This window comes from Rhizobium sp. T1470 (assembly GCF_042140505.1).
GTDB lineage: Bacteria > Pseudomonadota > Alphaproteobacteria > Rhizobiales > Rhizobiaceae > Rhizobium > Rhizobium favelukesii.
This window is the reverse complement of the sequence record NZ_CP148096.1, coordinates 57,672-143,020: the sequence shown is the minus strand read 5'-3', so window position 1 is coordinate 143,020 and position 85,349 is coordinate 57,672. Positions and strand designations below refer to the sequence as shown.

The window sequence follows — 85,349 nt, the reverse complement described above, 5'->3', positions numbered from 1 at the left end:
ACAATACAAGCAGGGGGCGGCCCCACGGCACTTCCGAACAAAATCATCCCAACGCCGACGCTTGGATCGCGGATTTGGCAAGAGGGACTAATCAGAGGTTTACGGAATCGCTTGCACGCGCGGGGACTGGTTCGTCGTCGGCGACGCGGCCGTATTCCCTCACCTCCGAACCTCCTATCGACGAGATAGACAGTGATGAGTTCAGGCAAGAGTTGAGGGACTTCTATGGTGTCGATGTCAAGCACATCGCCGATAATCCTCAAGAGTACTCGGATTTCGTGTCCTCAAAAGCCGAGCGCACCGCAATTGTCGCTAGAGCCGGTGCGACCGTAGATGACGAGGCGGGTTCGAAGTACTTCAGCTACCGGTTGGGTGATAAGAGCGTCGGGCTCCTAAGGACGGACCCAGGATTCCGCATCAAAGGGGAAGAGTGGCAGAAGGAATACTTTCCGGACCGAAAAAACATTTCATCGGTCGTGTCTCTTCGAGTTGCGCACCCGCTCGTTGAGAACGCGGGCGATGTTCTGCTCGAACATCAACTTCGGCTCGACGGCAAGAAGCCTTTGATCATGTCACGTCCTGCTAACGATGCGGCGAAGCTCCGCCTGGAGCAGATGGGCTTTGTTGACGTGGGGGAGAACCAGTTCGTGCTTGACCCTAGACGGTCCGATAAGTGGACGATGAACAACGAGGATGAATGGCAGCGGGCAGACAAGCCTCGACTGTATCTTCAAGCCGAGAGCGATGATCCCATTGAACGAAGTAGCGACGAAAACGAAGGATATGTCGAGACAGATTCTTCCGGCGATGATCCTTCTTGGTACTTGGAGCGGGCGCTCAATTTCCGCGGAGGACCGGCCGACTGAGAAGGCACCGTAACGTTAACCGGGCATCGGTCAAAATGTGGGATCTGGCGGCATGACCAGATTTTCCCGTGATCCTCCGCGTTGGTGCACGGATCGTTTAGCGGTCGTGGTGTAGGCGATCGGCAACCTCAATAACCGATCTGTGACCTTGATGCCTTTCAAACATAACGCCGCCCGCCGCCATCGCATCGGCAGGATGAAATTCAATTCAAGGTGACGAACTGGCCGGAATATGAGGCGGGGTTACGGCGACGTGGCAGCTTGACCCTGTGGCTGACACCGGAGGTGCTTGCCATGTGGCTTGCTCCACGCCCAGCGACGCGTGGTGGCCAGCCTCGTTATTCCGATCTAGCCATCGAGACCGGCTTGACGCTGGGCCTGGTGTTCGGCTTGCGGCTGCGTCAGGTCGAAGGATTATTAGGATCGGTGCTGCCCTTGATGGGCTTGGCGCTCGCTGTCCCCTATCATACCACCCTGAGCCGTCGGGCGCGAACATGGCAATCGCCCAACAAGGCGCATGACCTCCAGGGTCGACCGGACGGGCCAGTGCATATTCTTGTCGACAGCACTGGACTGCAGGTCTACGGCGCGGGCCAATGGTTGGAGGAGAAGCATGGCGCCAGATCCCGCCGTGGTTGGCGAAAGCTGCATGTGGCACTGGATGCCGATAGCAGCGAGATCATTGCACATACGATGACCGACCAGGACGCGGGCGACGCATCGCAGGTGGAGCCGTTGCTCAACCAGATCGATGGTCGGATCGGGCAGTTCACAGCCGACGGCGCCTATGACGGGAAGCCCACCTACGACGCGGTCACCGACCACAGTGCGGCTGCCGTCATCGTCATTCCCCCGCGCGCCAACGCGATCGAACCAGCCGGCGATCTAATTAAATGCCAAGCGACCGCCAGCCTTCCGGCCGCACTCACGGCAGGTCTTCGATAAAGGTCGCGGAGAATTTTACGTCGTCGCGCTGCGTTCGCACAGCAGCCGCGGCAGAATATGCACCCGCAAACGGCCTGCTCCAGAAGTGCCATGTGCTGCCGTCATCTCGTTCGTCACCGACGACGCGACATCGGCGATCACCGTCGAAACCGGAAAACGAGATATTACGGATGGGATAGGATATGCCCAGCCCTCGCCCCTTGAGATAAGCTTCCTTCAGTGTCCAAATCTCACAAAAGCGATCCGGTCGATCCGCTTCCGCCAGCCCCAGCAGCGCCGAACGCTCCTCTGGAGCAAGCACAGTCGGCACCAGATGCCGGTAGTCGACCCTGCCGATCTGCTCGACATCCAGGCCGCAATCGGCTTTTTGCGTGAGGATGCAGCCCACCAATCCATCGGTATGAGAGAGGTTGAAGCGGATCGGAGCAGAGGACGGCGAGACGAGTTCGGGCCGTCGCCCGGGTGCAGAAGCAAAAGTCAGTTCACGCGGATCAGCGACCATATAGCGGGCAAGCAACAGCCTGAGCAGGCCATGGCTGAAGACGTACATGTCGCGGTCGCGGTCGAAGACAAAGCGTCGGGCACGCTGGCGCTCCTCCTCGTTCAGAACATCACGGGCCGCATTCCACAGCCTGACGCTTGCTTCCCTCGGCTGGCTCAGAAAAATATCGACCCGCAGTTCACGGCTCACCTGCCATGGATCCAGGTCGCCCGCCATGCTCATTGCTGGTGTTCCACGGCTGACCAGTCGACCAAATCGGCTATTGTTGCGGTTTCCGAACGGGTGCCGACCGCCACCGCATAGATTGGCGATCGCATGACTGGATCGATGTCGAGCATGGTCTCGATGACGTTATCGTTCAATGCGCAAGTGGGCGTGGCAACGAGGCCGTTGGCAGTCGCCGCCAGCAACATGTTTTGCGCAATGTGCCCCGCCTCGATCAACACCACACGGAATCCGGTGGGATGCCGGTACTTCCATGCCGTCCTCGCAAAAGTTGCCACCAGTAGGATCAGGGCTGACGCACCGGAAAACCAGTCCTGACCACCAAGAACGGTCTCTGCCGAGGGAAGCGTGTCCAGGGCCGAGTAGTGATAGAGGCCGTTCGGAAGATCCTGGACATTGTAGGCAAGTACATAGGCTTCATAGGGATTTCTGGCGCCCCCCGACGGCGTCGTCTTAAGCGGCAGCTCCCCCAGATCGGTCCTCGCCAGTCCCACGATGCCGATGCCGGAGAACAGGCAGTCGCGCAACTGTTCCTTGGTGATCGCTCCCGCGGCGCTCCCGTCAGCCACGATAGCTGCGCCGACCTTCATCACGCCGAAACATCCGTTGTCGCGCGGTGGCGGCAGCGACACGACCCGGGCGGCATCGGCATTGGTGGTGAAAAGGGAAACCGGCGGCACATTTAGCACCCGTTCTGTCATCGCAGCGATGCTGCTGCCTGCATCGAGATACAGGGCAATTCCCGATCATACTTGTCGTTCCGGTCTCCAAGCGCAGTTCCGGCGACGATCAGGAAACCGGAGTCAAGCAGCCGGATGACTTCCCCGGCCACGTTCGGATAGCTACCGAGATCGCGGCTCAATTCGCCGACGCCGCTTGATAATGGTCGCCAGTCGGAGAATGCGTTGAGAATTGCCATGCTAACTGCATTCAAAGGCCCTCCCATGCGCGACAGGAAATCATATGCTTCCAGGCCCTCAGCTTCGAAGGTGATGAGCAAAGCCCTCGACCGTCGCACCGGAACCTCGTGAAACATGACGTTTTCCCTCGGAAGAAATTAATCGCTGGCGCCCCTGCGGAGCGGATCATGTCGAGCATTCGCTCCACGGCGAGGTTTGATCGAATGTGATATAGAGGTTGGTGCGGTTACGCGCAACATCACCCCGGTGCCAGCGCTCGTAGAGGTCCTGGCGCACTGCCGATCCGTCACCGACAAGGCCCCAGGCAAGTTGAAACAGCCGGGATTTTCGACGACGTTGATGGCCTTGCCCCGTATGTAGTCGGCGCTGAAAAACCTCTCAACGCCTTCGATTAAGGGATTCCCATCTGTTTTGAAGTATTGGAAACTGCCGGAAATCGTCGGTGATGTAGCTGATTTCTGGTGTTTTTGGTATGCGGCCAAGTCGTCCCTCTTCCGGTAAGAATGATCTTTTTCGCGACCGTCTGGACGCGATCATCAACCCGCGCCAGGCGCTGGTGCGATTGGCCGGTGTGATCCCATGGGCACGATTTGACGAGGCGTTCGGTGGGTTCTATCGGCCGGTTGGCCGGCCCCCCAAGCCGACGCGGCTGATGGTCGGGCTGCATTACCTGAAGCATGTCCACGACCTGTCGGATGAGGAGGTGGTCGAGCGCTGGGTGGAGAGCGGGTCAATGTCGACACGACGGTGCAGCCGAAAGCCATCGCTCATCCGACCGACAGCAGGCTGTATCTGAAGGCACTGCAGATGCTGGTCCGTCACGCCAAGAAGCATGGCATCGAGCTGAGGCAGAGCTACACGCGTCTGGCGAAAGCAGCGGCGGTGCGCGCCGGCCGTTATGCCCATGCCCGGCAATTCCGCCGCATGCGACGCGAACTGAAGCGCCTGCGCACCTTTCTTGGCCGCGTCTTGCGCGATATCGGCCGCAAGATCGCCGGCAAGGTCGAACTGGAGAGGACTTTCACCCGGCTGTTTGGTCTTGTCGAACGGCTGCTGGCGCAAAAGCCGAAGGACAAGAACAAGCTCTATTCGCTGCATGCTCCCGAGGTCGTCTGCATCTCGAAGGTAAGGCTCGTACGCCATACGAGTTCGGTTGCAAGGTAGGGATCGCGGCGACGAACCGCGAAGGGCTGGTTCTGGCGGCCAAGGCGTTCGAAGACAATCCCTATGACGGGCACACCCTCTCACGCACCGTCGATCAGGCTGTTGCCATGGGTGGTATCGATCCGGATCGCATCTACGTCGATAAGGGCTATCGCGGTCATGATTACACCGGGTCGGCGTCGGTGATGATTGCCGGAAGCCGGCGCGGGCTGACGCCGACCATGCGACGGGAGCTGAAACGACGATCGGCCATCGAGCCAGCACTGTTACATGGATCAGACTTTGGGCGAGGCAACCCTATCCACTGCATTTTTCATGCAACGCGCTCGAACTTGGGCCGGCCAAGTTCTGTCATCCGGTTAAGAACACGGACGCCAATCTTTGCTTCAGTCTTCTGATTGTCAAAATGTCGCGCTTTGAGTTTGGGCTCGATCACAGCCTTCCATCGACCGATCTGGGTCTCAGCGCGACTGCGCTTGTTGTAGCCGGTGGATTTCTGCCATGCCATCCGCCCTTTGGTCTGGATTTCTGCAATATGGCGATCGCGGACAGGTGGAACCAGCACCGATTGAGGGCTGGCAACGGCAGTCTTGGGAGGTGGGATAATGACCTCCACGATCTCACCAAAGCGTGTCGCCAGAAGATCTCGGGTTGGCGTTCCATCATAGGCGCCGTCGGCAATGAACTTCTCGACGGGGCCACCGATCTGGTCCCAGAAGTCCTGGTAACGCTGTCGGATCGCCGACATCATCCGCGGTCAGATGTCAGATCGGAACAAACAATCTCACCACTGACAAGATTGAGACCAAGGTGCAGTTTGCGCCATCTTTTGCGTTTGGCCTTGGTTTTGTGCTTGTTTTCCAACCACTCGCCCTCGCCGAAGACCTTCAAGCCGGTGCTGTCGACAACCAGATGGACCGGACCTGATGTTGTGGCTCGGGACTTTGTCGACGGCAACGCCAGCCCTTTGCTCCGGCGAGACAGGGTGGAGAAGTCAGGCACGGCAATATCGAACCCCATCAGCGCCGCGACACTGCGCATCAAGCCTTGGGTCTGGCGTAGCGCCAGCCCGTAGACGACGCGCAGGGTCAAGCACAACGTAATCGCCAGATCCGAGTATTTCGGCTGACCACCCCGCGATGCCCGCCTCCGCGCCGTCCATAAAGACAGGGCCTCATCCTTCACCCAGATGGTCAAATCACCACGTTGACGCAGGCTTTCATTATATGCCGGCCAATTCGTCACTTGATATTTCTGCTTGGCAATCTTGTCCCGCCGAGCGGCATTGAACGTGTGCGGCATCGTCGAAATCCCGATCAGGAGACTGAAAACAACCGCTCCATATCAGTCGCCGGGTGATCCACGCAACAACGCCGCGGCAGGCGATGCTCTCCCCTGCAACCGAGTGTCTCGTCCTAGCTGGCGACAACCTATGTCACACCAAACACCTTCAACGAACGATCCGATCTTGCAAATGAACTCCCTGGCGCCTGCTCTTGAAGTGCAACACTGGGTACGTGGCAAGCCCCTTGCGAGCTTTCAGCCCGACAGAGTGTACATTGTCGACTTTTGGGCGACCTGGTGCGGACCATGTGTGTCGGCGATGCCCTATCTGATACAGCTGCAGGAGAAGTACAGAGACAGCGGGCTGGAGGTCGTTGGCGTGGCGGCAGATGAAGAGGCGGCAACAGCCGATGAGGTTCAAGCGCATCTGGACGCATGGTTGACGGAAAAATTCCCGCCGTTGAACTTCAGGATCGGGCTCGACTGCACAGGCGAAATGAAAAAGCTATGGATGGAGGCGAGCTTTTCTTTCGGAATTCCATCCTCATTTGTGGTCGACCGAGATAGCCACATCGCCTTTATCGGTCATCCGGCGGGACTCGATTCCGTCCTGCCGCAAGTGCTTGACGGGTCGTGGCGCACCAGCGATCAAGCAAAAGCCGCTGAAAGGGAGCGGATCGCCAAAGGGCGAGAACAAGCGCTAATGTATTCGATCGGCGACAAATTCGGCGCGGCTATAGGGTGAAGGATTGGAAGACAGCGCTGTCGGTGATCGAAGAGGGCACCGCTTTGCTTCCAGATAGCTTCCAAATCCGCGCGGCTCATGTGCGCTTGTTGCTTCACAAAATGGGCGACATGCAGGCCGGCCTGCCCGTACTATGGCAACTGGTTCGTGACGCTATCGACAGAAACGCCGAAGATTGGCTGTTGGGGGCGTTGAACCAACTCTTCGATCCAGCGTATGATTACCCGGACTTTCCGTCTGTCGAGCGCCTCGCTATGGGCAAGGAGCTCTCCGAACACATCCTTGCACTGACAGGGCTGAAAGACGACGCAAAGGCGTCTTATTATCGGTGGGTCGCTCCCTACTACTATCAGAGCGGCAATAAAGCTCGCGCGGGGGAGTTGCTCGAGCTCGCACTCAAGCTGGTGGACGGACTGCCTGTCCCGGACAGCACAAAGCAGCCCTGGCTAGAGGATTTGCTGCAGACCCTGGCCAACTACAAGGGCGAGGAGGTTTTCTCACGGAGCTCTTGGTGTGGCTCCGAAGGAGAATGTTCCGAATCGTGCCACGCCGAAGATGGAGAAGAAGAACCCGGCTGAAAGAGGAGTGTCAACGGCGGAGCAAAAGTCGGCCACTGTGGTGCGCGCATGAGACCCCCGGGAGGGCGTAGCCCGAGCGGGGGTCTCATGCGCGCGCGGCGCTTTCTGGAGAGGGGTTTCAGCCAGCCTTGCGGGCGCGGCTTTGAGCGAGACGATAGCTGTCGCCGTTCATCTCGAGGATGTTGACGTGGTGGGTGATGCGAGCGAGCAGCGCGCCGGTCAGGCGCTCGGATCCCAGAGTTTCCGTCCATTCGTCGAAAGGCAGATTACTGGTGATCAGGGTGGCACCCCGCTCGTAGCGTTGCGAGATCAGTTCGAACAGTAATTCCGCGCCGGTCTTTGACAGCGGCACAAAGCCCAGCTCGTCGATGATCAGGAGCTTGTAGGCTGCCATCTGCTTCTGGAACCGAAGCAGACGCCGCTCGTCACGCGCCTCCATCATCTCGCTGACCAGGGCAGCCGCCGTGGTGAAGCCGACGGACAGACCCTTCTGGCAGGCGGCCAGACCGAGGCCGAGCGCTACATGCGTCTTGCCCGTGCCGCTGGGACCGAGAGCAATGACGTTCTCGCGTCGCTCGATCCACTCGCATCGGGCCAACTCCAGCACCTGCATCTTGTTGAGCTTCGGGATAGCGGCGAAGTCGAAACTGTCGAGGCTTTTGACGACTCCACCTCGCCATCCACCATCCGCGGACAGCGCGCCATGCCATCTCTGCTTGAGGCAATGCCAGGGTCAGTTTTCATTTCGCCCGATGTAATCGTCCCACTCGCCGTGATTATCATGGAATACCAATCTTGCATGACGGCGAGAGACGACTCTGCCGTATGATACTGGCTGATGTGTCAAAGGAGAGCCCGCGATGGGCAGTACAGGTGGGGAATCGATCGTCGGACTCTAGTCCGCGTTGGTGCACGGATCGCTTAGCGGTCGTGGTGTAGGCGATCGGCAACCTTCGCATCGGCAGGATGAGATTCAAGGTGACGAACTGGCCGGAATATGAGGCGGGGTTACGGCGACGTGGCAGCTTGACCCTGTGGCTGACACCGGAGGTGCTTGCCATGTGGCTTGCTCCACGCCCAGCGACGCGTGGTGGCCAGCCTCGTTATTCCGATCTAGCCATCGAGACCGGCTTGACGCTGGGCCTGGTGTTCGGCTTGCGGCTGCGTCAGGTCGAAGGATTATTAGGATCGGTGCTGCCCTTGATGGGCTTGGCGCTCGCTGTCCCCGATCATACCACCCTGAGCCGTCGGGCGCGAACATGGCAATCGCCCAACAAGGCGCATGACCTCCAGGGTCGACCGGACGGGCCAGTGCATATTCTTGTCGACAGCACTGGACTGCAGGTCTACGGCGCGGGCCAATGGTTGGAGGAGAAGCATGGCGCCAGATCCCGCCGTGGTTGGCGAAAGCTGCATGTGGCGCTGGATGCCGATAGCAGCGAGATCATTGCACATACGATGACCGACCAGGACGCGGGCGACGCATCGCAGGTGGAGCCGTTGCTCAACCAGATCGATGGTCGGATCGGGCAGTTCACAGCCGACGGCGCCTATGACGGGAAGCCCACCTACGACGCGGTCACCGACCACAGTGCGGCTGCCGTCATCGTCATTCCCCCGCGCGCCAACGCGATCGAACCAGCCGGCGATCAATCTCCCGGACAAAGGGATCAGCATATCGCTGCAATCAGCAGAGACAGGCGAATGAAATGGCAGGTCTCCACCGGCTACGGCAAGCGCTCGCTGGTCGAGACTGCCATCGGCCGATACAAGTCCATCATCGGGCGGCGTCTGCGGGCTCGGTCGTTTCACGCTCAGCAGACGGAAGTGGCCATCGGCTGCGCCGCCCTCAATCGTATGCTTGCATGCGCACGCCCTAAGCTAAAAATCCATCGCCGCAATGGACCAACCACATAGATAGCCCCATCACAGATCCAGATCCGCTCAAGTCCCGATCCATGCACCAACGCCCCAGTCTGCGCGTTTTTTGACGAGAGTTCTCATGACCAATTCCCCCAATCACTCGAACGAAACCCGGCGCCTCCTGGCACTCACACTTGGATCGATCGGCGTCGTCTATGGTGATATCGGAACGAGCCCGCTCTACGCGTTCCGCGAAGCGCTTCGCCTGTTTTCCGCTGGTGGCGTGGGGCGGGAAGAGGTCATCGGCCTCATTTCGTTGATGCTCTGGACTCTGACGATCATCGTGACTTTCAAGTACGTGCTGTTCCTGCTTCGGGCGGACAACGACGGCGAAGGGGGCATGCTGTCTCTGCTCGCCCTGCTCACGAAGAAGGCGCCAAAGCACGCGACGGTCATGTTCGTGGCCGGCATCCTCGGCGCCGCCCTTTTCATTGGCGATGCGATGATCACGCCGGCACTGTCAGTACTCTCGGCTGTCGAGGGGCTGAAACTCGTCACGCCAGCATTTAACGATTACGTGCTGCCGATCTCCGTCGGCATCATGGTGCTGCTGTTCGCCATTCAGTCCCATGGCACTGGCGCCGTCTCGATTTTCTTTGGGCCGATCACGCTCGTGTGGTTTCTGGCCATGGGAGCGGTCGGTGTCGCCCATATCGGCGACGATTTGGGAATCCTCGCGGCCTTTAATCCGACCCACGCAGTCTCCTTTCTGTGGAATGCCGGCCTTGTCGGCTTCATTGTGCTGGGCGCGGTCTTTCTCACAGTGACCGGAGCCGAGGCGCTTTATGCCGATCTCGGCCACTTCGGGCGCCGTCCGATTCAGGTGGCCTGGTTTTCGGTTGTGTTTCCGGCACTGGCATTGAACTATCTCGGCCAAGGCGCGCTGGTACTCGCTCACCCCGAGGCTGCGTCCGATCCCTTCTTCCTGATGTTTCCAAGCTGGGCCTTACTGCCGGCGGTCATCCTTGCGACGGCCGCGACAATCATCGCCAGTCAGGCGGTGCTCACCGGAGCATTCTCGCTCGTGCGGCAAGCGATCCACCTCGGTTTCCTGCCGAGGTTCGAGATCTGCTTCACTTCGGAAACGGAGACCGGCCAGATTTATCTGCCCCTGGTCAACACGGCGCTGCTGACCGGCGTCCTTATTCTGATGTTTGTGTTCGGCAGCTCTGAATCGCTTGCCACCGCCTATGGCATATCGGTCACCGGCGCCATGGTGGTGACGACCGTCCTCGCCTTCGAATTTATTCGGCATCAGTGGGACTGGTCCATAATCACCGCGACTGCGGTCCTGCTGCCTCTGTTCTTGCTTGAACTTTTCTTCCTCGGTGCCAATCTCTTCAAAATCCATGATGGCGGGTACGTGCCGATCCTCATCGCCGGCACCTTGATGGCGATGATGTGGACCTGGCGCAAAGGTGTCAGGCTGCTACGAGAGAAAACAACCCGCTCGGAGGTCCCTCTCAATCAGTTCATAGCCGCCATCGAGCGGAAATCCGAGCACGCCCCGGTCTTAGTCCCTGGAACAGCGATATTCCTGACCGCTACAGCGGACACGACGCCCACTGTGCTCTTGCACAACATCAAGCACAATCATGTCCTGCATCAACACAACGTTATCCTGAGCATCAAGACTGCGAGGGTGCCCTACGTTCCGGAAGAGGATCGCTACACGCTCACAAAGCTCTCTGACCGGTTTAGCAAGCTGGAACTGCGCTTCGGTTTCATGGACGATCAGAATGTCTCAAGGGCACTGGCGCATTGCCGGAAGGAAGGATTCAAGTTCGAGATCATGACGACGTCGTTTTATCTAGGCCGCCGCAAGCTCGTTCCGGACCCAAACTCGGGCATGCCGAAGTGGCAGGATAGGCTTTTCATCGCGATGGCAGGATCGGCGATTGACCCTACGGATTACTTCCATCTCCCCGCAAACCGGGTCGTCGAATTGGGCGAGCAGGTGATAATTTGACAGAGCTTCCCAGAGCGAACGGGCAGCGGAAGCGATTAGAGGGGCGCGGGCTAATCGCATGCGACGGCCGGCCATGCGCAACAAATGTTTAGTCGAACCAATCACGCGCTCCTGACAGTCTGGGCCTCTTCGCTCGCAAGAGATGATACTCTGTTTCATCCGGCATCACCTCTTCCAGGCCGCGCGAGGTCAGCCAAGGTCATGCGGGTGCGGTTAAAGCCAGCCTCGCCTTTTGAAGTATAGGAACGGCAAAATTTCCGAGAGCACGATCGCCAGCGGGTAGCCCGCTTCAACTGCATTTCAGGCATGAATTCGAAGTTCATTCCATAGATCGAGACGAGGGTCGGATGAGCACTGTTGCATGGATCAGACTTTGGACGAGGCAACCCTATCCACTGCATTTTTGCAACGCGCTCGAACTTGGGCCGGCCAAGTTCTGTCATCCGGTTAAGAACACGGACGCCAATCTTTGCTTCAGTCTTCTGATTGTCAAAATGTCGCGCTTTGAGTTTGGGCCCGATCACAGCCTTCCATCGACCCATCTGGGTCTCAGCGCGACTGCGCTTGTTGTAGCCGGTGGATTTCTGCCATGCCATCCGCCCTTTGGTCTGGATTTCTGCAATATGGCGATCGCGGACAGGTGGAACCAGCACCGATTGAGGGCTGGCAACGGCAGTCTTGGGAGGTGGGATAATGACCTCCACGATCTCACCAAAGCGTGTCGCCAGAAGATCTCGAGTTGGCGTTCCATCATAGGCGCCGTCGGCAATGAACTTCTCGACGGGGCCACCGATCTGGTCCAGAAGTCCTGATAACGCTGTCGGATCGCCGACATCATCCGCGGTCAGATGTCAGATCGGAACAAACAATCTCACCACTGACAAGATTGAGACCAAGGTGCAGTTTGCGCCATCTTTTGCGTTTGGCCTTGGTTTTGTGCTTGTTTTCCAACCACTCGCCCTCGCCGAAGACCTTCAAGCCGGTGCTGTCGACAACCAGATGGGCCGGACCTGATGTTGTGGCTCGGGACTTTGTCGACGGCAACGCCAGCCCTTTGCTCCGGCGAGTGCGGCGCGACAATCAGGATGAGAATGCGCGTCAATCAAGATGAGAATCTGTCAGCGCTGCTGGAACGTAGGGAGGGCGTAGCCCGACCGGAGTTCCAGCAGCGCTGATGGCGAGATTTTTCGGCTCGTTTGTGTATCGCGGCCGGCCCAGTATCGAGGTGTATTCCTGAGAGGAGCACCGATTGCCGGGTCGCCATGTAAACGATCATCAAATGAGGCTTTTTATGAAGTTGCGTCAGACGCATTCGGTCACTGTTGCGGCCGCCAAATCCTCCATAAGCGTTGCCACAGCCTACCGCCTTGATAGCGATGCCAGGCTACCATCCCAAAAGAAGCCGGCCCGTGAACGGCGGCGTCCCGATCCACTCGTCGACATCTTCGACGCCGAAGTTGTGCCGATCCTGAAGTCCTCGCCAGGTATTCGATCTGTGGCCCTCTACGAGGAGATGCTGCGGCGTCATCCGGAACTCGGACAGGGAATTCGGCGGACTCTGGAGAGGCGGATCAGTGCATGGCGGTCAATACATGGCCAAGAACAGGAGGTTATCTTTCGGCAGGTTCATGAGCCAGGCAGGCTTGGACTATCCGACTTCACCGATATGGGCAGCATTGGCGTTCGCGTCGCCGCTGCGCCGCTTGATCATCTTCTTTATCACTTTCGTCTTGTCTGGTCCGGCTTTGAGCATGCGCACGTCATCTTGGGCGGAGAGAGCTTTGTCGCCCTGGCGGAAGGTTTGCAGAATGCTTTGTGGTCGGTGGGTGGGGCACCATTGAACCACCGAACGGATAGCCTCTCTGCTGCTTTCCGCAATCTCGACAACGACGCAAAGCGGGATTTGACGCAACGCTACGAGCAGCTCTGCGAGCACTACCTGATGACGCCGACGCGCAACAACAAGGGTATCGCCCATGAGAACGGCTCGATCGAAAGCTCCCATGGCCATCTCAAGAGTGCGATTAAAGACGCACTCTTGATGCGAGGTTCAAATGATTTCGACGACCTCGACAGCTATCGCAGCTTCATCGATGAGATTATCGGCCGTCGCAATGCGCTGAAGGGCAAGCGAACCGATGTGGAACGAACGCATCTGCAACGTTTGCCCGAAAGACGAACGACCGATTTCGAGGAGATCGTTCTGCGTGTCGCGCGCACCGGGGGCTTCACACTGCGTAAAGTCTTCTACACAGTTCCTTCCCGACTGATCGGACACACGCTGCGCATTCGCCTTTTCGACGATCGCCTTGATCTGTTTGTCGGCGGAACACCATTGATGACACTGCCCCGAGGGCGCGCTCACTCCAGTGGCAAGCATAGTCAGATCGTCGACTATCGGCATGTCATTCATTCGCTGCGCCGCAAACCCATGGCTCTGCTCGGCCTTGTTTATCGCGATCAGCTCTTTCCACGGCAATCGTATCGGCAGACCTTCGACCTCTTGATTGAACGGATGCCAGAGAAGCAGGCGTGTAATACCAACGAGCGCTAATCAAAACCGGTGCGCCCAGTCACGCATTCCAATCGACATGATCTTCCACGGCTGAGCGACCAGCTTGTTCCATGCGTCGCAGCAATGGGCGACGATGTCCTCGTAATCTTTGAAGATCCGGTTGGACAACCAGTTGTCACGCAGAAATTGCCACACGTTCTCGACGGGATTTAATTCGGGCGAGCGTGGCGGCAGGAAGAGCAGTGTGATGTTGTCGGGCACATCGAGCTTCGGCGTGACATGCCACCCCGCCTGATCAACGATCAGCACGGCATGAGCGCCGTCATCGACGGCCTGGCTGATTTCGATCAAATGCTGGTTCATGGCGCTGGTGTCGCAGTAGGGAAGAACGAGACCCGCACCTTTGCCCTTCTTGGGGCAGATAGCGCCGAAGATATAGGTCCACATCGTGCGTTGATCGTGTGGTGCCGAAGGCCTTGTTCCCCTGCGTGCCCATCGCCGGGTGATCTTGTTCTTTTGGCCTATCCGAGCTTCGTCGGCCCACCAGAGCTCAATCTCGACGTTCTTCGGGAGCCTGCCTTTGATGGCTGCCAGTGTGGCGGGGAACTTTTTTTAAAACTCTCCAGGTCGCCTTCGTTCTGGGCGTAATGGCGCGGGCGGGCAGACAGCTTTGCAAAGCCGAGCGCCTTCAATTCGCGGCCAATGGTCGTTTCATCGACGGATATCCGATATTCTTGGAACAGCCATTGAGCAAGATCCTTGCGCCGCCAGCGCACAACGCCATGCACCGCCGGTATCGGGCCACTTTCGACGATCTTTGCCAAAGCCTGGCGATGCACGTCGGAAAGCTTTCCTTGATTGCCGGGTGCTTTGCCATTGATGAGCCCCGACGGGCCACGCGCATTGAAGCGAATAACCCAGTCGCGGACAATTTGCAGGGTCACGCCTCCGATCCTGGCCGCATCGCTGCGGGAATGGCCATCATAGATTTCGGCAAGGGCAAGAAGCCGCCGAGCCTGTGCCGCATCCTTCGTGCCTTTGGCCAACGCCCGAAGAGCGAAGCCGTCGAAGTCATCGCGCAGTGGAATTCCTGATGTCATCCGCAAACCTCCGTTTGCGGTATTGATTCAGAACTCAACTGATTTGGAAACCTCAAAAAGAGTCAGAGATCGCTCACGCTGGTATAAGTTGATGGTCGAGCTCCTCGCACTTGCGCATGACCGCGGCTGCGAGGCTGAACTCGCCGACCAACTTCAGCTCAGTCTCGACGCCGGTAAACTGCCGAACATGCAGCGCCTGAACGCACTGTTCGCTCCCGATCCGGCCGCGATACCCGGTGTCGTCGTCCAACTGGCTCCTCTTTCCAGCTACGAAGTTCTGCTCGCATCGAACGAGATGGGAGATGCAGCATGAAGAATAGCAGCTCCGTCGACGCCGCACGCCTTTCCCTGCTGCTCAATGAACTCCGCCTGCCAGCGATCAAAGTTCTGTGGCCGCAATTTGCTGAACAGGCCGACAAGGAAGGCTGGCCAGCAGCGCGCTTCCTTGCGGCCATCGCCGAGCACGAGCTCTCGGAACGAGACCGGCGCAGGATTGAACGTCATCTCGCTGAGGCAAGACTGCCGCCCGGCAAGACCATTGACAGCTTCGACTTCGATGCCGTGCCAATGATCTCGAAAGCCCAGGTCATGGCGATCACCGCTGGCGACGCATGGATCGCTAAGGGCGCTAATGTCCTGATGTTCGGCCCACCAGGCGGAGGCAAGAGTCATTTGGCGGCCGCCATCGGGCTGGCACTTGTCGAAAATGGTTGGCGGGTTCTCTTCACGCGCACGACGGAACTTGTTCAAAAGCTTCAGGTCGCTCGCCGCGAACTTCAACTGGAATCCGCGATCAACAAGCTCGAAAGATTCGATCTGCTCATTCTCGATGATCTTGCTTACGTCACCAAGGATCAGGCCGAAACAAGCGTTCTGTTTGAACTGATCTCCGCGCGATACGAGCGTAAATCCATGCTGATTACGGCAAACCAGCCGTTTGGAGAATGGAACCGTGTATTCCCGGATCCGGCGATGACGCTCGCCGCGGTGGACCGGCTTGTTCATCACGCAACGATCTTCGAGATGAACGTCGAAAGTTACAGGCGTCGCTCTGCCATGGAGGCAAAACGCCAACGTGGAAGACCGTCCTCCTACGCGACAATCAACAACACAAACGAGATTGTCGCGGAGCGTCAATCAGACCAATGAATGACGCTTGCGAGCGTCAATCAAACAGATAAACTCACCCAGCCAGCGACACACGGGATTCTCATCCAGATTGTCGCGCGCCTCTCATCCAGATCGCCGCGCTATACGCGAGACAGGGTGGAGAAGTCAGGCACGGCAATATCGAACCCCATCAGCGCCGCGACACTGCGCATCAAGCCTTGGGTCTGGCGTAGCGCCAGTCCGTAGACGACGCGCAGGGTCAAGCACAACGTAATCGCCAGATCCGAGTATTTCGGCTGACCACCCCGCGATGTCCGCCTCCGCGCCGTCCATAAAGACAGGGCCTCATCCTTCACCCAGATGGTCAAATCACCACGTTGACGCAGGCTTTCATTATATGCCGGCCAATTCGTCACTTGATATTTCTGCTTGGCAATCTTGTCCCGCCGAGCGGCATTGAACGTGTGCGGCATCGTCGAAATCCCGATCAGGAGACTGAAAACAACCGCTCAATATCAGTCGCCGGGTGATCCACGCAACAACGCCAAGAAGATCGACGCCAACTTGATGCTCGACAAGGTGATGCTGCAGGATGTCATCAAGCGAAGCGAAAGCTCTTAAGGCCTGCCCGTCGCCGACGGCTTGTCGATGACGTTCACAAGGACTGGAAAGTTTCGATCCGGCGTGCCTGCGCCACGTTGCTGATCGATACCTCGCTTTATCATTAAAGTCGAAGCGTGGCGCGCAGGCCCAACTGAAAGCCAGTATCAAGGAGATTGCCCAGACACGCGTCCGCTATGGCTATCGACGCGTGCACGTGCTGGTGCGTCGTAACCGGCCGATTGTTACCGCGGAGATTTCGCCTTGACGGTATCCATTCGAGCAGGGCCGCGGGATTTGGGTGCCGCGCGTGTTAAGGTCGGTTCATGGAGATCGATGGGGACAAGATCGACGATGCCGTTTTGGCGCTGTTATGGCTGACGCTGCATAACAGGGGGCGAGCGGTCCGTCGAGTGCACGGATTACCTGGCCGATCATGATCTGCGAGGCTGGCCTGGATAGAGAGTAACCGCCGCTCGGGCCCTTTTTCGATCGCAGGATTCTCTCGTTGCGAAGCTCGAGCAGGATCGTATCAAGGAACTTCTTCGGTAGGTTGTTGCGTTTCGCGATCTCCGTCCGTTTCGTCGGGACCGAGGCATGCCAGATCAACCAGTGGACGCAATACAGCCCTGCCATGTGAGCGTCACCTCTGGTTGTTGAGCGGTAACAGAACACTTACGACGGTGCCAACGCCGGGTGTCGAATCAATTTTAACCTTGCCTTGCATCGCCTTCACCATTTCTATGCAGCTTGTCAAACCCAGGCCAACGTGAGATCCGGCACGGGTTGAAAAAAATGGCGTTGCGGCTTTGTCTAAAATATCTGAGGTCATGCCACCACCCCTATCCGCGACTTGAATGAGGAGCTTATTCGCGAACGAGAAGTGCCGATTAAGAAGGCGCGCGCGGATTGTGATTTGTTTGGTCTGTTTTCCGGCAACAGCAGTCACAGCGTTGTTAACGAGCTCTTCGACAATCAGGTGAACCTGAATGGCAGAAACTTGCAGGTATTTCGCGTTACTTTCGATTTCTAATCCGATTTCTAATCCCATTTCGGTATCCAATGGGACACGAATCCCTTGAAGAAGTTCGCCGAGTGCCTCTGTGTGGGCGACCCGCTCTGAATTGACAATGCGTACAAGCCCGCTATTGATAGCCTCTAGTTCCTTCACCGCTTCTAGCGCAGCCCTAAGCATTTCAGGCGCAGGCGAATGCTGATCATTAACATAGTCGAGAAACAATCTAAGTGCAGCAATTCGCGACCTAGTCATGTGCGAGTGTAATAATGCAACGGACCGAACGTATCCATTGCGGCGCTTTTCGAACTCCGCATTTTGCGCAATTAATATAGCGCCAGAAATGAGTACAACAAGGATTAGTACGAACGCGAAATAGCGACGTCTTAAGGTTCTCTTGAACTCTGCTTTCTCTTTGACTTCCCTGCGGTGGACGGCTGCAACATCAGAAATTCGGGCCAAGTTTTCCTCAACCTCATCTGCGTACCGGAGAGCTTGGTCGTAGCCTCTGCCGCTCACAGCGATTGGCATAATATGGGCCATTATGAGGTCGCGGGTCTGGTGCAAAAGACTGATTTCCTGCGGGCGTAGGAACCCGAGCATCTGCAGACGGTCAATATTGTTGATAATTAATGTGATTTCGCGGTCATACGGCGGCTCGACATCATTAGTCTTGCTGTCGAGGCGAATCCAGCCGGCGACCCGAACGATGCCCACCCGGGCTTTTGCTGACAAGCTCAAAGCTTCAGAGACCTGCGTGGCTGATCTTCGGTTTTCTAGTCCGTAGCGTTCGAACCGAATAAAGGACCAACAGCTTAGAGACAGTGCTATCGTCAGCACGAGATAAAGGCCTGTCGTGGAGCTGAAGAATCGTTTCGGGATCACAGTACTGGCTACACCACAGCGACCCTGCAAGCCAACATTGAGAAGTGAGCAGGCACATGCAGAATCCTGATCAAAAGAAATATGGAAGAAGCTCGAGCAGGTCTTTTCATACTCAATCTTTGCCTTCGTAGTTCTGCGGGGTTATTGTTGTGGTCGCGCCCTGCGTCGTGCAGCGAACAGATAATCCGCCCCTGAACATGTCGTCTACATAGACTCGACAACGATCCCTGGCATTTATCCCCTGTCCTATTCGCAGTGTGCTCCTGGCGCCACCGCAGCTGCGAACTGGCCACGCAGCCATTTATGCTTCGGATCGTGATGGCACCGCTCATGCCAAATCAGCATGACCTCATAGGGTTTGAGTTCCAGAGGTGGATCGACAGCTGTAAGCGGCAGCATGGCTGAAATTAGGTTCGCGGCCCGCCGCGGCACCATCAGGGCTAGATCGGTCGTCGCAACCACCATCGCTGCCGTTAGTACATGAGAAAGCCGCATCGGATTGTGATCAGGCAATTGCAATTCTGGCAGTTCATCGAAGATTCGACTTCCTTGGTTGTTGGAGTTTGAACTGACGGCCGTGTGGCGAAGCGCCATAAAGCTCTCGATTGTCCACGCACGCGCAAGTGCTGGGTGGTCATGGCGGAGCAAGGACACGAACTGGTCAGTATAGAGGCTGCGCCGCAAATAGCTTGGCGGAACGGCATCAAGCTGACCCACGGCGAGATCAACGTCACCCTGCTCAAGTCCCCGCAGAACGCTTTTGGAGAGTGACTGGGGAACGATCTCAAGATGAGGAGCGCGCTGCATGAGACGCGGTAGCAAAATCATCGTTTGGTGATCAGGCATCGCCACCGTTGTTTTCGACCGCCATTCCTTGGCGGTGGAGCTGTCATTCGTGACCATTCTTCGAATCATGTTCAACGCCGATGGCAGTAACTCGGCCAGTCGTTGGCCCTCCGGAGTCAGGACATATCCACTTGAGCCCCGGACCAAGAGATCATCGTTAAATACGCCGCGAAGGGCATCCAACGCCCGGCTCATCGCAGGTTGGCTCTTGCCGACATGCTGTCCCGCATGAGTGACGTGCCGGTACTCCAATAAGGCTTCCAGCGCAACCAGGAGGTTCAAGTCGACCGATGCAAGATTTTTTCGCCTGCAAGAAAGCTCGTCCATATCTCTATTCCTTGGTGAGGTCGGCGGCTGTTAACCACCAGCCCGAGAGAACTGCGTTGCGGTCGTCGACCTATGGACGTACTACTCTTACGAGAAAAGGGGTGCTATCCTCCCTTTTTTAGGGTTGTGTGCGTCAAGTTCCGCAAAATTGGGCGGTCATGAGTGCTGGTCATGCGGCTTAACGGAGTGCGAGTTTCTTGTGCTCTCGCAGATCGTCCATGTTGATGTAGCGATTGGCCTCCATCCAGTTTTCGTGGGTTTCGACGGCGAGCGCGCAAGCATGGGTGCGCTCAATGCGAGGAATCGATTTCATTCTCTCTACTTGTATCGACCGGTTTTTAGCGGCGCCTTTGATGCGCCTCCGAGGCGGATCATCAAAAGGGGAACGTCCCAAGCGATGTCCGCACACGCTTTCCATCCGCAGGTACGGCTAGAAAAGCGGCGCAGGATCGCCCGCGGATGGCATGCCGATAAACGTACTCATCGAGCGGGCCGTCGAGCGCGGTGCGAGAGGCTGCGCCAACAAACAACCGTTTCACTCGGCCGTGGCGGCTCAACCTTGATTTTGCTCCAATGGTAATCAATATTAATCATAATGATTGACAATGATTCGATGGAGCCAAACATGGAAACCAAGGTGCTGCCCTCGCACGTGCCACTGCCGCTCGCCGAGAAAGTCGATCAGCTCGCCGCCCGCCTTGAGCGCTCGCGCGGGTGGATCGTCAAGCAGGCGCTGACCGCCTGGGTCGATCAGGAAGAGGAGCGCCGACGCTTGACGCTGGAAGCGCTTGCCGACGTCGACGCTGGCCGCGTGATCGAGCACCATGCCGTCCAGGCCTGGGCCGACAGTCTTGACAGCGACAAGCCGCTACCCTTGCCGCTGTGATGAAGCTCGAGTGGACGCGTAAGGCAGTCTCCGATATAGGGCCCATGATTTCCTGGCACCTGTAAATCGGCAAGCTGCTGCTCGCACTGTGCAATCGTTGACAAGCGCTCCAGTACGCCTGCTCGAACAACCGCGCACCGGCTAACGGCTGGAGGAATTCGACCCACGAGAGGTTCGGCGAATTCTCGTTGGCCGTTACGAAATACGGTATGAGATTCGGCAGTCGACGACCTACGCGCTGCGGCTTTGGCATACGCGTGAAGAGCGGTAGGAAGGAGGGGGCCAATCGGAACGACGTTCATGTGGTAAAGGGAAACTGTCCTGTGACAATCGGCGAGGATGCGATCCTGCGCCGCCCCGAAGAACTCGACGCCGTCCTTCCGTTCGACCGGCTGGCCGAACTGCTTACCGATGACGACGTCACACGCAAGCATCAGGCCGCGGTTTGCGGCGTTGTTGCGTGGATCACCCGGCGACTGATATTGAGCGATTGTTTTCAGTCTCCTGATCGGGATTTCGACGATGCCGCACACGTTCAATGCCGCTCGGCGGGACAAGATTGCCAAGCAGAAATATCAAGTGACGAATTGGCCGGCATATAATGAAAGCCTGCGTCAACGTGGTGATTTGACCATTGGGTGAAGGATGAGGCCCTGTCTTTATGGACGGCGCGGAGGCGGACATCGCGGGGTGGTCAGCCGAAATACTCGGATCTGGCGATTACGTTGTGCTTGACCCTGCGCGTCGTCTACGGGCTGGCGCTACGCCAGACCCAAGGCTTGATGCGCAGTGTCGCGGCGCTGATGGGGTTCGATATTGCCGTGCCTGACTTCTCCACCCTGTCTCGCCGGAGCAAAGGGCTGGCGTTGCCGTCGACAAAGTCCCGAGCCACAACATCTGGTTGTCGACAGCACCGGCTTGAAGGTCTTCGGCGAGGGCGAGTGGTTGGAAAACAAGCACAAAACCAAGGCCAAACGCAAAAGATGGCGCAAACTGCACCTTGGTCTCAATCTTGTCAGTGGTGAGATTGTTTGTTCCGATCTGACATCTGACCGCGGATGATGTCGGCGATCCGACAGCGTTATCAGGACTTCTGGACCAGATCGGTGGCCCCGTCGAGAAGTTCATTGCCGACGGCGCCTATGATGGAACGCCAACTCGAGATCTTCTGGCGACACGCTTTGGTGAGATCGTGGAGGTCATTATCCCACCTCCCAAGACTGCCGTTGCCAGCCCTCAATCGGTGCTGGTTCCACCTGTCCGCGATCGCCATATTGCAGAAATCCAGACCAAAGGGCGGATGGCATGGCAGAAATCCACCGGCTACAACAAGCGCAGTCGCGCTGAGACCCAGATGGGTCGATGGAAGGCTGTGATCGGGCCCAAACTCAAAGCGCGACATTTTGACAATCAGAAGACTGAAGCAAAGATTGGCGTCCGTGTTCTTAACCGGATGACAGAACTTGGCCGGCCCAAGTTCGAGCGCGTTGCATGAAAAATGCAGCGGATAGGGTTGCCTCGCCCAAAGTCTGATCCATGCAACAGTGCTATGCTGTGGCGCGCGCTGCTGATGTTGTTGTCTCGCAGGGAAGGCTGCACCGGCATGCGCATCGACCCACCCATGGACGTACGCCGAATTGCACTACGGCCTAAATGTAGGTCGCTCAGCTGCTGCGCCACATCTTCCCCTCTCAAATTCCTGATCCAAGTATCAGCCTCGAGATTTTGTTCGGGACTAGAGTCGGACGATTCCCCACCTGTATTGCGCATCGCGGCCTCTCATTCGACACATCAGCCAGTATCATACGGCCGAGTCGTCTCTCGCTGTCATGCAAGATTGGTATTCCATAATAATCACGGCGAGAGGGACGATTACATCGGGCGAAATGAAAACTGACCCTGGCATTGCCTCAAGCAGAGATGGCATGGTGTCGCTTGGCAGCTAATCGTGAGAATCGCATCCCAACGATATCAATTGGTTAGCATTGCAGTTAATTTGAGAATGGGCATTTAAACTGAGAACTGCGCCGAGCCTTTTCCAGTTAAACTGAGATTCGGCTGCGGTGTGTATCATGGTCAAGCATTTTGGCAGTTGGCGTACATCTTCAGAGAAAACAGGACCTTACCCCTTCGAGATTGCATCGAAGCACGGAGATCTGCGTTTACGATTCTCATATTTAAGTGCCAGGGTTTACCGGAACGGCCGCATTCTCACGATTAGCTGCCAAGCGACAGGTGGGTCGGCAAAGGACGGCCATCACCCGTATGAAGCTCGTCCAGTTGCTTGCGCCGGTTCTTGCGCAGCGGCTCGTAACCACTGATGCCCTGACCGAAGAGCAGGCCCTTGATGCGGTTGACATGTTTGACGCGCTCGGCGATCAGAACCTTGCGCTCACGGCAGAGCCGGCGGCGATCTTCTTCCTCAGGGCTTGGTGCATTGACCATGGCGCACACCCGCGGCTCTCCGCGCTTGAAAGCCAACAGCGCTCGGACCAGCGCCTCACCATCCAATTTGTCCGTCTTCGCTCGCCGGCGCCTGCGCGAGGTTGCTATCGACGCTGGATCGACGACGTAGCTTTCTATTCCGTTCGCCTTCAGCACACGATCGATCCAGAAGCCGTCAAGTCCGGCTTCCTGAATGCTCACGATCGGAACCTGATTGCCCGTACGAGACCGCACCTTCTCTTGGAGCTGAGCAAAACGATGCAGCAATGCCGCCACATCGCCGCCAGCCACCGAGTGCTTCGACATCTTCTCGCCGTTTCCCGGCGACAACGATGTGATCAGCCAGGTTGAGCGAGAGAGTTCCAATGATACGAATATTGCGGCAAGATCAGTGCGGATAGCGGTCGGCGTATGCGGTTGGGAAGTTACAGCTTCCATGACGGCGTCTCTCCTATGAAGTGAGTGCGTTATCGCAGCCTCACTTTGCCAGAGCGTCGGCCGCTATTCACCTCCCATGGGATCTTGGCAGTTGTCCTGCTTGCCGAGTTGGCCGCAATACTGCCGCGCCACACCGACCGAATGCTTCCCTTTCTTGGAAAGCCGGTGTCGTCGACGATCCAGGCGCGTATCGGCCCCTGACGCTCAAGGGCCGGCAGAACCTGCGCCCGCACGATGCCAAGCACGGCATCGTCCGACCAGTCCGCTTTCGCCACGAAGTGATGCAGAGACTGGTGCGCCGCCTGGACACGACCGGGCTCTACCCGTGCCGCCATCGGCTCGACGCTCTTGCGATCGCCCGGCAAAAGCAGCCCGGTGCAATACGCCTTCAGCGGCGCCACCCGGTCAGCATGACCCAATGCCGAGGCGAGCGTCTCGACATAGGCCGCAAAACGCGATTCACTCGTTTCGATTCCGTCCTGGAGATCCATCGCTCCCTCCATTTGAAGCTTGAATCGCCATTCTCGCAATCAATCGTTAACGAAGTTTATGACACAGTAGTACTAACTAAACGATCCGTGCACCAACGCGCTACGAAGCCAAAGAGCATGGACAGGCTCTCGTCTGTAAGCGCCGTCTCCGCCCCATTGGATTGGCTATATTTTGAGGCTTGCTGCGTGTGCGAGAAGGTTTCCAGAACTATCTGGAGATTTGCATGGCAGATGATGGATTTGTTGGGCGCTACGAAGTTGTCGAGCCGCGCCGCGGAAACCGGCGTTGGCCCGATGATGTGAAGGCGCGGATTGTCGCGGAAAGCCTTGAGCCGGGTGTTCGAGTTGTTGATGTCGCGCGCCGTCATGACGTTGTTCCGCACCAGCTTTCCTTCTGGCGGCGGCAAGCGCGCGAGGGCATTCTGGCCCTGCGTTTTGAGTCTATGTCGGACCTGGCGGAAAGCGGCGATGCCGAGCCTGCATTTGTGCCTTTGGCGATTGCGGCAGAGCCGAGCGAGGCTGTGAACGTTTTGGCGCCGCCGCTGCCGGAGGCGGTTTCGGCGGTCTTGACGTTGGAGATCGGGCCGGACGTTGTGATGCGGGTTCCCGGCGATGTGCCGGTTGAACGTGTGGCGGCCCTGGTGCGAGCCATGCGAGGGACGGCATGATCGTCGCGGGCCAACGACTGCCGATCCTGATTGCAACGCGGCCGGTGGACTTCCGCTGTGGGCATCAGGCGCTGGCTCTGATGGTGCAGACCGAGTTGAAGCTCGACCCGCATTCCGGGGTGACGGTGATCTTCCGGTCGAAGCGCGGTGATCGCCTGAAAATCCTGGTGTGGGATGGCACCGGAATGGTGCTAGCCTACAAAATTCTTGAACATGGAAACTTTGCCTGGCCCAGGTTCAGGATGGGACGATGCGTCTTTCCAGGGGTCAATATGAGGCTTTGTTCGAAGGTCGTGACTGGCGACGGGTGATGGCGCAACGGGTGACCGCGCCGTCGGCGGCAGGGTGAATATCCGGCGGTCTTTGCATTGTTTTATTTGGCTTTTTTGTGCTGCCTTGCTATAAGGCCGCATGTCGTCACCCCTTGATCTCAGCCTGTTTCCGAACCTTCCGCCAGAGGTGGTGAAGGCGTTTGCGGCGATGCAGTTCGAACTGTCGGTCGAGCGTGCTGCACGTCAGCATGAGCAGGCTGTGGTGGCCGAAAAGGACGCGTTCGTCGCCGAGTTGAAGGAACTGATCGAGAAGCTTGAAGGGCAGGTTCACGACTATCGGCGCACGAAGTTCGGGCCGAAATCGGAAAAGCTCGATCCGGCGCAGATGGAACTGGCGCTGGAAGACCTTGAAACGGCAATTGCCGAAACACAGGCGCGGATTGCCGCCGTCGAGAAAAAGATCGAAGCCAGCGCATCCGATCCGGACAAGGTCGCTCCTCGCAAGGAGCGTAAGGCCCGTGCACTGCCCGAACACCTGCCGCGGGTCGAGCGGGTGATCGAGCCCGAGAGCATCGTTTGTCCCTGTGGTTGCGGCAACATGGTCCGGATCGGCGAAGACCGGACGGAACGGCTCGACCGGATTCCGGCGCGCTACGAGGTGATCGTCACGATCCGCCCGAAATACGCCTGCCCCAAGGGTCGAACGGGCATCGTCCAGGCCAGAGCGCCGGCGCATCTCTTGGAAGGGAGTTGGCCGACCGAAGCCCTTCTGGCTGAGATTGCCGTCTCCAAACATTCCGAACATATGCCGCTCAACCGGCAGGCCGAGGTCATGGCGCGACACGGGGTGCCGATAGACCGCACGGTCCTGGCCGATTGGCTTGGGCGCACGGGCAGCGAAATCGCACCGGTGGTAGACCACATGGCTGAACGGCTGCTGTGGGAAAGCACGCGGCTCTATGTCGACGAGACGACCGCTCCGGTTCTTGATCCGGGGCGAGGCAAGACGAAGACCGGTTATCTCTGGGCCGTGTTGCGTGACGACCGCGGCTGGAATGGTTGCGCGCCACCGGGCGTGGTGTTCCATTACCGGCCCGGGCGTAAAGGCGAATATGCCGCTGAAATCCTTGACGGGTTCAACGGACAATCCAGGTGGATGCCTACGGTGGCTACTCTCACCTCGCCACGTCGGACCGGATGGGTGGCGATCCCTTGAAGCTGGCTTTCTGTTGGGCGCACGGGCGCAGAAAGCTGATCAAGGCCACGCCAAAGAGTGGATCGCCCATCGTCGACGAGGCGCTGGTGCGGATCGCCGCGCTCTACAAGATCGAAGACAGTATCCGGGGTTGCGATCCCGAACATCGCCGGGCAGTTCGACAGGACCTCTCCCTCCCGCTGGTGGACGAGTTCTTCACCTGGCTGACAGCGCAAGCCAAGCGCGTCTCACGCAAGTCTGACCTCGGGAAAGCCCTGGCCTATATGCTGACGCGACAGGACGGCTTCCGGCTGTTCCTGGACGACGGCCACGTCGATATCGACTCCAACCTGGTGAAAAACGCGATCCGCCGCCCCGCCATGAACCGCCGCAATGCGCTCTTTGCGGGGCACGATGAAGGGGGCCGCAATTGGGCCCGGTTTGCCGTAAGCGCTAATTTCTGTGCGCCTTCTGTAGCGGAGTGCTGTGAGGCATGAAGCGTCCACCAAAAAATAGGTGGACACCAAATCATGGATGAAGATGCTCCTAAACTGCAGGTACGGCTTGTTGGTCGCGACGGCCGCCGTCGATATGACCCTGCGTCGAGAGATCAGCTTGTCGCGGCGTGCTTAGAACCCGGCGTTTCGGTCTCGCGGCTGGCGCTGGAGCACGGCGTCAATGCGAATCTCGTCCGGAAGTGGATGAAGAAGTCCAGAGCGGAGCGTCAATTGCCTTTGGCCTCGGCGTTCGTTCCGGTTCAGATTGCTCCGGATATGCACTCGGGTTCTGCTGGCGATCTGAAGAAGACCAAGCCATTGAGCCAGTGCCTTCCCGCATCCAAGGTGAGCGCACTCCTGCCGAACGGGGTCAGCCTGACCGTCGAGTGCGCCGGTGTGGAAGTGCTGGAAGCAATCATAGGAGCGCTGGGTCATGTTCAGACTGGGCGGTGATCTCAAGGTTTACCTGCATCGCGAACCGATCGACTTCCGCGCGGGCATCAACAGCCTGGCGGTCCTGGTCCAGGAGACGATGGCGCTGGATCCGTTTGCGCCTGCGGTTTTTGCCTTCTGCAATCGCCGGCGTGACCGAATGAAGCTGCTGTTTTTTGATCGTTCCGGTTTTGTGATGGTCCTGAAGCGGTTGACCGAGGACAGGTTCAGATGGCCCCGTTGCGAGGTGCCGGTGGTCATGCTGACGACAGAACAGCTTCACTGGATCCTCGATGGCATCGATATCGACGCAATGGTGCGCCATCCGGTGCGGCAATATCAGATTGCCGGCTGACGGATGTCGAATTGAGCAGTTGACGCGGCTGGGCGGTTCAGATTCAAGAATCTGATGACTCGCACCGGCGAACCGAGCATTGCAGAACTGATGGCGCAATTGGCAGCCAATGCTGCCGAAATCGCTGCGCTCAAAGCCGAGAAGGAAGCGCTCTCGCAGCGGGTCGTCAAGCTGGAAGAAGAGCTTGCACTGGCAAAACTCCATCGCTTTGCCCCCCGCAGTGAAAAGCACATTGATCGTCTCTTCAACGAGGCCGAAGAGGCTGCGGTCGAGGATGGCAGCGAAGCAGGCGATGTTGTCGAGCTTCCGGACACCGGCCTGCCAGCGGTAGAAGGTCAAACGGGAAAGAAGCGTGGACGCAGACCTCTGCCAGAAGACCTGCCACGCGAGCGCGTCGAATATGACCTCCCCGACGATCAGAAGTCTTGTCCCTGCTGCCAGGGTCAGATGCATCGCATGGGCGAGGCTGTTACCGAGCAGCTCCATATCGAGGTCAAGGCAAAGGTCCTACAGAATGTGCGGTTCAAGTACGCTTGCCGCCATTGCGACCGCACCGGGATCAACACACCCGTCGTGATCGCACCGATGCCGACGCAGCCCCTGCCGGGCAGCATCGCTACCGCCTCGACGTTAGCCTTCGCGCTCGTCCACAAATACGTCGACGGCACACCGCTTTACCGCGTGGCTCAGACATTCGAGCGTGCTGGTGTTCCGATCAGCCGCGGCGCTCTCGCTCACTGGGTCATCGGCTCAAGCGAGAAGCATCTGCACCGCATCTATGATGCGCTGAAACTGCGGTTGCGATCGCAGCCTCTCATTCATGGCGATGAGACGACGGTTCAAGTCCTCAAGGAAAAGGACAAGGAGGCCACCAGCACATCGTACATGTGGGCCTATCGCAGCGGCGAGGACAGTGACCAGCCAATCGTACTGCTCGATTATCAGCCCGGGCGCGGCCAGATCCACCCGCAGACCTTCCTTGGTGACTACCGCGGCATATTGGTGAGCGATGGCTACACAGCCTGGCGCACATTGCATGGCGCAACCCATGTCGGATGCATGGCTCACTCCAGGCGGCGCTTCGTCGAAGCCCTCAAGGCAAGAAAGAATGGCGGCGGCCCGCCGGAGCAAGCGCTCAGGTTCTTCGAGCAGCTCTACCGGATCGAGAGGCAGGCGCGAGAGATAAAGCCCGACGCCGGTGAAACGCAGGCCGCCTGCATTCGCCGCTTCCGGCAACAGCACAGTTTGCCTGTCCTGAACGCCCTCAAGACGTGGCTCGATAACATCGCGCCGAAGGTCGTGCCGGATACCAAGCTCGGCGATGCTGTGTCCTACACCCTGAACCAATGGGATTATCTGACGCGCTACACCAGCGACGGCAGGATGCCGATCGATAACAACATCCTGGAACGCGACATCAGGGTTTTTGCGACCGGAAGAAAATCGTGGCTGTTCAGCGACACTGCTGACGGAGCCAAGGCCAGTGCTGTGATTTACAGTCTGATGCTGACATGCCGCGCCTGTGGCGTCGACCCTCTGATCTGGCTGCGCCACGTACTCACCGAGTTGCCACAGCGCGAAGAGAATGCCGACATCGGCGACCTGCTCCCGTTCAACTTCTCCAAGACCTCCACGACCGAATAGAGCCGGATACCGCGACCGATGCTATCCGCCGTTCGGTGTGGAACAGGCGTCAATACGCATCGAAAATCGCGCTTACGGTTTGCCAGCCTGATCGGCACTTGTAAAATGAACGGCGTTGAGCCCCACGCCTATCTGTGCGACCTCTTCACCCGCCTCGCACACGGCCACCTCGCCAAAGACATCGATGCCCTGATGCCCTGGGCCTATGCCGCCCGCATCAAGGCCTCACAATGAGCTCGTCAGGTACTCTTCGGTGAGCTCATTTGACGGCCCGTAGATCAACCTCAGATCGCTGCAACTGAAAAATCGATGGGGCGTGGACGCCGCATACTCTCGTCTTCTCCAAGTAAATCAATGTACACCTTTGGCTGAAGGGCCAAAGCAAGCGACGATCGCTTTGGCGCATGTCCTGCAGCATCGGTTCTGCCAACTGGTTAGCGTGGGCTTGCCCTGCTGTCAGGTCAAATATTATCGCCCTGCGGTTGGCGCAATCGGGCCTGGACCGCTCCCCGGTCGCCGGGGAGGTTGCTGGCGTCCAATTGCTGTCCTTGTGCCAATTGTTCAATCAGCGCCCGCGCCGCCTCCAGCAAATAGACGCCGCAATCTCGACCGTTGCCCTGCTGACTCGTCACAGCTGGCGTTACACCGGCGGTGACTCCCATAATGCCTGCGATTTGCCGGGCAGAGTCCATGTTTGCGTGGTTGGAGGAGTCGAAGTGAGCGGCCGCCGGACGTAGGCTCCGATCGGAGCGAAAAAGGAGCAGCAGCGACCAGTGGGTGCCGAAAGACGCTGTCGACGGCGCTTCGCTTGATTCACCGGCCGAGAGCCTCCCTCGATCCCGAGTTCTGTCCTATAGTTCGCAAGCATGACCAGCGCAGAGCTGTAAGTTTTGTTGCGCGATTTTTTCTTTGGGTAGGTGCGGTCAACATAATTTTGCAGCTCCTCGTCATTAAGTTGAGCTAGACGACTGCCCTGAGATTTGAGCTCTTGAGATAATGCGCGAAGAGAGCCGTGATTATTATTGATGTAGTCCTCACTATTGCCACGCATCCTGGCCAACGCGGCCGCCCCGTCGATGAGGTTAGTGTCTTCGGCAGAGGCCGCAGGCGTGGCCTTGGCATGATGTTGGTGAAACGTCGTCTCGACGTATTCGTAAGACGCGTCTGTGCTGTGGCGCGCGCTGCTGTTGTTGTCTCGCAGGGAAGGCTGCGCCGGCATGCGCATCGAGCCACCCATGGAGGTACGCCGAATTGCACCACTGTCTAAATGTAGATCGCTCAGCTGCTGCACGACAGCCTCCGGCTCGCGCGTCCAGTCCTTCGACGATTTCTTGCCGCTGCTTGGAACGACGAGCTTCTTCACACCATCTTTGACTTTTGCAAAGCCTTTTGTGAACCAACCTTTTTTTTCTTTTTTCGGCTGTCGGGTTATCGGCTCCTCCTGCGAGGCGGTCGAATGCCTGGAGCGGCTCGAGGCCACATCTTCCCCTTGCAAACCCGCGATCCAAGTATCAGCCTCGCTACATTGTTCGGGACTAGAGTCCGACGATTCATCACCTGTACTGCCCATCGCGGCCTCTCCTTTGACACATCAGCCAGTATCATACGGCCGAGTCGTCTCTCGCCGTCATGCAAGATTGGTATTCCATGATAATCACGGCGAGAGGGACGATTACATCGGGCAAAATGAAAACTGACCCTGGCATTGTCTCAAGCAGAGATGGCATGGGCGCGCTGTCCGCGGATGGTGGATGGCGAGTTGGATCAGTATGGCGACTCGATCCGAGGCTGGTGGCAGCAAATCGTCGAAGGTTTCGACTGGGGCCGGCGCCATTGCCCGATATTGGCTTTCTGGCTGTCACGGCATCCGGGAAGATTTCGAGTGGCTTATTCGTGCGGGCTGTCGACCTCCGCGGACCACATGCCAAAGCCGCTATCTCGGGCGCGGTTCTCAGCCTGGCCGTACTCGATCTCGCTGATCGAGTGGGCGCCGACAGATACCATAGCATTGCCTTAGCCAGTTCTGCGTTCACGATCGCAAGGCCGATTGTCGCTTGGCAGCTAATCGTGAGAATCGCATCCCAACGATATCAATTGGTTAGCATTGCAGTTAATTTGAGAATGGGCATTTAAACTGAGAACTGCGCCGAGCCTTTTCCAGTTAAACTGAGATTCGGCTGCGGTGTGTATCATGGTCAAGCATTTTGGCAGTTGGCGTACATCTTCAGAGAAAACAGGACCTTACCCCTTCGAGATTGCATCGAAGCACGGAGATCTGCGTTTACGATTCTCATATTTAAGTGCCAAGGTTTACCGGAACGGCCGCATTCTCACGATTAGCTGCCAAGCGACAGCAGGTTGACAAGCCAGGGCAAGGCGTTCTTGCCACGACCAGCACGAACCTGACGAAGAAGTGAAGTCGCATATGTAGACGACCCCCTTGTTGTAGCCGGTGGATTTCTGCCATGCCATCCGCCCTTTGGTCTGGATTTCTGCAATATGGCGATCGCGGACAGATGGAACCAGCACCGATTGAGGGCTGGCAACGGCAGTCTTGGGAGGTGGGATAATGACCTCCACGATCTCACCAAAGCGTGTCGCCAGAAGATCTCGGGTTGGCGTTCCATCATAGGCGCCGTCGGCAATGAACTTCTCGACGGGGCCACCGATCTGGTCCAGAAGTCCTGGTAACGCTGTCGGATCGCCGACATCATCGCGGTCAGATCGGAACAAACAATCTCACCACTGACAAGATTGAGACCAAGGTGCAGTTTGCGCCATCTTTTGCGTTTGGCCTTGGTTTTGTGCTTGTTGTCCAGCCACTCGCCCTCGCCGAAGACCTTCAAGCCGGTGCTGTCGACAACCAGATGGACCGGACCTGATGTTATGGCTCGGGACTTTGTCGACGGCAACGCCAGCCCTTTGCTCCGGCGAGACAGGGTGGAGAAGTCAGGCACGGCAATATCGAACCCCATCAGCGCCGCGACACTGCGCATCAAGCCTTGGGTCTGGCGTAGCGCCAGCCCGTAGACGACGCGCAGGGTCAAGCACAACGTAATCGCCAGATCCGAGTATTTCGGCTGACCACCCCGCGATGTCCGCCTCCGCGCCGTCCATAAAGACAGGGCCTCATCCTTCACCCAATGGTCAAATCACCACGTTGACGCAGGCTTTCATTATATGCCGGCCAATTCGTCACTTGATATTTCTGCTTGGCAATCTTGTCCCGCCGAGCGGCATTGAACGTGTGCGGCATCGTCGAAATCCCGATCAGGAGACTGAAAACAACCGCTCAATATCAGTCGCCGGGTGATCCACGCAACAACGCCGTCGAACACCCGCTTGGCCGTATGGCGCTGCTTGCGCGGCACCTTGAGGTCTTCCTCCAGCCAATACTCGATCGTCGAAACAAACGCATCCAGCTTCGGCCGAAGGATCGGTGATCGCCGCTGATAGCCGGGTGGGGTCGAATACGACACCATCTTGGCACGCTGTCGCGCGATATGTTGAAATGCTTTGCTGCCTGACGCTGGCTCATCCCTTCCGAAACAGCCAGCCGCACCTTCAGATAAAGTTCCACGGTGTAGATCCCCTGTCCCTCCTGCGTTCATTGCAGAAAGGAAATAGGTGGCCGGATTTTACTCCGCCCGCGGCAGGACTATTCCGCCGCTACCCTGGCCGGTTTTTGCACTGCCGCTCTCATTCTTCAACCGCGTTCCGAAAGCCATCGGCATCGCCGCCGTGCAGGAGGTTGGCGGCAATGAGGAAGTTTGCAAGGGCATGGAGAAGGACACGAAGGCGGATGCCGTCACTACGACGCTTCACATCCTTCGCGGGACGAATTGGCTACCGCAGCCATTGCGCCTTCGCGCTGTAGAGCCCGTCGATGACGTGGAGCAGGAGCAGGAAGAGGCTGGTGATATTGCCGCTGAGTGATTGCTTGGGCGGCTCGTTCCTCTCCTTCCGAACTGCCCCAGAGCGGCGCACCTGGCTAACGCTAGGTGCGCCCTATCTTGAAAGGGTGTATATTCATCCCAAAATATGCGTATATGTTGCGCGGGATATTCGACAGGAGAAAACCATGTCTCTCTACATTCGCGACGATGATGTCGATGCGCTGGCGAAAAAGGTCCAGCAGGTCACGAAAGCTCCCACGAAGACCGAAGCGGTCCGACGCGCACTGCAGAACGAACTCGCGCGAGCGGAACAAGCTGTACCACTTAAAGAGCGCGTCAGAAAGATTCAGGATAGCGTGCAGGCTAGGATGGGACCGAACAAGCCTGATTTCGACATGAAGAAATTCACTGACGATATGTGGGAGGTTTGATGTTCCTAGATGCGTCAGCAATTGTTGCCATCCTGGCCGGCGAAGAAGATGGGGGCTACCTTCTCGCTAAAATAGAGGCGTCAAAGAAGCCTATCTTCTATGGTTCTGTCGCAAAACTTTTCACCGGGTTTGCAACCAGTATGGTAGGCGTAGATCCGGGTTGAAGATGAGCAGGCAGATTGAGTTTCCCGATCATGGTCGATTTCAAAGGCAGTCATTACCCGAAAGACGTGATTTTATACGCGGTATTTTTCTACGTGAGATATGCGGTCTCCTATCGTGATCTGGAAGAGATTATGGCCGAGCGCGGCGTTACCGTTGACCACGCGACGCTGAACAGATGGTTCGTGAAATATTCGCCCCTGATTGCCTGCCAGGCCCAGCGGCGCAAATCCGCAACCAGCAGCTCCTGGCGGATGGACGAGACCTATATCCAGGTCAAAGGCAAGTGGACCTATTTCTATCGGGCTGTCGACAAATTCGGCAAAACCCTTGATTTCATGCTGTCTGAGCACCGCGATGAGGCCGCGGCCTGCGCTTTCTTCGCCCGCACGATTAAGACCAATGGCTGGCCCGAAAAGGTCGTCATCGACAAGAGCGGCGCGAACCTGGCAGGATTGCAAAACATCAACTGGCTGCTGTTGTTGTATGGATGGTTCTGGCTGATCGAGATCCTGCAGGTCAAATACCTCAACAACACGATTGAGCAGGACCACCGGTTTATCAAGAAGCTGACCCGCCCCATGAAGGGCTTCAAATCCTTTCAGTCTGCGTCAGCAACACTGGATGGTATCGAGGTGGCTCACATGATCCGCAAGCGCCAATTTTCAACCAGTGGCCAATCGGCATTTCAGCAATTCGCCGCACTCGCTGCATAACTGTGTCCAGCGATGGCCGCTTCTGCGGCCTTTTAAAAAGTTTGCGACAAAACCCCCTTGCCAGCTACCGCGACGCATTGCGCCTGCTGATCTTGTTCGCCGCAGAGCGGACGAAACGCAAGCCATGCGCATTGACCGTTGCCGATCTCGATCGGGACTGCGTCCTCGCTTTTCTCGATGAACTTGAGACGAAGCGGCAGAATACGATCCAAACTCGCAATGCCCGCTTGGCGGCGATCCGGTCGTTTTTTTACCATGTCGCTACGAACGACCCGGCAGCGCTGGCCATTGCCCAGCGCGTTCTCGCCATTCCGGTCAAGCGGGCGCACACGGAGGTGACGCACCATCTCACCCCGCAAGAGTTTGACGCTCTTGTCGCAGCGCCAGATCAGCGAACTGCGCGCGGTCGTCGCGATCGACGCTGCTGCTTTTCCTCGGGCGCACCGGCGCGCGTGTTTCCGAAGCACTCGGCATCAATGTCTGCGACCTTGATCTCGATCGGGCACGACCCCAGGTGCTCTTGCGCGGCAAAGGACGCAAAGAGCGCATTGTGCCGATTGCCAATGATCTGGCCAGGGCGCTGAGGGCGTTTATGCGCGAGCGGGGCCTCAAGTCGCACGAGGAACAGCCGCTCTTTGTTGGCACACATGGCGAGCGCCTGACGCGCTTCGGCGCGACGCATATCGTGCGGCGGGTGGTTGCCGCGGCTACCCTCAGCAGGCCGGAATTGGCGTCCAAGTCCGTTTCGCCGCATGTCCTGCGACACTATCTACCCTGCCGGACTATGGTGGGTAGCTGCGACCGGAAAATGCAAGCATCTGAGAAACATGGAGATTTCCTGCAGAAACGCCCGAGCCACCCGACATAGTCCGGCAGGGTAGATAGTGTCGCCTATGTCTGGATCGACATAGCCGCCACACGACTACCGGGCCTTAGTGATCATCATGCGAAGTATTCCGAAGTCAACAACAACTATAACGCAATCTGGATCGTCTATAGCCTCGAAGCCGAACATAACTCCGGTAATCCAATGGAAATCAAAGAACACGGCTTCTCCCCTAAATTGCAGGCGGTGTATGGACGGAGATGAACAAGGCTCCTGATCGGTACCCTTGCTGCGTTGCTGCCGCTCTCCGTCCCACCCGTCGATCAAGAAGACCACAGCCGCAAGTTTGCGCACTGCCACGAATACCCCTGAGTTCAGCTTTGCTCCTTCGATTATGCGTTGGCTGTAACGAGGGAGTTTCTGACGTGGGTCAGTTCACCGCGGACGGTCGAGAGTCCGTCCCGCAGCGTCTTCCCGATCGAGTTCGGACCAAAGGCCGCCGGAGGATTGTCAAGCAGCTGAACGACATCGTTTTTGTCGAGGTGTTGGAGGAGTGCTTCGACGACTGCTTCGGCGAGCTCGATCACGTCAACAGTTACTCCGGCTCCTTGCTCAACAAGGTCAGCAAATTCTTCCGAAACCACATCTTTGACCCCCTGGAAAAGGTTATCGACGACCTCCCAGGTTGCACCGCGGTAGTCCTCATCATACGTTTCGATCTTGCTCTTCGTGTCCTCCCAATGCACGAGTGCTGCATCGAGGCACGCTTGCCATTTATTTTCAATGGTCCGAACGACTGCTTCGAAATCGAACTTGTCGGCATCGCCGAGGCCAAGCAGGGCAATCAACAAATCATCTTTGCCTCGCTCCACCACGGCCATCAGGCGTTCCAAGGTTTGACGTCTGCTGGCCGCCTGGCCTTCCTCTTGAGGCCACTGCGATGACACCATCTCGGCGATTCGGTCTAATCTCGCATTTTCCAGAGAATAAGAAAGCCGTCGCTGTTGTGCCGCTGCTCGGATCATCTGGAACAGCGCTTTCACGACTTCGTCTTTTCCGATGGGGTCTCTGGAGTCGATCCCATCTATGTTGATCGGTTCGCGCTTAGCACCGCCGTCAACGCCTGCTATGTTCTGCTTCGCTGAGCCATCCGTTTGCATCTCGTCGCCCTCGGGTGCCTCGTCCACATAGTGGAGATTTCTCAGATTGTCGTCGTAGGCCAGCATCAGAAACAGGCGGCAAGTGAAATTGTGAAGGGCATTCTCCTGCTCTTCGGGCGGCGTCGAGGCCAGCATTCCCTCGAGCCAATTGGCGATTTTTTTAGTTAATGGCCCCAGCTCAGCGGTTTGCATTTGCCCCGTTTGCCGACTGAGACGTATAGCGTGCTCTGCGACTGACGCTGCCGAAGTGGCAAGGGTTTGCTTCAGTCCTTCAGAAAGAGCTTCTTCAGCGGCGCCCCCCTCCAGGGTTCCGACGGGTTCCTGATCGTCATTTGACGGAAGCTCATCAGAGGTCGCCTGAGCCGCAATTTCAAAAAGATTGAGGTCTTCTTCCGTCAGTGGTTCAGCTTCCTGAATGGCCGGCATGCTTACTCTCAGGTCTTTGAAGTAAAGTCTCATTTGCGTCCTGATCGCCATAAATTTGGCCATGCCGCCTTTGGCCAGCCGTACGACAATGACGCCCTCTTTATTCATCCTCCCTGTGCCAGATCTCAGAAACTTAAAATCGCTGGGTTCCTGAACACCTTTGGTAGTCTTGTAGTGCATATTTTCCAGAACTCTCCGCAGGCTCGTCAAGCCTTTCTTCCGCACCAAAACGACCGGCTTCCTCTTCTCGGCAATGACAATAGTGCCAACAGCAAAGCAGAATTCCAGTCCTTCTTTGGCTTGAGTGCTCCTGATGACGGACATGTACTTCTGCGCTATTTGTGAACTATGTACTTGGTTCATAATGTGTCTCCACACTTGGTTGTTGCAAAACGCGTTAAAGGATGGACGAAGCGGCGAACCATTGGCTCATCAGCGGTGATGTCGGTTGACGGCATTCGACGATCGGGCAAAGACGTCGATCGCGGGTCGAGCACCATCTGCTGTTCGATGGCCTGCTGAAATATCAGCCGAAAAAGTGGCATGCCGCAGAGACTGAAAAAGACGTCAACCAGTTCGGCTGCATGAAGGTCCGCCGTAGATGCCCACCAGTCCCATTGGCATTGATCTGTCAGTAGTCTCAGAGTACGGGCTCGTGCAGATGAAATCGTCCTGTGATGACACGTTCGACTTGCGTGGCAGGACATGCGTGCAGCAGCATTGGTTGCATCAGCGGGCCTTCTTAGATTTGTGGGCATCGGAATAGCGATAGCAGATTGCGGGATAGTGGATTGACCAGGTTGTCGGCTTGGAGGATGAATGTCGCCCATTGACGGCCAGCCGTCATTCGCACGTAAATGCGGTCGGAGCTTTCTTGACGAAACGTCTCTCCCTCGTCCAATAGTCGAAGCAACGCCCAGGGGCCTACCTCGGAAAGTGCTGCACGTTTGAAGCCGTTGAGAGTGACCGACGCGCCACCGACGCCGCCAACCGTAGGCCAGCGGAAACGCACAGGCTTGTATGCTCCTCGCCGTTGTGCAAGTGTCTGGCCGTCGATCTCAACCACGACCTCGTCGGTTGATGGGTCAGTATCAGCTACTGTGAGCAGGAATTCAAATGACGGTTGATCGCCGGCATCCTTGAACATCGAAGCACGGATCGCAGCTGCCCGTTTAAACTGCGCCAAGGCATCCGGGTTGATTTCTAGCTCGACACTCCTCGTGGACGGTACCTTCCACGCTCCCTCGGACCGATCAACAAAGGTCGCCAAGTGCTCCGCAAAAAAAGTTTCTATTATGCCGTCACCTCTAAACAGCCGAGCGAAATCTCCCAAAGGAATGTCCAGACGTGATGTACGGGTGAAGGGATACCGTCCTGCGGTCGCGCGCCGACACTGGGCACCGGCACCTTCAGCCCACATCTCCGCAAGACGCCGTTTTGCGTCGCCGACAGACAGTTTCGAGCTGAGCCGGCCCACGCCACCGACCCATTGCTGAATGGGCAGCGGCAAATTGGTGGCTTCGGCTTCAATTTTGCGGATCGCGACAGCTGTTTTATCAACGTTACTGATCGTCTTGTCCTCTACATCACCGAGTGCTTGATAAAGAGTTCTGAGATCACGTATGACGCTGTCGATCGGTGCTTGGGCCCCCGGCGGGCTGTTTGGCGGCACATCCACAAGTTGATGCAGCCACTGAAAATGTTCGTCTGTGTAGAGTCGGGCTTGGCTTCCAGGAGCGCCCGGGACAACCCGGGAACGGAAGAGCGTCTGGAGATCGCTTCCCCAAGGCTCTCCTTGGGTGATGCCCTTACTTTTCATCGTCGGTTCCAGCGCCGGTTCACCGAGCTTAGTCTCCTGTGCCATTGCGGAGAGAAACAAGCGCATTGGTGACGTCGGCGCGGAAAGCGCATTCAACGTTCGCAGCGCGTCGTCGACACTAGCCATTGGGCGGATGGAGAGGTCGTTTACAAGTCCGTCCCAACGGAAAGAAAAATCCTGAAGGTAGAGCTCCACCGCCTCCTCCCGCAGCTTATTACGCGGGCCATTGGCGGAGGGGATCGCCTGGTCGCCAAGCACCCAACCTTCTGCAGCAACCGCATCTACTACAGGTGGCAGCAATCGTAGAAATATTTCGGAGAACCCGGCTCGGGTATAGATGCCGGCGATCCCAGTGTTGAGCGGCTGTCCTGATTTGCGGATCAGGACGTCCGCCGCCGGTCCGGCGTGATCGGACAGACGCCACGTTGGTAATTGGATGGCCTCGGGAGTGGTTGTGATGATGTTCAGGACGCGACGAGGCATTGATATGGTTCGGACTTTCGCGCGGCTCTTTTCGATTAATTCGCTGTTGAGATCGATGTTTGTAGGGCGCTCCAAAAGGGCATTGAGGTGACCGATTAAGGCGCGCCGAAGCCTGCCATCGGTCTCAGCTGGAAACATCACTTCCCAGTCGAGGGTCATCCATTCTTTGACCGCCTTGGGCTGGAATGGCCCGCGCCCCCCCAGCATCAGATAGACTTTCAGCGCCTGATAGAGGAAAGGAGGATCGTCCTGGCCTTGCGCCAGTAGTGTTTCCAGTCGGAAAATCAGGCGGGGCAGCAAGATCGCTTCAAGACCGTGGCGATAGGCAGCGCGCGTTTGGATCCGAAGCTCCTCGCTCTGATGAAGCCCCAAGCCCGCGAGGTGATTGCCCGATTTGGCGGCTTTGTCATAGCTGATTGTCATGTCGCGCAGCCGCTCGAGCAGTGGCAGGACTGTTCGGAGATCGCTATTGTCCACCCGGTATAGTCTAAGCTTCTCCGTCTCCTGGGCATAGCTACTGAGTGTTTGACTAACCCCGGAGATAATACGGGCTTCGCGAACGAAGCCGACGATCAAGAAAACGGCCGCGCTGGCCACAAGCCCGCCGATCGCCGCGCGGAGACCATACCGAAGCCACCGCTCGCGCCGTTCGGCATGGGGATGTGCTTCAACAAGCCCCGCGTCAGGGAAGACCAACTCGTTGAGCAAACGAGTGATGAAATAACTACGCCTCTGGTCAGGTGAAGCGCGTATCCCCGGCTGAGTGATGCCGAATGTCCGAGAGCTGGCAGCCATAACGGAATCGAAGGGCGTGCCCACCTGCCTTCCGCTTACGAAGTAGACGCCGCGGAGCATGATCGGATCCTCGAACGAATTGCGAGCGAATGCTTCCTCCAAAAATTGATGAATGAGATGCTTGAGGCTTGCGACCTGTTGGGGGAAGCCGAACACCAGCGCGCGACGTTGAATATTGCTCTCTTGGTGCATTCGTTTAAGTAGGCTGTCGTTTAGACGACCAACGAGTGCATCATATTCTGCTGCGCAAGTTGCCATCGGATCGCCTCCACTCTCCGACGGCACTTGTGTGAAGGTGAATCCCCAAACGGCCTCACGTGCCTCGTCTCCAAGGTCGTCGAAGAATTCGTTAAACCCTGCAATAAGATCACACTTGTTGAGTAACACGTAGATCGGAACTCGCAATCCGAGTTCTTGATACAGCTCAAGGATCCGCTGTCGGATACATTGGGCATAAACAACGAGCTCCTCCTCGGATGATGAGTTCAGCTCGTTGATCGCGATTGATACCAAGACGCCATTCAACGGGTGGCGGCGACGTGAGCGACTGAGCAGCCGCAGGAAGCCACGCCAGACTGTATTCCCCTGGTCCGGGTTGCGCTCGTGAATTGTGTAATGTCCCGGAGTATCGATGAGTACGGCCTGATCCGTGAACCACCAGTCACAATTGCGCGTGCCCTTGACTACTTTCACCGATTTCCGACTGAAGTTTCCTGCAAGTGGGAAGCTAAGCCCAGAATTAGCAATCGCCGTGGTTTTTCCGGATCCTGGAGCGCCGATAATTGCGTACCATGGCAGTTGATAGAGCCAGCGCTTACCGACGATGCCGTGGCGACGGAGGCCCTTGAGCGTTGCCCGGGTTTCACGGAAACGAGCTGACATAGTCTCCAGCTCTGCTTCAGCAGCGGCGCTGGTGCGCGGTTTTCCCTGATCGGAAGAAGAAGCTTCTACGTCCCCTTCCTTTTGCCTTGCCAGGACGACATCCAGCATGCCGGACACTCGTCTAAGGAAAAAATCTTCGAAATTGCCTTGGATCATGTAGTACACGACATACGCAAGTGGCATCAACGTTGACGCAACTATCTGCTCACTAAGGCTGTCAAGTGGGGCAATGCCGCCTATTGAGAGGTGCCGAGAAAAGATAACGATCACAGCACTTATGAGACCGACCGCTACGATACGGAGCCACTTTACTCGAAGCACTTTGTATATTGACTGCATGGTCCAATTCTTAGTTTGGCTTTGTGATTATGATTTCGATCCGGCGGTTCTTGGCGCGCCCTTCTGGCGTCTGGTTCGAAGCAATCGGCTCACCGCTACCCCTCCCTTGTTCGCGCACCCGCCCCGGTTCATTCATGGTTGATTTGATAGTCTCACCAGCTGCTATGGCACGGGCCATAGAGAGGTCTGCGTTAGAGCGATAGGCAAGGGATCGGATTGGCCTCGAATCCGTGTGTCCGGTCAAAACAACTGCACCCGGCTGGTCGTTGAGTGCTCGACCAATGCGCAGAAGAAGTGGCACGAATGATGCTTTCACGATCGAGCTTGATGGATCAAACAGCCCTGAGCCGCGGATGGTAACTAAAATCTGTTGCGCATCTTCGGTGACAGTGACGAACCCGTCATGGGTCTCGGATTCGAGAAAGTGATGCAGTCGGTTACTGCGCTTCACGACTGCGCCTGGTGTGGTGGCCCTTACCAATTTCACTGCACTGCTTGGTGGCAGATCGGCGAGTTCGGTGAGGACCATGTCTGAACGGTCATTGAGTCCAGAATGCAGCCCCATATAGAGCGAAAGGAGGAAGGCTGCGCCGAAAGCTGCGATGGTCCAAGAAGGAACGGGGCGACGGAGGGGTCCCCGCGTGTGGGGCCGTTCTTTCCAGTGTGTAGATAAGTCCCGCTCGGAGTCACTGCGCGCTGCTCGGATTTGGTTGTAGGCGTCCTCGCACAACATGACGAGTTCGGAGGCCCCTCTCGCAGCCACCCGGAAGCGTCCTTCGAAGCCCATCCGCATGCAGTAGTAGAGCAACTCAAGTAATTCGATGTTGGTTGCGGGATCCTTTTTCATGTGCTGCAGAAGCTCGAAGAAGCGGTCCCCACCCCAAGTCTCCCCGAACACCGTTCCGACCATACTCCGCGTAGCCCATATGCTTTGGCTACCCCAAGCAGTGCTCAGAACAATGTCGTCAATTGTCGCGCAGAGAGCATATGTGCTAATCTTAATTGCCCGCGTCGGTAAACCAAGCGGCAATATCCGACGCTCGAATGCATCAATCTCGCGCAGTACCCGCGGGCGAAGCTCCTCGACATCAACTTGGTCCACACCGCTCTTGAGTTGAGCAGAGAGGCTCAACAGTGCTGCAGCGGCCGCGACGAGCGGATTAAGCCGGTGGAGCGTCAGCGCTTCCCACCGTGGGTTTACCGTCCGTGACACAGCCGCGGGCTCAAGCGTGGAAGCAGGTTCACGACTTAGCAAGGTTCCTTCAGTCGGCAAGGCTACCATTCCTTTGAGCTGGTGCCATATCTGCGTGGGTGTTGCTCATCCGGAGTGAGGACTCAAAGTCGGCACTCAAGCTCCGAAGCGTGTCATTCTCGATCTCAGAGACAACGTCGTTGAAGACTCGGCAGTACTCGTCCCAAAGCCGGGCTTTCCTGCTGCCAAACGAGAACCACCTGGTCGGCGCGACCGTCGCTTCGATCGCTGCAGAGCAGAGGCGCTCACGGACGCTCACTAGGTGCTTCTGCAGTAAGGCGAGCATGGAGACCTCATGCGCCGTGATGTCAGCAGAAGCTTGCGTGAGGGCGAAGTCCACGGGATAAAGGCGTGTGGTATCGACGGACACAGATGCATGCAACGCCTGCTCGGCCCCCAGAACCTTTAGGTCCTGCGTGGCCACCGGGCACCGAATCCCTTCTTCCTGCCGGGCGTGCTGGCAAGCGGAGAGCTGGCTGCTGAGACTGGCCGCGGAATTGAGCAACATCGGCCCCGCGCGATCCGTGAGAGTTGAATTATCGGCTTGCCTGATCTCTGCTAGAGAGAGACCACTTGCCGCAGGAAAAGCCGCAACATCCACGAGTCTTTCGCTGCCACTACCAGCGTCCCCAACCGGAAGCAAACGAGACGGGTGCTCCTGCGGCGGTGGAAGGAGCGGGTCGGTGTCCATTGGAGGGTCATTTTTGATGCCGGTGAAGCTTGACGCAACCGTCACCACCTGTGTGGTTCTGAACTCAGTCGCGGGATCCCAATCGTCTGGAATGGCCTCGACACGATGCTTCGGTTGCATGAAGATGCAGGCCTGCGCCGGTACATGATCCGCATAAGTAACAGCTTGGCGGGTGTACAATGTGGCTGGCGATAGGTCTTGATCGACATCTAGGAACGGCGCCAGGAGGAACTCTCGATCGAACGGCTCCCCCAGTCGGGTATTAACAGAGATCGCTGGAGCCCTCTCAACCGTCCCCAGAAAACTCCACTCCTCAAACGGGTCTGCCGTGTGCTGTTCGGTTTCGGTCGCTATCCAAGCTGCGTCGACATTTGCGCCGATCTGACTGTCGCTCCTCAAGCTGGTTGGTGCTTCCGACGGCCCCGGTTTTGCCTCGTCCTCTGGAAACGGTTCATTGCCGCTGCCCTTGTTCATTACGTGTTCCCCACACGCTTCTTTGAGCAGTGAGAATTTGAGGTCGTTTGCCGATTGTTAGACAAAACAAGGCGACTGTCCTCGGACGCGCCCGTCGTCAGCCCGCAGCCGGATTCAATCAGTCGGCATATGGCACGGTTCCCCGATAAACTGTCTTTTGTATTCACTACACGTTGAAGGAGTGACATGTTGGCATTACCTGGTGGAACGATCATTATTGAGAGCGGATGGCCCAGAGAGCCATTTCGAGATTTGGGAAATCACCGGCTACGTGCAGCGCCAATCCCGCGGAATGAGGCATGTCCTTCCACAGCCGGCTCTGCTGATCGATTTCAAAGTATGTGACACCGACATGGAAGGGTATCTGCCGTGGGGCGACCGCCAGAGGATTGATGGTGATCCCCTGCAGAGCGACATTGACTAGCTCTTTGATCTTCTCAGCTGGGCCGACTTTGATTTGAGTCGCGAACTCCCGCTGCAGCCGTTCGGTCTCTACATCAGCACGAACGGCCAGCACAAAGTTTGCGGTCGTAAACAGCGAACGGTCTGACACCTCGGCGAGATGGATACCGTACTTATGCTGCCGTAGCGGCAGAGGTATCGCCGTTTGTTCTAGCACTGTGCTCAGCGAAGATCTAATCGACCGAATCGCCGGCATAAAAGCGTGCGACAGAGCCTCGTGATTGTAGTCGGTGAATGCCGGGGGACGCTTCTCCGGCCGTGAAAACGTGGCTAGTTCACCAGCGAGCTGGACCATAAGGCCATACAGCATAGCTGGATGCACGCCTGCGGCTTTGGAAAGGTGGTCGAAGTACGGCTCATAACGATTAATTGCTTGGAGAAGAAGGAAATCAGCGATCTCCGCCACCCCGCCCGTGCCTGACTGCGAAACCCGAGCAGCCAGCGCCTCACCGCGATGGTAAAGCAAGCCTCGTATCTCATTCATGAGATTAGAGAGCACACGGGAACTGGCGCAGTCGTGTGTTGGCGGGATGTAATCCTCGTCGAGAATGATCTGCCGGTCGGCTCGGACCTCAATAAGGCGGGCGATAGGGAGACACGTGAATCCAGCGCGATCTGCAACGTCCGGCACGAGATGAAAACGTAGTCGCGCCACCTCAATGGAGGCGCTGCCTCGCTCGCCGCTATTCGTGTCGACACTATCCTGGACTGCAACCTCAAAGCGGGTAGCGACGTCGATTTTTGTCCGCGCATCCGTTTCCACCGCCCCCGGTTGATACAGTGGTACCGCCAAATGAATGAGTGAATCACGGAGGTTACCGGGAACCTCGTATGGGGTCGGCTGGTCAGCGTCTTCTGGAATGCTGAACGGAGTGCCATCCGGCAAGACCCCCCGCGCTGCTTCGATAGCGATCTTACCTAAGCCAACCAGTTCGCGATTGAGCCGGAGGTGGGTGATGCCCCAGCCATACCCATGCAAAACGGCCGTTCTGCTGCGCACCAGTTTTTCGAAATAGTGGTCGTTTTGCTGAAAATGCTGCGGTCGGAGGAACAATCCCTCCGACCAAACGACTTTGTTGTCCAAAGACATCCCGCCTGGCTCCACGTCATTCGAAAAATCGCTTCATCTAAGAAAAGGCAGCTTAGGGCACCTTCCAGAAATACCTGCATGCGCAATTGGTATTCAATCATCAGCCACGGCAATGCTGATCCGACCGCTCCATGATCGGATATCGATGTCGCATTTCGCACGCGGCCGATCATCGGCTAGAAGGTAAAGCGGCCTATGCCGATCGGGCCTCCGGGCCGCGTGACCCTGATCAGGGCAAACGGGAATTTGCTATGCTCGATGTAGATAATTTGTTGAAGTCGGTTGGCGACGGCAATCCATGCGGTGATGCTCTCGACTACGATCTAAGTTTTCTCGAGCTCGAGATGGCTGCCCAAGGAAGGCCCGCGCAACAGATGGGAGATTCCGTCCAGGCGGGGGAGGCTCCCAACTGGCGCACAGTGTGGCAGCTCGGCCTAGGGCTTGCCGCCCGCTCAAAGGATCTGCGTATCGGTGTCATGCTGACACGCTCCGCTCTCAGCCAGTTTGGATACCCAGGCCTTTGTCAAGGATTTGAGCTGCTTTCTGGCTACGTTGAATTCTATTGGTCGGAGCTGCATCCGCGACCAGATGCAGAGGATTGCGGGGATCAGACGGTGCGCCTTAGTGCTTTGGCGAATCTCTGCGATCCGTCCGGGCTTGTCGCGGAGATTTGTCAGGTCCCCGTCACCGCGTCCAGGCAGTTTGGTTCCTTTACTCTCCGCGATTGGATGGAGACGCAGCGATCTCCATCAAGTGAGATCAATTCAGCGACTATTGACATGGCTTTCGGCGACACCGATCAAGCCCATCTGCGCCGACTGAGTGACGAACTCGACGCTAGCCTAAAGGCTGCAACGCGCCTTGAGGCCAGCGTGAAGGAGCACGTCGAAACCGCAGATGCTGTTCGCTTTGAGCCCGTCATTTCGGTGCTCCGCCAGTGCAAGGACTTAATAACACGGCACCAGAAATTGCCGCAATCCGCAACCGTGGTGCAGCCATCGCTATCCCCAGTCGAGATGCGAAATCCCGAAGAGATTCGCGGTCGTAACGATGTCATTAGCATACTCGACTGGATCTGCTGCTGGTACAAAGTGAATGAGCCGGCCAGCCCCGTGCCAGCCCTGCTCGAGCGGGCCAAGAGACTCGTATCAAAGGACTTTTTGGCTTTGCTCGTAGAGCTCGCTCCGGAGGGAGCTGCTCAATACCGCTCCATTGTGGGTGTGGCAGCTGAATCGGGTGCGTGATGTATGAACGTTCAACCGCAACATTAGGATCAATGGAACCATGGCTAGGCCAAGCAGTCAAAAGTTCATCAACCGGAATCGCCCCCCCCGAGTCCAAATCGAATACGACCTAGAGACCTATGGTTCGCGAAAAAAGGTAGAGCTTCCATTCGTCGTAGGTGTCATGTCTGACCTGGCTGGAAATCCCGCCGAGCCGCTGCCCCCAGTGGCCGAACGCAAGATGATGGAAATCGATGTCGATAATTTCGACGACCGGCTCAGATCCCTAAAGCCCAGGGTGGCTATCCGGGTCCCAAATCGTCTGACGGATGAAGGCCAGCTGGGTGTTGACTTAGTCTTCGAGTCTATGGATGACTTCTCACCGGCAGCCGTGGCGCGGAAAGTCGGATGCCTCAAAGCGCTGTTCGAGGCCAGGATAAAGCTTTCCAATCTGTTGGCCTATATGGACGGAAAGGCCGGTGCAGAAGAACTGATCGTTCGCTTGGTGAACGATCCTGCCCTACTCAGTGCGGTCAGCGCACCTACCAAGACCGTGGCTTCTGAGGAAATACCGGAAGCGCTACCGGCCGAATCTCCGGCGACGAAGGAGCAGTGGTTATGACATTGGTGGCCCAACTACCTGGGGAGATGCAGGCCCCCGCCGCCGTGGATGATTTCGTCGTTCGGCTGCATCGCGAATTCAAGCCCCGTTCTGATCAAAGCCGCGAGGCGGTGGAGAATGCGGTCATGACCTTGGCCGACCAAGCTCTTCGACATGCATCACTGATCAGTGACGATGCCGTGGAAACGATCGAATCAATTATAGCGTCAATCGACGAGAAACTGTCAGAACAGATCAACGAGATACTTCATCACCCGGATTTTCAAGCGCTGGAGTCAGCTTGGCGGGGTTTGCATCACCTTACGTTCAATACCGAGACAGACGAAACGTTGAAGATTCGCGTTCTTTCTATCTCGAAGAAGGAAATGTCTCGAACGCTGCGAAAATTTAAGGGGATCGCGTGGGATCAGAGCCCCCTCTTCAAGAAGATCTACGAAGAGGAATATGGGCAGGTTGGGGGCGAGCCCTATGGCTGCTTGGTTGCGGACTACTTCTTCGACCACAGCCCTCATGACATTGAACTACTCACAGGCATTGCACAAATTGCTGCCGCAAGCCACTCCCCGTTCATCTCGGCGGCCTCACCGCATCTGTTGCAGATGGATTCATGGGGCGAACTTGCTAACCCACGCGACATCTCAAAGATATTCCTGACGCCTGAGCATGCCGCATGGCGAGCTTTTCGCGAAAGTGAGGACTCCCGATATGTGGCGCTGACACTGCCACGCATGCTCGGACGGCTGCCCTATGGCGCCAAGACTAATCCTGTCGATCAGTTTGCCTTCGAGGAGGATACCGAGGGCGGTGACAGCTCAAAGTATCTATGGACGAATGCTGCCTATGCCATGGGTGTGAACATCACGCGATCGTTCAAGCTCTACGGCTGGCTGTCCAGAATCCGTGGATTCGAATCCGGCGGCCTCGTTGAGGACCTGCCGGTACACACTTTCCCAAGCGACGACGGTGGGGTCGACCTTAAGTGCCCAACCGAGACCGCGATCAGCGATCGGCGGGAGTCCGAGCTCTCAAAAAACGGCCTCCTGCCACTGTTACACCGAAAGAACACACAGCTGGGCGTATTTCTCGGTGCCCAGACGGTAAACAGGGCGATCAGATACGAAGACCCGGACGCCGCAGCTAATGCTGAGCTTAGCGCCAGACTACCCTATATTTTTGCGACCTGCCGTTTTGCTCACCACTTAAAGTGCATGGTTCGTGACAAGATAGGCGCTTTCAAAGAACGTTCCGAGGTCGAGGAGTGGCTGAACCATTGGATCCAAGGCTACGTCCACCCCTCGCCCGAGCTGGGGAGCGAAGAAAGCAAGGCGCAACAGCCGCTCTCCTCAGCTGAGGTCAAGGTCGAAGAGGTCGAAGATAATCCTGGCTACTACACCGCAATATTTTATCTGCGACCACACTATCAGCTCGAGGGCCTCACCATCTCACTGAGGCTGGTGTCGCGAATGTCCTCGGTCCGCTCAAACCATTGATCCGAAAACGCACGATAGAGGATACTCAGCATGGCATTCGATGCAGTCATGAAGTTCACGCAGGCATCTAAGGACGGCATTCAGCCCAAGGGAGAATCCATCATCCTGAAGGATGGTATCACACTTGGTGACCAATGGAGTTTTTCGCTCGAGAACAAGCTGAATATCGGCCCTCACACCTCCGGCGCTGGGTCAGGTAAGGCGGAGTTCGAGGCCTTCACCATTAAGAAGCAAGTGGATAAAGCCTCTGCTACCTTGTTCGTAGCATGTGGACGCGGCGTCCATTTCAACAGCGTTGATCTGAAGCTCTTCAAATCGACGGGCGCCGCACTTGCCACAGCCGATTCGAACCTATTCCTACACTGGACCTTTAACATGTTGGCAATTGAGAAGCTTGAGTGGGCCCATGCGGAAGATAGCCCCGAGGAGACGGTCACTTTCCGATTCGGCGCCTGCAAGATCATCTACTACATGCAGGACGAAAGAGGTTGTCTTTCCAAGTCTGGTGAGGGTATTTGGAACCAAATTGCCAACAGTTCTGATTTTAACAAGCTCGTCGCGTGACGGCTTGCAGAACCGCGACCCAGTGCGTCTGGCCACGCGCCACGCATTTGGGTCGAACCGCTGCTCTTTATGTGGAGATTGAAGGTGGTCATCGCAGATGAATGGAGTTCGATTCAGCCATCTCTTCTCGACCGGCTCACCGACGACGAGCCGTGCAGCACGTCCGAATCGAAGAACTTATACGGCCTTTCGCTCCGCCAAGTAAAAGCAATGATTCTGCGTGACGCGTCGTGGCTGCTTAACGCAACCCAGTTGGGTGCAACCGTCGATCTCCGGTCCTACCCCCACGTTGCAGCCAGCACACTCAATTACGGTGTCCGTCCATTGGCTGGGCCTATCGTCGATGGCCTCGACGCAACCGCCTTAGGGCAGGACATTGTTGATTGTTTGCAATGTTTTGAGCCACGGCTCCTCGCGGACAGCGTCAAGGTCACACCGCTGACTGACGCTAACCAAAACGGCTCTCTTGGCTTTAGAATCGAGGCGGACCTCTGGGCGGAGCCGATGCCGCTGCGGCTCGTGATGCGAACTGACCTTGACCGAGACCTCAAGAACGTCAGCATTGTCGAACTAGTTGCGGAGACGATCTGATGGACCCGAGGCTCCTCCGCTTATACAATGATGAGCTTGCATACATCCGGGAGATGGGAGCTGAGTTTGCCCGTGCATTCCCAAAGGTAGCTGGCCGCCTCGGGATAGAATCAGCCGAGGTCGGCGATCCATATGTCGAAAGGCTGTTAGAAGGTTTTGCCTTCCTGGCAGCGCGCGTCCAATTGAAGCTGCAATCTCGTTTCCCGGACTTCACGCAGCACCTGCTGGAATTGGTCTATCCGCATTTTCTGTCGCCCATGCCTTCCGCGACAATCGTCCGATTCGAACCGGATCCATTGGCCGGGCGGTTTGATCAAGGATATGTGGTGCCGCGCGGAACCAAGCTGCTCGGCCAACTCGCTTCGGACGCGGTAACCCATTGCGAGTTCCGCACCGCTCACGACGTCCATCTCTGGCCGATCGAGGTGAGTGCTGTCGATTATTATACCACGCCAGCACAAATTTCCGCTTTGAATCTCCCACCGATGCAAGACGTTAAGGCTGCGCTGCGACTGCGCCTTCGGACGACCAACGGAAGTTCTCTCAACAAGCTCGCGATTCGGGCGCTGACATTTTACGTTGGTGGGCCTGGTGGCATAGGCGCGGCAGTTGCCGAACAGCTTATCGCGGACGCTCGTGCCATTGTAGCCCAGCCAGTTGGGCGGCCGCCCCCTTGGCAAGAGACGATCCCACTCAAAGAACTGCGGCAGCGCGGTCTTGAGACCAATTTTGCTCTCCTGCCCGCGGTTCCACGCTCCTTCGACGGCTATCGTCTGTTGCAGGAGTATTTCGCGCTTGCGGAGCGGACCTTGTTCATCGAGCTCAGCGGGCTCGCGAACGCCGTGGCGCTGTCGGCGACAGAGAACCTTGAGATCGTGTTCGCACTCGGCCGTGCGGAGCCACGGCTGGAACGCCACCTTGGAACTGAGAACATAGCTCTGTTCGCGACACCGGCGATCAATCTTTACGAGCGCCAAGCGGATCGCATTCACTTGAGCGACAAGAACTACGAGCACCATCTAGTCGTCGATCGAATGAGGCCGCTTGATTTCGAGGTCCATTCGATCCTTGAAATGAGTGGAGAAGGAGAGAACGGCGAAGGGTCCCCCGTTGCGTTTTTTCCATTTTACAGTATCAGTGCCCATGGACGGGAGACGCAGCACAACAGCTATTACACAGCTAGGCGAGAGCACCGCCTGCTATCGGAGCACCAACGTCTGAACGGCGTCAGGACTGGCTATGTCGGCAGCGAAACATTCATCTCACTGGTCGACCGGCGGGCGGCTCATAATGCGATGGATATCCCTTGGTTGTCGGTGCGCTGCCTTTGCTCGAATAGGCATCTCCCGCTGCTGCTTCCGATTGGTCAAAAAGAGACAGACTTCACTCTCGAAATTGGAGCTCCGATTACCGCCACACGGTGCCTGTCGGTGCCAAGCAGGCCGCGTCATTCATTCGCGACCGGCGATGTCGCGTGGAAGCTGATCAGCCACCTATCCCTGAACTACCTATCGATCACGAATTCAGACAAAAACGGCCATGGGGGTGCAGAGGCGCTTCGTGAACTCTTGCGCCTGTACGTCGATCCCGAGGACGCTTTCGCTTTGCGGCAGGTTGACGGCATACGAGAAATCCAGTCGCGACCGATAGATAAGCGGCTGCCGGGCGGCGGCCAAGCCGCTGTCGCACGTGGAACTGAAATCAGCGTCATCCTAGACGAAGCGGCTTTCGAAGGCGTGGGTATCTTTCCCCTCGCCTCTGTGCTCAACCAATTCTTCGCTGGATATGTATCAATCAATAGCTTTACCGAGATGGTGGTCTCGACATTGCAACGCGGCAGAGTGATGCGATGGCCCACAATGCTTGGTCGCAGAACGTCCCTCTGATGCAGAACAAGCTCGAACACCTCCTGCGCGCAGTGGCAGCAGAGCCTCACGCCTATGAATTCTTTCAGCTTATGCGGCGCATCGATGCAATTTGTTCAGATCGGCCGCGGCTTGGGGAATCGAGCCGGCCGAGTTTAGATCGGGTGCGCATCGGACAACAGCCCGCAATGGCCTTTCCGACGCGGTCTGTCGCACGCGTGACTGAGGCTCGAGAGAACCATCCCCCCAGTATTTCCACCTATTTCTTCGGTCTCTTCGGCCCCAACGGTCCGCTGCCTTTGCATCTGACAGAGTACGCACTTCATCGGCAGCACAATGCCGCCGATGAAACGTTGGTACGGTTTACTGACGTTTTTCATCATCGACTAGCCTCCCTCTTCTTCCGCGCCTGGGCTGAGAGTGAGCCCACTGTCAGCCATGACAGGCCGCAGGAAGATCGCTTCGCCCTGCAGCTCGGCTCACTCGCCGGCTTTGGGATGACGTCACTTCACGGACGAGATGCAATGCCAGATCTGGCCAAGTTGCACTTTATTGGACGTCTCGCCTCGCCGAGCCGCAATGCTGAAGGCCTCATTGCTATTCTAGTCGGCTTCTTTGCGGCGCCAGTCGAAATCCGAGAATTTATTCCCAAGTGGGTAGCGTTGCCGTTCGGTGCACTCTGCCTCTTGGGCCGAGATCCATGCACCGGCACTCTTGGCAGTACAGCCACGATCGGGGCGAGGATTAAAGTTTATCACCACCGATTCCGCATCATCATCGGTCCGCTCGGATTGGCTCAGTATGAGGAGCTTCTACCGGGTAGCTCGGGCCTCGAGGCGTTCGCCGCAATTGTTCGTAACTACATAGGAGATGAACTGGACTGGGAGGTCAATCTCGTTCTCCGCCACAAAGAGGTGCCGAAAAACCGGTTAGGACATAGCGGCAGGCTCGGGTGGACCAGTTGGATAGGGGAGCGCAGGGCCCGGCGTGATGCCGCCGACCTGATCATGACACCGATCGGCAGCGGTTAATGGCACGGTTGTCCACACCTCCAGAAGTGATCTGATGGATTCGGTACTGTTAGCGTGCAACTCCGCAGCCGAAAGCGCGCAGGTAGTTCGCAAAATTACACAAACCTCATGTTGAGTTGGAGTACGATAATGCTCAATAGCGCCAAGCTAAATATCCGGAAGAAGGTGCCCCGTCTCAGCGTTAACAAGCCTTCTGGCCCGCTGATTAAGTTTAGTAAGGCGCCAGGTGAGCACCTCACCTAGTAGACGTGGCCCCGTAGTTGCGTTGTCGCGAAGGCATATCCCCGCTCAAACAGTTATCGAAGAGGGTGGTGAGCCAACTGGTATCACCCCGCTATACAAATTCTCATCTAGGCTCGGGATGAGCCTTTTTACGAGGGAATGAAGATGCGGCCGCTGATCGTGGACGCCATTCTGGATCATTGATTCAACCGACCCGCCGCAGCACGGGCCCTGCAATAGGTTCCATCATCGGCGTCCGTCGAAACGCCTCTCATATTTTCATCGGCGGCTCCGACCGCGTTTCTTCATCCAACGAGGCGCTGCGGCGCTCCAATTAGGACATTGCGGAAATTCATCATGGTCCAGCATACAACAGAAAATCCCCTGAAGCGTAATCGTTTCGCCGCAGTCACATCGGCCGCATTCCAGCCGAACGATGTCACTCTCCGATGGCTCAGAGGCACCGAACGGCTGGGGCAACCTTTCCATTACGAAGTTAAGCTCGCCATTACCACTCCGATTCAGAATTTCGCCAGTGTTCCCGGCCAAAGCTTGACGGCAGGCCTTAAATTGAAGGGTGGGGGGACGCGCTTTTTCAACGGCGTCATCACTCGATTCGAGTACGTCGGGCTGGACGATACCGAGCACCTCAATTACTTGGCGGAACTACGGCCGTGGGTCTTCTTACTCAACTATCGGACTAACAGTCGGATTTTCCAGAACAAGACCAGCATAGAGATAATTACTGCGATCTTTCAGGAGAACAAAGGCAATTTCAAGAATCGCACAATGGGGCGGTTTCCACGGCGTATGTTTTGCGTACAGCACGGCGAGACCGATTTGGATTTCGTTAGTCGCTTAATGGAGCAGGACGGCATATACTACTATTTTGAGCACGGTCAGGACCGACACGATCTGGTGCTTGTCGACAACCTTTCAAGCCATGAGGCATGCATGCCTGAAAATGTGGAGACCCACCACAATCTTAGGCCCGCCGGAAACCTCCATCGAGATGACGTGATCTTGGACTGGAGCGAAATCGTGTCACTGCAGCCGAACACGGTTGTTCTCAAGGACTACGATCATGAGAAGCCGGCGGCAGAGCTTACCTCCGTCGCGCGTGTTCCTACCGTTCGGATCGGCGGCATTCCACCCGCAAAGGATGCGAGGCAGCGCCTGTCGGGCGCTCCTCGCGTGGCATCGCAGACCGCGAACGCAGGTGCTTCCTCAAAGCTACACGCGACGTTCAACTATCCCGGTTGCTACAAGGAAAAATGGCATGGCGATTTCTACGCCACGGTCCGCGCAGAAGAGCTTGCCTGTAGCACCTATCGCGCACGTATTGAAACTACGGCTCGCCAGATCACAACAGGATCTACCTTCAAAGCTGCCAACCCTTACAATTACGGCGATGTGGGCGCGCGTCCGAAATCCACTCAGCGCTTTATGGCGATCGCAAATGACTTCACGATTTTGGGGGAGCTGGGAGGTGGTCCAACGAGATCCGCCACCGGCCACAAAGCTGAGTGCTTCCTCTATCACAGTGCGGTCGAGATCATTCCCGCGAGCACCCAGTACCGCCCCCCGCGCCGCACACCGTTGCCGGTGATCAAGGGGCCGCAGACGGCGGTCGTCGTGGGTCCGCGGGGTGAGACAATCGCCACAGACCGGTACGGCCGCATCAAGGTTCAGTTTTTCTGGGACCGCGAGGGCAACAAGGACGAAAATAGCTCCTGCTGGATTAGGGTAGCGCAGAATTGGGCAGGCAAGGGCTTCGGCTGCCTGCTAATTCCAAGAATCGGCCAAGAGGTTGTAGTGGACTTCGTCCACGGCGACCCTGATCGGCCCCTCATAACCGGTCTGGTTTACAACGGCTCCAATCTACCGCCTGAAGTCTTGCCGGCCAACAAAACCCGTTCCACTTTCCGAACGCACACGGATGGTGGCACCATCGCGGATTACAATGAGTTGAGGTTCGAGGATAGGCCCGGGTGTGAGGAGGTCTTTCTGAAAGCGCAGAAGGACCACAATGTCGAGGTGGGGAATAACTATGCGATCGACGTTAAGAAGCAGTACCTCCTGACTTCAGCCTCCGCGGCCGCATCTCGTAGTAGTATCGAAGTGACCCCGGACAAGATTCGTCTGTCGGTGACGGGTGCAACCGGCCTACAGGCCATCGAAATCAGCGAAGCTGGCATCACTCTCATGAACAGCCAGGGAGCCTCGATCCAGATGTCTGGCCTTTCGGTCATGATCAACAACGAAGCGCTTGTGGTGACCTGATGCCTGGTACCGTCCTTCACACAGGTACGACCGCGGCCTGCCCCCATGGCGGCACCCTCAGCATAGTGGCTGCCTCGCCGCGGGTCTCCGTCTCGCGCATGCGAGTAGCGGTCTTGACTGACCGAGGCCTGGTGGTCGGCTGCGGCTTCACGCTGCCAAACGGCAAACCGCAACCCTGTATCACCGCACGCTGGATCACCGCAGCGACGCGAGTCGTTGTCAATGGTCAGCCCGTCCTCGTTAATCCGCTGCTCGCTGTATGCCTCTCCGCAGAACAAATCCCTGGCGGTCCGCCGATCATCACCGCGAGTCAGACACGGGTGATTGCGACATGAGATTGTTCTTCCAACACCACCTCCCCCTAGCGCAAGACCAGGACTTTACTAAGATCACCAGAACACGTGCGACACGACCTCAACTCAATCGACCCGAAATGCCTCCTCGCTTAACTCCGCTCATCTTGCTGAATATCGCCGGGCAGGCGTCCGCGCAGCTCGCCTTCTGAGCCCGCCGCTATGACCAATGGCTCACTTGGAGCACTTAATGCACACCAGCAACGCATCATTAACTCAACAGCGCCGCAAACGGCCGATGCTCATCCGAGCGAAGGAACGAACCAATGAACGAAGAAAAATGGCCTATCGTATCTATCTTGTGCCCAGACGAGCGAAAACTCGGCGCTGCTCTCATAGCAGTACAATCAGCACTTTGGGTGACGATTGATAGGTTACTAGAAAACGAGGAAGGTAATCAGCAGTTGTTTGACGAGCTAGAGCTGGTCGCACTTAATGAAGCTAAGAGCATTGTCGCGACAGGTGTCTCGATCGAAAAGGAAGTAGAGAGTCTGGAGTTTGGAATCAATGTCTTGAAGGCCATTCTTGACGCGAAGCGCATTCAGTTCGGACTTGCGACAAAGATTTGACGTCGTTCGGGGCAGAGATGAGGCTTCAGTATCGAGATCTGAGAGTATTCGGTCATTCTCGGCGATGGTTCGCGAGAAGCACTTACTCTCACGTGGATCGTCATCAATGACTACACCATACGCCAATTGGGTGTACCCTGCCGGCAATTCTCGAGTTGGACGTGCCGCACTCGCGCGCCGTCCGCGTGAATACTACGGAGAGGAGAAGCCCCTCGTCTCAAACTCCCTTTCCGTCGGGGGTTTCCTGTGTCTCATGAAGTTTGCGCCAAATTGCTGCAGCCCTGGAGTCGGATGCGGCTTTTTGAAAGCAGCGTTGAAGCACACGAACGGCGAAGAATAGGGACATTCACGGCGTCACGCCCGACTCACAGGCTTTGCGTGCGCCCACGCATTCTGATCAAATTTCACGGAGATGACAGGCCCGACCAGAAAAGAAAAACCGCTCCCGAAACAAGTCCGGAAGCGGGGTCTATGAGTCAATAAATTAGCCGAATCCTTTCTCGCAGACCCTCCCTTCCCTGTCAATTGCAAAAGCACCTTGTCGGTGAACGGCGAAGCTTTGCCTGGTCCCTAAGTGGAGACGAGGAATGGGGAATACCCGAACGCACCAGCGGCCAGTCGGCCGCAGGATAACGCCGCAGCGTGCGCAATTCAGGCGTCTGGCAGAGTCGGCGGATATCGGAACCGTGACGCGTGCTCAATTGGCCGTGCTTGCGCAAAGTCTGACATGCACAGGGCTAATCAACGGAACCGAAAGCCACCTGTTGGTGGCGCTGATCAATACGGCCCCCGCCGAATCGTTCGACAAGTCCGGCAGGCCGATCGTTTTCAAGTCCAACCAGCAACTGGCCTTTGAGATCGGCCGGTCGATCGGTCGCGTCAGCCGGATGCTGTCGCGCCTGTTCGACGCTGGTCTGATCACGATGCAGGACAGCGGCAACTACAAACGCTATCCGATCCGCAATGGCGACGGCGAGATCACGGACGGTTGCGGGATCGACCTTCGAATCCTGATCGTCCGATATGCCGAACTTGACGAGCTCGTGAGACAGGTTCGGGCTGAGAAGAAAGCCGCCGATGCGGCCTTGCGACGCTATCGTGGGGCGCTTCGCAATGCCCGCTATGCCCTTTCGGCAGGAGCAGAGCTTTCTGCGCAGGTATTGGATCGCATCGGATCCCGCATCGAACGCGTAAGCGGTGTTGTTGAAGCTGCCGGCAAGGGCTCGAGCGGGATGCTGCGCCGCGCAACCGCCATTTTGGAGTGGCTTGTGGAGCGGCTGATGCAGCTCCCCCGCCGATCTGCAGAAGTCTCAGAAACCAACAACATGACATGCCCGCATGTCGAAAACGGCATGCACACACAGATTACAACCCCTCATCCCTTTGACGATAGTAGTCAGGAGCGGCGTTCGGCTAACGCCGAACAATCTCATTCACTTAAGGCTGGCTCCGCCAGCAAATGGGCTTTTGAAGAAAGCCTGAGGCGAGGCCGGAGCGAAATCAACCAGCCACGGCGCCTGCCGCAGGCAATGGTGGCATTGCAAGACGTGCTTAGGGCGGTGCCAGCGTTGAAGACCTACGGGTTTGCCCCCAGCAGTTGGGCCGAACTGGCGCGGGCCATCCCGCTGATGTGCCGCTTTGCCGGGATCTCCGAGGATGCCCGCGCCCGCGCCGTCGAGCAGATGGGTGAGCAGCAAGCCGCCGTCGCCGTGACCCTTGAGAAATACGACCGGCAGGAAGTCAGCTCGCCGGGAGGGTATTTGCGGGCTATGACGGACCGCGCTAGAGCGGGCGAATTGCATCTCGCCCGCTCTGTCTTCGGGCTCGCCGCTCGAAATTCCATGGAGGTCAGACATTGAGACGTAAGGTGTTGGTTTCCACGCAGAACTGAGCCGGTTAGGCGCATAATTTCCATTGAGAATTGAGCCATGTGAACCTTCCCCCCCAACGCGGTGAGCGACGGGGGCCACGGAGTGATCCACATGGGACTTTTAAACATCATCCGTCGGATGGCGCTGCGCGAGAAGCAGTCGATCCGCGAGATCAGCCGGCGCACTGGGCTGTCACGCAACACGATCGCGAAGTATTTGAGCGCTGGTACGATCGAGCCGACGTTCACGGTACCGGAACGTCCGAGCAAGCTCGATCCTTTTGCCGACAAACTTGCTGGCTGGCTGAAGACCGAGGCCGGGAGGTCGCGCAAGCAGCGCCGAACGCTGAAGCAGCTTCATGCGGATCTGGTGGTTCTCGGCTTTACCGGCTCCTATGGTCGGGTCGCCGCGTTCGCCCGCGACTGGCGGGCTGAGCAGCTGACAGCGGGCCGCGGCATATTCGTTCCGCTGTCTTTCCGCCCAGGCGAGGCATTCCAGTTCGATTGGAGTGAGGACTATGCCGTGATCGGCGGCGAGCGCACGAAGCTTCAGGTCGCACATATCAAGTTGTCGCACAGTCGGGCCTTTCTGGTCAGGGCCTACCTGCTGCAAACGCACGAGATGCTCTTCGACGCCCACTGGCACGGCTTCCGTGTGTTCGGCGGCGTACCTGGTCGCGGCATCTACGATAACATGAAGACGGCGGTCGATCGTGTCGGTCGCGGCAAAGAGCGGCAGGTCAACATCCGTTTCCTCGCGATGACGAACCACTACGTCTTTGCGCCAGAGTTCTGCAATCCCTCTGCCGGCTGGGAGAAGGGGCAGGTCGAGAAGAACGTCCAGGATGCTCGCCCACGACTGTGGCAACAGATGCCTGACTTCCCGGATTTGGCGGTATTGAATGCTTGGCTGGAACAGCATTGCCAGGACCTGTGGCGGGAGACGGCGCATGGCACCTTGCCCGGCACAATCGCAGATGTTTGGGCTGATGAGCGGGCAGCATTAATGGCACTGCCACCCGCATTTGACGGCTTCGTTGAGCAGAGCAAGCGCGTCTCACCGACATGCCTGATCACCTTCGAGCGCAATCGTTACAGTGTGCCAGCATCGTTTGCGAACCGGCCTGTCAGCCTGCGCATTTATCCCGAGAGACTGGTCGTTGCGGCCGAGGGCAATATCCTATGCGAGCATGAGCGGGTCATTGAGCGGAGCCACGATAAGCCGCCACGAACGATTTACGACTGGCGACATTACCTTGCCGTCATCCAGCGCAAACCCGGTGCCTTGCGCAATGGTGCGCCCTTCCTGGAATTGCCGCTGGCCTTCAGACAGTTGCAAGATCAGATGCTTCGCCGCCCCGGCGGTGATCGTGAGATGGCCGACATCCTCGCTCTGGTGCTTCATCACGACGAACAGGTCGTCGTCAGGGCCGTGGAACTGGCTCTGGATCAAGGCGTGGCGACCAAAACGCATGTGTTGAACCTGCTGCATCGGCTGATTGATGGCAAGACGACCGACGGTCCCGACATCGATACGCCACAGGCACTGACCCTGCTGCGCGAACCCAAGGCCAATGTAGAACGCTACGATGGCTTGCGGGTCCGGATCGTAGGAGGTCGTCATGCGTCATGACCCCGCAAGTGCTGCCGTCGTCATCATGCTGCGTAGCCTGAAGATGTATGGCATGGCCCAGGCCGTCACGGACCTGATCGAGCAAGGTGCTCCCGCCTTCGATGCGGCCGTGCCAATCTTGTCCCAGTTGCTGAAAGCCGAGATGGCCGAGCGTGAGGTCCGCTCGATTGCCTATCACATGAAGGCTGCTCGCTTCCCAGCCTACAAAGACATCTCCGGATACGACTTCGCCGCCAGCGAGATCAACGAGGCCACCGTGCGCCAACTGCACCGATGCGAGTTCATGGATGGGGCGCAGAACGTTGTCCTTATCGGTGGCCCTGGCACTGGAAAAACGCATGTCGCGACCGCTCTTGGAATCCAAGCCATCGAGCATCATCGCCGAAAGGTCCGCTTCTTCTCGACCATCGAACTGGTCAATGCTCTCGAGCAGGAGAAGGCTAAAGGCAAGGCGGGCCAGATCGCGGAGACCTTGGTCCGCCTCGATCTGCTCATCCTGGACGAGTTGGGATACCTGCCGTTCAGCGCCTCAGGCGGAGCACTACTCTTCCACCTGTTAAGCAAGCTCTACGAGCGGACCAGCGTCGTGATTACCACCAACCTCAGCTTCAGCGAGTGGGCAACCGTCTTCGGCGACGCCAAGATGACGACCGCTCTGCTCGATCGTTTGACCCACCGTTGCCATATCCTGGAAACCGGTAACGACAGCTTCCGCTTCAAAGCCAGCTCGGCTGCCGCAGCACAGAAGAAAGGAGAAAAAGCCAATCCCTTGACCAAATCCTGATCAGAAAACCATACTTAGAGGTGGCTCACTTCTTGGTGGAAAAACCGGCTCAGTTCCGCGTGGAAACCAACAATCTATGTCTTCGGAGAAGCGGCTGATGCGCGGCGACAAACAAGGTGAGACTCAGCGTCAATCAGGATGAGACTCGGCGGCGGGGGTGTGACGAAGGGAGGGCGTAGCCCGACTGGAGTTACACCCCCGCCGCGGCGCAATTTTTCGGCGTCTCATGATCGCGGTTGGCCCGGTAGCGTCGGTGATTTTCTGAGAATGGAGAATCACCTTTGTGCCGGGTCGCCATGTAACCGATCATCAGACGAGGCTTTTTATGAAGTACCGACAAAACAACCCCATTGAGGTCGCTGCCGCCAAGGCGTCGATCAGCCGGGCGACGGCTTACCGCATCGAGAAGGATGCGCGTCTTCCATCGCAGACCAAGCCGCCGCGCGACCGGCGTCGCCCCGATCCCCTTGAGCACATCTTCGACGCCGAGGTTGTTCCGCTCCTCAAGGCCGCGCCCGGCATCCGAGCGGTCGCCGTTTACAACGAGATGCTGCGGCGTCATCCAGAGCTGTCAGAAGGTGTTCGCCGTACGATTGAGCGTCGTATCCGATCATGGCGGGCTGTTCACGGTCAGGAGCAGGAAGTGATCTTCCGTCAGATGCACGAACCCGGTCGGTTAGGACTGTCGGATTTTACCGACATGGGCAGCCTCGGCGTGACGATCGCCGGCCAATCGCTCGATCATCTGCTTTATCACTTCCGGCTGGTCTGGTCGGGCTTCGAGCATGCCCATGTCATCCTGGGTGGAGAGAGCTTCGTCGCTCTGGCCGAGGGGCTGCAGAACGCCCTGTGGTCGGTTGGCGGTTCGCCGCTCTATCATCGCAGCGACAGCTTATCGGCCGCCTTCCGCAACCTCGATGCCGACGCCAAGGTCGATCTGACGCATCGCTACGACGAACTGTGCGCCCATTATCGCATGACGCCGACGCGCAACAACAAGGGCGTCGCGCACGAGAACGGCTCGATCGAAAGTTCCCACGGCCATCTCAAGAATGCGATCCGCGATGCTCTGCTGATGCGCGGAACCAGGGACTTTGGCGACCTCGGATCCTATCGCGCCTTCATCGATGAGATCGTCAGCCGCCGCAATGCCGCACATGGCAAGCGCATCGATGCCGAGCGCACGCATCTGCAAGCTCTTCCCGATCGTCGCACCACCGACTTCGAAGAGGTCATCGTCACCGTATCGAGCACCGGCGGCTTCGCCTTGCGCAAGGTCTTCTACACCGTGCCTTCCCGTCTGATTGGCCACCGGCTGCGGGTGCGTCTGTTCGACGATCGCCTCGACGTCTTCATCGGCGGCACGCATCTGCTGACATTACCCCGAGGCCGCGCCCATGCGAGTGGCAAGCACGATCAAGTCGTCAACTATCATCACGTCATTCATTCCCTGCGCAAAAAGCCGATGGCGCTTTTGGGGCTCGTCTATCGCGACAAGCTCTTCCCCAGGCCGGAATATCGCAGGACTTTCGACGCGCTCATCGAGCAACTGCCCGAGCGGCAGGCTTGCAAGATCACCGTGGAACTGCTTGCCTTGGCTCACGATCGCAGTTGCGAGCGTGAACTGGCCGAGGAGCTTGCCAAAACGCTCGACGCCCACAAACTGCCTGATCTGGCGGCTTTGAGAGCGGTCTTCAGCCCGGACCCGGATCAGTTGCCGATCGTTCATGTGCAACTCGCGTCGCTCAATGGTTATGAAGCCCTGATCGGCACGGCCTATGCGGGAGAGGTCGCATGAAGAGCAACATCCACACAGTCGATGAAGCCCGCCTCGGCATCATGCTCAACGAACTGAGGCTGCCGACGATCAAGACGTTCTGGCACCAATTTGCCGAGCAGGCCGATCGGGAAGGATGGCCTGCTGCCCGTTTCCTCTCGGCCATCGCCGAGCATGAATTGGCCGAACGCGCCCATCGCAGGATCGAAAGACACCTCGCCGAGGCCCACCTGCCACCCGGAAAGACGCTCGACAGCTTCGCCTTCGACGCTGTTCCCATGGTCTCCAAGGCCCAGGTCATGGCGATTGCAGCCGGCGATAGCTGGCTCGCCAAAGGCGCCAATATCCTGATGTTCGGTCCGCCCGGCGGCGGAAAGAGCCATCTCGCCGCAGCCGTCGGCCTCGCGCTAATCGAGAACGGCTGGCGCGTGCTCTTCACCCGCACGACCGATCTCGTCCAGAAGCTTCAGGTCGCGCGGAGGGAGCTTCAGCTCGAAGCCGCCATCGCAAAGCTCGACAAGTTCGATCTTCTCATCCTCGACGACCTGGCCTACGTCACCAAGGACCAGGCCGAAACGAGCGTGCTCTTCGAACTCATCTCCGCAAGATATGAGCGGCGTTCCATCATGATCACCGCCAATCAGCCCTTCGGAGAATGGAACCGCGTCTTTCCAGACCCGGCCATGACGCTTGCCGCGGTGGACCGACTTGTCCATCACGCAACAATCTTCGAGATGAATGTCGAAAGCTACCGGCGGCGTTCGGCCATGGAAGCCAAACGCCAGCGCGGCAGACCCGCCTCATTCGCGACAATCAAAAGCTCTTCCCAGCTTGTCGCGGAGCGGCAATCAGGACACGATGAAACTCTTGCCAGCGACAATCAACATGATAACTTCGCTCCAACCGCGACATAAGAATCTCATCCAGATTGTCGCTCGCGTCTCATCCTGATCGTCGCGCTATAGGCTGATCAGACCAAACGCCTTGGACAACGACGTTCCGCCCTTGAAGAGGAGGCGGGGACCGCCGTTTTTCAATCCGTCGAACAATGCGTCCAGTGTCCAACACACCCAGAAGTCTTTTTCAATATTCTGGGCGGCCGTGCCGAGGCGTTGAGCGGTCGTATCGAAGGCGCTCAGCATTGCAGCTTCCCCGGTTGCGAGTACTTCGTCAAAAGCAGGATTCATGTCTTTTCCGCCCGGGTCGCGCGGCGCGCCGTTTGTGTTTTCTGCTGAGAGGACGGCTTCCGCGCTTGGTGTGTAGTGGCGGAGACGCTCTGACCATCGTCACGCGCAACGCCGTCATCTTTTTCGATAAGTGGCTTGAGAAACATCCACATCCAGGTTGGGAGAGCTGTCATACCCGCGGTGAGGTCTGCTTTCAGCTGCGGCCCCACGGCCGGATCCTCGAACAGCTTGGAGAGCTTTCGCCTAACCTGATCGCTCTCGCCTTCGCGAACCAAGAGGTCGCGCAGCCAATGAAGTGCCTGGACGACACGCATACCTGGCCGGCCGGCCCAGAACAGCTTGCTCGCCGCGGTCGGGCGGAAAGCGATCGTCACGTTGCCTAGCTTAATCGCGCGACGGCGTGCATCCGTGTGAACTACGATCTTTGCTGGAACGGCGTCGGTCAGGCCGAGATCATTCGCGGCGGTCATGCCGTCGACGAGCATTCGAGTTTGATCGCGTCGCCCAACTGCGTCGATTACCGAGCGCGGATCAGGTGGATTGGGTTTCTGGGTAAGTTTGTTGAACCCGGGTTTATCATAGAGCCCGCGATCGATCCGCCTCAGAGTCCCAGCCTTTGTCAGCCGCTGCAATGCCTTGTCAACGGCATCGCGCGAGGCGAGATCGATGAAATCGCTCGGCGTCCATACTTTTCTCAACGCGTCAGCGTTAATACGCGCGAGCATGCCGTGCTTGAGATCCGGTGAGTCGTCTGTCATGTCCGAAATTTGTAGTCCTTTTTCGGACGCTGGGCAAGCAGCGGTCCGAAAAATGTAGGCAAGTTTCGGACAAATCTCATGGTATCGCTAGCTGGATTCGCTACCCTCGACACGCAGATGATCGGGGTCATTGCCTATAGCCGGGACAGGGAGAAGGCGCCACCATTCAAGCATAACGACGGGCGGCTAGGTTGCGAGCGACTGCCAACGCTATTTTAGCTCCAAAGCCTTCCTGACTGCACCAGCTACATCGCCGTGGTTAGTGCATCGTATCTGACCGGTCGTTGTCATGCGCCAAACGGAAAAGCCGGAGTTGTGCGTTTGCTTCATCGTTTCGGCAGACCAAGTCCCTTCGGTAATGAACCGAACCAAAATACGCTGCTGCCCTTTTTCATCTCGGATTGCCAGCAATTTTCGGCCGGCTTCTGTCTGAAGGAGGAAGCCGCCTTTGGGGTCGATTGCTATGATCTTCTTGTCTTTCCAGACAAGAAAGTCAGGGAAGAAGCGTCGACTCTCACCTTTATCCAAAAGTGTGATTGAATATCCACCATTCACCGGATTTCTAGTCCAAGTAAGTCCAGTGCTATCAATCTCGAGAGCAACCGCAAGTTCATCGGCGTTCAGGTCGCTATAACTTTCATGGACAGCATTTGTGAACTTATGATTTGCGTCGGGGCGAACAAAAACCGCCCCAACCGTATAAGGGTTAGAGTCCTCAAATGCCAGTTCCGCGTGTGACAGGTAGGTATCAACTGTCTTCCCGCAATTGCTGCGCTGCAACGCTTGTAATCTCAATGCGCGCTTCGAATTTTGGCTCCGCCCAATCGATCGTTTTGACGGCTTCAGGATATCTGGACTGCATGTGTCGGCGCACAAGCCAGCGAGCAATCACACGGTTGGAATGATCTTTGAGGTGGGTTTCGATCAATGGCTTTGAGCCATCACCAATTTGCTGAACTGCGCGGGTCAATTCGCCAGCACCTTGAACGTTCACTAGATCCGCCCGCGCGAGGCGATCCCATAGAAGATGATACTGAGGAACACGATCAGCAGTATGATCACGACGATGACCGGCAGGCGGTTGATCCGCTTGATGCTGGACTGGACCTGACTGCTCTGTGCGCTACCGAGCTTGAGGGATTGGACCATGATATTCTCCCTCATCCACGGCGCATAAGCGACAGCGCGCTTTCCGGCGCAGCACCCGATGTTGTCACCGTATAGGCGCGACCGAGCTCGACGCTGCTGGTCGAGAGCCGTGCCAGCACCTGGCCGTCATAGGGCACGATCACATAGGCCAGCGGAATGACGGCCGTGCCGCTATCCGTCCGCTGATCGGTTACTACAGCGTAACCCCATCCCTTCAATGCAGCCTCGAGCGCCAGCCCGAATGGAGAACCATCCTGTTTGAGCGCAACGGTCGCCTTTCCCTGTCCGATCTGTTCGGCGAGACGGCTGACCATATCGCCAGCAATGGCTCCCGCTGCGGGTCCGGAGACGTCCGGTGGCGCCGTACTTGTGACGAGACCTTCCGTGGCCACCGACTGGCATCCGGAAAGGAGGATAGCGAGGGTGCATGTCGCGGCAAGGCTGCGGATGGGGCCGAGTCGGTTCGGGCCGTGGCGGAGGCGCGCGCGCATCACCGGCCTCCCCTGCTGATTTTCACCTTCTGCTGTTTCCAGCCGACCCCCGATACCAGCACGGCGCGATCGATCTTGTAGTCGACTACCATCATATTGTTCTTCATGCGGTAGTTGACTATGCGGTTCTGCCCACCGGAGACGACGAAGAGAACCGGCGCATCCTGACCGGAGATCGAACGCGGAAATTGGATGTAGGTTTTTTGCCCATCGGAATAGACTCGCGTCGGCCGCCAGCCGGCGCTGCCCGAGACGGAATAGGCGAAGTTCAATTGTTCGGCAGGAAGCCCGGCGCCGGGGATCGTGCTGGCTTCGAGGCGCGCATTGACGTCGGCAAGCTTTGCCGAGACATCCTCGGGATATTCGAAGCCGACACGTGCAATATATTGCGTGGGATGCGACTTGAGCTGGATGTGATAGGTCCGCCGCGACGTCGTCACCACCACCGAGGTGACCAGCCCCGGTTCCGAAGGCTTGACGATCAGATGGATCGCCTGCCCGCCGGCAGCCCCCGAGGTTGCGGGCTCGACCTTCCAGCGTACCGTGTCCCCAACCAGCACGTCGCGAACGACTTCGCCACCCTGAAGCTCGATGTCGCACACTTGCAGCGGTGAGCAGACGACGGATGGTTGCACTTCGCCATAGAGGAAGATGACTTTTCCATCCGCGCCCTTCGCCTCGTTGGTGGTAACGCCATCGGCGCCGAGCGAAGCCGACGGGACGAAGGCTGAGAAGACCGCTACGGTGACGGCAATGATGCCCGCACTCAACGTGACCCGCGATAGTCCTTGTGATCTGTTCGTATTCAGGGTGATGCCTTTCAAAGCTGCGCGGTCCAGTCGAAATCGCGGAGATAGAGACCGATGGGGTTGAGACGGATGACGCCCTCGTCCTGAGGCGGCGTCAGTGTCACGGTGGCAATGCCGCGGAAGCGGCGAGCGGCCGTCTCCTTCCCGCGGCGGTCACGCTCCAATTCGGTCCAGTCGATCTGGTAGCTCTGGTTCGACAGCGCGACGATATTGTTGACCTCGACGGCCACTGTTGCGGTTTTTGCCCTCTCGAAGGGCGAGTTCGAGCGGAACCAGGCATTGACCTTCTCCGTCGCCGGATCCGAGGTCCGCAGCAATCCGTAGGTCCGGTCTATATACTGCTTCTGCACGACTGCATCCGGCGTGACCGAGCGGACGTTCGATACAAAGCTGCCGAGCGTGGCGCGCACCACGCGTGGATCGGCATATTCGATCTGCTGCGGGAAACCGGCATTGACGGTCGTACCGAGCTTGTCGACTTCGACGATGTACGGGATCAGCTTGACCTGGGTGCTCTGGTAGAGCGCGTAGCCAAAACCGACGACGGCCATGGTCATGCCGGTAATGCCGACGATGCGCCAGGCAGCGGCTGTTTTTACGTACGAGCCGTAACGCTCGTTCCATTCGTTGCGCGCGGCGATATAGGGATTATCTGGAATATTCTGTCCGGCCATTTTATCAGCCGCCCGTCACTTGCTGTCGTTGATTGGCGGTGGTGGAGTCGGTGTGGCCGGCCGGCCGGATGGTTGATCGAGTTTGGCGTTGGCAAGGCCGAGCATCGATCCGGCATGGGCGCCGGGCGAACCGATCGCCTTTTCTTTTGCTGCCGAGCCAACCGCGCCGGCCGCGCCGCCAATCCCGGCCTCCATGCCGCGCAGCGCCGCACTGGCTAGAGACGAGCCTCCTGCCCTCGCGGAATTAGCAGCCTCATACCCTCTGTTGGCCGCACCGATTGTCAGGAAGCCGGCGCCGAGTGCCGCGGATGCCGCCTGCCCGCCATGACGGATGGCTTCCATGCCGCCGCCGATCGATGCGCCCTGGACCACGCCCTGCAGGATCGGCGGCACATACATGGCGATGACGAAGATCACGACGGAGATGCCGGCAATCGCCAGCGTGGTGATGAACTGTTCGGATGTCGCAGTTGGCGCCTCTGCCAGACCGAGAAGGATGTCCGAGCCTATCTTGGCGATCATCACCAGCGCCATCAGCTTCATGCCGACGGAGAAGGCATAGACCAGATATCTGATCGCAAAATCCTTGGTATGGGAGGACCCCCCGAGCCCAAGCATAATCATACCGGCAAGCAGGCCGACATACATCTCGACCATGACTGCCACGAAGATCGCCGCGACAAGCGAGAAAGACACAACGACCACGACCATGGCGAAGACGGCAGCGATCGCCAGCGCATTATCCTCCCAGAGGCCGAGCTTCGCTTGTTCCGACATCTTGGTCGCGACACGAATGCCGGCATCGAAGATATTGGCGGGAGATGCCGAACCGCCACCCGCGCCGATCTGATAGAGACTGTCGACCACGGCCTTGGCGAACTCTGGACCCCTATCGAGGATGAAGGCGAAGAAGCCGATGAACATGATGCGTTTGACGAGTTCAGCAAACCAACTGTCGAGCGAGGCAGCGTTGATTGCCAGCCATACAGCAGCGATGCCGATCTCGATGCCGGCGAGGATCCAGAACAACGAACGGGCCGCATTCATCACCGTCGTCTCCCAGCCCTTGGCAGCCGTGACGACGGAGTTTTCGAGTGTGGTGAGAACCTGGCCCTGTTGTGCCAGCGCCGGCGTGGTCGCCAGCAGGACGAGCATGATCGCGATCAAGGTCCGCTCGACTGTGCGGAAAGAAGGAGCAACTACCATCGCGGCTTCATCTCCTGACCACCGCGGATGTTGCGGTCGGAATTCCCGCCAAAGAACTGTTCGCGATGTCGGCGTTTTTCCTCATCAGAGGAGGAACTCATTGCGGCGGCACCTGGCCTGGAGACTGGCGAAGTCTCCGGCTTGAGTACGATCCATGTGATGGTGCCTGCTGAGAGGAACCCCAAGGCCACGAGAATGACGATTAGACGCGGGTTCACCAGCGGGGCTCCATCGTCTGGCCGCCCCTGATATCGCGCTCGGTTCCGCTGAAGAAATGTTCGCGCCGCGCTTGCGCCAGATCCTTTTGCGCTTGTTCGGACTGGTACCAGGTGCCCATCATCGTAATCTGCTGAGAGATCAGGCCCCGCAGTTTCTGAATCTGCGCTACCTGCTGCGCGGCGATCTGGTGCCCGACCTGCAGCGCCTTCATCTGGCCATCGGCCGATTCCGACATGGACCGCAGCGACGACATGGTGCTTTCCTCGCTGGAAAATTGCTCGGCCGTCAGATTGGCGGCCTTCAGGGTACCGGTGATCGTGTCGCGATTGGTGTCAGACCAGCTCTGATAGGTCGTGGAAAAGCTCGCACCGTCAGGCAGGTTGCTCTTTTTGTCGGCAAAGGTCTGGAAGCGCTGCTTGAGAACGTCATCGACATTACCCATCGAGAACGCGACGCCCTGCCCTTGGTTGACGATGTTCTGCAAGTTCTTCAGATCGTTTTCGACCTGCCCCCAGATATAGCTCGGAAGCTGCGCGGTATTCTGCAACATGTTTTTATAGATGTTGAGCTGGTTCTGGATTTGCTCGGCCAGCTGCGAGATCTGGGTGATCTGGTTGTTGACCTGCTCGGCCGACTTGCCGACAAGGCTGATCAGTTCCGCATTGTTGGCGAGCTGCGTCCACTCTGTCGCCTGACCTGTCACGCCGCCGGCCCGAGCCGGAAGCGCTACTGCGAGGACGATAGTGACGCCGAACCCGGCGCGCGCAACCTTACTCAATTCGAAAGAGCATCTCGGCATGGGCGATCCCCCTTTGCTGGAGCCAATGGAGAGGCCAGCTGGCCCCGTATTCGCGATGAAGGGCACGGATGTGCTTCAGGTCTTCCTTTCTAGATGCCCCGACGAAGGAGAGCGCGACCGGACCGAGCGCCATATCAAAGAGCCGGCGGCCCTCGGAGGAAACGACATAATAGTCGCGCTTGGGAATGGCGGTCGCGACGATCTCGACCTGTCGTTCGTTGAAGCCGATGCGCTCATAGAAGTCCCGCGTGCCCGGCTCTCGCGCGGCCCCGTTCGGCAGGCATATCTTGGTCGGGCAGCTCTCTTTCAACACATCGATGATGCCGGAACGCTCCGCGTCCGAGATCGACTGGGTGGCAAGAACAACGGCGCAATTAGCCTTGCGCAGCACCTTCAGCCATTCACGGATCTTGTCCCGAAACACCGGATGACCGAGCATCAGCCAGGCCTCGTCGAGAATGATCAGGCTGGGTGCGCCTGTCAGTCGTTTCTCAATGCGACGGAACAGATAGGTGAGCACTGGCACGAGATTGCGCTCGCCCATGTTCATCAGTTCCTCGATCTCGAAGCACTGGAAAGAGCCAAGCGCCAGACCATCTTCCTCGGCATCGAGGAGCTGTCCCATCGGACCATCGACGGTGTAGTGATGCAGCGCATCCTTGATTTCGCGCATCTGGACGCCGGAGACGAAGTCGGAGAGCGAGCGGCCCCGCGATTCCGCCATCAGTCCGATCTGACGGGATATGGCATTGCGATAATCGGGCGTGATGGTCACGCCCTGTAGCGCCACCAGCATCTCGACCCACTCGGACGCCCAGGCGCGGTCGCCATCGGTCTTAAGCTCCGCCAGCGGGCAGAACGAGAGCGCGGTCGCCTCTCCGTCTCCCGGGTCATCGCCACCAATTTGATAATGATCGCCGTCAATGCCAAGGGTCAGCGGCAGCATCGAGCTTCCTTTGTCGAAGGCGAAAACCTGTGCGTCGGCGTAACGCCGAAACTGCGCCGCGATCAAAGAAAGCAAAGTCGATTTGCCCGACCCCGTTGGGCCAAAGATCAGCGTGTGGCCGACATCATCGACATGCCGCCTGGATCAGCCGGCGGACCGCCTCGCACTTTTCTTGGCAGCGCGTCTGGCCTTCATCAAAGAGAACGATGACCGTAATAGCCGTAGGCGACAAGTTGCGATGACGCCTCGGCGATCGCGTTCTCGGTTTCCGCTACCATCAGGATGGCGTCCTGGTCGAGTGACCGCGAGTGCGTCTGGAACAATTGGTCGAAGAAAGGCCGCACCTTCTGTTGCCATTTCTTGCGCGTGCGCTCCAGCCTCGTCCGCGCGTCCTCCGCATCGAGGAAGACAAAGCGGGATGACCAACGATAAGTGAGCGGCATCAGGTCCAGGCTGTTGAGGATCCCTGGCCAACTTTCCGCCGGCAAACCATCTATCGCCACTACGCCGACAAACCTGTTCTCGACCAGAGGTGTCAGCCCGTGCTGAAGCTCCGCAGTCGCCAGCCAGTCGAGATACATCGGGATCTCCGGTAGACGCACCGGATGATTTTCGCCGGTGATGCAGAAGCGGATGAACTGGAAGAGTTCGTCGTATCGGGCGACACGATAGCCGCTACGCTCTGGAGTCTCGCGTGTCATCATCCGTCGTATCGACACAACGTTAGCGAGATATTGCTCAAACTCCCGGATCGACGTCAGAAAGCTTTCCAGCGCCTTGTCGGCATACGTTGCCGAACGGCTGCCTTCATCCGAATAGATGTAGCGCGTCAGTCCGGATCGTCGCGGCTCAGGCGGCCGCCAAGTCAGCATTAGCGCGTGTCTGCTCTCATAATGTCCCCTTTCCTTCTGGAAATGCGCCCGCCGCTCCACATCGATGGCGCGGGTGACCGGATCGGAGAAATGGCAATCGGCTTCAGCGGGATAGTCGCCGGTCGGCACGCGCACGGCGTCGACCTGGATCATCCAGCCGGACCCGAGCCGTGACAGGATGGCATTGATCTGCCTCGACACCTCGTTGCGCTCGGCGTCCGTGGAGCTTTCGCTGTCCGGGCCGGCAAAATACCAGCCGGCCATCAGCGAGCCGTCCTTCAGGAGAATGACGCCGTCGTCGACCAGGCCGGCATAGGGAACGAGATCGGCAAAGGACGGTCCGGAATGGCGGAAGGATTTGATAGCGACCATACCGTAATCTCTCAGTACCTGCGCCATGGCGACGACGTCGCGCGGTAGAAGGTCTTGTATGAGATATGGCGCACATAGACCCGACGCATCAGCGGATCGGCCTTGGCCATCATGCGAAGGGCTGCAACTGTGACCAGCCAAGCAGCGATGCCGAACAGTGCCGCATACCATGTTAGCACTACGAAGATCAGGATGACGGCTGCGAGCGCCGTCAGCAGGACGAGCTCGCGATCCGCGCCCATCAACAGGTTCGGCCGCGACAGCGCCCGATGCACCCGCGAACGGATGAGGTTGGAACCGGCGTCAACCACGGGTCCCCTCCCCTGCCGTCAGCATCGTCAGGGGGTAGGCGAGGGCGGGAGGAGCACTTGCCTCCGCATGAATCTCGCCGATCGAGGCGCCCGTCGCGCCGAACAGGGCGACGATCTGGGTGGCGCCGAGCAGAACGCCGCCGACCAGCGCGACGTAGCAAAGGCGGCGGGCAAAATCGTTGAGTTCGCCGCCGAAGATCAGCATGGCGCCAGCGATGGCCACCGCGGCAAGCGCAATGAACCCTGCGACTGGCCCCGTGATCGACTCCTGGATCTGTTCGAGTGGTGACTCCCACGGCAGGCTTCCACCGGATGATGCGAGTGCGGCATCCGAAATGCCAAGCGATGCAACAGCCAGTGCTGCGCAAGAGAGGATGAGATGTGTCTTACGCGACATGGCTGTCCTCGTCGATTTGGGCATAATGTTCAGTCTGGTAATGGTTGTTGCGGTATCCCTCGATGTGGATAACCTCCCGGACCCGCCTCCCCTTCCCCGTCCGTTCGATGGAGACGACAAGATCGACCGCCTCACCGATCACTTCCTGCATAGGCTGCTGGCTGGTTTCCGCGGTCAGTTGCTCCAGCCGACGGAGAGCAGACATCGCGGTGTTGGAATGGATGGTGGTGACGCCTCCGTGATGGCGATACTCCATTCCAGACGGGCACCGAGCTCATCGGCACGCAGCCGCTACGTCTGCTTCAAAAGATCTTGATATTCGACATAGCGAGCGGCCGAAGCGGTGCGAATCTGCATCTTGATCTCCCCGTGAACTGGTCAGGCGGATGAAGATCACCTCGAAATACGATTGGCCATCTGCAGATCTGCAGGGAGTGATTCTGCTGAGTCGGGGTTAACGAGGCGAAAAGCGCGTTAGAAGGGTGTGCAAAACGCTATGGAGTCTCTGCAGATCTGCAGAGACAGGGAGTCGGCGTCATCCTTCTGAATCATTCTAACTCGCGGAAAATAAAAGCATAATTCGGTCTATTGAGGATTTCACCAAAAATGCGTTAACCTTTCGTTAACCAAAAACGCCTTGCAACCAAACGCGCATTCGGTAATCGTCACGGAAAAATGGCCCTACGCGCCGATTAACCGTGACGAAAGATTATACCGTGAGCAAAACCGCCATCATATCGCGAAGCGATCGTCCGTCGGTTGACGTAACCATTGGCGACCACGCCGAACAGCTCAGTTCTCAGCTCCAGGCTATGAGCGAGGCGCTTTTCCCTCCGACCTCTCATAAGAGTCTGCGGAAATTCACTTCTGGCGAGGCCGCCAGGCTCATGAACATCTCGGACTCCACGCTTCGAAAGATGACATTGGCGGGAGAAGGTCCGCAGCCGGAACTAGCAAGCAATGGCCGGCGGTTCTATACGCTGGGTCAGATTAATGAGATCCGGCACATGTTAGCGGGGTCCACGCGTGGTCGTGAGAGCATCGAATTCGTTCCGCACAGACGCGGTTCCGAGCATTTGCAGGTAATTGCAGTCACCAACTTCAAGGGAGGGTCTGGCAAGACGACCACATCCGCTCACCTTGCTCAATATCTGGCTCTTCAAGGATACAGGGTACTCGCTGTCGATCTTGACCCGCAGGCGAGTCTTTCAGCGCTTCTTGGAGTGCTTCCTGAAACGGATGTCGGTGCGAACGAAACACTATACTCAGCCATTCGTTACGACGATTCAAAGCGACCTTTGCGCGAGGTGATTCGGCAAACTTACTTTGAGGGTCTCCATCTCGTTCCGGGCAATCTCGAACTTATGGAGTTCGAGCATACTACTCCGAAAGCTCTGAGCGACCGTGGCGCGCGTGACGGGCTGTTCTTCACCCGTGTAGCGCAGGCTTTCGATGACGTCGCAGATGACTATGACGTGGTGGTTATCGACTGCCCGCCCCAGCTTGGTTTTTTGACACTGAGCGGGCTATGCGCCGCGACCTCAATGATCATTACAGTCCATCCTCAGATGCTCGATATCGCATCTATGAGCCAATTTCTTCTGATGACGCGTGACCTCCTTGGGGTCGTCAAAGAGGCAGGGGGAAATCTTCAATATGATTTCATCCGTTATCTTCTGACCAGATTTGAGCCACAAGATGCACCGCAGACGAAAGTTGCTGCCCTGCTACGCAATATGTTTGACGATCATGTTCTGACCAATCCAATGGTCAAGTCGGCCGCTGTCTCCGATGCTGGCTTGACAAAGCAGACCCTCTACGAGATCGGCCGCGAAAACCTCACTCGTTCCACTTACGATCGCGCAATGGAATCGCTGGACGCCGTAAATTCCGAGATTGAGTCGTTGATCAAATCAGCATGGGGGCGGATGTGATGGTGTCTATGCGCGGTGGATTGATCTTGTTGGGAGCTCCCCACTTGGGATCACCCTCTTATTTCGGGCAGGGCGAATTGCTTATGATCTGTCCATCTGCGCCGGACAGCCGATGTGAGTTGGGAGCTCCCAACGTCGCTACACTTCCATCGTTGAAGCGGCGCTTAGTCCACTTTCCGAGGAGGCAGTTTCCATGAGCCGCAAGGATGCTATTGAAACCCTGTTCTTGAAAAAACCAGCCGCGAGCGAAAAGACGCCTACAGAGAAATCGACTCAACGCGTCCGCACCGGGGCGATTTCGGCAATGGGATCCTCTTTACAGGAGATGGCTGAAGGTGCGAAGGCTGCTGCTCGCCTGCAAGATCAGCTAGCGCAGGGCGATGCCGTGGTTGCTCTGGATCCATCATCGATCGAAGGGTCATCAATTGCGGACCGGCTGCCGACACCGGTGGATCCCAAGTTCGATCAACTTGTGGCGAGTATCGCGGACGAGGGTCAACAGGTTCCCATCTTGGTTCGCCCTCACCCCGATGCTACCGGGAAATATCAAATCGTCTACGGAAGACGACGGCTGCGAGCGGCAATCCACCTGAGCCGTGAAGTTTTTGCGATCGTCCGGAGTCTTACCGATCGTGAATTGGTTATTGCTCAAGGTCGCGAGAATCTTGATCGAGCGGACCTCTCTTTCATAGAGAAGGCGTTGTTTGCCCTTCACTTGGAAGATGCGGGTCATGATCGATCTACGATCATTGCTGCGCTCTCTACGGACAAATCGGACCTCAGCCGTTATATATCTGTGGCGAGAGATATTCCGCTTGCAATTGCGAGCCAAATCGGACCTGCGGCGAAGGTCGGGAGATCTAGATGGGTCGCCCTCGCTGAAGCGTTACAAACAGTGGGTTCAAGCGAAATTGTAGAGCAAGTCGTCGCTTCCGACGAGTTCAGAGTTTCCGACAGTGACACAAGGTTTGGGTTAGTGCTCAAAGCCGTGTCCAAACCGGCGCAGAAAGTCAACAAGCGAGAGAAGACTTGGAATACGCCCACGGGGAGAAAGGCTGCGAAAATCCAACAGGACAAAGATAAAACCGCTCTGATCTTTGATGAGAAGCGCGTGCCTGCGTTTGGTGAATTTGTCGCAAGTCAACTGGATCGCTTATATTCGCAGTTTGTTGAAACATCGCAAGGAGACGAGGTCGAATGATAGAGAACGTCTCATCGTGTGCGGGCGCTGCTCGACTACGGTGAGACAACAAGAGCCGCAAAAGAAAAAGCCCCCCGAAACGACGTTCCGGAAGACCTTCTCTGTAGTATCGCAGCTCAGAGAATCGCATTTCCCGGAATCACAGTCAAGAGTCCCGCAAGGGAAACGTCGCGACGGCGAGCAAATTTCTTTTGCCTGAAAATAGGTAGAAGGAAATGCAGACGCATCTATCAACGACGCCCTTCGGGCGGCGGCCGATTTCGCTCGGCCAGATTTCGAGCCAAATGGCGGCAAAGGCAATAAAGCCTGAGGCGGCCGCAAATAAATGGCATGTGTTCCAGAACGTCCGGGAGGCGAGGGAACTCCTCGGCGCCACGGATCGTTCACTTGCGATCCTAAACGCATTGCTGACCTTCCATCCGCAAACCACATTTACAGGCGATGCCGAACTTGTTGTGTGGCCCTCGAACGAGCAACTCGCAGCGCGTGCGAACGGTATGCCGGCAACGACGTTGCGCCGGCACATCGCGGTGCTCGTCGATTGCGGCCTGGTGATCCGACGCGATAGCCCAAACGGCAAACGCTTCGCCCGCAAGGGGAGGGGCGGGGAAATCGAACAGGCTTATGGCTTCGATCTGTCCCCGATCGTTGCACGAGCTGACGAATTCAAGGACATGGCCGAGGTGATCCAGGCCGAGAAGAAGGCCTTTCGTGTTGCGAAGGAGCGGCTGACGTTGCTGCGCCGTGATATTGTGAAGATGATCGATGCGGGGATCGAAGAACGCGTCCCCGGCAACTGGGGCAGGGTGCAGCAAGCATATCAGGCGATCATCTCCAGGCTGCCCCGCTCGGCGCCGCGTCAGCTCGTAGATGACATCTGCGCCGATCTCCGTGCACTCTATACGGAAATCCGTGACGTACTGGAATCATTCACTAAAACACAACTTTCGGTCGCCAATGAGTCCCATTCTGGTCGGCACATACAGAATTCAAAACCAGACTCTAATTATGAATCTGAATACGGCACTGGAAACAAAGAGGAAGCGGGCGGCACGGTCGAGGAAACCGACAACGTACGGAGCTTACCGAAACGGGAGTTGCCCTTGGGGATTGTTCTGGATGCCTGCCCCGGCGTGCGGGAATTGGCCCAGGGCGGCGAGATCCGCCATTGGCGCGATTTTCTGGCGGCGGCGGATCTCGCCCGGCCGATGCTGGGGATCAGTCCGAGCGCCTGGCGGGAAGCTTGCGCGGTTCTGGGAGAGCAACATGCTGCGATCACGCTTGCTGCGATCTACCAGCGGGCTGACCAGATCGGATCGGCTGGCGGATACTTGCGCAGCCTGACGGATCGAGCCCGTGACGGCAAATTCTCGACTTGGCCGATGGTCATGGCGCTCTTGCGGACCAAGCTTCACGCGCAGAAGGAGAGGGAGAGGGAGAGGGACGACGACCGACCGTCGACCACTGACAGTGCGGCGGGAAGTGGTCTGCGTGCCTCGGATGCACTGCTGAGAAGCCTCAGCAAGCCGAGGGCGCGATGAAGACTGGTTTAGGCTCCGTCGGCTTCGGCCGGGAGCAGGCTGGATCTCTGGGCGCGATCGATCAGTTTTTTTACGGAAGAAGGCGACCATTTGGTTCCGCCGCGCGGTGTACGCTCATGGCGCCGCTCCAGCTGGAGCGCGATCTTCCGCAGCGTGAGCTCCGGGTTGGAGGAATGAATTCCCGCTACAAGCGTCATCAGCCGGTCTTTCGGAGGGCGGGGTGGGGATTTTTTTCAGCAAGGCCGCATCCGCCATGCCTTCGGCAACCATCCATTTAACGGCGCGAAGAAGACGTTCCGGGGTCCAGTCGAGCCCGCGCTGTTTCAGGATACGGGCGATATCGTTCCAGGTGTGATCGGGGCGCATGCGCCGTACCATGGGAAGCCATTGATTGGCCGTCGCCTGAAGGCGATCGCCGTAGGCCGCCTTCTGAGCGGCGGTCATCTTCGCCAGCACATCCGGTCGACGTTCGCGAATGCGGGATTGCCAAGCTTCTTTCCCTTCGCTTTTGCTGCGCTGATCCCGGCCTTCGTCCGTTCGGAGATCGGTGCTCGTTCGAGCTGGGCGACGGCGCCGAGGACCTGCAGGGAAAACATGCTCTGCGGCGTCGACGTGTCAATCGGATCCCGTAGCGATCGGAAATGTGCGCCCTTGGCGGTGATATCCTCGATCACCTCAAGCAGATGGCTGACGGAACGCGCCAGACGGTCGAGGCGCACCACAACGAGAGTGTCCGCGGCGCCGATCTCGCGGACGAGTTTGACAAGGGCCGGTCGGGTACGGGAGGCACCGGAACCCTGTTCCTGAATGATGATCTCGCAACCGGCCGAGCGCAGTTCGATCTCCTGAGCGTGGGTCGTTTGCTCGTCCGTTGACACGCGCGCGTAGCCAATCAGGCGGGGGTTTGTGCTCGATCGGGTCATCGGTCAGCCTGAGCAGGAGGCCGATCGCGGAGAAGTGTCAGCAGGGCCGGATTGATGTAAAGGTTTTCGCGTCCCGCTTTCAGCTCCTGAACCAAGCCGTTATCGGTGAGTGCTTTTAGATAAACGGATGCCGCCTGACGTTTTGCGATTCCGGCCTGCACAATATCTCTAATGCGGCAGTACGGGTTGACGAAAATCACTTCAGCCAGCTCCCGTGTATAGAGTTTGGGGAGATCGCGGCGAATTCGTTCAGCGGTTTGATCGAGCAGATCGCGAATGGCGCGAATACGTGCCGTCGACCAATTTGCTGTCTCGCGCACAGCTTCGAGCATGTAGAGAATCCACTCTTCCCAAGCCCCTTAGTGGTGACGGCGAGAAGCCGATCATAATAGGCGCGCTTGTTACCAATGATATATCGGCTGAGGTAGAGGACCGGGATGTCCAGCAGGCCTTTATCGACCAGATAGAGGAGGTTGAGAACGCGACCTGTGCGGCCATTTCCATCGATGAAGGGATGAATGGCCTCAAACTGGTAGTGCATCACAGCCAGGCGGACCAGCGGGTCTATTTCTTCAGCTTCGTGAATGTAGCGTTCCCAGTTGGCAAGCTTGCCCCCGGAGCAATTCCTGTCCTTCCGGCGGGGTGTAGATGACTGCGCCGGAGGCCTCGTTCATGAGTGCTGTGCCGGGCGTTGAGCGAATATCGAGATCAACAACCTTTGATCCTGCGACAGACGGCGACGGCCGTGGATATTGACACAGGGCGCTCTTTGAGCGACTGAAACCCTTCACTGAGAGCCGTGCGGTAAAGCAACGCCTCTTTCGTTGCGGGATCTGCTTTATCCCCTGGTTCGTTGGCGAAGCGGAACAGCCGATCCGTCGTGGTGACGATGTTTTCGATTTCCGAGCTTGCCTGCGGCCTCAAGCACCGGTATCGAATTGATGAGGACCGACTGGTTGGGAATGAGTTGTCCTGACACGCGGAGCTGGGCCAGTGAGGCCCGTGCAGCTATGCATGCCTTGAGCACGGCTTTTGTCTCGACGTCTTCTCGCGGCGGCAGAGACGGAAGATCATTGTAGGGACGATCAGGGCGGAACGTCATGTCGATCAATCCACATTTTTCCGACATGTCGCGCTGGATATGTCGATCGCATCGACACATCAACAATTCAGGTCGATGAAAAGAGATTCTATCGACATTTATTGGGCTCGCAAGTCTGATTTCCAAATACAGGAGATATGGATAAACGATCGGTTGTAAACGTCTTTAGGCACCCTTTGCATCGGCCCTACGGCCTCGGTGAGCCTGACAAGCACCGTTTTTCAGGCTCCAGAGAGCCCAAGGGCGTGGTGCTGTACAGTCCCGATATGAGGTCATTATCGCTAGTGTTATTCGTCCCGGAAGAAACCGCCGGCGAGTCCAGCGAGGGACTGGATAGCTTGACGATCGCGAATCATCTAACGTGAAAACAATGGCTTACGACATTGGCAAACTGTCCCTCGACACTGTCATCGCGCCCGTCGCGAAGGCGACCGGGGCTGTGGCTTTTACTTACCTATTTCAATTGAAGCGCTAAGCTGAAATTTCGCCCCTCGATTTTTACCTAACGGCTTCACGCGACCAGCGGGGGAGGGCTTCTCAAAGCCCGGATGCCTTGGTCAGATTGACCCGAAAGCGGTCGCGCCGGCGCTGATATTTGCGGGTCATTTCGGCGCTCGCATGGCCGAGCTGCTTTTGCACATGACGCTCATCGACCTCGGCCGAGGAGGCCAAACCGGCGCGCAGCGAATGGCCGGAGAATTTTGCCGTGCGCTCGCTTTCGCCCAGGTCGCCATGCAGGCCGGCGGCAAGGGCGGTGGCCTTGACGAGGCGGGCGACCGCCTTGTCATTGAGGCGGTCCGGGCCAACGTCTTTGCCGCTTGCGGTGACACGGCGGAAGAGGGGGCCTCTGGCGAGCTTGGCGAACCTGATCCAGGTCTCGACGGCGACGAGCGGGCAGGTGGTGTCGGTGGAGCCGCGGCCGATCTCGACCTCGCGCCAGCCGGTCTTGCCGCGCAACGTCAGCAGCAGCCCCTTGTCGAGGATCTCGATCCAGCCGCGCCCGTCCTCGGTCTGATCGCGTCCGAGGTCGAGACCGGTAATCTCGGAGCGGCGCAGGCCACCGGCAAAGCCGATGAGCAGGATCGCGCGGTCGCGCAGGCCCCGCAGCGTGCCGCGTTCCAGGGTTTCGAGCATGGCGATGAGGTCTTCCGGCAGGATCGCCTCCTTCTGCCGCGGCGGGGCGGCATGGCGATTGCGGATCCCGGCCATGACGGTGGCAATGGCGCGGTCTTTGCGGTCGAGCGATAGGCCCCGTTGGGTGCAGTTCCAGGCGATCGCCGAGAGGCGGCGCTCGATCGTGGATACGGAATTGGCCTTCACGCCCCGCTCGGCGGTTCCGGAAGCGCAGGCGGTGATGTAGAGGCCGATGGCGTGCGGGTCCGGGGGGAGGGGCGCGAGGTTCTGGCGCCGGCACCAGGCGGAGAAATGCGTCCAGTCCGAGGCATAGGCCTTGCGGGTGTTGGCGGAACTCGCGGCCTCGACATAGCCGCGGGCGCGATCGGCAAGGTCTTCGAGTTGGCCGGGAAGAGGGGAGGGGCTCTCCGCCGCCGACACCAACGCCGGATCGTCACCAGAATGGGCCGTGCCGTCAGACGGAGCAGAGGTCTGTTTTGCGTGATTTTTACGGTTTTGCGCGACGATTTGTGCCATTCCTTCTATAAAGAGCAAAATGTCCGATAAGGCAAGATTATCGGACATCATATGGGATCGACGGGCGGTGCGGTTTCCGTCGAATTTAATGGCAATAAGTGCACAGGCGTCGTAAGCTGAACCCCATGGATTCGCGCCCGCTTCAGCCTCCGTCGCCGTCCCTTTCATCCGCGCAGCTGCCGGCATGGGCGCTGCCCCGCGGCCGTGAGCCGAGCGAGCCGGACGCCGCCTTCGCAGCTGGCATCGCTTTGAAATCGCTCGATGATCTCGTCACAGCCGAACCATGCTGGGCCGGCTGCTGGCGCGCGCGACAGGCGCTGAAATGTGCCGCCGTGGCGGTGCGGTTGATGCGGCGCACTGAGGACGAACACGCGTTGCGTGATGCGCTTTTGCTCACTGCCGCCGGAGACGATCCGGGACCGGCCGGAAAGGTGTTTCTGGCCTACAAAAGGCTTGTCAGCCGAAAACTTGGCTTCTCCTCGAAAAGTGTCGCCGAACTGGCGGACTTGCTGGAGCTTGCCTGGGACGACCATCTGGCGGCGGCCGTCGATCTTGCCGACGATGCTCTGCAGTCCGGGCGCGCCGCGCCCTTTGCCGCCGCGGGCCTGGTGAGCGCCATCTACGCCACCCGTCCAGATGCCGAGCCGCTCGCCTGGGCACTCGCCGATGCGCTGGTCGCCTCCATGCTGAACTGGCCGGTCCCCGTGCCGTTGCTGATGGGCGAACGCTATGGCCCGGCCTTCCGCACGCTTGGGGGCAGAGGACGGGTGCGGCCAGGCGAGACCGCCTTCCCCCGTGCGGTGTGCCTCGCCCTGGTCGAAGGCTTGAGCGCTGCGCTGCACTCGGCGGGCGAGATTGCCCGCCGCGCGGACCTGCTTGTCGCGACCGCGTCGAAGGTGCGCACCAAGGGCGCCGAACCGGTCATCCGTAAACTGCTCGATGAAGATGCCGTGTCGGTCTCGGCGCCGGGAACGGACCTGTCCCGCTGGGCGAGCAAACGACTGTTTGAACGGCTGGAAGCCGCCGGCGCGGTGCGCGAACTGTCGGGGCGTCCGTCCTTCCGGATATATGGGTTGTGACGATGACCGGAGCGGCGGCAAAGAGGACACCGCGCAGCGCCAAGACGAACGGCGCAAGTGAACACTTGTTTGACCGGGAATTGGAGGATCTGCCGGCGGAGCTTCGCTGGCGCGAATGGATGCTGCGCGTCGAGGCGGTGATCTTCGCCTCCGCCGAGCCTGTCACCCGTGAGACGTTGGCGCGTGTGGTCGGCAAGGATTGCAGCATCGACCTGCTGATCGATGATCTGCGCGAGGAACTGCGCGCACGTCCCTATGACATCGTTGCTGTGGCCGGCGGCTGGCAATATCGAAGCCGTTCGGTTTACGCGCCGGCGATCCGGGCATCGCAGGTGCCGACCCGCTCAGGGGGAGCACGCCTCTTGGAGCACGAGGCGGCCGTGCTGATGGCCATTGCCTATCTGCAACCGGTGACGCGCGGGGAGTTGTCGAAAATCTTCGGTAAGGAGGTCAGTCGCGACACAATTGCTAGCCTGCGCGACGCCGGGTTCCTCGTCTCCGGTCCACGGAGCCCCACGCCTGGCGCGCCGTATACCTACGTGACGACGAAGCACTTTCTCTCCGTCTTTGGCATGGAGACGCTACGCGACTTGCCCGACCTCGAGCGGTTGGAGGACGCGGGCCTGCTCAGCCGGCAGGCCCTCGTAAAGGAGGCGTTCGCGGACCCAGGTTTGGATGGCGACGACCAGAGCTAGCCCGAATTCATCTTTGCGGCGAACCCGCCAAGTGCACGCCGCGTCCCGCACACGGCGGCTACTCGATCATGTAGCCCAGCGCCCGATAACCCGCACGTCGCTTGGCAGCCATCCGGGCCAGAACCGGAACGGTGTTGTCGACATAATCAACGACCAAGACGTCTTTCTTGTCATCGTGCTGGCGATGCAGACGGCCGACATACTGTGCCAGGGTCCCCTTCCAGGCGATCGGCATCGTCAAGAACAACGTGTCGAGCCGGGCATCGTCGTGCGTGATCCGTTCGGCCAAGCGCCCGCCCCCCTTCCTGCACGAACGATTCTCGGGCCACTTGCTCATGGCGTTGAGCAACTCGGCGAGATGTCGTTCATCCATGTCCTCGACCAGGGGCGTATCATTGGCGATTCGCTCGGCCATGAGTCTGCCAGTCATCTGAGAGACGGGGCTATCCAGCCACTTGCTCAGAGCGGTGAATGTGCTGGCAACCGTTTCGGCGTTCATCTCCTGCAGCAACGTGTCGTCGCTCGCGACCCGTTCGCCCAAGCTCTCGCCGGCACTTCGGCAAGCGGGGCTGCCGGGCCACTTGCTCAGCGCGTTGAGCACCTTGCTGGCCCCTTGTGCCGTCAGGTCCCGGTCCAGCCGCTCACGCAGCAGAACGCGTCCCAGGCGAGCGACGGCTTGCTCGCAGCGATCGCTGCGGGTGTTCTTCGACAAAGCGTTCGCAAGCAATGCCAGGTTCTTGGCACTCAGCTCCGGCAGGCTGTCGTGTTCAAGCACCTCACCGGCGATCCAGGCTACGGCCTGCATGCACGTGGCTCTCCGCGGGTGCTTGCTCAGGTTGCTGCCCAGGCGCACGAGCTGCTGCAGCGGGGCGTCTACGAACCAGTCGGTCTTGACCAAGTAGTGCGCGGCCAAGTCAGTGCAGCGTTCCAGATCCGGTCGATACCGATCGCTTTGTGGAGAAGTGGCGGAGCGCTTCAGCATCTGAAAGTACTTGCCAAGCCATTCTGCGTTCTTCTCTGGCGTCGCACCGCCATCGAGAAATGGCAGCGCCCAGCCGTGCTCATTGTGGTCTGCTAACACGTTGTCGCGGCCATCTCTATGCACGCTTGAGGATGCCGCAGGTAATGTTCCTGCGGAAGGTCTCGTTGCACAGCAAGGCGCAGTTGCTGCCGCTGATCCCGACGCAGCTGACGGAGTTGCTCGATCTCATGACGGCGAAGACCTCGCTCGCACTCCGTAGCTGTTCCGTGGTTGGCGCGACATCTGCCGCGGCGTCTTGAATGAGGGCTTGGTCCACATCGGGCGGGCGGTCGCGCTTGGAATAATCGACGCGAAACTTCGTCTCGAACGCTTCGTAAGACGCGTCTGTGCTGTGGCGCGCGCTGCTGTTGTTGTCTCGCAGGGGAGGCTGCGCCGGTACGCGCATTGACCCACCCATGGAGGTACGCCGAATTGCACCACTGTCTAAATGTAGATCGCTTAGCTCGACTTTGTACAAAATCGGTGGTGATTTCGGGGGCATCTGAGCAGCCCTGGGTGAATCAATTCGCCGCAGGGTCCCGGCCTTGCGCCATTCGTTTGATCGGATTCGAACGAATGGATGAGCGAACAGCATGATTGTAGCCGTGAGCCGGGAGACGCGGTCCCCCACATCCTTCGCAAATGGCTGTCGCCGTTTCGTTTCTGGTTTACCGCGCCAAGCTGGGAGCATCTGCTGGTCCTGGTGATGGGTGCGCTCCTTTCGCCTGGCAAGCGAACGGTGACGGCCTGCCTGCGCATACCGGACGCGCGGAGGTAAGTAATTTTGCCGCCTATCATCAACTCCTCAACCGAGCCCGCTGGAACCCTCGCACGTTGGCGGCCCGTCTGCTGTCCGTCATTGTTGCCCGGCTCGTGCCCGAGGGCCCTGTCGTGATTGGCATGGATGATACAATCGAACGGCGTTGGGGCCAACGCATCGCCGCGCGTGGAATTTATCGTGACCCGGTGCGCTCCAGCCATGGCCACTTTGTCAAGGCCAGCGGCTTGAGATGGTTGAGCTTCATTGTTCTTTCACCTGTCCCATGGGCAAAATGTATTAAAGCCCTGCCGGTGCTGACGATCCTGTGTCCCTCTGAGCGCCATGATCAGAAGAAGGGCCGAAAGCACAAGCTGCTGACTGATTGGGCAAGGCAAGGCGTCTTGCAGCTTTGCCGCTGGCTGCCGGGCCGCGAAATCATCTTTGTCGGCGATAGCAGCTTTGCCGTTCATACACTGGCTGCGGCTCTTCCCGACACGGCCACTCTCATCACGCGGTTGCGTCTGGATGCCAGTCTCTTTGCTCCACCAGATCAACGGCACGAACATACGCTCGGGCGACCGGCGCAAAAAGGCAGGCCATTGCCGAAACTGAAAACGCTCCTCAAAGACGCAAAGACCGAGTGGCAGCGCATCGTCGCATCGTCCTGGTACGGCAAGCAAACCGACAAAACCCTTGATGTCACATCAGGAACCGGCCTCTGGTATCGGCGTGGAACGCCCCCAAGACCAATTCGCTGGGTTCTCGTTCGCGATCCATCAGGCCGTCGTGAACCCCAGGCGTTCATGAGCACCAACGTCAACCTTGAGCCCGCTCAGATCATTGCCTATTTCGTTCGGCGCTGGCAGATCGAGGTCACCTTCGCCGAAACGCGAGCGCATCTTGGCGTGGAAACCCAACGGCAGTGGAACGACAAAGCCATCATGCGCACGACCCCGTCGCTGCTGGCGCTCTACAGCCTCGTCACACTCTGGGCATGCGATCTGCTCGGTCATGGCGTCCTTCCCTATGCCGCCGCCTGGTACAAGAAAACAGAGTTCACCTTCTCCGATGCCATCGGTGCGGTTCGCATGATCCTGTGGGATCAGGATATTTATCGACAGCACCCGCCAGACCCGGACATTCCTGAAACTCAACCAAGCCGCCTCAAGCGGATGACACAAGCACTTTGCTTCGCTGCATAATGTACAAAGTCGAGCTAAGCTAAGATCAGCTCTGGCGGAGAGGATTTCTAACCGCCATTGCGAGTGTAAGCAGGTCGAACGAAGGATATGGACAAACGGTCAAGAGACGGGATTAGGAAAACCAGTTCTGCCGGACGGCACCTCGAGTGCGCGTGAGCGTTTTGGACCTGATCTGCGAACTCCCATATGGGCCCGCGACGTATTAAGGTCGCAACGAGAGGCCGGACACACGTCAGCACCCGACCACCGTTCAAGACTGAGTGAAGATTTTGCTTGCATTCTAGGGAGCGTCCACACACGTCCGGTGAGTCGGTTTTGTTTGGGTGCGGAATTAGCGCAAGTTACGACACAGATGATTCATTTGTGACGTAACAGGGTATGACTGGCCAAGGTTGAGATCCTGACGGGTGCCGAGCGACAACGTCGAT

General features: G+C 57.9%; 70 protein-coding genes and 23 pseudogenes (1 of these 93 only partly in view). 49 read left to right on the top strand and 44 right to left on the bottom strand.

Annotated features, from left to right (window positions below):
- Positions 1–74 precede the first annotated feature (74 nt).
- Both WGT02_RS40000 and WGT02_RS39995 read left to right on the top strand, forming a co-directional pair.
- Positions 75–866, top strand: a complete 792-nt coding sequence (locus WGT02_RS40000; RefSeq protein ID WP_341353119.1) for a host specificity protein — start codon at positions 75–77, stop codon at positions 864–866.
- Between the two features lie 151 nt (positions 867–1,017).
- Positions 1,018–1,751 (top strand): annotated as a pseudogene (locus tag WGT02_RS39995) (IS5 family transposase); the annotation flags it as partial.
- A 40-nt stretch (positions 1,752–1,791) separates the two neighbouring features.
- Here the strand turns inward: WGT02_RS39995 and WGT02_RS39990 are convergent.
- Genes WGT02_RS39990 through WGT02_RS39975 form a run of 4 tightly spaced genes read right to left on the bottom strand, consistent with a single transcriptional unit; the run spans position 1,792 to position 3,776 of the window.
- The gene (locus WGT02_RS39990; RefSeq protein ID WP_322885897.1) at positions 1,792–2,535 is read right to left on the bottom strand and encodes a 4'-phosphopantetheinyl transferase superfamily protein; all 744 of its coding nucleotides are present in this window, start codon (positions 2,533–2,535) and stop codon (positions 1,792–1,794) included.
- A complete protein-coding gene (locus WGT02_RS39985; RefSeq protein WP_375680037.1) occupies positions 2,532–3,239 on the bottom strand; it encodes a SagB family peptide dehydrogenase in 708 nt (235 codons plus the stop codon). Before WGT02_RS39985 ends, WGT02_RS39990 begins: the two co-directional genes overlap by 4 nt.
- Positions 3,236–3,574, bottom strand: coding sequence for a hypothetical protein (locus WGT02_RS39980; RefSeq protein WP_322885899.1), 339 nt, complete (start codon positions 3,572–3,574; stop codon positions 3,236–3,238). The genes WGT02_RS39985 and WGT02_RS39980 overlap by 4 nt, the downstream gene beginning before the upstream one ends.
- Before the next feature lie 49 nt (positions 3,575–3,623).
- Positions 3,624–3,776 carry a hypothetical protein gene (locus WGT02_RS39975; protein ID WP_341353133.1) on the bottom strand — a complete coding sequence of 51 codons (153 nt, stop codon included), beginning with the start codon at positions 3,774–3,776 and terminating at the stop codon, positions 3,624–3,626.
- A gap of 154 nt (positions 3,777–3,930) precedes the next feature.
- Between WGT02_RS39975 and WGT02_RS39970 the strand changes: the two are divergent.
- Positions 3,931–4,912: pseudogene (locus WGT02_RS39970) on the top strand (IS5 family transposase); the annotation flags it as partial.
- 23 nt (positions 4,913–4,935) lie between these two features.
- On the opposite strand, the pseudogene WGT02_RS39965 reads toward WGT02_RS39970, so the two are convergent.
- A pseudogene (locus tag WGT02_RS39965) lies at positions 4,936–5,924 on the bottom strand (IS5 family transposase).
- Positions 5,925–6,054: 130 nt separating this feature from the next.
- Between WGT02_RS39965 and WGT02_RS39960 the strand changes: the two are divergent.
- Positions 6,055–7,281, top strand: a pseudogene (locus WGT02_RS39960) (TlpA disulfide reductase family protein).
- Positions 7,282–7,347: 66 nt separating this feature from the next.
- Here the strand turns inward: WGT02_RS39960 and istB (WGT02_RS39955) are convergent.
- Positions 7,348–7,893: pseudogene (istB, locus tag WGT02_RS39955) on the bottom strand (IS21-like element helper ATPase IstB); the annotation flags it as partial.
- A gap of 302 nt (positions 7,894–8,195) precedes the next feature.
- On the opposite strand from istB (WGT02_RS39955), the gene WGT02_RS39950 reads away from it, so the two are divergent.
- The gene (locus WGT02_RS39950; RefSeq protein ID WP_341353116.1) at positions 8,196–9,146 is read left to right on the top strand and encodes an IS5 family transposase; all 951 of its coding nucleotides are present in this window, start codon (positions 8,196–8,198) and stop codon (positions 9,144–9,146) included.
- An 85-nt stretch (positions 9,147–9,231) separates the two neighbouring features.
- Entirely contained in the window at positions 9,232–11,121 is a 1,890-nt protein-coding gene (locus WGT02_RS39945) for a potassium transporter Kup (RefSeq protein ID WP_341353115.1), read from the top strand.
- A 213-nt stretch (positions 11,122–11,334) separates the two neighbouring features.
- On the opposite strand, the pseudogene WGT02_RS39940 reads toward WGT02_RS39945, so the two are convergent.
- Together WGT02_RS39940 and WGT02_RS39935 are read right to left on the bottom strand one after the other, a co-directional pair.
- Positions 11,335–11,468, bottom strand: a pseudogene (locus tag WGT02_RS39940) (CorA family divalent cation transporter); the annotation flags it as partial.
- 57 nt (positions 11,469–11,525) lie between these two features.
- A pseudogene (locus tag WGT02_RS39935) lies at positions 11,526–12,198 on the bottom strand (IS5 family transposase); the annotation flags it as partial.
- A 202-nt stretch (positions 12,199–12,400) separates the two neighbouring features.
- Between WGT02_RS39935 and istA (WGT02_RS39930) the strand changes: the two are divergent.
- Positions 12,401–13,657, top strand: a pseudogene (gene istA, locus WGT02_RS39930) (IS21 family transposase); the annotation flags it as partial.
- A gap of 18 nt (positions 13,658–13,675) precedes the next feature.
- Here the strand turns inward: istA (WGT02_RS39930) and WGT02_RS39925 are convergent.
- Positions 13,676–14,736 (bottom strand): IS630 family transposase gene (locus WGT02_RS39925; RefSeq protein WP_208245220.1). Its coding sequence is split into 2 segments (ribosomal slippage): positions 13,676–14,244 and positions 14,244–14,736, totalling 1,062 coding nucleotides; the frame shifts between segments, so codons are not numbered across the junction.
- Positions 14,737–14,821: 85 nt separating this feature from the next.
- Between WGT02_RS39925 and WGT02_RS39920 the strand changes: the two are divergent.
- Together WGT02_RS39920 and istB (WGT02_RS39915) are read left to right on the top strand one after the other, a co-directional pair.
- Positions 14,822–15,049 (top strand): annotated as a pseudogene (locus WGT02_RS39920) (IS21 family transposase); the annotation flags it as partial.
- Positions 15,046–15,885, top strand: coding sequence for an IS21-like element helper ATPase IstB (gene istB, locus WGT02_RS39915; protein WP_208245483.1), 840 nt, complete (start codon positions 15,046–15,048; stop codon positions 15,883–15,885). The pseudogene WGT02_RS39920 and the gene istB (WGT02_RS39915), both read left to right, overlap by 4 nt.
- Positions 15,886–15,986: 101 nt before the next feature.
- Here istB (WGT02_RS39915) and WGT02_RS39910 read toward each other — a convergent pair whose 3' ends face one another.
- Positions 15,987–16,319 (bottom strand): transposase, encoded by a 333-nt coding sequence (locus WGT02_RS39910; RefSeq protein WP_341353114.1) that lies wholly within the window; start codon positions 16,317–16,319, stop codon positions 15,987–15,989.
- Between WGT02_RS39910 and WGT02_RS39905 the strand changes: the two genes are divergently transcribed.
- The gene (locus WGT02_RS39905) at positions 16,309–16,467 is read left to right on the top strand and encodes a hypothetical protein (protein WP_208250752.1); all 159 of its coding nucleotides are present in this window, start codon (positions 16,309–16,311) and stop codon (positions 16,465–16,467) included. The two genes, WGT02_RS39910 and WGT02_RS39905, sit on opposite strands and share 11 nt — an antisense overlap.
- Positions 16,468–16,824: 357 nt before the next feature.
- Here the strand turns inward: WGT02_RS39905 and WGT02_RS39900 are convergent.
- From WGT02_RS39900 to WGT02_RS39885, 4 genes and pseudogenes are all read right to left on the bottom strand, one after another.
- Positions 16,825–17,068 (bottom strand): annotated as a pseudogene (locus WGT02_RS39900) (RrF2 family transcriptional regulator); the annotation flags it as partial.
- Positions 17,069–17,089: 21 nt separating this feature from the next.
- On the bottom strand, positions 17,090–18,196 hold the full coding sequence (locus WGT02_RS39895; protein ID WP_208250754.1) for a sensor histidine kinase: 1,107 nt from the start codon (positions 18,194–18,196) through the stop codon (positions 17,090–17,092).
- A 396-nt stretch (positions 18,197–18,592) separates the two neighbouring features.
- A complete protein-coding gene (locus WGT02_RS39890; protein WP_208250756.1) occupies positions 18,593–19,519 on the bottom strand; it encodes a LysR substrate-binding domain-containing protein in 927 nt (308 codons plus the stop codon).
- A 178-nt stretch (positions 19,520–19,697) separates the two neighbouring features.
- Positions 19,698–19,832: a hypothetical protein gene (locus tag WGT02_RS39885; RefSeq protein ID WP_322885940.1), complete on the bottom strand. Its 135-nt coding sequence runs from the start codon at positions 19,830–19,832 to the stop codon at positions 19,698–19,700.
- 312 nt (positions 19,833–20,144) lie between these two features.
- On the opposite strand from WGT02_RS39885, the gene WGT02_RS39880 reads away from it, so the two are divergent.
- From WGT02_RS39880 to WGT02_RS39865, 4 genes and pseudogenes are all read left to right on the top strand, one after another.
- The gene (locus WGT02_RS39880; RefSeq protein ID WP_208250758.1) at positions 20,145–20,405 is read left to right on the top strand and encodes a ribbon-helix-helix protein, CopG family; all 261 of its coding nucleotides are present in this window, start codon (positions 20,145–20,147) and stop codon (positions 20,403–20,405) included.
- Positions 20,405–20,676, top strand: a pseudogene (locus WGT02_RS39875) (type II toxin-antitoxin system RelE/ParE family toxin). The gene WGT02_RS39880 and the pseudogene WGT02_RS39875 overlap by 1 nt, the downstream one beginning before the upstream one ends.
- A gap of 52 nt (positions 20,677–20,728) precedes the next feature.
- Positions 20,729–21,007 carry a hypothetical protein gene (locus WGT02_RS39870; RefSeq protein WP_208250763.1) on the top strand — a complete coding sequence of 93 codons (279 nt, stop codon included), beginning with the start codon at positions 20,729–20,731 and terminating at the stop codon, positions 21,005–21,007.
- A pseudogene (locus tag WGT02_RS39865) lies at positions 20,928–21,900 on the top strand (IS5 family transposase). The gene WGT02_RS39870 and the pseudogene WGT02_RS39865 overlap by 80 nt, the downstream one beginning before the upstream one ends.
- Positions 21,901–22,637: 737 nt before the next feature.
- On the opposite strand, the pseudogene WGT02_RS39860 reads toward WGT02_RS39865, so the two are convergent.
- Both WGT02_RS39860 and WGT02_RS39855 read right to left on the bottom strand, forming a co-directional pair.
- Positions 22,638–23,288: pseudogene (locus tag WGT02_RS39860) on the bottom strand (transposase); the annotation flags it as partial.
- An 84-nt stretch (positions 23,289–23,372) separates the two neighbouring features.
- A pseudogene (locus WGT02_RS39855) lies at positions 23,373–23,779 on the bottom strand (transposase); the annotation flags it as partial.
- Between the two features lie 224 nt (positions 23,780–24,003).
- Here WGT02_RS39855 and WGT02_RS39850 point away from each other — a divergent pair.
- The 7 genes and pseudogenes from WGT02_RS39850 to WGT02_RS39820 all read left to right on the top strand — a co-directional run.
- Positions 24,004–24,447: a transposase gene (locus WGT02_RS39850; RefSeq protein WP_208250759.1), complete on the top strand. Its 444-nt coding sequence runs from the start codon at positions 24,004–24,006 to the stop codon at positions 24,445–24,447.
- Positions 24,444–24,758 carry an IS66 family insertion sequence element accessory protein TnpB gene (gene tnpB / locus WGT02_RS39845; RefSeq protein WP_208250761.1) on the top strand — a complete coding sequence of 105 codons (315 nt, stop codon included), beginning with the start codon at positions 24,444–24,446 and terminating at the stop codon, positions 24,756–24,758. The genes WGT02_RS39850 and tnpB (WGT02_RS39845) overlap by 4 nt, the downstream gene beginning before the upstream one ends.
- 100 nt (positions 24,759–24,858) lie before the next feature.
- Positions 24,859–26,411, top strand: a pseudogene (locus tag WGT02_RS39840) (IS66 family transposase).
- 33 nt (positions 26,412–26,444) lie between these two features.
- Positions 26,445–26,864: a transposase gene (locus WGT02_RS39835; RefSeq protein WP_037069550.1), complete on the top strand. Its 420-nt coding sequence runs from the start codon at positions 26,445–26,447 to the stop codon at positions 26,862–26,864.
- Positions 26,845–27,198: an IS66 family insertion sequence element accessory protein TnpB gene (gene tnpB, locus WGT02_RS39830; RefSeq protein WP_037069548.1), complete on the top strand. Its 354-nt coding sequence runs from the start codon at positions 26,845–26,847 to the stop codon at positions 27,196–27,198. The genes WGT02_RS39835 and tnpB (WGT02_RS39830) overlap by 20 nt, the downstream gene beginning before the upstream one ends.
- 54 nt (positions 27,199–27,252) lie before the next feature.
- Positions 27,253–28,842 (top strand): IS66 family transposase, encoded by a 1,590-nt coding sequence (locus WGT02_RS39825; RefSeq protein WP_037069545.1) that lies wholly within the window; start codon positions 27,253–27,255, stop codon positions 28,840–28,842.
- A gap of 75 nt (positions 28,843–28,917) precedes the next feature.
- Positions 28,918–29,076: pseudogene (locus tag WGT02_RS39820) on the top strand (transposase domain-containing protein); the annotation flags it as partial.
- Between the two features lie 406 nt (positions 29,077–29,482).
- Here WGT02_RS39820 and WGT02_RS39815 read toward each other — a convergent pair.
- The 3 genes and pseudogenes from WGT02_RS39815 to WGT02_RS39805 all read right to left on the bottom strand — a co-directional run.
- Positions 29,483–30,412, bottom strand: a complete 930-nt coding sequence (locus tag WGT02_RS39815) for a hypothetical protein (protein WP_341353109.1) — start codon at positions 30,410–30,412, stop codon at positions 29,483–29,485.
- Positions 30,413–31,152: 740 nt separating this feature from the next.
- Positions 31,153–32,098: pseudogene (locus WGT02_RS39810) on the bottom strand (IS5 family transposase).
- A 73-nt stretch (positions 32,099–32,171) separates the two neighbouring features.
- Positions 32,172–32,380: pseudogene (locus tag WGT02_RS39805) on the bottom strand (IS21 family transposase); the annotation flags it as partial.
- A gap of 89 nt (positions 32,381–32,469) precedes the next feature.
- Here WGT02_RS39805 and WGT02_RS39800 point away from each other — a divergent pair.
- The 4 genes from WGT02_RS39800 (at position 32,470) to WGT02_RS39785 (ending at position 34,047) form a co-directional block, all read left to right on the top strand.
- Positions 32,470–32,778 (top strand): hypothetical protein, encoded by a 309-nt coding sequence (locus WGT02_RS39800; protein WP_225039945.1) that lies wholly within the window; start codon positions 32,470–32,472, stop codon positions 32,776–32,778.
- A gap of 145 nt (positions 32,779–32,923) precedes the next feature.
- A complete protein-coding gene (locus WGT02_RS39795; RefSeq protein WP_225039943.1) occupies positions 32,924–33,169 on the top strand; it encodes a type II toxin-antitoxin system VapB family antitoxin in 246 nt (81 codons plus the stop codon).
- Positions 33,169–33,333, top strand: coding sequence for a type II toxin-antitoxin system VapC family toxin (locus tag WGT02_RS39790; protein WP_318246562.1), 165 nt, complete (start codon positions 33,169–33,171; stop codon positions 33,331–33,333). Before WGT02_RS39795 ends, WGT02_RS39790 begins: the two co-directional genes overlap by 1 nt.
- 30 nt (positions 33,334–33,363) lie before the next feature.
- Positions 33,364–34,047, top strand: coding sequence for an IS6 family transposase (locus WGT02_RS39785; RefSeq protein ID WP_341353108.1), 684 nt, complete (start codon positions 33,364–33,366; stop codon positions 34,045–34,047).
- 32 nt (positions 34,048–34,079) lie between these two features.
- Here WGT02_RS39785 and WGT02_RS39780 read toward each other — a convergent pair whose 3' ends face one another.
- On the bottom strand, positions 34,080–34,394 hold the full coding sequence (locus WGT02_RS39780) for a hypothetical protein (protein WP_225039942.1): 315 nt from the start codon (positions 34,392–34,394) through the stop codon (positions 34,080–34,082).
- 74 nt (positions 34,395–34,468) lie between these two features.
- On the opposite strand from WGT02_RS39780, the gene WGT02_RS39775 reads away from it, so the two are divergent.
- Positions 34,469–34,915 carry a tyrosine-type recombinase/integrase gene (locus WGT02_RS39775; protein ID WP_341353132.1) on the top strand — a complete coding sequence of 149 codons (447 nt, stop codon included), beginning with the start codon at positions 34,469–34,471 and terminating at the stop codon, positions 34,913–34,915.
- Between the two features lie 350 nt (positions 34,916–35,265).
- Here the strand turns inward: WGT02_RS39775 and WGT02_RS39770 are convergent, their stop codons facing one another.
- From WGT02_RS39770 to tssK, 5 genes are all read right to left on the bottom strand, one after another.
- Positions 35,266–36,822 carry a hypothetical protein gene (locus WGT02_RS39770; protein ID WP_375680036.1) on the bottom strand — a complete coding sequence of 519 codons (1,557 nt, stop codon included), beginning with the start codon at positions 36,820–36,822 and terminating at the stop codon, positions 35,266–35,268.
- Positions 36,823–37,201: 379 nt separating this feature from the next.
- Positions 37,202–40,777, bottom strand: coding sequence for a type VI secretion system membrane subunit TssM (tssM, locus tag WGT02_RS39765; protein WP_341353106.1), 3,576 nt, complete (start codon positions 40,775–40,777; stop codon positions 37,202–37,204).
- Between the two features lie 10 nt (positions 40,778–40,787).
- The gene (gene icmH, locus WGT02_RS39760; RefSeq protein ID WP_225039934.1) at positions 40,788–42,059 is read right to left on the bottom strand and encodes a type IVB secretion system protein IcmH/DotU; all 1,272 of its coding nucleotides are present in this window, start codon (positions 42,057–42,059) and stop codon (positions 40,788–40,790) included.
- Complete coding sequence (locus WGT02_RS39755; protein ID WP_208250649.1) at positions 42,040–43,194, bottom strand: type VI secretion system-associated FHA domain protein; 1,155 nt, start codon at positions 43,192–43,194, stop codon at positions 42,040–42,042. Before WGT02_RS39755 ends, icmH begins: the two co-directional genes overlap by 20 nt.
- A gap of 214 nt (positions 43,195–43,408) precedes the next feature.
- Positions 43,409–44,746, bottom strand: coding sequence for a type VI secretion system baseplate subunit TssK (gene tssK, locus WGT02_RS39750; RefSeq protein WP_208250653.1), 1,338 nt, complete (start codon positions 44,744–44,746; stop codon positions 43,409–43,411).
- A gap of 131 nt (positions 44,747–44,877) precedes the next feature.
- Between tssK and tssA the strand changes: the two genes are divergently transcribed.
- The 14 genes from tssA (at position 44,878) to istB (WGT02_RS39680) (ending at position 62,537) form a co-directional block, all read left to right on the top strand.
- Positions 44,878–45,990, top strand: a complete 1,113-nt coding sequence (gene tssA, locus WGT02_RS39745) for a type VI secretion system protein TssA (RefSeq protein ID WP_225039932.1) — start codon at positions 44,878–44,880, stop codon at positions 45,988–45,990.
- Positions 45,991–46,030: 40 nt separating this feature from the next.
- Positions 46,031–46,591: a type VI secretion system contractile sheath small subunit gene (gene tssB / locus WGT02_RS39740; RefSeq protein WP_208250660.1), complete on the top strand. Its 561-nt coding sequence runs from the start codon at positions 46,031–46,033 to the stop codon at positions 46,589–46,591.
- Complete coding sequence (tssC, locus tag WGT02_RS39735) at positions 46,588–48,081, top strand: type VI secretion system contractile sheath large subunit (RefSeq protein ID WP_208250665.1); 1,494 nt, start codon at positions 46,588–46,590, stop codon at positions 48,079–48,081. Before tssB ends, tssC begins: the two co-directional genes overlap by 4 nt.
- A gap of 30 nt (positions 48,082–48,111) precedes the next feature.
- The gene (locus WGT02_RS39730) at positions 48,112–48,645 is read left to right on the top strand and encodes a type VI secretion system tube protein Hcp (RefSeq protein WP_208250667.1); all 534 of its coding nucleotides are present in this window, start codon (positions 48,112–48,114) and stop codon (positions 48,643–48,645) included.
- 84 nt (positions 48,646–48,729) lie between these two features.
- Positions 48,730–49,236: a type VI secretion system baseplate subunit TssE gene (tssE, locus tag WGT02_RS39725; RefSeq protein ID WP_225039930.1), complete on the top strand. Its 507-nt coding sequence runs from the start codon at positions 48,730–48,732 to the stop codon at positions 49,234–49,236.
- Positions 49,236–51,122, top strand: coding sequence for a type VI secretion system baseplate subunit TssF (gene tssF / locus WGT02_RS39720; RefSeq protein ID WP_208250676.1), 1,887 nt, complete (start codon positions 49,236–49,238; stop codon positions 51,120–51,122). The genes tssE and tssF overlap by 1 nt, the downstream gene beginning before the upstream one ends.
- Positions 51,122–52,132, top strand: coding sequence for a type VI secretion system baseplate subunit TssG (tssG, locus tag WGT02_RS39715; protein ID WP_225039927.1), 1,011 nt, complete (start codon positions 51,122–51,124; stop codon positions 52,130–52,132). Before tssF ends, tssG begins: the two co-directional genes overlap by 1 nt.
- Positions 52,133–52,711: 579 nt before the next feature.
- Positions 52,712–54,637: a type VI secretion system Vgr family protein gene (locus tag WGT02_RS39710; RefSeq protein ID WP_208250685.1), complete on the top strand. Its 1,926-nt coding sequence runs from the start codon at positions 52,712–52,714 to the stop codon at positions 54,635–54,637.
- A gap of 619 nt (positions 54,638–55,256) precedes the next feature.
- Positions 55,257–55,559: a hypothetical protein gene (locus tag WGT02_RS39705; RefSeq protein WP_208250686.1), complete on the top strand. Its 303-nt coding sequence runs from the start codon at positions 55,257–55,259 to the stop codon at positions 55,557–55,559.
- 587 nt (positions 55,560–56,146) lie between these two features.
- Positions 56,147–57,418 (top strand): plasmid replication protein RepC, encoded by a 1,272-nt coding sequence (repC, locus tag WGT02_RS39700; RefSeq protein ID WP_208250688.1) that lies wholly within the window; start codon positions 56,147–56,149, stop codon positions 57,416–57,418.
- Positions 57,419–57,541: 123 nt separating this feature from the next.
- Positions 57,542–59,062, top strand: a complete 1,521-nt coding sequence (istA, locus tag WGT02_RS39695) for an IS21 family transposase (protein ID WP_208180357.1) — start codon at positions 57,542–57,544, stop codon at positions 59,060–59,062.
- A complete protein-coding gene (gene istB / locus WGT02_RS39690) occupies positions 59,052–59,846 on the top strand; it encodes an IS21-like element helper ATPase IstB (RefSeq protein ID WP_208245060.1) in 795 nt (264 codons plus the stop codon). The genes istA (WGT02_RS39695) and istB (WGT02_RS39690) overlap by 11 nt, the downstream gene beginning before the upstream one ends.
- 325 nt (positions 59,847–60,171) lie before the next feature.
- Complete coding sequence (gene istA, locus WGT02_RS39685) at positions 60,172–61,644, top strand: IS21 family transposase (RefSeq protein WP_208245170.1); 1,473 nt, start codon at positions 60,172–60,174, stop codon at positions 61,642–61,644.
- Positions 61,641–62,537: an IS21-like element helper ATPase IstB gene (gene istB / locus WGT02_RS39680; protein WP_208246937.1), complete on the top strand. Its 897-nt coding sequence runs from the start codon at positions 61,641–61,643 to the stop codon at positions 62,535–62,537. Before istA (WGT02_RS39685) ends, istB (WGT02_RS39680) begins: the two co-directional genes overlap by 4 nt.
- A 51-nt stretch (positions 62,538–62,588) precedes the next feature.
- On the opposite strand, the pseudogene WGT02_RS39675 reads toward istB (WGT02_RS39680), so the two are convergent.
- From WGT02_RS39675 to WGT02_RS39605, 15 genes and pseudogenes are all read right to left on the bottom strand, one after another.
- A pseudogene (locus WGT02_RS39675) lies at positions 62,589–62,810 on the bottom strand (nucleotidyl transferase AbiEii/AbiGii toxin family protein); the annotation flags it as partial.
- Positions 62,807–63,535 (bottom strand): DUF6088 family protein, encoded by a 729-nt coding sequence (locus tag WGT02_RS39670; RefSeq protein ID WP_318246565.1) that lies wholly within the window; start codon positions 63,533–63,535, stop codon positions 62,807–62,809. The pseudogene WGT02_RS39675 and the gene WGT02_RS39670, both read right to left, overlap by 4 nt.
- Before the next feature lie 243 nt (positions 63,536–63,778).
- Positions 63,779–64,348: a hypothetical protein gene (locus WGT02_RS39665; RefSeq protein ID WP_148707575.1), complete on the bottom strand. Its 570-nt coding sequence runs from the start codon at positions 64,346–64,348 to the stop codon at positions 63,779–63,781.
- Positions 64,317–64,562: a hypothetical protein gene (locus tag WGT02_RS39660; protein WP_146722648.1), complete on the bottom strand. Its 246-nt coding sequence runs from the start codon at positions 64,560–64,562 to the stop codon at positions 64,317–64,319. Before WGT02_RS39660 ends, WGT02_RS39665 begins: the two co-directional genes overlap by 32 nt.
- Complete coding sequence (locus WGT02_RS39655; protein WP_318246561.1) at positions 64,562–64,717, bottom strand: hypothetical protein; 156 nt, start codon at positions 64,715–64,717, stop codon at positions 64,562–64,564. Before WGT02_RS39655 ends, WGT02_RS39660 begins: the two co-directional genes overlap by 1 nt.
- An 11-nt stretch (positions 64,718–64,728) precedes the next feature.
- Positions 64,729–65,208 carry a conjugal transfer protein TrbH gene (gene trbH / locus WGT02_RS39650; protein WP_029728392.1) on the bottom strand — a complete coding sequence of 160 codons (480 nt, stop codon included), beginning with the start codon at positions 65,206–65,208 and terminating at the stop codon, positions 64,729–64,731.
- A complete protein-coding gene (gene trbG, locus WGT02_RS39645; RefSeq protein ID WP_375680041.1) occupies positions 65,208–65,966 on the bottom strand; it encodes a P-type conjugative transfer protein TrbG in 759 nt (252 codons plus the stop codon). The genes trbH and trbG overlap by 1 nt, the downstream gene beginning before the upstream one ends.
- Before the next feature lie 62 nt (positions 65,967–66,028).
- The gene (locus WGT02_RS39640; RefSeq protein ID WP_208250692.1) at positions 66,029–66,691 is read right to left on the bottom strand and encodes a conjugal transfer protein TrbF; all 663 of its coding nucleotides are present in this window, start codon (positions 66,689–66,691) and stop codon (positions 66,029–66,031) included.
- A 15-nt stretch (positions 66,692–66,706) separates the two neighbouring features.
- A complete protein-coding gene (trbL, locus tag WGT02_RS39635) occupies positions 66,707–67,897 on the bottom strand; it encodes a P-type conjugative transfer protein TrbL (protein WP_208250694.1) in 1,191 nt (396 codons plus the stop codon).
- Positions 67,891–68,115: an entry exclusion protein TrbK gene (trbK, locus tag WGT02_RS39630; protein ID WP_080654708.1), complete on the bottom strand. Its 225-nt coding sequence runs from the start codon at positions 68,113–68,115 to the stop codon at positions 67,891–67,893. Before trbK ends, trbL begins: the two co-directional genes overlap by 7 nt.
- Entirely contained in the window at positions 68,112–68,915 is an 804-nt protein-coding gene (gene trbJ, locus WGT02_RS39625; RefSeq protein WP_049223460.1) for a P-type conjugative transfer protein TrbJ, read from the bottom strand. Before trbJ ends, trbK begins: the two co-directional genes overlap by 4 nt.
- Positions 68,887–71,105: pseudogene (locus tag WGT02_RS39620) on the bottom strand (conjugal transfer protein TrbE). The gene trbJ and the pseudogene WGT02_RS39620 overlap by 29 nt, the downstream one beginning before the upstream one ends.
- A gap of 11 nt (positions 71,106–71,116) precedes the next feature.
- On the bottom strand, positions 71,117–71,416 hold the full coding sequence (locus WGT02_RS39615) for a conjugal transfer protein TrbD (RefSeq protein ID WP_029728190.1): 300 nt from the start codon (positions 71,414–71,416) through the stop codon (positions 71,117–71,119).
- Positions 71,409–71,813, bottom strand: a complete 405-nt coding sequence (gene trbC, locus WGT02_RS39610) for a conjugal transfer pilin TrbC (protein ID WP_029728192.1) — start codon at positions 71,811–71,813, stop codon at positions 71,409–71,411. Before trbC ends, WGT02_RS39615 begins: the two co-directional genes overlap by 8 nt.
- Positions 71,803–72,057: pseudogene (locus WGT02_RS39605) on the bottom strand (conjugal transfer protein TrbB); the annotation flags it as partial. The pseudogene WGT02_RS39605 and the gene trbC, both read right to left, overlap by 11 nt.
- Before the next feature lie 472 nt (positions 72,058–72,529).
- On the opposite strand from WGT02_RS39605, the gene repA reads away from it, so the two are divergent.
- The 3 genes from repA (at position 72,530) to repC (WGT02_RS39590) (ending at position 76,489) form a co-directional block, all read left to right on the top strand.
- Complete coding sequence (gene repA / locus WGT02_RS39600) at positions 72,530–73,747, top strand: plasmid partitioning protein RepA (protein ID WP_208250696.1); 1,218 nt, start codon at positions 72,530–72,532, stop codon at positions 73,745–73,747.
- Positions 73,748–73,940: 193 nt separating this feature from the next.
- Positions 73,941–74,948 (top strand): plasmid partitioning protein RepB, encoded by a 1,008-nt coding sequence (gene repB / locus WGT02_RS39595; RefSeq protein WP_029728199.1) that lies wholly within the window; start codon positions 73,941–73,943, stop codon positions 74,946–74,948.
- Between the two features lie 215 nt (positions 74,949–75,163).
- On the top strand, positions 75,164–76,489 hold the full coding sequence (repC, locus tag WGT02_RS39590) for a plasmid replication protein RepC (protein WP_208250697.1): 1,326 nt from the start codon (positions 75,164–75,166) through the stop codon (positions 76,487–76,489).
- A gap of 8 nt (positions 76,490–76,497) precedes the next feature.
- Here repC (WGT02_RS39590) and WGT02_RS39585 read toward each other — a convergent pair.
- From WGT02_RS39585 to WGT02_RS39575, 3 genes and pseudogenes are all read right to left on the bottom strand, one after another.
- Positions 76,498–77,412 (bottom strand): annotated as a pseudogene (locus WGT02_RS39585) (recombinase family protein).
- Positions 77,409–78,439, bottom strand: a pseudogene (locus WGT02_RS39580) (Fic family protein). Before WGT02_RS39580 ends, WGT02_RS39585 begins: the two co-directional pseudogenes overlap by 4 nt.
- Positions 78,440–79,051: 612 nt before the next feature.
- Entirely contained in the window at positions 79,052–80,164 is a 1,113-nt protein-coding gene (locus WGT02_RS39575) for a site-specific integrase (RefSeq protein WP_208250698.1), read from the bottom strand.
- Between the two features lie 125 nt (positions 80,165–80,289).
- Between WGT02_RS39575 and WGT02_RS39570 the strand changes: the two genes are divergently transcribed.
- Positions 80,290–81,243 carry a DUF1403 family protein gene (locus WGT02_RS39570; protein ID WP_153432557.1) on the top strand — a complete coding sequence of 318 codons (954 nt, stop codon included), beginning with the start codon at positions 80,290–80,292 and terminating at the stop codon, positions 81,241–81,243.
- Positions 81,244–81,245: 2 nt separating this feature from the next.
- Complete coding sequence (locus WGT02_RS39565; RefSeq protein WP_049223423.1) at positions 81,246–81,938, top strand: SMC-Scp complex subunit ScpB; 693 nt, start codon at positions 81,246–81,248, stop codon at positions 81,936–81,938.
- A gap of 58 nt (positions 81,939–81,996) precedes the next feature.
- Here the strand turns inward: WGT02_RS39565 and WGT02_RS39560 are convergent, their stop codons facing one another.
- Entirely contained in the window at positions 81,997–83,019 is a 1,023-nt protein-coding gene (locus WGT02_RS39560; RefSeq protein WP_225039925.1) for a hypothetical protein, read from the bottom strand.
- A gap of 44 nt (positions 83,020–83,063) precedes the next feature.
- Here WGT02_RS39560 and WGT02_RS39555 point away from each other — a divergent pair, with 44 nt between their 5' ends.
- From WGT02_RS39555 to WGT02_RS39540, 4 genes are all read left to right on the top strand, one after another.
- A complete protein-coding gene (locus tag WGT02_RS39555) occupies positions 83,064–83,219 on the top strand; it encodes a hypothetical protein (protein WP_158529808.1) in 156 nt (51 codons plus the stop codon).
- A 320-nt stretch (positions 83,220–83,539) separates the two neighbouring features.
- Complete coding sequence (locus tag WGT02_RS39550; protein ID WP_225039959.1) at positions 83,540–83,737, top strand: hypothetical protein; 198 nt, start codon at positions 83,540–83,542, stop codon at positions 83,735–83,737.
- Between the two features lie 56 nt (positions 83,738–83,793).
- Positions 83,794–84,921, top strand: a complete 1,128-nt coding sequence (locus WGT02_RS39545; RefSeq protein ID WP_263623016.1) for a transposase — start codon at positions 83,794–83,796, stop codon at positions 84,919–84,921.
- Between the two features lie 382 nt (positions 84,922–85,303).
- Positions 85,304–85,349, top strand: the 5' end (the start) of a protein-coding gene (locus tag WGT02_RS39540) for a transposase (protein WP_014528046.1). Its footprint extends 341 nt past the window's final position; 46 of the gene's 387 nt are visible here — the first part of the coding sequence; it begins with the start codon at positions 85,304–85,306; the stop codon falls past the right edge of the window.

What these genes read in the sequence shown, in the direction of transcription:
- WGT02_RS39990 (WP_322885897.1), bottom strand. Translation starts at nt 2,535, where the DNA reads ATGAGCATGGCGGGCGACCTGGATCCATGGCAGGTGAGCCGTGAACTG.
- WGT02_RS39985 (WP_375680037.1), bottom strand. Translation starts at nt 3,239, where the DNA reads ATGACAGAACGGGTGCTAAATGTGCCGCCGGTTTCCCTTTTCACCACC.
- WGT02_RS39980 (WP_322885899.1), bottom strand. Translation starts at nt 3,574, where the DNA reads ATGTTTCACGAGGTTCCGGTGCGACGGTCGAGGGCTTTGCTCATCACC.
- WGT02_RS39950 (WP_341353116.1), top strand. Translation starts at nt 8,196, where the DNA reads ATGAGATTCAAGGTGACGAACTGGCCGGAATATGAGGCGGGGTTACGG.
- WGT02_RS39945 (WP_341353115.1), top strand. Translation starts at nt 9,232, where the DNA reads ATGACCAATTCCCCCAATCACTCGAACGAAACCCGGCGCCTCCTGGCA.
- istB (WP_208245483.1), top strand. Translation starts at nt 15,046, where the DNA reads ATGAAGAATAGCAGCTCCGTCGACGCCGCACGCCTTTCCCTGCTGCTC.
- WGT02_RS39910 (WP_341353114.1), bottom strand. Translation starts at nt 16,319, where the DNA reads ATGCCGCACACGTTCAATGCCGCTCGGCGGGACAAGATTGCCAAGCAG.
- WGT02_RS39890 (WP_208250756.1), bottom strand. Translation starts at nt 19,519, where the DNA reads ATGGACGAGCTTTCTTGCAGGCGAAAAAATCTTGCATCGGTCGACTTG.
- WGT02_RS39885 (WP_322885940.1), bottom strand. Translation starts at nt 19,832, where the DNA reads ATGAAATCGATTCCTCGCATTGAGCGCACCCATGCTTGCGCGCTCGCC.
- WGT02_RS39880 (WP_208250758.1), top strand. Translation starts at nt 20,145, where the DNA reads ATGGAAACCAAGGTGCTGCCCTCGCACGTGCCACTGCCGCTCGCCGAG.
- WGT02_RS39850 (WP_208250759.1), top strand. Translation starts at nt 24,004, where the DNA reads ATGGCAGATGATGGATTTGTTGGGCGCTACGAAGTTGTCGAGCCGCGC.
- tnpB (WP_208250761.1), top strand. Translation starts at nt 24,444, where the DNA reads ATGATCGTCGCGGGCCAACGACTGCCGATCCTGATTGCAACGCGGCCG.
- WGT02_RS39835 (WP_037069550.1), top strand. Translation starts at nt 26,445, where the DNA reads ATGGATGAAGATGCTCCTAAACTGCAGGTACGGCTTGTTGGTCGCGAC.
- tnpB (WP_037069548.1), top strand. Translation starts at nt 26,845, where the DNA reads ATGTTCAGACTGGGCGGTGATCTCAAGGTTTACCTGCATCGCGAACCG.
- WGT02_RS39825 (WP_037069545.1), top strand. Translation starts at nt 27,253, where the DNA reads ATGACTCGCACCGGCGAACCGAGCATTGCAGAACTGATGGCGCAATTG.
- WGT02_RS39815 (WP_341353109.1), bottom strand. Translation starts at nt 30,412, where the DNA reads ATGGGCAGTACAGGTGATGAATCGTCGGACTCTAGTCCCGAACAATGT.
- WGT02_RS39795 (WP_225039943.1), top strand. Translation starts at nt 32,924, where the DNA reads ATGTCTCTCTACATTCGCGACGATGATGTCGATGCGCTGGCGAAAAAG.
- WGT02_RS39790 (WP_318246562.1), top strand. Translation starts at nt 33,169, where the DNA reads ATGTTCCTAGATGCGTCAGCAATTGTTGCCATCCTGGCCGGCGAAGAA.
- WGT02_RS39785 (WP_341353108.1), top strand. Translation starts at nt 33,364, where the DNA reads ATGGTCGATTTCAAAGGCAGTCATTACCCGAAAGACGTGATTTTATAC.
- WGT02_RS39780 (WP_225039942.1), bottom strand. Translation starts at nt 34,394, where the DNA reads ATGGTGCGTCACCTCCGTGTGCGCCCGCTTGACCGGAATGGCGAGAAC.
- WGT02_RS39770 (WP_375680036.1), bottom strand. Translation starts at nt 36,822, where the DNA reads ATGAACCAAGTACATAGTTCACAAATAGCGCAGAAGTACATGTCCGTC.
- tssM (WP_341353106.1), bottom strand. Translation starts at nt 40,777, where the DNA reads ATGCAGTCAATATACAAAGTGCTTCGAGTAAAGTGGCTCCGTATCGTA.
- icmH (WP_225039934.1), bottom strand. Translation starts at nt 42,059, where the DNA reads ATGGTAGCCTTGCCGACTGAAGGAACCTTGCTAAGTCGTGAACCTGCT.
- WGT02_RS39755 (WP_208250649.1), bottom strand. Translation starts at nt 43,194, where the DNA reads ATGAACAAGGGCAGCGGCAATGAACCGTTTCCAGAGGACGAGGCAAAA.
- tssK (WP_208250653.1), bottom strand. Translation starts at nt 44,746, where the DNA reads ATGTCTTTGGACAACAAAGTCGTTTGGTCGGAGGGATTGTTCCTCCGA.
- tssA (WP_225039932.1), top strand. Translation starts at nt 44,878, where the DNA reads ATGATCGGATATCGATGTCGCATTTCGCACGCGGCCGATCATCGGCTA.
- tssB (WP_208250660.1), top strand. Translation starts at nt 46,031, where the DNA reads ATGGCTAGGCCAAGCAGTCAAAAGTTCATCAACCGGAATCGCCCCCCC.
- tssC (WP_208250665.1), top strand. Translation starts at nt 46,588, where the DNA reads ATGACATTGGTGGCCCAACTACCTGGGGAGATGCAGGCCCCCGCCGCC.
- WGT02_RS39730 (WP_208250667.1), top strand. Translation starts at nt 48,112, where the DNA reads ATGGCATTCGATGCAGTCATGAAGTTCACGCAGGCATCTAAGGACGGC.
- tssF (WP_208250676.1), top strand. Translation starts at nt 49,236, where the DNA reads ATGGACCCGAGGCTCCTCCGCTTATACAATGATGAGCTTGCATACATC.
- tssG (WP_225039927.1), top strand. Translation starts at nt 51,122, where the DNA reads ATGCAGAACAAGCTCGAACACCTCCTGCGCGCAGTGGCAGCAGAGCCT.
- WGT02_RS39710 (WP_208250685.1), top strand. Translation starts at nt 52,712, where the DNA reads ATGGTCCAGCATACAACAGAAAATCCCCTGAAGCGTAATCGTTTCGCC.
- WGT02_RS39705 (WP_208250686.1), top strand. Translation starts at nt 55,257, where the DNA reads ATGAACGAAGAAAAATGGCCTATCGTATCTATCTTGTGCCCAGACGAG.
- repC (WP_208250688.1), top strand. Translation starts at nt 56,147, where the DNA reads ATGGGGAATACCCGAACGCACCAGCGGCCAGTCGGCCGCAGGATAACG.
- istA (WP_208180357.1), top strand. Translation starts at nt 57,542, where the DNA reads ATGGGACTTTTAAACATCATCCGTCGGATGGCGCTGCGCGAGAAGCAG.
- istB (WP_208245060.1), top strand. Translation starts at nt 59,052, where the DNA reads ATGCGTCATGACCCCGCAAGTGCTGCCGTCGTCATCATGCTGCGTAGC.
- istA (WP_208245170.1), top strand. Translation starts at nt 60,172, where the DNA reads ATGAAGTACCGACAAAACAACCCCATTGAGGTCGCTGCCGCCAAGGCG.
- istB (WP_208246937.1), top strand. Translation starts at nt 61,641, where the DNA reads ATGAAGAGCAACATCCACACAGTCGATGAAGCCCGCCTCGGCATCATG.
- WGT02_RS39670 (WP_318246565.1), bottom strand. Translation starts at nt 63,535, where the DNA reads ATGCTCGCGCGTATTAACGCTGACGCGTTGAGAAAAGTATGGACGCCG.
- WGT02_RS39655 (WP_318246561.1), bottom strand. Translation starts at nt 64,717, where the DNA reads ATGGTCCAATCCCTCAAGCTCGGTAGCGCACAGAGCAGTCAGGTCCAG.
- trbH (WP_029728392.1), bottom strand. Translation starts at nt 65,208, where the DNA reads ATGCGCGCGCGCCTCCGCCACGGCCCGAACCGACTCGGCCCCATCCGC.
- WGT02_RS39640 (WP_208250692.1), bottom strand. Translation starts at nt 66,691, where the DNA reads ATGGCCGGACAGAATATTCCAGATAATCCCTATATCGCCGCGCGCAAC.
- trbL (WP_208250694.1), bottom strand. Translation starts at nt 67,897, where the DNA reads ATGGTAGTTGCTCCTTCTTTCCGCACAGTCGAGCGGACCTTGATCGCG.
- trbJ (WP_049223460.1), bottom strand. Translation starts at nt 68,915, where the DNA reads ATGCCGAGATGCTCTTTCGAATTGAGTAAGGTTGCGCGCGCCGGGTTC.
- trbC (WP_029728192.1), bottom strand. Translation starts at nt 71,813, where the DNA reads ATGTCGCGTAAGACACATCTCATCCTCTCTTGCGCAGCACTGGCTGTT.
- repB (WP_029728199.1), top strand. Translation starts at nt 73,941, where the DNA reads ATGAGCCGCAAGGATGCTATTGAAACCCTGTTCTTGAAAAAACCAGCC.
- repC (WP_208250697.1), top strand. Translation starts at nt 75,164, where the DNA reads ATGCAGACGCATCTATCAACGACGCCCTTCGGGCGGCGGCCGATTTCG.
- WGT02_RS39575 (WP_208250698.1), bottom strand. Translation starts at nt 80,164, where the DNA reads ATGGCACAAATCGTCGCGCAAAACCGTAAAAATCACGCAAAACAGACC.
- WGT02_RS39570 (WP_153432557.1), top strand. Translation starts at nt 80,290, where the DNA reads ATGGATTCGCGCCCGCTTCAGCCTCCGTCGCCGTCCCTTTCATCCGCG.
- WGT02_RS39565 (WP_049223423.1), top strand. Translation starts at nt 81,246, where the DNA reads ATGACCGGAGCGGCGGCAAAGAGGACACCGCGCAGCGCCAAGACGAAC.
- WGT02_RS39555 (WP_158529808.1), top strand. Translation starts at nt 83,064, where the DNA reads ATGTTCCTGCGGAAGGTCTCGTTGCACAGCAAGGCGCAGTTGCTGCCG.
- WGT02_RS39550 (WP_225039959.1), top strand. Translation starts at nt 83,540, where the DNA reads ATGAGCGAACAGCATGATTGTAGCCGTGAGCCGGGAGACGCGGTCCCC.